The 112,541-nt window shown below is 68.5% G+C and carries 111 protein-coding genes (2 of these 111 running past the window's edge); 37 read left to right on the top strand and 74 right to left on the bottom strand.

The genetic code is table 11. From position 1 onward, the window contains the following. From ACGFH6_RS23820 to clpS, 7 genes are all read right to left on the bottom strand, one after another. On the bottom strand, window positions 1-511 hold the 5' portion of the coding sequence (locus ACGFH6_RS23820; RefSeq protein ID WP_393388751.1) for a PLP-dependent cysteine synthase family protein. The gene continues 440 nt to the left of window position 1, outside the view; only the first 511 of its 951 coding nucleotides appear in the window; it begins with the start codon at window positions 509-511; its stop codon lies beyond the left edge, outside the window. Next, window positions 511-789, bottom strand: a complete 279-nt coding sequence (locus ACGFH6_RS23815; RefSeq protein WP_131517485.1) for a MoaD/ThiS family protein — start codon at window positions 787-789, stop codon at window positions 511-513. Before ACGFH6_RS23815 ends, ACGFH6_RS23820 begins: the two co-directional genes overlap by 1 nt. Window position 790: 1 nt before the next feature. Then, window positions 791-1,246, bottom strand: a complete 456-nt coding sequence (locus ACGFH6_RS23810) for a Mov34/MPN/PAD-1 family protein (RefSeq protein ID WP_393387568.1) — start codon at window positions 1,244-1,246, stop codon at window positions 791-793. A 71-nt stretch (window positions 1,247-1,317) separates the two neighbouring features. Then, a complete protein-coding gene (locus tag ACGFH6_RS23805; RefSeq protein WP_393387565.1) occupies window positions 1,318-2,295 on the bottom strand; it encodes an aldo/keto reductase in 978 nt (325 codons plus the stop codon). Between the two features lie 10 nt (window positions 2,296-2,305). Continuing rightward, the gene (gene ileS / locus ACGFH6_RS23800; protein WP_393387562.1) at window positions 2,306-5,431 is read right to left on the bottom strand and encodes an isoleucine--tRNA ligase; all 3,126 of its coding nucleotides are present in this window, start codon (window positions 5,429-5,431) and stop codon (window positions 2,306-2,308) included. A gap of 90 nt (window positions 5,432-5,521) precedes the next feature. Next, window positions 5,522-6,073 (bottom strand): DUF2017 domain-containing protein, encoded by a 552-nt coding sequence (locus ACGFH6_RS23795; protein WP_131361797.1) that lies wholly within the window; start codon window positions 6,071-6,073, stop codon window positions 5,522-5,524. Then, window positions 6,070-6,357: an ATP-dependent Clp protease adapter ClpS gene (gene clpS / locus ACGFH6_RS23790; RefSeq protein ID WP_131361796.1), complete on the bottom strand. Its 288-nt coding sequence runs from the start codon at window positions 6,355-6,357 to the stop codon at window positions 6,070-6,072. Before clpS ends, ACGFH6_RS23795 begins: the two co-directional genes overlap by 4 nt. A gap of 94 nt (window positions 6,358-6,451) precedes the next feature. Here clpS and ACGFH6_RS23785 point away from each other — a divergent pair, with 94 nt between their 5' ends. Together ACGFH6_RS23785 and ACGFH6_RS23780 are read left to right on the top strand one after the other, a co-directional pair. Then, window positions 6,452-7,741, top strand: coding sequence for a nicotinate phosphoribosyltransferase (locus ACGFH6_RS23785; protein WP_393388748.1), 1,290 nt, complete (start codon window positions 6,452-6,454; stop codon window positions 7,739-7,741). A 53-nt stretch (window positions 7,742-7,794) separates the two neighbouring features. Continuing rightward, a complete protein-coding gene (locus ACGFH6_RS23780) occupies window positions 7,795-8,196 on the top strand; it encodes a MarR family winged helix-turn-helix transcriptional regulator (protein WP_393387558.1) in 402 nt (133 codons plus the stop codon). 99 nt (window positions 8,197-8,295) lie between these two features. Here ACGFH6_RS23780 and ACGFH6_RS23775 read toward each other — a convergent pair whose 3' ends face one another. The 4 genes from ACGFH6_RS23775 to ACGFH6_RS23760 form a co-directional block, all read right to left on the bottom strand. Beyond that, window positions 8,296-9,033: a hypothetical protein gene (locus ACGFH6_RS23775; protein WP_393387555.1), complete on the bottom strand. Its 738-nt coding sequence runs from the start codon at window positions 9,031-9,033 to the stop codon at window positions 8,296-8,298. Window positions 9,034-9,111: 78 nt separating this feature from the next. Beyond that, window positions 9,112-10,425: a 4-aminobutyrate--2-oxoglutarate transaminase gene (gabT, locus tag ACGFH6_RS23770; RefSeq protein WP_393387553.1), complete on the bottom strand. Its 1,314-nt coding sequence runs from the start codon at window positions 10,423-10,425 to the stop codon at window positions 9,112-9,114. After that, the gene (locus ACGFH6_RS23765) at window positions 10,422-11,231 is read right to left on the bottom strand and encodes an ABC transporter permease (RefSeq protein ID WP_360453295.1); all 810 of its coding nucleotides are present in this window, start codon (window positions 11,229-11,231) and stop codon (window positions 10,422-10,424) included. Before ACGFH6_RS23765 ends, gabT begins: the two co-directional genes overlap by 4 nt. Continuing rightward, window positions 11,231-12,079, bottom strand: coding sequence for an ABC transporter permease (locus tag ACGFH6_RS23760; protein WP_393387549.1), 849 nt, complete (start codon window positions 12,077-12,079; stop codon window positions 11,231-11,233). The genes ACGFH6_RS23765 and ACGFH6_RS23760 overlap by 1 nt, the downstream gene beginning before the upstream one ends. Before the next feature lie 95 nt (window positions 12,080-12,174). Here ACGFH6_RS23760 and ACGFH6_RS23755 point away from each other — a divergent pair, with 95 nt between their 5' ends. Continuing rightward, on the top strand, window positions 12,175-12,423 hold the full coding sequence (locus tag ACGFH6_RS23755) for a zinc ribbon domain-containing protein (RefSeq protein WP_393388745.1): 249 nt from the start codon (window positions 12,175-12,177) through the stop codon (window positions 12,421-12,423). A gap of 35 nt (window positions 12,424-12,458) precedes the next feature. Here the strand turns inward: ACGFH6_RS23755 and ACGFH6_RS23750 are convergent, their stop codons facing one another. The 3 genes from ACGFH6_RS23750 to ACGFH6_RS23740 are packed head-to-tail and all read right to left on the bottom strand — an operon-like array spanning window position 12,459 to window position 16,219. After that, complete coding sequence (locus tag ACGFH6_RS23750; protein ID WP_393387547.1) at window positions 12,459-13,670, bottom strand: ABC transporter substrate-binding protein; 1,212 nt, start codon at window positions 13,668-13,670, stop codon at window positions 12,459-12,461. Window positions 13,671-13,709: 39 nt separating this feature from the next. Beyond that, window positions 13,710-14,765 (bottom strand): ABC transporter ATP-binding protein, encoded by a 1,056-nt coding sequence (locus ACGFH6_RS23745; RefSeq protein WP_393387544.1) that lies wholly within the window; start codon window positions 14,763-14,765, stop codon window positions 13,710-13,712. Between the two features lie 17 nt (window positions 14,766-14,782). Next, on the bottom strand, window positions 14,783-16,219 hold the full coding sequence (locus ACGFH6_RS23740; protein WP_393387541.1) for an aminobutyraldehyde dehydrogenase: 1,437 nt from the start codon (window positions 16,217-16,219) through the stop codon (window positions 14,783-14,785). 131 nt (window positions 16,220-16,350) lie between these two features. Here ACGFH6_RS23740 and ACGFH6_RS23735 point away from each other — a divergent pair, with 131 nt between their 5' ends. Together ACGFH6_RS23735 and ACGFH6_RS23730 are read left to right on the top strand one after the other, a co-directional pair. Continuing rightward, the gene (locus tag ACGFH6_RS23735; protein ID WP_393387539.1) at window positions 16,351-17,094 is read left to right on the top strand and encodes a FadR/GntR family transcriptional regulator; all 744 of its coding nucleotides are present in this window, start codon (window positions 16,351-16,353) and stop codon (window positions 17,092-17,094) included. Next, a complete protein-coding gene (locus ACGFH6_RS23730) occupies window positions 17,094-17,786 on the top strand; it encodes a cache domain-containing protein (protein WP_393387536.1) in 693 nt (230 codons plus the stop codon). The genes ACGFH6_RS23735 and ACGFH6_RS23730 overlap by 1 nt, the downstream gene beginning before the upstream one ends. Here the strand turns inward: ACGFH6_RS23730 and ACGFH6_RS23725 are convergent. Further along, a complete protein-coding gene (locus ACGFH6_RS23725) occupies window positions 17,779-19,011 on the bottom strand; it encodes a D-arabinono-1,4-lactone oxidase (RefSeq protein ID WP_393387534.1) in 1,233 nt (410 codons plus the stop codon). The genes ACGFH6_RS23730 and ACGFH6_RS23725 overlap by 8 nt on opposite strands. A gap of 95 nt (window positions 19,012-19,106) precedes the next feature. On the opposite strand from ACGFH6_RS23725, the gene ACGFH6_RS23720 reads away from it, so the two are divergent. Both ACGFH6_RS23720 and ACGFH6_RS23715 read left to right on the top strand, forming a co-directional pair. Beyond that, on the top strand, window positions 19,107-20,105 hold the full coding sequence (locus ACGFH6_RS23720) for a hypothetical protein (RefSeq protein ID WP_393387531.1): 999 nt from the start codon (window positions 19,107-19,109) through the stop codon (window positions 20,103-20,105). A 36-nt stretch (window positions 20,106-20,141) separates the two neighbouring features. Then, complete coding sequence (locus ACGFH6_RS23715; RefSeq protein WP_393387529.1) at window positions 20,142-21,140, top strand: YdcF family protein; 999 nt, start codon at window positions 20,142-20,144, stop codon at window positions 21,138-21,140. Here the strand turns inward: ACGFH6_RS23715 and ACGFH6_RS23710 are convergent. The 5 genes from ACGFH6_RS23710 to ACGFH6_RS23690 all read right to left on the bottom strand — a co-directional run bounded on the left by ACGFH6_RS23710 (window position 21,137) and on the right by ACGFH6_RS23690 (window position 26,086). Next, window positions 21,137-21,658 carry an NUDIX hydrolase gene (locus ACGFH6_RS23710; RefSeq protein ID WP_393387527.1) on the bottom strand — a complete coding sequence of 174 codons (522 nt, stop codon included), beginning with the start codon at window positions 21,656-21,658 and terminating at the stop codon, window positions 21,137-21,139. The genes ACGFH6_RS23715 and ACGFH6_RS23710 overlap by 4 nt on opposite strands. A gap of 8 nt (window positions 21,659-21,666) precedes the next feature. Continuing rightward, window positions 21,667-22,431, bottom strand: a complete 765-nt coding sequence (locus ACGFH6_RS23705) for a sulfite exporter TauE/SafE family protein (protein ID WP_393387524.1) — start codon at window positions 22,429-22,431, stop codon at window positions 21,667-21,669. A 229-nt stretch (window positions 22,432-22,660) separates the two neighbouring features. Beyond that, window positions 22,661-23,161 (bottom strand): AAA family ATPase, encoded by a 501-nt coding sequence (locus ACGFH6_RS23700; RefSeq protein ID WP_393387522.1) that lies wholly within the window; start codon window positions 23,159-23,161, stop codon window positions 22,661-22,663. Then, window positions 23,158-24,393, bottom strand: a complete 1,236-nt coding sequence (locus tag ACGFH6_RS23695; protein ID WP_393387519.1) for an MFS transporter — start codon at window positions 24,391-24,393, stop codon at window positions 23,158-23,160. Before ACGFH6_RS23695 ends, ACGFH6_RS23700 begins: the two co-directional genes overlap by 4 nt. 175 nt (window positions 24,394-24,568) lie before the next feature. After that, window positions 24,569-26,086: a fibronectin type III domain-containing protein gene (locus tag ACGFH6_RS23690; RefSeq protein WP_393387517.1), complete on the bottom strand. Its 1,518-nt coding sequence runs from the start codon at window positions 26,084-26,086 to the stop codon at window positions 24,569-24,571. Window positions 26,087-26,254: 168 nt separating this feature from the next. Here ACGFH6_RS23690 and ACGFH6_RS23685 point away from each other — a divergent pair, with 168 nt between their 5' ends. Both ACGFH6_RS23685 and ACGFH6_RS23680 read left to right on the top strand, forming a co-directional pair. Beyond that, on the top strand, window positions 26,255-27,034 hold the full coding sequence (locus tag ACGFH6_RS23685; RefSeq protein ID WP_393387515.1) for an SDR family NAD(P)-dependent oxidoreductase: 780 nt from the start codon (window positions 26,255-26,257) through the stop codon (window positions 27,032-27,034). 82 nt (window positions 27,035-27,116) lie between these two features. Continuing rightward, complete coding sequence (locus ACGFH6_RS23680; RefSeq protein WP_393387512.1) at window positions 27,117-27,695, top strand: nicotinamidase; 579 nt, start codon at window positions 27,117-27,119, stop codon at window positions 27,693-27,695. Here ACGFH6_RS23680 and ACGFH6_RS23675 read toward each other — a convergent pair. The 6 genes from ACGFH6_RS23675 to ACGFH6_RS23650 all read right to left on the bottom strand — a co-directional run bounded on the left by ACGFH6_RS23675 (window position 27,688) and on the right by ACGFH6_RS23650 (window position 34,048). Then, a complete protein-coding gene (locus tag ACGFH6_RS23675; RefSeq protein ID WP_393387510.1) occupies window positions 27,688-29,220 on the bottom strand; it encodes an AbgT family transporter in 1,533 nt (510 codons plus the stop codon). The two genes, ACGFH6_RS23680 and ACGFH6_RS23675, sit on opposite strands and share 8 nt — an antisense overlap. Further along, complete coding sequence (locus ACGFH6_RS23670) at window positions 29,217-30,128, bottom strand: alpha/beta hydrolase family esterase (RefSeq protein ID WP_393387507.1); 912 nt, start codon at window positions 30,126-30,128, stop codon at window positions 29,217-29,219. The genes ACGFH6_RS23675 and ACGFH6_RS23670 overlap by 4 nt, the downstream gene beginning before the upstream one ends. Before the next feature lie 83 nt (window positions 30,129-30,211). Then, the gene (locus ACGFH6_RS23665) at window positions 30,212-30,940 is read right to left on the bottom strand and encodes a creatininase family protein (RefSeq protein WP_393387505.1); all 729 of its coding nucleotides are present in this window, start codon (window positions 30,938-30,940) and stop codon (window positions 30,212-30,214) included. A gap of 62 nt (window positions 30,941-31,002) precedes the next feature. After that, complete coding sequence (locus tag ACGFH6_RS23660) at window positions 31,003-31,692, bottom strand: FadR/GntR family transcriptional regulator (protein WP_393387503.1); 690 nt, start codon at window positions 31,690-31,692, stop codon at window positions 31,003-31,005. A 32-nt stretch (window positions 31,693-31,724) separates the two neighbouring features. Then, complete coding sequence (locus ACGFH6_RS23655) at window positions 31,725-32,138, bottom strand: hypothetical protein (protein WP_393387500.1); 414 nt, start codon at window positions 32,136-32,138, stop codon at window positions 31,725-31,727. Between the two features lie 59 nt (window positions 32,139-32,197). Next, entirely contained in the window at window positions 32,198-34,048 is a 1,851-nt protein-coding gene (locus ACGFH6_RS23650; protein WP_393387498.1) for a bifunctional metallophosphatase/5'-nucleotidase, read from the bottom strand. A gap of 132 nt (window positions 34,049-34,180) precedes the next feature. On the opposite strand from ACGFH6_RS23650, the gene ACGFH6_RS23645 reads away from it, so the two are divergent. Next, window positions 34,181-34,975 carry a polysaccharide deacetylase family protein gene (locus ACGFH6_RS23645; protein ID WP_393387495.1) on the top strand — a complete coding sequence of 265 codons (795 nt, stop codon included), beginning with the start codon at window positions 34,181-34,183 and terminating at the stop codon, window positions 34,973-34,975. A gap of 23 nt (window positions 34,976-34,998) precedes the next feature. Here the strand turns inward: ACGFH6_RS23645 and ACGFH6_RS23640 are convergent, their stop codons facing one another. Then, on the bottom strand, window positions 34,999-35,628 hold the full coding sequence (locus ACGFH6_RS23640) for a hypothetical protein (RefSeq protein ID WP_393387492.1): 630 nt from the start codon (window positions 35,626-35,628) through the stop codon (window positions 34,999-35,001). A 43-nt stretch (window positions 35,629-35,671) separates the two neighbouring features. Then, window positions 35,672-36,865: a homogentisate 1,2-dioxygenase gene (locus ACGFH6_RS23635; protein ID WP_393387491.1), complete on the bottom strand. Its 1,194-nt coding sequence runs from the start codon at window positions 36,863-36,865 to the stop codon at window positions 35,672-35,674. A 72-nt stretch (window positions 36,866-36,937) separates the two neighbouring features. Between ACGFH6_RS23635 and ACGFH6_RS23630 the strand changes: the two genes are divergently transcribed. From ACGFH6_RS23630 to ACGFH6_RS23620, 3 genes are all read left to right on the top strand, one after another. Beyond that, entirely contained in the window at window positions 36,938-37,792 is an 855-nt protein-coding gene (locus ACGFH6_RS23630; RefSeq protein ID WP_393387490.1) for a hypothetical protein, read from the top strand. After that, on the top strand, window positions 37,789-38,985 hold the full coding sequence (gene fahA / locus ACGFH6_RS23625) for a fumarylacetoacetase (protein ID WP_393387489.1): 1,197 nt from the start codon (window positions 37,789-37,791) through the stop codon (window positions 38,983-38,985). The genes ACGFH6_RS23630 and fahA overlap by 4 nt, the downstream gene beginning before the upstream one ends. A 61-nt stretch (window positions 38,986-39,046) precedes the next feature. Then, on the top strand, window positions 39,047-42,796 hold the full coding sequence (locus tag ACGFH6_RS23620; protein ID WP_393387486.1) for an endo-alpha-N-acetylgalactosaminidase family protein: 3,750 nt from the start codon (window positions 39,047-39,049) through the stop codon (window positions 42,794-42,796). A gap of 55 nt (window positions 42,797-42,851) precedes the next feature. Here the strand turns inward: ACGFH6_RS23620 and ACGFH6_RS23615 are convergent, their stop codons facing one another. From ACGFH6_RS23615 to hppD, 7 genes are all read right to left on the bottom strand, one after another. Beyond that, window positions 42,852-43,265, bottom strand: a complete 414-nt coding sequence (locus ACGFH6_RS23615; protein WP_393387484.1) for a hypothetical protein — start codon at window positions 43,263-43,265, stop codon at window positions 42,852-42,854. A gap of 83 nt (window positions 43,266-43,348) precedes the next feature. Next, entirely contained in the window at window positions 43,349-44,590 is a 1,242-nt protein-coding gene (locus tag ACGFH6_RS23610) for an ATP-binding protein (protein ID WP_393387482.1), read from the bottom strand. 1 nt (window position 44,591) lies between these two features. Beyond that, window positions 44,592-45,290, bottom strand: a complete 699-nt coding sequence (cseB, locus tag ACGFH6_RS23605) for a two-component system response regulator CseB (RefSeq protein WP_131361756.1) — start codon at window positions 45,288-45,290, stop codon at window positions 44,592-44,594. A gap of 15 nt (window positions 45,291-45,305) precedes the next feature. After that, window positions 45,306-45,935: a hypothetical protein gene (locus ACGFH6_RS23600; RefSeq protein WP_393387479.1), complete on the bottom strand. Its 630-nt coding sequence runs from the start codon at window positions 45,933-45,935 to the stop codon at window positions 45,306-45,308. A gap of 181 nt (window positions 45,936-46,116) precedes the next feature. Further along, window positions 46,117-47,493, bottom strand: a complete 1,377-nt coding sequence (locus ACGFH6_RS23595; protein ID WP_393387476.1) for an FAD-binding oxidoreductase — start codon at window positions 47,491-47,493, stop codon at window positions 46,117-46,119. 310 nt (window positions 47,494-47,803) lie between these two features. Beyond that, window positions 47,804-48,277 carry a hypothetical protein gene (locus ACGFH6_RS23590; RefSeq protein ID WP_393387473.1) on the bottom strand — a complete coding sequence of 158 codons (474 nt, stop codon included), beginning with the start codon at window positions 48,275-48,277 and terminating at the stop codon, window positions 47,804-47,806. Window positions 48,278-48,573: 296 nt separating this feature from the next. Continuing rightward, window positions 48,574-49,776, bottom strand: a complete 1,203-nt coding sequence (hppD, locus tag ACGFH6_RS23585) for a 4-hydroxyphenylpyruvate dioxygenase (RefSeq protein ID WP_393387471.1) — start codon at window positions 49,774-49,776, stop codon at window positions 48,574-48,576. Window positions 49,777-49,926: 150 nt separating this feature from the next. Between hppD and ACGFH6_RS23580 the strand changes: the two genes are divergently transcribed. After that, window positions 49,927-50,397: an Lrp/AsnC family transcriptional regulator gene (locus ACGFH6_RS23580; RefSeq protein ID WP_393387468.1), complete on the top strand. Its 471-nt coding sequence runs from the start codon at window positions 49,927-49,929 to the stop codon at window positions 50,395-50,397. Here the strand turns inward: ACGFH6_RS23580 and ACGFH6_RS23575 are convergent. Continuing rightward, complete coding sequence (locus ACGFH6_RS23575; RefSeq protein ID WP_131361751.1) at window positions 50,394-51,038, bottom strand: IclR family transcriptional regulator; 645 nt, start codon at window positions 51,036-51,038, stop codon at window positions 50,394-50,396. The two genes, ACGFH6_RS23580 and ACGFH6_RS23575, sit on opposite strands and share 4 nt — an antisense overlap. A 55-nt stretch (window positions 51,039-51,093) precedes the next feature. On the opposite strand from ACGFH6_RS23575, the gene ACGFH6_RS23570 reads away from it, so the two are divergent. Further along, window positions 51,094-51,876 carry a hypothetical protein gene (locus ACGFH6_RS23570; protein ID WP_393387466.1) on the top strand — a complete coding sequence of 261 codons (783 nt, stop codon included), beginning with the start codon at window positions 51,094-51,096 and terminating at the stop codon, window positions 51,874-51,876. Here the strand turns inward: ACGFH6_RS23570 and ACGFH6_RS23565 are convergent, their stop codons facing one another. Continuing rightward, on the bottom strand, window positions 51,877-53,109 hold the full coding sequence (locus ACGFH6_RS23565; protein ID WP_393387463.1) for an MFS transporter: 1,233 nt from the start codon (window positions 53,107-53,109) through the stop codon (window positions 51,877-51,879). It lies immediately after the preceding gene. A gap of 29 nt (window positions 53,110-53,138) precedes the next feature. Continuing rightward, a complete protein-coding gene (locus ACGFH6_RS23560; protein WP_393387461.1) occupies window positions 53,139-53,900 on the bottom strand; it encodes a phytanoyl-CoA dioxygenase family protein in 762 nt (253 codons plus the stop codon). Window positions 53,901-54,018: 118 nt separating this feature from the next. On the opposite strand from ACGFH6_RS23560, the gene ACGFH6_RS23555 reads away from it, so the two are divergent. After that, a complete protein-coding gene (locus ACGFH6_RS23555; RefSeq protein WP_393387458.1) occupies window positions 54,019-54,663 on the top strand; it encodes a helix-turn-helix domain-containing protein in 645 nt (214 codons plus the stop codon). A gap of 14 nt (window positions 54,664-54,677) precedes the next feature. Further along, window positions 54,678-55,223, top strand: coding sequence for an NUDIX hydrolase family protein (locus ACGFH6_RS23550; protein ID WP_360453422.1), 546 nt, complete (start codon window positions 54,678-54,680; stop codon window positions 55,221-55,223). 29 nt (window positions 55,224-55,252) lie between these two features. Here the strand turns inward: ACGFH6_RS23550 and ACGFH6_RS23545 are convergent, their stop codons facing one another. Beyond that, window positions 55,253-55,981 (bottom strand): SDR family oxidoreductase, encoded by a 729-nt coding sequence (locus ACGFH6_RS23545; RefSeq protein ID WP_393387456.1) that lies wholly within the window; start codon window positions 55,979-55,981, stop codon window positions 55,253-55,255. Between the two features lie 102 nt (window positions 55,982-56,083). Here ACGFH6_RS23545 and ACGFH6_RS23540 point away from each other — a divergent pair, with 102 nt between their 5' ends. Further along, window positions 56,084-56,926: a helix-turn-helix transcriptional regulator gene (locus ACGFH6_RS23540; protein ID WP_393387453.1), complete on the top strand. Its 843-nt coding sequence runs from the start codon at window positions 56,084-56,086 to the stop codon at window positions 56,924-56,926. A gap of 70 nt (window positions 56,927-56,996) precedes the next feature. Here ACGFH6_RS23540 and ACGFH6_RS23535 read toward each other — a convergent pair whose 3' ends face one another. After that, window positions 56,997-60,344, bottom strand: a complete 3,348-nt coding sequence (locus tag ACGFH6_RS23535; protein ID WP_393387451.1) for a CARDB domain-containing protein — start codon at window positions 60,342-60,344, stop codon at window positions 56,997-56,999. A gap of 705 nt (window positions 60,345-61,049) precedes the next feature. Further along, a complete protein-coding gene (locus tag ACGFH6_RS23530; RefSeq protein WP_393387448.1) occupies window positions 61,050-62,852 on the bottom strand; it encodes a DEAD/DEAH box helicase in 1,803 nt (600 codons plus the stop codon). A gap of 139 nt (window positions 62,853-62,991) precedes the next feature. On the opposite strand from ACGFH6_RS23530, the gene ACGFH6_RS23525 reads away from it, so the two are divergent. Then, window positions 62,992-63,258: a DUF3039 domain-containing protein gene (locus ACGFH6_RS23525; RefSeq protein WP_131517534.1), complete on the top strand. Its 267-nt coding sequence runs from the start codon at window positions 62,992-62,994 to the stop codon at window positions 63,256-63,258. A gap of 60 nt (window positions 63,259-63,318) precedes the next feature. Here ACGFH6_RS23525 and ACGFH6_RS23520 read toward each other — a convergent pair whose 3' ends face one another. From ACGFH6_RS23520 to ACGFH6_RS23510, 3 genes are read right to left on the bottom strand one after another with little or no spacing between them, the layout of a single operon-like run. After that, window positions 63,319-63,876: a YqgE/AlgH family protein gene (locus ACGFH6_RS23520; RefSeq protein WP_131364478.1), complete on the bottom strand. Its 558-nt coding sequence runs from the start codon at window positions 63,874-63,876 to the stop codon at window positions 63,319-63,321. A gap of 7 nt (window positions 63,877-63,883) precedes the next feature. After that, entirely contained in the window at window positions 63,884-64,276 is a 393-nt protein-coding gene (locus ACGFH6_RS23515; RefSeq protein ID WP_393387445.1) for a VanZ family protein, read from the bottom strand. Beyond that, on the bottom strand, window positions 64,277-65,707 hold the full coding sequence (locus tag ACGFH6_RS23510) for an NAD-dependent malic enzyme (RefSeq protein ID WP_393387442.1): 1,431 nt from the start codon (window positions 65,705-65,707) through the stop codon (window positions 64,277-64,279). It lies immediately after the preceding gene. A gap of 119 nt (window positions 65,708-65,826) precedes the next feature. Between ACGFH6_RS23510 and ACGFH6_RS23505 the strand changes: the two genes are divergently transcribed. After that, window positions 65,827-66,831 (top strand): LacI family DNA-binding transcriptional regulator, encoded by a 1,005-nt coding sequence (locus ACGFH6_RS23505; protein ID WP_393387439.1) that lies wholly within the window; start codon window positions 65,827-65,829, stop codon window positions 66,829-66,831. An 85-nt stretch (window positions 66,832-66,916) separates the two neighbouring features. On the opposite strand, the gene ACGFH6_RS23500 is transcribed toward ACGFH6_RS23505, so the two are convergent. From ACGFH6_RS23500 to ACGFH6_RS23450, 11 genes are all read right to left on the bottom strand, one after another. Next, on the bottom strand, window positions 66,917-67,924 hold the full coding sequence (locus ACGFH6_RS23500; RefSeq protein WP_393387436.1) for a substrate-binding domain-containing protein: 1,008 nt from the start codon (window positions 67,922-67,924) through the stop codon (window positions 66,917-66,919). A gap of 11 nt (window positions 67,925-67,935) precedes the next feature. Then, window positions 67,936-68,964, bottom strand: a complete 1,029-nt coding sequence (locus ACGFH6_RS23495) for an ABC transporter permease (protein WP_393387433.1) — start codon at window positions 68,962-68,964, stop codon at window positions 67,936-67,938. Next, window positions 68,961-70,517 carry a sugar ABC transporter ATP-binding protein gene (locus tag ACGFH6_RS23490; RefSeq protein ID WP_393387430.1) on the bottom strand — a complete coding sequence of 519 codons (1,557 nt, stop codon included), beginning with the start codon at window positions 70,515-70,517 and terminating at the stop codon, window positions 68,961-68,963. Before ACGFH6_RS23490 ends, ACGFH6_RS23495 begins: the two co-directional genes overlap by 4 nt. Before the next feature lie 158 nt (window positions 70,518-70,675). Next, complete coding sequence (locus ACGFH6_RS23485) at window positions 70,676-72,187, bottom strand: ABC transporter substrate-binding protein (protein WP_393387427.1); 1,512 nt, start codon at window positions 72,185-72,187, stop codon at window positions 70,676-70,678. A 25-nt stretch (window positions 72,188-72,212) separates the two neighbouring features. Further along, window positions 72,213-73,016 carry an endonuclease/exonuclease/phosphatase family protein gene (locus ACGFH6_RS23480; RefSeq protein ID WP_393387424.1) on the bottom strand — a complete coding sequence of 268 codons (804 nt, stop codon included), beginning with the start codon at window positions 73,014-73,016 and terminating at the stop codon, window positions 72,213-72,215. After that, window positions 73,013-73,756: a histidine phosphatase family protein gene (locus tag ACGFH6_RS23475; protein ID WP_393387421.1), complete on the bottom strand. Its 744-nt coding sequence runs from the start codon at window positions 73,754-73,756 to the stop codon at window positions 73,013-73,015. Before ACGFH6_RS23475 ends, ACGFH6_RS23480 begins: the two co-directional genes overlap by 4 nt. Further along, window positions 73,753-74,757: an ABC transporter ATP-binding protein gene (locus tag ACGFH6_RS23470; RefSeq protein ID WP_393387418.1), complete on the bottom strand. Its 1,005-nt coding sequence runs from the start codon at window positions 74,755-74,757 to the stop codon at window positions 73,753-73,755. The genes ACGFH6_RS23475 and ACGFH6_RS23470 overlap by 4 nt, the downstream gene beginning before the upstream one ends. Continuing rightward, window positions 74,747-75,736 carry an ABC transporter ATP-binding protein gene (locus ACGFH6_RS23465; protein WP_393387415.1) on the bottom strand — a complete coding sequence of 330 codons (990 nt, stop codon included), beginning with the start codon at window positions 75,734-75,736 and terminating at the stop codon, window positions 74,747-74,749. Before ACGFH6_RS23465 ends, ACGFH6_RS23470 begins: the two co-directional genes overlap by 11 nt. Next, window positions 75,736-76,641, bottom strand: a complete 906-nt coding sequence (locus ACGFH6_RS23460) for an ABC transporter permease (protein WP_393387412.1) — start codon at window positions 76,639-76,641, stop codon at window positions 75,736-75,738. The genes ACGFH6_RS23465 and ACGFH6_RS23460 overlap by 1 nt, the downstream gene beginning before the upstream one ends. Continuing rightward, window positions 76,634-77,560, bottom strand: coding sequence for a nickel ABC transporter permease (gene nikB, locus ACGFH6_RS23455; RefSeq protein WP_393387409.1), 927 nt, complete (start codon window positions 77,558-77,560; stop codon window positions 76,634-76,636). The genes ACGFH6_RS23460 and nikB overlap by 8 nt, the downstream gene beginning before the upstream one ends. Further along, window positions 77,560-78,213 carry a helix-turn-helix domain-containing protein gene (locus tag ACGFH6_RS23450; RefSeq protein WP_393387406.1) on the bottom strand — a complete coding sequence of 218 codons (654 nt, stop codon included), beginning with the start codon at window positions 78,211-78,213 and terminating at the stop codon, window positions 77,560-77,562. Before ACGFH6_RS23450 ends, nikB begins: the two co-directional genes overlap by 1 nt. A gap of 171 nt (window positions 78,214-78,384) precedes the next feature. On the opposite strand from ACGFH6_RS23450, the gene ACGFH6_RS23445 reads away from it, so the two are divergent. The 3 genes from ACGFH6_RS23445 to ACGFH6_RS23435 are packed head-to-tail and all read left to right on the top strand — an operon-like array spanning window position 78,385 to window position 80,723. After that, window positions 78,385-79,329 (top strand): DUF6772 family protein, encoded by a 945-nt coding sequence (locus tag ACGFH6_RS23445; protein ID WP_393387403.1) that lies wholly within the window; start codon window positions 78,385-78,387, stop codon window positions 79,327-79,329. A 4-nt stretch (window positions 79,330-79,333) separates the two neighbouring features. Continuing rightward, on the top strand, window positions 79,334-79,651 hold the full coding sequence (locus ACGFH6_RS23440; RefSeq protein ID WP_131364503.1) for a hypothetical protein: 318 nt from the start codon (window positions 79,334-79,336) through the stop codon (window positions 79,649-79,651). A gap of 19 nt (window positions 79,652-79,670) precedes the next feature. Beyond that, the gene (locus tag ACGFH6_RS23435) at window positions 79,671-80,723 is read left to right on the top strand and encodes a LacI family DNA-binding transcriptional regulator (protein ID WP_393387399.1); all 1,053 of its coding nucleotides are present in this window, start codon (window positions 79,671-79,673) and stop codon (window positions 80,721-80,723) included. On the opposite strand, the gene ACGFH6_RS23430 is transcribed toward ACGFH6_RS23435, so the two are convergent. From ACGFH6_RS23430 to ACGFH6_RS23420, 3 genes are all read right to left on the bottom strand, one after another. Then, window positions 80,698-81,846 carry a CaiB/BaiF CoA transferase family protein gene (locus ACGFH6_RS23430; RefSeq protein ID WP_393387396.1) on the bottom strand — a complete coding sequence of 383 codons (1,149 nt, stop codon included), beginning with the start codon at window positions 81,844-81,846 and terminating at the stop codon, window positions 80,698-80,700. The genes ACGFH6_RS23435 and ACGFH6_RS23430 overlap by 26 nt on opposite strands. Window positions 81,847-81,990: 144 nt before the next feature. Then, window positions 81,991-82,935, bottom strand: a complete 945-nt coding sequence (locus ACGFH6_RS23425) for an alpha/beta fold hydrolase (protein WP_393387393.1) — start codon at window positions 82,933-82,935, stop codon at window positions 81,991-81,993. Next, window positions 82,932-84,755 (bottom strand): hypothetical protein, encoded by a 1,824-nt coding sequence (locus ACGFH6_RS23420; protein WP_393387390.1) that lies wholly within the window; start codon window positions 84,753-84,755, stop codon window positions 82,932-82,934. Before ACGFH6_RS23420 ends, ACGFH6_RS23425 begins: the two co-directional genes overlap by 4 nt. Before the next feature lie 81 nt (window positions 84,756-84,836). Between ACGFH6_RS23420 and ACGFH6_RS23415 the strand changes: the two genes are divergently transcribed. After that, window positions 84,837-85,586, top strand: a complete 750-nt coding sequence (locus tag ACGFH6_RS23415) for a MerR family transcriptional regulator (protein ID WP_360445193.1) — start codon at window positions 84,837-84,839, stop codon at window positions 85,584-85,586. Here ACGFH6_RS23415 and ACGFH6_RS23410 read toward each other — a convergent pair. Next, complete coding sequence (locus tag ACGFH6_RS23410; RefSeq protein ID WP_393387387.1) at window positions 85,575-86,426, bottom strand: helix-turn-helix transcriptional regulator; 852 nt, start codon at window positions 86,424-86,426, stop codon at window positions 85,575-85,577. The two genes, ACGFH6_RS23415 and ACGFH6_RS23410, sit on opposite strands and share 12 nt — an antisense overlap. A 50-nt stretch (window positions 86,427-86,476) precedes the next feature. Further along, window positions 86,477-87,046: an NADPH-dependent F420 reductase gene (locus tag ACGFH6_RS23405; RefSeq protein WP_393387384.1), complete on the bottom strand. Its 570-nt coding sequence runs from the start codon at window positions 87,044-87,046 to the stop codon at window positions 86,477-86,479. A 91-nt stretch (window positions 87,047-87,137) separates the two neighbouring features. On the opposite strand from ACGFH6_RS23405, the gene ACGFH6_RS23400 reads away from it, so the two are divergent. Beyond that, complete coding sequence (locus ACGFH6_RS23400) at window positions 87,138-87,632, top strand: MarR family winged helix-turn-helix transcriptional regulator (RefSeq protein WP_393387381.1); 495 nt, start codon at window positions 87,138-87,140, stop codon at window positions 87,630-87,632. A gap of 307 nt (window positions 87,633-87,939) precedes the next feature. Further along, window positions 87,940-88,152: a hypothetical protein gene (locus ACGFH6_RS23395; protein ID WP_393387378.1), complete on the top strand. Its 213-nt coding sequence runs from the start codon at window positions 87,940-87,942 to the stop codon at window positions 88,150-88,152. Window positions 88,153-88,154: 2 nt separating this feature from the next. On the opposite strand, the gene ACGFH6_RS23390 is transcribed toward ACGFH6_RS23395, so the two are convergent. Both ACGFH6_RS23390 and ACGFH6_RS23385 read right to left on the bottom strand, forming a co-directional pair. After that, entirely contained in the window at window positions 88,155-89,657 is a 1,503-nt protein-coding gene (locus ACGFH6_RS23390; protein ID WP_393387375.1) for a hypothetical protein, read from the bottom strand. After that, window positions 89,654-91,174 (bottom strand): hypothetical protein, encoded by a 1,521-nt coding sequence (locus ACGFH6_RS23385; protein WP_393387372.1) that lies wholly within the window; start codon window positions 91,172-91,174, stop codon window positions 89,654-89,656. The genes ACGFH6_RS23390 and ACGFH6_RS23385 overlap by 4 nt, the downstream gene beginning before the upstream one ends. A gap of 129 nt (window positions 91,175-91,303) precedes the next feature. Between ACGFH6_RS23385 and ACGFH6_RS23380 the strand changes: the two genes are divergently transcribed. Then, entirely contained in the window at window positions 91,304-92,380 is a 1,077-nt protein-coding gene (locus ACGFH6_RS23380) for an aldo/keto reductase (protein ID WP_393387370.1), read from the top strand. Here the strand turns inward: ACGFH6_RS23380 and ACGFH6_RS23375 are convergent. Genes ACGFH6_RS23375 through ACGFH6_RS23365 form a run of 3 tightly spaced genes read right to left on the bottom strand, consistent with a single transcriptional unit; the run spans window position 92,334 to window position 95,416 of the window. Further along, window positions 92,334-92,570: a hypothetical protein gene (locus ACGFH6_RS23375; protein ID WP_393387367.1), complete on the bottom strand. Its 237-nt coding sequence runs from the start codon at window positions 92,568-92,570 to the stop codon at window positions 92,334-92,336. The two genes, ACGFH6_RS23380 and ACGFH6_RS23375, sit on opposite strands and share 47 nt — an antisense overlap. Continuing rightward, window positions 92,567-93,883: a hypothetical protein gene (locus ACGFH6_RS23370; RefSeq protein WP_393387364.1), complete on the bottom strand. Its 1,317-nt coding sequence runs from the start codon at window positions 93,881-93,883 to the stop codon at window positions 92,567-92,569. The genes ACGFH6_RS23375 and ACGFH6_RS23370 overlap by 4 nt, the downstream gene beginning before the upstream one ends. A gap of 57 nt (window positions 93,884-93,940) precedes the next feature. Then, the gene (locus tag ACGFH6_RS23365) at window positions 93,941-95,416 is read right to left on the bottom strand and encodes a flavin-containing monooxygenase (RefSeq protein WP_393387361.1); all 1,476 of its coding nucleotides are present in this window, start codon (window positions 95,414-95,416) and stop codon (window positions 93,941-93,943) included. 67 nt (window positions 95,417-95,483) lie between these two features. Here ACGFH6_RS23365 and ACGFH6_RS23360 point away from each other — a divergent pair, with 67 nt between their 5' ends. Continuing rightward, complete coding sequence (locus ACGFH6_RS23360; RefSeq protein ID WP_393387359.1) at window positions 95,484-96,191, top strand: TetR/AcrR family transcriptional regulator; 708 nt, start codon at window positions 95,484-95,486, stop codon at window positions 96,189-96,191. Between the two features lie 19 nt (window positions 96,192-96,210). Then, complete coding sequence (locus ACGFH6_RS23355; protein ID WP_393387356.1) at window positions 96,211-96,867, top strand: maleylpyruvate isomerase N-terminal domain-containing protein; 657 nt, start codon at window positions 96,211-96,213, stop codon at window positions 96,865-96,867. Here the strand turns inward: ACGFH6_RS23355 and ACGFH6_RS23350 are convergent, their stop codons facing one another. Continuing rightward, complete coding sequence (locus tag ACGFH6_RS23350; RefSeq protein WP_393387353.1) at window positions 96,868-97,776, bottom strand: aminoglycoside phosphotransferase family protein; 909 nt, start codon at window positions 97,774-97,776, stop codon at window positions 96,868-96,870. Between the two features lie 60 nt (window positions 97,777-97,836). On the opposite strand from ACGFH6_RS23350, the gene ACGFH6_RS23345 reads away from it, so the two are divergent. From ACGFH6_RS23345 to ACGFH6_RS23315, 7 genes are all read left to right on the top strand, one after another. Continuing rightward, window positions 97,837-98,325 (top strand): HIT family protein, encoded by a 489-nt coding sequence (locus tag ACGFH6_RS23345; RefSeq protein ID WP_393387351.1) that lies wholly within the window; start codon window positions 97,837-97,839, stop codon window positions 98,323-98,325. 80 nt (window positions 98,326-98,405) lie between these two features. Beyond that, window positions 98,406-99,305: an ABC transporter ATP-binding protein gene (locus ACGFH6_RS23340; protein ID WP_393387348.1), complete on the top strand. Its 900-nt coding sequence runs from the start codon at window positions 98,406-98,408 to the stop codon at window positions 99,303-99,305. Then, window positions 99,302-100,036, top strand: coding sequence for an ABC transporter permease (locus tag ACGFH6_RS23335; RefSeq protein WP_393387345.1), 735 nt, complete (start codon window positions 99,302-99,304; stop codon window positions 100,034-100,036). Before ACGFH6_RS23340 ends, ACGFH6_RS23335 begins: the two co-directional genes overlap by 4 nt. A gap of 37 nt (window positions 100,037-100,073) precedes the next feature. Then, entirely contained in the window at window positions 100,074-101,210 is a 1,137-nt protein-coding gene (locus ACGFH6_RS23330) for a sensor histidine kinase (RefSeq protein ID WP_393387342.1), read from the top strand. Next, entirely contained in the window at window positions 101,207-101,815 is a 609-nt protein-coding gene (locus ACGFH6_RS23325) for a response regulator transcription factor (protein WP_393387339.1), read from the top strand. Before ACGFH6_RS23330 ends, ACGFH6_RS23325 begins: the two co-directional genes overlap by 4 nt. Window positions 101,816-101,857: 42 nt before the next feature. Continuing rightward, window positions 101,858-102,955 carry a sulfite oxidase gene (locus ACGFH6_RS23320; protein ID WP_393387336.1) on the top strand — a complete coding sequence of 366 codons (1,098 nt, stop codon included), beginning with the start codon at window positions 101,858-101,860 and terminating at the stop codon, window positions 102,953-102,955. Window positions 102,956-103,039: 84 nt separating this feature from the next. Then, window positions 103,040-103,261: a hypothetical protein gene (locus ACGFH6_RS23315; RefSeq protein WP_360445225.1), complete on the top strand. Its 222-nt coding sequence runs from the start codon at window positions 103,040-103,042 to the stop codon at window positions 103,259-103,261. On the opposite strand, the gene ACGFH6_RS23310 is transcribed toward ACGFH6_RS23315, so the two are convergent. The 8 genes from ACGFH6_RS23310 to ACGFH6_RS23275 form a co-directional block, all read right to left on the bottom strand. Next, entirely contained in the window at window positions 103,241-104,701 is a 1,461-nt protein-coding gene (locus ACGFH6_RS23310) for a multicopper oxidase family protein (RefSeq protein WP_393387332.1), read from the bottom strand. The two genes, ACGFH6_RS23315 and ACGFH6_RS23310, sit on opposite strands and share 21 nt — an antisense overlap. Then, window positions 104,694-105,107, bottom strand: coding sequence for a hypothetical protein (locus ACGFH6_RS23305; RefSeq protein ID WP_393387331.1), 414 nt, complete (start codon window positions 105,105-105,107; stop codon window positions 104,694-104,696). The genes ACGFH6_RS23310 and ACGFH6_RS23305 overlap by 8 nt, the downstream gene beginning before the upstream one ends. After that, on the bottom strand, window positions 105,104-105,649 hold the full coding sequence (locus ACGFH6_RS23300; protein ID WP_393387328.1) for a DUF1707 domain-containing protein: 546 nt from the start codon (window positions 105,647-105,649) through the stop codon (window positions 105,104-105,106). Before ACGFH6_RS23300 ends, ACGFH6_RS23305 begins: the two co-directional genes overlap by 4 nt. A 249-nt stretch (window positions 105,650-105,898) precedes the next feature. Further along, window positions 105,899-107,254: an extracellular solute-binding protein gene (locus ACGFH6_RS23295; RefSeq protein ID WP_393387326.1), complete on the bottom strand. Its 1,356-nt coding sequence runs from the start codon at window positions 107,252-107,254 to the stop codon at window positions 105,899-105,901. Window positions 107,255-107,264: 10 nt separating this feature from the next. After that, on the bottom strand, window positions 107,265-108,146 hold the full coding sequence (locus ACGFH6_RS23290; RefSeq protein ID WP_393387323.1) for a carbohydrate ABC transporter permease: 882 nt from the start codon (window positions 108,144-108,146) through the stop codon (window positions 107,265-107,267). Next, window positions 108,143-109,087 (bottom strand): carbohydrate ABC transporter permease, encoded by a 945-nt coding sequence (locus ACGFH6_RS23285; protein WP_393387320.1) that lies wholly within the window; start codon window positions 109,085-109,087, stop codon window positions 108,143-108,145. Before ACGFH6_RS23285 ends, ACGFH6_RS23290 begins: the two co-directional genes overlap by 4 nt. Before the next feature lie 36 nt (window positions 109,088-109,123). Next, the gene (locus ACGFH6_RS23280) at window positions 109,124-111,247 is read right to left on the bottom strand and encodes an alpha-galactosidase (protein ID WP_393387317.1); all 2,124 of its coding nucleotides are present in this window, start codon (window positions 111,245-111,247) and stop codon (window positions 109,124-109,126) included. Between the two features lie 285 nt (window positions 111,248-111,532). Beyond that, a complete protein-coding gene (locus tag ACGFH6_RS23275) occupies window positions 111,533-112,450 on the bottom strand; it encodes a DNA polymerase beta superfamily protein (RefSeq protein WP_393387314.1) in 918 nt (305 codons plus the stop codon). 88 nt (window positions 112,451-112,538) lie between these two features. Between ACGFH6_RS23275 and ACGFH6_RS23270 the strand changes: the two genes are divergently transcribed. Then, a protein-coding gene (locus tag ACGFH6_RS23270) for a helix-turn-helix domain-containing protein (protein ID WP_393387311.1) crosses the window boundary here: on the top strand, window positions 112,539-112,541 show its start. 573 nt of this gene lie beyond the right edge of the window; 3 of the gene's 576 nt are visible here — the first part of the coding sequence; the start codon lies at window positions 112,539-112,541; its stop codon lies beyond the right edge, outside the window.

Here is a 112,541-nt window from a genome sequence, read left to right as displayed (position 1 = left end):
GGGTGACGGACGGCAGATCGGCGAGGATCTCGCGCGCGGTGCCGTCGTAGTGCGCGGCCGCGTTGGACGGGTTGCCGTACTGGTAGAGCATCACCCAGTCCGGGTGCTCCTCGGCGACCTGCTTGGCCACCCGGACCGCCTCGTTCGACCCGCCCGCGGCCGGGGAGGAGATGATCTCGACTCCCCACATCCGCAGGATCTGGCGGCGTTCCTCGGAGGTGTTCTCCGGCATCACGCAGACCATCCGGTAGCCGCGCAGCTTGGCCGCCATCGCCAGCGAGATGCCGGTGTTGCCCGACGTCGGTTCGAGGATCGTGGTGCCGGGCCGCAGCCGGCCGTCCTTCTCGGCGTCCAGGAGCATCCGCAGCGCCGCCCGGTCCTTGATCGAACCGGTCGGGTTGTGGTCCTCCAGCTTCGCCCACAACCGGACGTCCGCCGACGGCGACAGCCGGGGCAGACCGACCAGCGGCGTGCCTCCGACCGAGTCGAGCAGACTGTCGAAACGCATAATCAGCCGCCGGCCACCGCGGGCAGTACGACGACCACGTCGCCGTCCTTCACGCCGGTCTTCAGGCCGCCGGTGAACCGGACGTCCTCGTCGTTGACGTAGACGTTCACGAACCGGCGCAGCTCCTCCGGCTCGCCCTCGACGATGCGCTCCTTCAGACCCGGGTGGGCACCGTTCACGTTGTCGATGAACTCGGCCAGCGTGGCGCCGTCCCCGTTCACCGCCTTCTCGCCGCCGGTGTACGTGCGCAAGATCGTCGGCACGCGCAACTCGATCGCCATATCAGTTGTCTCCTTTTGTTTCCTCATAAGAACCCACCACGCGCACTTCTTCTTCCACGACCTCGGCGTCGATGATCCGGTACGACCGGAACTCGACGGGGCCGTCGTGCGCCGGGGAGTCGGCGCCGTCCCGGGTCGACACCAGCACGTAGTGGGCGCCGGGCTCCTGGGCCAGGTGGATGTCGGTGCGTGACGGATACGCCTCGGTGGCGGTGTGCGAGTGGTAGATCACCACCGGCTCCTCGTCCCGCTCGTCCATCTCCTTGTACAGCCGGAGCAGGTCGCCGGAGTCGAACTCGTAGAACGTCGGTGACATCGCCGCGTTGAGCATCGGCACGAACCGCACCGCCCGGTCCGACCCGGCCGGCCCTGCGACCACGCCACAGGCCTCGTCCGGGTGGTCCCGGCGGGCGTGCGCGACGATCGCGTCGTACGTGGCCTTCTCGATGATCAACACGAGACCACGGTACGGCGACCGCCGGACCCGTCCCGCCAACCCGGGAGTCGGTCCATTATGCGGACAGAGCGCTACCAGCGATCGTGGATCTGTGGCCGGATCCGCTCGTCGTACGTCGCCTGGACGGCGGCTGACTGGTCCGTGGTGAGCGGGGAAAGGCTTGCCGCCGCCAGGTTGCCGGCGACCTGGGCCGGGTTGCGCGCACCCGGGATGACCACGCTCACACCCGGCTGGTCGAGGATCCAGCGGAGGGCGAACTGGGCCATGGTGACGCCGGCGGGCAGCCAGGGCATCAGGCGGCGGACGGCCTCCAGGCCGGTGCCGAAGTCGACGCCGGAGAAGGTCTCGCCGACGTCGAAGGCCTCGCCGTGGCGGTTGTAGGTGCGGTGGTCGTCGGCCGAGAACGTGGTGTTCTCGTCGTACTTGCCTGACAGCAGCCCGCTCGCCAGCGGGACGCGGGCGATGATGCCGACGCCGGCCGCTTGCGCCGCGGGCAGCACCTCGTCGAGCGGCTTCAGCCGGAACGCATTCAGGATGATCTGCACCGACGCCACATTCGGCCGCGCGATCGCTGTGAGCGCCTCGGCGCAGGTCTCGACGCTCACGCCGTACGACTTCATCCTGCCGTCGTCCACCATCGAGTCGAGTGCGTCGAAGACCTCGTCGGTCGAGTACACCGGGGTCGGCGGGCAGTGCAGCTGGACCAGGTCGATGGTGTCGACGCCGAGGTTCTGCCGGGACCGGTCGTTCCAGGCCCGGAAGTTCTCCAGCGTGTAGTTCGACGGCACCTGGTCGACGCGACGTCCCATCTTGGTGGCCACGGTCAGGCCGTCGTACTCCTTGAAGACCTGACCGACCAACCGCTCGCTGCGGCCGTCGCCGTACACGTCCGCGGTGTCGATGAACGTGACGCCGCCCTCGATCGCCGCCCGCAGGACCGCGAGCGCGTCGCTCTCGTCGACCGAGCCCCAGTCGGCGCCCAACTGCCAGGCGCCGAGCCCGACCACACCCACGTCCCGACCAGTCCGACCAAGCCTGCGCGTCTCCATGACGTCAACCCTAGGCAGTGACCGCGATCTGCAGTTCGGGGCCCTCCGCGACGTCCAGGTCTGTCGCGAGGGTCTCGGCCATGATCAGGTCGCGATGCGCCTCGACGGCGTGCATGGTCCGAGCGTCAGCCGTCACCGACAAGCGCATCCGATCGGTCACCTGCAGGCCCGCGTCCCGCCGCGCCTGCTGCACCGAGCGGATCACGTCGCGGGCCGTCCCCTCGGCCTCCAGCTCAGGCGTGATCGTCGTGTCCAGTACGACGAAGCCGCCACCGGAGAGCAGGCCGCTCGCCGTACCGCCCTCGGCCAGCGTGGTCTCCAGGGTGTACTCGCCCTCGGCCAACTCGATGCCCCCGGCAACGACAACGCCGTCCGCGGAGACCGACCAGTCACCACTCTTCGACGCCTTGATCACCGTCTGGACGTCACGCCCCAGCCGCGGCCCGGCCGCCCGCGCATTGACCGTCAGCCGCTGCGACACCGGCGCGTCCACCGCATCCGCCGACGTCAGCACGACCTCGCGGACGTTGACCTCATCCTCGATCAACGGCACCAGAGCCCGCAGCGCCTCCGCGTCGGCCGTTGCCACCATGAGCGACTGCAACGGCTGCCGGCCACGGATGCCTGCCGCCTTCCGGATCGACGACGCGACCGAACACACCTCGCGCACCCGCTCCATCCGCGCGACCAGCTCTGGGTCGTCCGGAAGCTCGTCGACCGCCGGCCAGTCGGTCAGATGCACCGACCGCTCGCCGGTCAGCCCGCGCCAGACCTGCTCGACCGTCAGCGGCAGCAGCGGCGCGGCCGTCCGGCACACCACCTCGAGCGCGGTGTAGAGCGTGTTCACCGCGTCCTGGAACGTCTCCCCCGACTCGTCCCAGAAGCGATCCCGGGACCGGCGGATGTACCAGTTCGTCAGCACCTCCAGGTAGCTGAGCACTGCATCGCAGGCCGAGGCGACGTCGTACCGGTCCAGCTTCTCCTCGACGTCCGCGACGAACACCCGCAGCCGGGCCAGCACGTACCGGTCCAGCAGCACCTCGGAGCCGGTCGACCAGGTCGCGGTCGCCCCGGCGGCGTTCGCGTAGAGCGCGAAGAAGTACCAGGCGTTCCACAGCGGGATCATCACCTGGCGGACGCCGTCCCGGATGCCTTCCTCGGTGACGACCAGGTTCCCGCCGCGCAGGATCGGGCTCGACATCAGGAACCAGCGCATCGCGTCCGCGCCGTCGCGGTCGAACACCTCGGACACGTCCGGGTAGTTCCGCAGCGACTTGCTCATCTTCTGGCCGTCGTTGCCGAGCACGATCCCGTGGCTCAGGCACGACGAGAACGCCGGCCGGTCGAACAGCGCCGTGGACAGGATGTGCAGGGTGTAGAACCAGCCGCGGGTCTGGCCGATGTACTCGACGATGAAGTCGCCCGGGAAATGGTGCTCGAACCACTCGGTGTTCTCGAACGGGTAGTGCACCTGCGCGAAGCTCATCGACCCCGAGTCGAACCACACGTCGAGGACGTCGGGCACCCGGCGCATCGTGGACCGCCCGGTCGGGTCGTCCGGGTTCGGCCGGGTCAGCTGGTCGACGTACGGGCGGTGCAGATCCGGGACCGCGACACCGAAGTCGCGCTCCAGCTCCTCGATCGAGCCGTAGACGTCGATCCGCGGGTACGCCGGATCGTCCGAACGCCAGACCGGGATCGGGCTGCCCCAGAACCGGTTCCGGCTGATCGACCAGTCCCGCGCGTTCGACAGCCACTTCCCGAACTGCCCGTGCTTCACGTGCTCCGGCACCCAGGTGATCTGCTCGTTCAGCTCGACCATCCGGTCCCGGATCCGGGTCACCTCGACGAACCAGCTCGACACCGCCTTGTAGATCAGCGGATTGCGGCACCGCCAGCAGTGCGGGTAGCTGTGCACGTAGCTGTCCTCGCGCACCAGCGCCCCGGCCGCCCGCAGGTCGCGGATGATCGGCCGGTTCGCCTCGAACACGTGCATCCCCTGGTACGGCGGGACCACGGACGTGAACCGGGCTCCTTCGTCCACGGTCAGCACGGTGGGGATCCCGGCCGCTTCACAGGCGACCTGGTCCTCCTCGCCGTACGCGGGAGCCATGTGTACGACGCCGGTGCCCTCGTCGGTGGTGACGTGCTCGGCTGAGATGACTTGGAAGGCGTTGGCGGTCCCGAAGACCTCGGCGTTCGCGAGGAACGGGAACAGCGGGGCGTAGCGCAGGCCGATCAGCTCGGAGCCCTTGAGCCGCCGGAGCACCTCGTCACCGAGGCCGGCGAAGTCGCCGTGCGTCCCGGCGTACGCCGCCAGCCGCGCCTCGGCGAGGATCGTCGGGCGGCCCTCGGCGTCGTTCACCACCACGTAGTCGACGTCCGGGCCGACGGCCATGGCCAGGTTGCTCGGGAGGGTCCAGGGCGTGGTGGTCCAGGCGAGCAGCCGCTCACCGGTCTCCAGCTCGACCGCGATCGTCACCGACGGGTCCTGGCGCTGCTGGTAGACGTCGTCGTCCATCCGCAGCTCGTGGTTGGACAGCGGGGTCTCGTCGTTCCAGCAGTACGGCAGCACCCGCAGGCCCTCGTACACCAGGCCCTTGTCGTACAGCGTCTTGAACGCCCAGATCACCGACTCCATGTAGTCACGATTGAGCGTTTTGTAATCGTGGTCGAAGTCGACCCAGCGCGCCTGGCGGGTGACGTAACTGCGCCACTCGCCGGTGTACTTCAGCACCGACGCCCGGCACGCCTCGTTGAACTTCTCGATCCCGAGCTCGAGGATGTCCGCCTTCGTCTTCAGCCCGAGCACCCGCTGAGCCTCCAGCTCGGCCGGCAGCCCGTGCGTGTCCCACCCGAACCGCCGCTCCACCCGATGCCCACGCATCGTCTGGTACCGCGGCACGACGTCCTTCACGTATCCCGTCAGCAGATGCCCGTAGTGCGGCAGCCCGTTCGCGAACGGCGGCCCGTCGTAGAACACGAACTCGTTGGCCCCGTCCACCCCGGCCGCCCGCTGCTCCACCGAGGCCAGGAACGTCCCATCCTTGTCCCAGTACTCGAGCACCTCCCGCTCAATCCGCGGAAAGTCAGGACTGGCACTCAGCTCAGCGTCACCACTCTTCGGGTAGCTCACCCGCCGATCCTAGATGCGCCACCCCACCAGCCCGAAAACACTTAACGGCGGCCACCGAGGGCGGTGTCGGTTCGCGGGACGGGGGTGGGGTCAGCGCATGTTGTGGAGGAGGGCGGACTGGAGGTAGCCCAGCCAGTCATACAGGTCGTACGTCAGGCGGCGGGGGTCGTCGTCGGGGAGCTTCTCCCAGGTGGAGTAGTCGTCTTCTTCCTTGATGTCCAGGCGGGTGCCGATCGCCAGGCGGAGGTCGTTCAGGGCGCGCAGCCAGGACAGTTGTTCGTCGGGTTCCAGCGCGATCTCGTCCGCCCCGGACTCCTCGAGGGCGGACAGCACCCGCTTGGCGTCGCCGATCTTGCCGTCGCGCAGGCCGCGCTCCGTGAACCGCCGGAACTCACCCGACGCCTGGTCGTCCTCCTTGTAGGCGTCCGGCAGCAACCGCTGGAGTACGACGTCCTCCGGCGGCGAGGTCGGCCCGTCGCTGTCCAGGAGCGCGGCCAGCGGGTCCGAGGATTCGGTGGCGCGCGGCGGCAGGCCGTCGTACAGGAGTTCGACCAGGTTGCGGAGCAGGTTCGCCAGGATGTCCGCCTCGTGCTCGGCGAAACTGACGACGACGGTCTTGCGGCGCTTGCGGAACCGGGTCACGACTTCTCGCAGGTGGCCCACAGGCCGTAGGAGTGCATCGCTTCCACGTCGCGTTCCATCGCCTCGCGGTTGCCGTTCGAGACCGCCGACTTGCCCTCCTGGTGCACCTGCAGCATCAGCTTCTCCGCCTTGTGTTTGGAGTAGCCGAAGTAGGTCTGGAACACGAAGGTGACGTAGTCCATCAGGTTGACCGGATCGTTCCAGACGATCGTCACCCACGGTGGGCTCAGCTCGATCGCCTCGTCGACCTCGGGGCTCTCGAGTTCGCTTGGTGCGGTGCTCACCTGTCCATTCTCTCCATCATCGGTTCCCCGTTCGCAATAGGCTGCCCCTGTGACGCACTCGACCGCGCTCCTCACGGACCACTACGAGCTCACCATGCTGCAGGCCAGCCTCGCCGACGGCACGGCGCAGCGCCGCTCGGTCTTCGAGCTGTTCGCCCGCCGGCTGCCCGACGGGCGCCGCTACGGCGTGGTCGCCGGCGTGAACCGGCTGCTGGACGCGCTGGAGCGGTTCCGCTTCGACGAGCGGGCGATCGGATTCCTGGCCGACCGGGGTGTCGTCGACCAGGCTACCCGGGACTGGCTGGCCGGCTACCGGTTCACCGGCGACATCTCCGGCTACGCCGACGGCGAGATCTTCTTCCCCGGGTCGCCGGTGCTGGTGGTGGAGGCCAGTTTCGCCGAGGCGGTGCTGCTGGAAACCGTGTTCCTGTCGATCCTGAACCACGATTCCGCGGTCGCGTCGGCGGCGTCCAGGATGACCTGGTGGGCCGGTGGCCGGCCGTGTATCGAGATGGGCTCGCGCCGGACCCACGAGGAGTCCGCGGTCGCCGCCGCGCTGTCGGCGTACATCGCGGGCTTCGCCACCACCTCGAACCTGGAGGCCGCGCACCGGTACGGCATCCCGAGCGCGGGTACGGCGGCGCACTCGTTCACGCTGCTGCACGACACCGAGCGGGACGCGTTCATCTCCCAGATCGATGCCCTCGGCAAGGGGACGACCCTGCTGGTGGACACGTACGACGTGGCCGAGGCGGTCCGGACCGCGATCGGCATCACCGGCCCCGAACTCGGCGCGGTCCGGCTCGACTCCGGCGACCTGCCGTCCCTGGCCGGCCAGGTCCGCGAGCAACTGGACGCTCTCGGGGCGACCAAGACCCGGATCATCGTCACCAGCGACCTGGACGAGTACCAGATCGCCGCCCTCGCCCCGGCCCCGGTCGACGGGTACGGCGTGGGTACGTCGCTCGTGACCGGCAGCGGCTACCCGACCTGCGGGTTCGTGTACAAACTGGTCGCCCGGGAGAACGCGGACGGGGCGCTGGTCCCGGTGGCGAAGAAGAGCCCGGACAAGATCTCCATCGGCGGCCGGAAGTATGCGCTGCGGCGCCGCTCGGCCAGCGGCGTCGCGGAGGTCGAGCTGATCGGCGTCGGCGAGCCACCGGTCGACGACGGTGATGACCGCGAGCTGCTCAAGCCGCTGGTCGAGGCCGGCAAGATCGTCGGCCGCACCACCCCGGAGGAATCCCAGGCGCACCACCTCAAGGTGCGCGACGAGCTGCCCCGCTATGCCAGCCAGCTGAGCCGCGGCGAGCCGGCGATCCCGACCGAGTACAGCGGTGACTACGACGCCCGCAACCCGTTCCTGGCCCGGAGCCACATGTGAGCACCGACCAGGCTGAATGGCCTCCCGAGGCACCAGCGAGCGAAGCTGATGTCTTGGTCGCACTGCGGTTCGCCGACCGGGCTGCTCGCAAGGCAGTGACCGACGAACTGGCGGGCACCGGGCTGCACACCGGCCAAGAACTGGTTCTCGCCAAGCTCCTGCACCACGGCTCGCTCCAAGTGGCTCAACTGGCCAAGGTCTTGGACGTCGAGGTGCCGACAGCAACGAAGACCACCCAGCGGATGGAAGCTGCCGGCCTCGTCCGCCGGGTCAGGAACAGCACCGACGCCCGCCAGGTCGCGATCGAACTCACCGACCGCGGCGCCGAACTGGCCCACACGGTCCAGGAGGTCTACGACCGAGCCGGCCGCCGGGCCCTCGCCAAGCTCGGTCCAGAGGACCGCCGCGTGCTCCGCAACCTCCTCTGGACCATCACCACCACTCTCGAGCCCTGAACATCTCGACAGGAGGTGTCGACCGATCGCAGCATTGCGCCGCGCTCGCTGAGCGTGGGGGGGCGTCTGCCCGGCCCGACACCTCCTGTCGAGATGCACCTAGATCGGAATGCCCGGAAGGCCGGGGGTGCGCGGTGCCTTGAGGTCCCGGCGTACCAGGACAGTCAGGCAAGCAGCGCCGGCGCAAAAGATGGCTGCGAACAGCCAGAAGTTGTAGGCCACGCTCGGCGACAGGAAATCGGCGAGGACGAAGAGCGCGATCGCGGAGAAGAGCCCGACGAAGAGCAGTCCTATGCTCAGAACGATGGTGGCATCCATGGCCGGGGTCGCGCGGCGGTGTTGCAGCCGCCAAGCGCAGGTGACGATGACTAGCAGGCCGCAGGAGGCCAGGACCAGCGCCACGATGTCAGGCACGCTCCCGCCGACCGGAGCCCTTTCGGTCTGCTGGGCGGCCCCGTTGGCCGTGATCTCCGTCAGCCGGCCGCGCCAGATCGTGCCGGTCACGTGCTCGCCCTCGTCGAGTTGATCGAGGACGGGACCACTGTGGGGGTACCCCGTCTGCCACCTGGCACCGGATGCGCCGGTCAGGACCGCGCTGCGGTCGCCCGTCTTGTACTCCGGGACGACGTGGATGTCGGACACGGTGAACTCCTCCGTCCACCGGCATTCGGCCGGTGTCTGCGGAGCGGTCGAGCAGCGCGGCGCATGCTCGTAGGCGTGTAGCTCGCGGGCGTCGTCCGGCGCCACCACTGTGCCGAGGTCGGTAGCGGCACCGACCAGGGCAACCCCGCCGAGGAGAACGAATATCGTCGTGACGGTTCTGTCGAGGATCCCCACGGCTCAATGATGCGCTCGACAGAGCTCGGGGTTGTGTCCCCCTGGTGTGATGCGCGCGACACGCGTCGAGGGCCGTCCCTAGCGCGCGTCGAAGACCTTCGCGATCAGGCTCAGAGCCTCGCGCAGGAGCTCCGGCGGCATCACGAGCGGCGGCAGGAACCGCAGTACGTTGCCGTAGGTCCCCGCGGTCAGCACGACCATCCCCTCCGCGTGACATGCTCGCGCGATCTCCCCGGTCGCGATCGGATCGGGCTCGCCGGAGCTGTCGACCAACTCGACGGCGATCATCGCGCCCCGCCCGCGGACATCGCCGATGATGGGGTGCCGCTTGGCCAGGTCACGCAGCGCGGGCAGCATGATCTCGCCGATCTCCCGTGCCCGCGCCGGCAGGTCCTCGTCCTCGATCATCGAGATCGCCGCCAGCGAAGCCGCGCACGCCACCGGATTCCCGCCGTACGTGCCGCCGAGACCGCTGGCGTGCGGCGCATCCATGATCTCCGCGCGGCCCGTCACGGCCGCCAGCGGCAGACCGCCCGCGATGCCCTTCGCCAGTGTGATCAGATCCGGTACGACGCCCTCGTGCGAGCACGCGAACAGGTCGCCGGTCCGCCCGAACCCGGTCTGGATCTCGTCCGCGACGAACACCACTCCCGCAGAACGGCACCACTCGGCCACCGCAGGCAAGAACCCGGGAGCAGGTACGACGAACCCGCCCTCGCCGTGGATCGGTTCGATCACCACGCAGGCCACGTTCGACGCACCGACGTACTTCTCGATCGACGCCACCGCGCGGGCCGCGGCCTCCGGTCCGCTCAGCCCGTCCCGATACGAGTACGACGTCGGCACTCTGTACACCTCCGGCGCGAACGGGCCGAACCCGTCCTTGTACGGCGCGTTCTTCGCCGTCATCGCCATGGTAAGGTTGGTCCGCCCGTGATACCCGTGGTCGAACACCACCACCGCGTTCCGCCGGGTGTGGGAGCGGGCAATCTTCACCGCGTTCTCGACCGCCTCGGCGCCAGAGTTCAGCAGCACGGACCGTTTCTCGTGGTCCCCGGGCGTGATCCGGTTCAGCGCCTCGCACACCTCGAGGTAGCCGGCGTACGGCGTGACCATGAAGCAGGTGTGGGTGAACCGGGCCACCTGCTCCTGGACGGCGCTCACCACCCGCGGTGCCGCGTTGCCGACGTTCGTGACCGCGATCCCGGAGCCGAGATCGATCAGCTGGTTGCCGTCGGCATCCACCACGATCCCGCCGCCGGCCTCGGTGACGAACACCGGCAGGGCGATCCCGATCCCGCGCGCGACCGAGCGCCGTACCCGCGCCATCAGCTCGGTCGACCGAGGCCCGGGAATCTCCGTGACCAGCTTGCGTTCCTGCGTGACCGTCATCGTCCTGCCCCCAATGATTCCGCGTCGCCTGAGAGTCGTTGTGCCAGCCAGACCGGGATCACCGAGAACACGATCAGCGCGGCCGCGACCACGTTGACGATCGGCGCCTGGTTCGGCCGGAACAGGTTGTTGAAGATCCAGATCGGCAGCGTCTGCTGGTTCGCGCCGGCCGTGAATGTGGTCACGATGATCTCGTCGAACGAGAGCGCGAACGCGAGCAGCCCACCGGCCAGCAGCGCCGACCGGATCAGCGGGAACGTGACCAGCCGGAAGGTGGTGAACCCGGACGCACCGAGGTCCGCCGACGCCTGCTCGAGATGTACGCCGGTCCGCCGCAGCCGGGCGATCACGTTGTTGAACACCGTCACGATGCAGAACGTCGCGTGCGCGATGACGATCGTGCCGAACCCGAGTTCGAAGCCGAAGATGGTCCGGAACGCGTTGTTGAGCGCGATCCCGGTGACGATGCCCGGCAGCGCGATCGGCAGGATCACCAGCAGCGACACCGAGTCGCGGCCGTAGAAGCTGAACCGCTGCAGCGCGAACGCGATCATCGTCCCCAGCACCAGCGCGATCACTGTCGCCACGAGCCCGACCCGCACGCTCACCCAGAGCGCGTCCAGCGCGCCTTGGCTCTCGGCCGCCCGCCGCCACCACTCCAGCGTGAAGTCGCGCGGCGGCCAGGCGAACGTCTTGTTCACGTTGAACGAGTTCACCAGCACCAGCAGCAACGGGATGTAGATGATCGCGAGGATCACGATGGTGAGGATCCGCAACACCATCCTGGTCGGTCCGGAGATCGTCATCACAGGCTCTCCATCGCTCCGGTACGGCGTACCGCGGCCAGGTATCCCAGCATCACCACGACCGGGATGGTGGCGACCGCGGCCGCGAAGGGCAGATTGTTGGCCGCGCCCACGTTGTCGTACACAACGTTGCCCAGCAACTGGTTGGTGCCGCCGACGATCCGTACGGCGATGTAGTCCCCCAGCGTCAGGCTGAAGGTGAAGATCGACCCGGCCACCATGGCCGGCACCACCACCGGAACGACCACCCGCCGGATCGTCTGGGTGGTCTTCGCACCGAGATCGGCCGATGCCTCCAGCAACGAATCCGGCAGCCGTTCGAGGCCGGCGTAGATCGGCAGGATCATGTACGGCAGCCACAGGTAGGCCAGCGTCACCACCGTCGCGGTCAGGCCGAACCCGGGCGACCGCAGCCCGACCGCCTCGAACATCGAGGACACCAGCCCGCCCTCGGCGAACATCCCGCGCCACGCGTACGCCTTGACCAGATAGCTGGCCCACAAGGGCATCAGCACCGCCACCAGCAGGAACCGGCGCAGCCCCGGGCGCGCCACCTTCGACATGTACAGCGCGATCGGGAACGCGACCACCGCATCGATCACGGTCACCAGGAGGGCGACCCCGATCGTGCGCAGGGCGATGGTCCGGTACACGTCGACGGTGAACAGCGTCCGGAAGCTGTCCAGCGTCCACTCCCGCTCGATCAGCCCGGTGAAGCTGTCCTGCGACCAGAGGGCGGTGACGAACAACGCCGCCAACGCCCCCAGGTACGCAACCCCGAGCCACAGGATCGGCGGCCCCAGCAACAACCCCAACCGAACCCGCGGATGCCGGTGCAGACCGCTCATCGGACCGGTCGCGGGGAAGCTCCGTCATTCGAGGTGGGAAGGACCCGCGACTGCCTCCCTTCGAGAGTCAGGGAGTGTCCGTGCCGGCTGATTGGATGGATCTCGTGTCCAGGTTCCGGCTGTACCCGGCGTCCGCTCAGCAGACCTGTTTCGTCTGCGGGCACTGCGCACCGGAGAACCGTGAGAGCCAAGCGGTCTTCCAGTGCGCCGCCTGCGGACATCGGGCGAACGCGGACGTGAACGCGGCAGTCAACGTCGCGGCCGGACGGGCCGTCAGCGCACGCCGAGAGACGCCTGTACAGGTCTCGCCGAAGCGTGAACCTCAACTCACTACCTCCGCGTAGTAGTTGGAATCTCTGCCCTTGCGGCGGAGAGGACGTCAACCCTTGATCTGGGTCCAAGCCTGGGTCCAGCGGCTGTAGTCGGTGCACTTGACGTCGGTGCGGCCGTCGAGGCACTGCTCGATCGGGGTGGTCCAGTACCAGATCTTCTCGGAGTAGGCCTGGTCACCCGCGTGGAACGTCGTGCAGTGGTTCTTGTCCGCGGTCTGCGCACACGCCTTCGCGTTGGCCGGCGACTCACCGAAGTACTCGGCCACCGCCGCGTTCGCTGACGGGCTGACGATGTGGTTCATCCAGAGGTAGCCGCAGTTCTTGTTCTTCGAGGTAGCGCTCAGCATCCAGGTGTCGGACCAGCCGGTCACGCCCTCGGTCGGGACGGTGACCTGCACCGGGACCTTCTCGCCGGTGGCCACGTTCGCGATCACCTGCCAGGTGGTGCCGACCACCGAGTTGCCGCTGGTGAACGCCTGCACCTCCTTGAGGTAGTCCGACCAGTACTCCGACACCAGCGTCTTCTGCTGCTTGAGCAGATCCACGGTCGCGGTGAACTGCTTCTCGTCCAGCGCGTACGGGTTCTTGATGCCCAGATCAGGCTTCGTCGCCATCAGGTACATCGCGGCGTCGGCGATGTAGATCGGCGAGTCGTACGCCGTGACCGCACCCTTGTACGGCGAGTTCGCGTCGAAGACCACGCCCCACGAGGTCGGCGCCGGCGTCACCTTGTCGGTCCGCCACATCAGCAGGTTCGCGCCGTACCCGTGCGGTACGCCGTACATCTGGCCCTTCACCGAGTTCCACGGCCGGTCCTTGAGGAACGGGTAGACATCGGCGTAGTTCGGGATCAGGTCGGTGTTCACGGGCTCCACCTGTCCACCCGCGATCAGCCGCAACGACGCGTCGCCGGAGGCGGACACCACGTCGTACTGCCCGGTCTTCATCAGGCTGACGGCCTCGTCCGACGTACCGAACGTCTTCACCGTGACCTGGCAGCCGGTCTCCTTCTCGAACGACGAGACCCAGTCGACCTTCGGGTCGTTCGAGCCGTCCTCGGCGTACCCGGGCCAGGCCAGCACACTGAGCTTGCCCTCTCCGGCTCCGAGCGTGTCGAGTTGCTTCAGGTCCGGCGGGGTGAACCCACTCGTCCCGGCCGCCCCGTCACCGGAGCTGTCGTCGGAACCACCGGACGTCCCGCACGCTGCCAGGATCAGAGCGAGCACTGCCAGGCTCGCCGCCGCACTGAGTCTCTTCATCGAAGCTCCTTGCCAAAGGGTTGGGGCGGTGGGGACTTGCTAGGCGGAACCGCCGATCTCGACGGTGTGTTCGCGGCGCCAGGTGAGGCGGACCTGGGCACCCCGAAGCGCGAGCTTGTCCTGCACCGAACCCTCCTGGTTCTGCTGCAGGACGATGAGCGAGCCACCGGCGTCCAGGTCGACCACGGTCTGCGTGGCCGAGCCCAGATACACCACTTCGCGGACCACACCGGTGGCGGTACAGCTCCCCGGGCCGGCGGCGGCGTCCCGGGTGTGCATGTCGATCTTCTCGGGCCGGACGGTGAACAGTCCCGGCGTACCGAGGACGGCGGATGCGACGTCGCCCTCGAGCAAGTTGGAGGTACCGACGAACCCGGCGACAAAGGCGCTCGCCGGGTGCTCGTACAGCTCGGCCGGACCGGCCAGCTGCTCGATCCGGCCGCCGTTGAACACGGCGATCCGGTCGCTCATCGTCAGCGCTTCCTCCTGGTCGTGGGTGACGAACACGAAGGTGATGCCGACATCGCGCTGCAGCGCCTTGAGCTCGAGCTGCATCTCGCGGCGCAGCTTCAGGTCGAGGGCTCCGAGCGGCTCGTCCAGCAACAGCAGCTTCGGGCGGTTCACCAGTGCCCGGGCCAGCGCGACTCGTTGCCGCTGGCCACCGGACAGCTGGCTCGGCCGGCGGTCCCCGAACCCCTCCAGCCGGACCGTCTCCAGCGCCTCGAGAGCCCTGGTACGGCGCGACCGCCGGTCGACACCTTTCACCCGCAACCCGTACTCGACGTTCTGCAACACACTCATGTGCGGGAACAGCGCGTAGTCCTGGAAGACCGTGTTCACATCCCGCGCGTACGGCGGCCGCTCGGTGACGTCGACGCCCCCGAGCAGGATCCGGCCCTCGGTGGGCGCCTCGAAGCCGGCGATCATCCGCAGCACCGTGGTCTTGCCCGAGCCGGACGGGCCGAGCATCGAGAAGAACTCGCCCTCGGCCAGGTCGAGGTCGACACCGTCCACCGCGGCCACCTCGCCGAACGTCTTCCGCAGGCCGCGCAGGCTGACCGCCGCCACCGTGTCCGGCGGCGTCTCGGTCGTCACCTGCTCACCCAAGCTCGTCATCCGATCGCCGACATCACGTGCTTGACCCGGGTGTAGTCCTCGACGCCGTACAGGGACAGGTCCTTGCCGTGGCCGGAGTGCTTGAAGCCGCCGTGCGGCATCTCGGCCACCAGCGGGATGTGGGTGTTGATCCAGACGCAGCCGAAGTCGAGAGCCGCGGACATCCGCAGGGCCCGCGAGTGGTCGGTGGTGAACACGCTCGACGCGAGACCGAAGCGCACGCCGTTGGCCATCCGCAGTGCCTCGTCCTCGTCGGCGAACGACTGCACGGTGATGACCGGACCGAACACCTCGTCCTGGATCATCTCGTCGTCCTGCCGCAGCCCGGTGACGACGGTCGCGTCCAGGAAGTAGCCGTCGGCAAGGGCTCCGCCGGACCGCTCGCCTCCCAGCGCGATCGAGCCGTGCTCGGGCATCCGGGCCAGGAACCCGTGGACCCGGTCCAGCTGCAGACTACTGTTCAGTGGGCCGAACAGAGCGTCGCCGTCGTTCGCGAGTCCTGGGCGCGCATTCGACCGTGCCCAGTCGACCAGGGTCTGCACGAACTCGTCGTGCACCGAGGCGTCGACGATCACCCGGCAGGCCGCCGTACAGTCCTGGCCGGCGTTGAAGTAGCCGCCGACCCCGATCGCCTCGGCTGCCGCCGCGAGATCCGCGTCCGCGAAGACGACGGCCGGTGCTTTGCCGCCGAGTTCGAGGTGCGTGCGCTTCAGGTCGAGCGCCGCCGTACTGGCGACCTCGGAACCGGCGCGGGTCGAGCCGGTGATGCTGACCTGGCCGGGGACCGGATGCGCGACCACGGCCTGCCCGGTCGCACGGTCACCGCAGACGACGTTGAACACGCCGGGCGGCAGTACTTCGGCTGCGAGCTCGGCGAGCATCACCGTCGTCACCGGCGTGGTCTCGGCCGGCTTCAGGACCACCGTGTTGCCGGCGGCAAGCGCCGGACCGAACTTCCAGACCGCCATCATCATCGGGTAGTTCCACGGCGTGATCTGGCCGACGACACCGATCGGCTCGCGGCGGACCCAGGACGTGTGACCGGCCAGGTACTCACCCGCGGACTTGCCTTCGAGCAGTCGCGCGGCGCCGGCGAAGAAGCGCAACTGGTCGACCATGACGTCCAGTTCCTCGGTCCGGGTCAGCTCGAGCAGCTTGCCGGTGTTCTCCGACTCGGCGGCGACCAAGGCCTCTGCCTCGGCCTCGACCCGGTCGGCGAACCGCAGCAGCGCGCGTTGCCGCTCACTCGGTGTGGTCCCGGCCCAGCCCGGCGCGGCGGCGTCTGCCGCCCGATACGCCGCGTCCACGTCCTCGTCGCCGGACAGTGGCGCCGTACCGAAGACCTTGCCGGTGGCCGGATCGACGAGCTCGCTGGTAGCGCCGCTGAGCGCGTCTCGCGGTGTTCCGTTGATCAGATTCCGCACAGTTCGCATCGCGCACACTCCCGTGGCCGGGGGACTGTCTCTGGTGGCCGTAAACATATGAAATCAGATGTTAAAGTTCAAGACATCGGTGAGAATGTTCCGGAGTTGTGTCCGGGTGACCGAGGAAGGGTGGGGGCGGGATGGCGCTGCGGTTCTACGGCAGTGGCGCGGCGGCGGTGTTCGCACCGCTGGAGACACTGAGCCGCTCGGAACTGGTAGAGCGCCGCCTGACCGACGCGATCGCGCTGGGCCTGCTCCCGGACTCGGAGCAACTGCCGGGCGAATCCGACCTGGCCGGAATCTTCGGCGTCTCCACCACCACAGTGCGCGAAGCCCTGTCCTCACTGCGGTTGCGCGGCCTGATCCACACCCGGCGTGGGCGGGGCGGCGGCAGCTTCGTCCGGGCCCAGGAGGAGATGTCCGCCGCGATCGTCCGGGACCGGCTGGAGGAGTTGAGCCTCGCGCAGCTTCGCGATCTCGGCGACCACTACAGCGCCATTGCGGGTACGGCGGCCAGACTCGCGGCCGAGCGGGCGACACCGGACGACGTACAGCGGCTCGGCGGAGTCTGCGACAGCCTGGAGAACGCGGAAGGTCTCGGCGCCCGTCGCCGGGCGGATGCCCAGTTCCACATCGAGGTGGCAGCGACCGCGCAGTCCACCCGGCTGTACCGCGCCGAGGTGAGCCTCCAGGCAGAGGTCGGCACGCTGCTGTGGCTGGCGTTCGGCGACGACGAGAGTCACCGCCGGACCGTGCAGAGCTGCCGGGACGTCGTCGCGGCGATCGAGCGAACCGACGGCGACGCCGCACGCACGGCCGCGGAGGAACGCGTCGCAGACTCGACGGCACGGCTGATCGACCTCAGACTGGCCCTGGAGGACTGATGAGTACTCACCTTGCGTCAGATGCCGGAGTCGATGCCGTCCTGGAGCAGGTCGGCGGCGTGGTCGGCGAGGCCTTCGGGCTCGCGGACCGGATCGCCGCGGACGTCGGTGCCGTGTTCACCGATCAGGCGACGGTCCGGCGCGGCGACCTGGGTGCGGTCACGACGCTGGTGGGTCCGGCGCTCGAGGATCCGGACGGACTGATCCAGGGCGCGGGATTCGTCGCGGCCGTCGACACACTGGCCGACTCCCGCTGGTGGCTGGAGTGGTTCATGCTGAGCAACGGTTCGGCCGAGCGCCTGATCGTCGACACCGATCCACGCGGCGAGAACTTCTATGACTACGGTTCCCTGCCCTGGTACGACGTACCGCGGACCACCGGCCGCCGCCACATCACCGGGCCGTACGTCGATTACCTCTGCACCGACGACTACACCCTGACCTTCACCGTGCCCGTCGTGGTGGACGACCGGTTCGTCGGCGTGGCCGGCGCGGACGTCCGTGTGTTCACCTTCGAGAAGGCGATCCTGCCGTGCCTGCGGGCAACCCACCGGAAGGTTGCCATCGTCAACGACCAGGGACGGGTCGTGCTGAGCAACAGCGCCCACCACGTGAGCGGGACGCTGCTGCGCGCACCGTCACCGTCGTACCGGATCGAGGATCTGCCGCTGTCGGTGGTCGAGCTCAGCTAGGCAGATACGTGTCCAGGTAGGGATTGCGGAACTTGCCGGCTGGGTCGTACTTCGCCGCGAGCGCGATGAAGTCGGGCACCTTGGGGTAGCGCGCCCGCAGCAAGGCCGCATCGGCCGCGAAGACCTTGCCCCAGTGCGGCCGCACGTCCAGCGGGTCGAGGGCCTCCTCGAGCGCGGTCACGACAGGATGTACGGCGGCCTCGTCCTGGATCCAGGTGAAGTGCAACGCGACAGTGTCCCGACCCTGGCTCGGGCTCAGCCACAGCTCGTCGGCGGCGATCGTGCGTACCTCGGACACCTGCAGGACCGGCGTGAACTGGTTGCCCAGGGCCCGCAGTACGTCGAACGCCTCGGCGGCCCGTTCGCGCGGGACGAAGTACTCGGACTGCAGTTCGTCGCCGTTGCTCGGGGTGAACTCGAGCCGGAAGTGCGGGAGCCGCTCGTTCCACGGACCTGGTACGCCGCCCTGTTGAGTGGCGTAGTCGGCCGGCATCACCTTGATCGGATGACGGGGGCCGTCAGCAACCTTCGCGCCCAGCCACTCTGCCTCGATCGGCACATCACCACGCTGCTTGCGCCACACCATCACGTCCGGATCGACCCAGTCCGTGAAGGCGCTGACGCTGTAGGCACTGCCCATCACCGCGGCGAAGTCCGACCTCAGCCGCTCCACCGGCAGACCGTCGTACACGACCTGGCTGATCTGGTACGACGGCTGGACGTCGAGCGTGAGGCTGACAGTGACGCCGAGCGCACCGAGGGAGATCACCGAGCCGGCGAAGTCCGGGTCGGCACGAGTGAGCGTGACGAGCTCGCCGGACGCGTCCACGAAGGTGATCGCATTGACGGCGTCCGCGAGTGGACCGTTGGTGTCGCCGGAGCCGTGGGTGCCGGTGGAGCAGGCACCGGCGACCGAGATGTGCGGCAGCGAACCGAGGTTGTGCAACGCGAGTCCCTGGGCCTGCAGGCCCGCCGTGATCTCGCCGTACCGAAGCCCGGCGGAGACCGTCACCCCGCGCTCGCCGACCTCGATCACCTGCGGCAGGTCCGCGACACTGACCAGCGTGCCGGTGCTGTCGGCGATCCGGTTGAACGAGTGTCCGGTGCCGAGCACGCGCACCTTCTCACTCGACGCCACGATCTCCTGCAGTTCCCCCACCGACCCCGGCCGCTGCAGTGCACTCGCGAAGCTGACGTTTCCCGCCCAGTTCGTGACATTTGTCATGAAGTACACCTTCCTCGCGCGCCGGTCCCGGAACGACTCTCGCACATCACCAATGGTTGGAGGTTGACGGTCTTACCCATTGGAGAGGAACTAAGTTGCGCCCCAAACTGTCCCGTCGCCGGGCTTTCACCGCCCTCGGCCTGGCGGGTGTCCTGGCCACCGGCACCGCGATCACCGTCGCGGTCAAAGGCCCATCGCAGCCGGCCACGGCCGCCACCACGACCGCCGTCACGGCCACGCGCGCCATCAGTTGTGACACCAAGGCCGGCGGCAAGCACTTCTACGACGGCCCGTCGGCGTCGGCGAAGTACGACGCCCGGTTCAGCGTGAGCGCCGCGCTGCCGCGGCTGGCGTCGTACACCCCGCAGGGCATCGGCACCTGGTGGAACTGGGACGGCAGCAAGAACCTGCTGCTGGTCACCATGTACCGCAAGGGCTCGAACTCGGTCATCGTCGGCATCGACCCGGCCACCAACAAGGTCGTCGGCGACGTCGCGATCGCGGCGACCCACGGCGGCGGCATCACCACCGTCTACGGCTGGGCCTTCGTCCAGGGCAGCACCAACGGCATCCGCAAGTACAGCCTGGCCACGCTGCGCGCCGCGATGAAGAAGGCCGGCACGCCGTACGTGAAGGCGACCGGCTCCGAGCGCAAGGTGTACGGCGCGTCGTTCCTGACCAGCTACGGGGACTCCCTGTTCGCCGGGAAGTTCAACGACAAGGGCCGCGACAAGATGTACGAGTACAAGATCAGCAGCAACGGCACGCTGACCACGATCAACAAGGCCTGGGAGATCCCGACCAAGACCCAGGGCCTGCTGGTGACCAAGTCGCACTTCATCTACAGCACGTCGTACGGGCGGGACAAGCTGAGCAACCTGTACGTCGTGCGCCGCGGGCAGCCGGACCTGGACAAGGCGAAGCTGAGCTGCTTCCGGGCGCCGAGCATGTCCGAGGGGCTGACCGAGTACGGCGGCCGCGTGTACGAGGTGTTCGAGTCCGGGTCGTACCTGTACCGGTCCGACCCGAAGACGAAGAACGTGATCACCCACCTGCACAAGGCATCGATCTCGTCACTGACCAGCCTGGCGTGAGCGAACGGGCGCCATCAGATGGTTTGATGGCGCCCGATGCTCATCTCGTTCGGAATCGCCGGGTTCTGGTTCCTCGTCTTCGCGCTCAGCTTCCTGCACGACCGGCGGCTGTTCCGCAACGGGATCTTCCTGGTCCTGACACTGATGTTCGCCGGGCTCGGGGTGATCTTCGCGCTCGACTCCGTCAGCGGCACCGCCGCGCGCTGGCTGGTGCTCGCGATCGTGGTCGCCATCCCGGTGGCGATCGTGGTGCTCGCGATCTTCCTCGTGGTCAACGGCGTGACGATGCTGCGCCGGGAGGGCCGCCGGCCGGCCAACCTGCTGTCACTGCTCGCGGGGCTCGGCATCATCGGACTCGTCGTGTTCGGCATCGCGGTCCAGCAGCTCAGCTGGGAACCGCTCGATGCGGTGCGGTCGATCCTGATCGGGGTGCTCACCTACATCTCGTTCCTGTTCGTGTGTTTCCTCGCCTACGCGTTCGTCTACAGCCGGGTGCGCTCGTCCCGGAAGGTCGACTTCGTCGTCGTCCTCGGCTCCGGGCTGCGCGGCTCGCGCGTCCCGCCGCTGCTGGCCAGCCGGCTCGATCGGGCGAAGCAGGTCTACCTGCGGGCCGTGCGCAGGGGCCGCTCGCCGATGATCATCACGTCCGGCGGCCAGGGCCCCGACGAGGATGTGCCCGAGTCGCACGCGATGGCGTCGTATTTGATCGAGCGTGGTGTGCCGGAGGACCGGATCCTGTGTGAGGACCGGTCGACCAGTACGACGGAGAACCTGACCTTCAGCCGGGAACTGATGGTCAGCCGGGTGCCGGCGTACCGCTGCCTGATCGTGACGAACAACTTCCACGCCTTCCGGGCCGCACTGACCGCTCGCAAGGTCAAGGTCAACGGCCAGGTCGTCGGCTCCCCGACCGCGGCGTACTACTGGCCGACGGCAACGATCCGCGAGTTCGTCGCGATCCTCTACTCCCACAAGTACATCAACGGCGGCATCTGCCTACTGATCACCACCGCGGCAATCCTGCAGCACGTCTAGGACCAGAGTTCGAACGGCTCGTCGATGTCGTCCCCGGCCAGGAACGGCGTCAGCAGTCCCGGCAGGTTGCGCGGGTAGAACACGTCCTGACTCGCCACCACGTCGGCGATGGGCCACCAGCGGAAGCCGAAGTAGTCCTCTTTCTCGTAGTCGAAGCGCTCGGTCTCGTCGACATCCGGTCCCGGCCTGTCGAGCCTCACCTCGCACACCACCTCGTGCTGGAGGTGCCGTACGTTGCGATGGCGGAACGACGCCGTACGTCGCCAGGTCGGCGTACTCACCTGGTCCGGGGTCACCTTGATCCCGGTCTCCTCGCGCAGCTCGCGGAGCGCGGCGTCCAGCGGGGTCTCGCCCTCGTCGATGCCACCGCCGGGCAGCTCCCACCACTCGCCCAGCTCGGGCGCGGTCACCTCACGTGTGTGGAAGAGCAGGATCCGGTCCTTGCTGTCACGGACGACGACGCGGACCGCGTCCCGCTCGAGGATCGGCAGATCCTTCGGTAACTCGATGATGGGCACCTCCGTTGTCAGCGCAGCATCAGGACTGCGGCAGTGATTCCAGCCAGGACGATCAGTACACGGAGCAGACCGCTGGGGAGGCGGCGGCCGATGTGGGATCCGACGTACCCACCGACAACAGAGCCTGCGGCCAGGAGGGCGGCGGCGGTCAGGTCGAGGTCGGCGACGAAGACGAAGATCACGCTCGCGACGAGGTTCGCGGCCAGCAGGGCCAGGGTCTTGAGGGCGTTGACGATCCGCAGTTCCAGGTCGAGGCCCAGGCCGAGCACGGCCATCATCATCACGCCGGCGCCGGCGCCGAAGTAGCCGCCGTACACGCCGGTAAGTGCGGTGAAGAAGGTCGTCGTCGGTGACATCGTCGTCTGCGTCCCGGCCGGATGCTCGCGCCGGGACCGGAGCCAGGTCGAGATCCACGGCTGGACGCCGACGATCAGACAGGTGAACAGGATCAGCCACGGCGCGGCGGCCGCGAACACCCCGGGCGGCAGCGCGAGCAGCAGCGCGGCACCACCGATCGCCCCGATCGCGCAGGTCAGGACGACGGCGATCGTGTTGGCGCGAGGCACCTCACCGATCTCACGCCGATAGCCGAACGAGCCGCTGATCGCGCCCGGCAGCAGGCCGATCGTGTTCGACGCGTTGGCGACCACCGGCGGGATTCCGAGTGCGATCAGGACCGGAAAGCTGAGCAGCGATGCGACGCCGACCGTGGAGGTGAGCATCCCCGCGCCGAGTCCGGCGGCCACCACCGCCAGATGCTCCAGGCCGGTCATACGCTCGTCCTCGTCTCGTCCATCACCCGCCAGCCAATCACGATCCCGGCGTTCGGCCCGGCACAATCTCACCGTGCAGCCGCGCCGAGACGAGGATCACGTGGCCGGTCAGCCGCTGAGACAATCGATTGCTGGATGATCCCGGCGCAAGGTCGACCGCGGTGGGTGAACAGTCCGCTACGGATCGAACTACCGGCTCACTCGGCGGTCGCCGAGGTCGCGGAGTAGGTCAGGATGCGGCGGCGAATCGCTCCATCTCGCCGACGATCTGGTCCAGCGGTGCCGTCCCGTCCAGTTCCAGGTCGGACGTTGCTCGCAGCAACGGTTCTACCGACTCTTTGAACTCGAGGCTGCGGGCGAGTTCCTCCGGATCCTTTCCGTAGCTGTTGGTGGTCCGATGGGTGAGCCGTTCGGCCATCACCTCGGCGGGGACGCTGAGCAGTACGACGCCGGTGAAGCGGTCGCGGAACACGCCCATGTTCCGCGCGCACCCACTGACGATGAGAACTCCGTCACCGTCGTCCGCCAGCAGCTCCCGGACCCGGTCCTCCCGCCACTGCCAGTCCTTCCCCGGCTGCGACGGCGTGGGACCGGAACCGTCCGCGCTGTCGACCCACTCCGACCACTCCGGCGAATCGAGATCCACGGCGCGGTGACCCAGTTCGGCCAGGCGCGCCACCACTGTGGACTTCCCGACGCCGGACACTCCGGTCACCAAGATCCGCTTCATCGCGCCAGGCTAGTGCCCAGGCGAGCCAGCGGAGACAGACTCAGGAACAACGGCGACAGGAACATGCCCGCGGTGGCCAGGAGAAGTGCGATCCGGATGCCGAACCCACCGGCCACAGCTCCGCCCAGGAGTGCGCCGAGCGGGGTCAGTCCCATGCCGAGGAAGTTGATCGTGGCGACGACCCGGCCCTGCACCGGCAGCGGGGTGATGGCCTGGCGGATCGCCGTCACCGCGACATCGACGGTTTGACTGAAGGCGCCGTACAGGACGTTGATCGCGATCAGCGCGGCGACGGTCGCTGGACCGGAACCGTGCAGGGCGGAGGTGGACAGCATGACGACATCGGAGATGAGGGCGGCGAACACCACGACCCGGCCGTAGCCGAACCACCTGGGCAGCCAGCTGGACACGAGCGATCCGATCAGGACGCCCGGGCCGAAGGCAGCCAGGACCAGGCCAACGACGGCACTCGGCAGATCCAGCGTGCGGGCGAGGAAGAGCAGGTAGACGGTGGTCAGCGCGGTGAAGGAGAACTGGTAGATGCAGGTCGCGGTCGCCACCGCCCGCAACGAACCATCGCGGACCACGATCCGCAGCCCCTCCCTGATCTGCCGGCCGAGACCGGTCGTCACGCTCGGGGGTGTGCTCGTCAGCCGGCGGATGCGCCCGATCGACAGGCTGGAGACGGCGAAGAAGGCCGCGCTGGCAAGGACGGCGATCGGGGCGGTGAGCAACGAGACCAGCCCGCCACCCAGCGCCGGTCCGCAGATCTGCGCGGCCGATCGGGTGGTCTCCACCATACTGTTGCCCTGAGCAAGTTGGTCGCGGTCGACGAGCCGCGGGAGCGACGCCTGGTACGCCACGTCGAAGCACACCGTGAACACTCCGGCCGTGAACGCCACGACGTACAGGAACGGCATCCCGAGCATCAACCCGATCGGGACCGCCGCGAGCACCAGCGCGCGGCCGAGGTCGGCGTACATCATCATGGTGCGGGATCGCCAGCGGTCGACCAGCACGCCGACGAACAGTGAGCACAGCAGGATCGGCACCTGTTGCACGGCCCGGAGCGCGCCGAGGTGCGCGGCGCTCGCCCCGAGCGAGGTCACCGCCACCAGCGGCAGCGTCACCTGACTGGCGTAGGCACCGAACTGTGAGGCGGTCTGGCCGAGCCAGAGCCGGAGGAAGTCACGATCGGCCCAGAGCGTGGGCGCACGAAAAGACAGCGGCACGAGAAGGAGTCCCTTGAGACACCCGGGTACGGCGATACCCGGGCAGGCGAAACTCGCTGTGCCGCTCAGTGGAAGCAGCACGCGATGACGGCTGAGGTCAACGCGTGCGTGATCTGCCGACCATGTCCCAACTCCTCGAGGTCGGACCTGAGCTTACCCCGGCCCGCCGCGGACGTCAGCGGACTTTTACGGCGGCGGCCGCGCTCTTGCCGAGGTTCCGGCCGTCGCCGACCTCGACGTGGTAGCTGACGGTCTGACCGCTGCGGACAGCGGTGTCGGTGAAGGTCTGCACGGTCGGCTTGGTCCAGGAGTAGGAGCTGCGCGACCAGCTCGCGACCTTGGCGGTGCCGCGGTACAGCACGTAGCTCAGCGCGATGTTGTCCGTGTCGACCACGGTGGTGAAGCTGACCGCCGTCTGGTTGGCTCGGGTGCTGGAGACCTTCGGCGCCGCTGGCACGGCCGGCTTGGCGCCGCCGGGAGCGTTGTCGAACCGCGTCAGGCCCTGCTGGGGTTTGCCGTTCACCGTGGTGAAGTCGCCGCCGACCCAGAGGTCGTTGCCACCGGACGCGAACGCCAGCGGTCCGACCAGGGTTTCGCCGCCCGCGTCGGTGTTCGGGTACCACGGGCCGAGCTTGCCGGTGATGGCGCTCTCCACCAGCAGGTGGTGCATGCCGGTCTTGTCCGGGAAGCCGCCGTCCTTGCTGCAGTCGTGCGCGTGCGAGCCCTTGTAGAGCCAGTTGCCGATCACCTTGATCGCCTCGGTCGCACCCAGGCACTGGCTCTGCCACAGCAGCTTGCCGGTCGTCTCGTCCGCGGCCAGGACGCCGTCGTAGCAGCCGATCCCGCTGCCGGCGTTGGCGACGAACACCCGGCCGTCGGCCGTGTCGATGTCCCTCACCCGGCTCATGCAGTCCGGCGACGGTTCGGGAATGGCGTCCGCAGCCGGCATGTCGAAGACCGCACCGGTCGTCGGGTTCACCATCGCCAGGGCCCAGTGGTCCTCGCCGTTCAGCTCACTGAAGCCACCGCCGACAAAGACGCGGGTGCCGTCGTCGGACGGCTTGAGCGCGTACACGTCGTTGTCCGCGTCCGGATCCCACGGCAGCAGCGCACCGGTGCTCAGCGCGACGGCTGCCACCCGGTTGCGCACCGCCTTGTCGACCCGCTGGAACGAGCCGCCCAGGTAGACGGACGTGCCGTGGATCGCCAGTGCCGCGACCCGGTAGCTCACCGCCGGATCCCACCCGGCCACAAGCTTGCCGGTGGCAACACTGAACATCGCGATGTGCTGCCTGGCCACACCGTCGACGGTGGTGAAGTCACCGCCGACCACGACCCACTTGCCGTCCGGGGAGGTGGCGATACTCCAGACCGCTCCGTTGAGCTTCGGCGCGAAGGCGGTCGGCGTCCCTGTGGTCCGATCGAAGGCGGCCAGATAGGTGCGGGCCGCTTCCCCCTGCCCCTCTACCTTGCCGGGCTGCCGGATGCGAGTGAACAGTCCGCCGGCGTACACCGTGTCACCCGCGACGGCGAGCGCGTTCACGCTGTCGTTGGTCTGCCACGTCACCTTCCCGACCGCGGACACGGCCGACCCGAACCCCGGCATCGCCGCCGCAACCGGCGGACCCGACGGAACCAGCGCCGCGGCGACCACCGCCGCGCCCGCGACAACTGCCAGAACAGCCTTCTTCATCGACGCCCTCAGCCCCCTGAACCGGCGGGCCGCTCAGGCCCGTGACTTTCTGCCACGACACGATAACTGTCAGCTCAGGCCGTCCCGACAGCGCCTCGGGTTGCACTCCGATAGTTAGTTGGCTAAGTTTTCTGATTAGCCGACTAACTATCGCAAGAGGAGCGGGTCATGGAACTGGGGCTGAACGACGCGGCGGTGTTGGTGACCGGTGGGTCTTCGGGAATCGGGCGGGCGACCGCCGTGGCGTACGGGCGGGAGGGGGCGCGGGTTGCGATCAGCTACAACTCGCGGAAGGACGCCGCGGAGGAGGTTGCGGAGGAGATCGAGGCAGCCGGCGGTACGGCGTACGTCGTACCGATGGATCTGAGGGAGCCGGAGACGATCGCGGCCGCGGTCGAGGCGACGGTCGGTCAGTGGGGTGGGCTGGATGCCGTGGTGGGGAACGCGGTCGACTGGGGCAACGCGGGGTTTCATGATCGGCCGACGAAGATCGAGGACGCCAAGCCCGAGTGGTGGATCCCGGTCATGCGGGCGAATCTCGAGGGGAACTTCCACCTGGTTCAGCAGGTCGCGCCGGCGCTGCGGCGGTCGGCGCACGGGCGACTCGTGCTGATCTCCACGGACCTGGCCGAGCGCGGGATGGCCGGCGCCTGGCCGTACAGCGCGGCGAAGGCCGGTCTGCACGGACTGGTCGCCAGCCTGCAGCACGATCTCGGGCAGGACGGCGTCCTCGTCAACGTCGTGATGCCCGGCATCACCTTGGAGAACGGCGAGCACCGGGTCCTGCCGAAGCCCGCGGTGGATCAGCTCGCCACCAGGTTCAGCGCCCGGCGGCTGCCCGAGACCACCGACCTGGCCGACGCGATCGTGTTCCTCACCTCGCCGCGGACCAGGGCGATCCAGGGCGAGATCCTGCGCGTCACCGGCGGTTCGCTGCTGCCGGAGTAGCGCGGCGCGGCGCGCGCTGGGGGCCGAGCGGCGGTCACGCTTGTACCGTGGCCTCAGGGACACCTGGAAAAGGAGCGTCGCGATGGCCCGGGCACTGATCGTGGTGGATGTGCAGAACGACTTCTGCGAGGGCGGGAGCCTGGCCGTGAGCGGTGGAGCCGATGTCGCCTTCCGGATCGGCGAACTGCTGCACAAGTGGCACGAGGCCGAGCCCGGCGACCGGCAGTACGCGTACGTCGTGGCCACCCGGGACCACCACATCGACCCGGGCGACCATTTCTCCGACGACCCCGACTTCGTCCGCTCCTGGCCCCGGCACTGTGTGGCCGGCACCGACGGCGTCAGCTTCCACCCGAACCTCGACCCCCAGCCGTTCGACGCGATCTTCGACAAGGGCGAGTACGCCGCCGCCTACTCGGGCTTCGAGGGCAAGTCCCACGAAGGCGGCCACGCGCTCGCCGACTGGCTGCGGACCAAGGGCGTCACGGACGTCGACGTGTGCGGGATCGCCACCGACTACTGCGTCCGCGCGACCGCCCTCGACGCCCGCAAAGAGGGCTTCGCTACGACGGTCCTCACCGCGCTGACCGCAGGGGTCGCGCCGGGCAGCACGGAGCAGGCCTTGACCGATCTCCGCGCCGCCGGCGTCACCCTCACCTGACCGGGGCGCCCGGGCCGAGCGGGATGCCGATCGCCCACCAGGCCAGGAACAACAGCGTCCAGGCGACCGTCATCGCGATCGCCAACGGCACCGTGTACGACGCCAGCGTGCCGACGCCGGCGTCCTTGCGGTACCGCTGCAGGAACCCGAGCGCCATCACGAAGTACGGGCTCATCGGCGTGATCGCGGTCGACCCCGAGTCGGCGATCCGGAACAGCGCTTGCGTGGTCTCGGCCGGCACGCTCAGCAGCAGCATCATCGGCACCAGGATCGGCGCGGTCAGCGACCACATGGCCGAACCGCTCGTCACCAGCACGTTGATCACCGTCAGCAGCACCAGGATGCCGAGGAAGATCACCACCTTCGGTGCGCCGAGATCCCCCAGCACCCGCGCCGACTCCGCCGACAGCAGGTCGCCGATGTTGCTCCAGTCGAAGTACGCCAGGAACTGCGCGATCGCGAAGAACAGCACCAGGACCGGCGCCATCTGTTTGATGCCTTCGGCCATCAGTTTCGGTACGTCGGCCGCACGCTCGATCGCCTTCACCGTCACGCCGTAGGTGATGCCAACGATGCCGAAGAGGACCGCGACGACCATCGCGATCCCGTCCAGGAACGGCGACTCGACGATGCTTCCGTTCTCACCTCGGAGCGGCGAGTCGTGCGGTGCCAGTACGGCGACGATCGCGACGGCCGCGAGCAGGAAGACGATCCCGGCCCGGCGCAGACCGGTGCGCTCGGCAACGGTTACCTTGAGCTGGTCCGGATCGTCACCAGGCGCGTCCGGGTCGGCCTCGAGGTCGGTCCGCTTGTTCAGCACCAACCGGGTGACCAACGTGATCACCAACGCCAGCAGCACGGATGACGCGATGTTGAAGAACCAGTTGGACAGCGGCGAGATGTAGGCATCCGGGTCCACCGTCTTGGCCGCCGCGGTGGTGATGCCGGCGAAGATCGCGTCGTTCGGGGTCGGGATCGGGCTGGCGTCGTACCCGGAGGCGATCGCGGTGTACGCGACCACGATGCCGAGGATCGGCGACCGGCCGACCGCGCGGAACGCGAGCCCGCCGAGCGGCACCAGGATGATGTACGCCGCGGCCGACGCCACGTGGGCCATCGTGCCGGCGAACGCCACCGCGAACACCACCATCGACTGCGGCACCCGGGACACGCTGACCCGCATCAGGGCCTGCAGGAACCCGGTCCGCTCGGCCAGCGCGACGCCCATGATCACGACCACGATGGTCGCCATCGGCGGGAACTCGGCGAAGTTCGAGATCGCCGTCGACACCGCCATCTGCAGGCCGTCGCCGGACAGCAGGTTCTGCACCGCGACGGTCTTGCCGTCCTTCGGCGACACCACCGAGATGTCGAACCCGGCCAGGATCGCGCTCACCACCGCGAGGATTCCGGACAGGATCCAGAACAACCAGAACGGATGCGGCAGCGCGTTGCCTGCCCGCTCGATCACCGCCATCGCCCGGACCAGGCGTGGCAGCTCCCTCGTCTCGGTCGCCGTACTCATCGTTTGTGCGCCTTGAAGAACGCGCCGATCAACTCGTGCGCTTCGAACGTCTGGGTCACATAGCCCGGCCCCGACGAGGCGTCCGATCCCGGCCAGCTGTGCCCGCCATCCGTGACGGCCACGTGCACGACGTCGGCCTTGCATCCCTTGTAGGTGAACTTCAGTACGTCGTCGCCCTGCTGGGAGACCCGCGGTTCCTGGTCGCAGTGGTCGCGGACGGCCCAGTCCCGGACCCAGGTCTGGACGCTCGGCAGGTCGCGCTGCCCGTCACCGCCGTACGGGATCGTGGTGTCGCCGGTGCCGTGGATGTCGAGCACCGGCACCGGGCGGCTGGGCGCGCACCGCTTGCCCTCGATGTAGAAAGCGCCGGAGACCGGGGCGATCGCGGCGATCCGGTCGGCCATTTGGCAGGCCAGGATGCCCGTGAAGCCGGCGCCGTTCGACTTACCGGTCGCGTAGACGGCGTCGGTGTCGACGCAGAGCTCGCCTTCCAGCTTGTCCAGCAGATCGGCGGTGAACTTGACGTCGTCGACGCCCTTGGCCGAGTACGGCGCTCCCTGCCAGGCCTGCTTGTCCTCGTCACCGATCACACCGTTGGGGTAGGCAACGATCGCGTCGAGCTTCGACAGGTCGGAGAACGCCTCCGTCTGCGCACCGGTCTTGCCGCGGCCGTGGTAGACGACGATCAACGGTGACGCCTTGGTGGAGTTGTACTTGTCCGGGACGTGCAGGCGGTAGGTTCGGGTGAGTCCACCGCTGACGACCTCGTAGTCGCCGGTGGAGACTGCTTGCCTGCCGCAACCAGTGCTCCGGGAATCCGGGGCGGCAGTTGCCGATGGCAACCCGATCGTCAGCAGGCCGGCGGTGATCAGGAGCGCGCCGAGCGCTTTGGGGCGTGCGAGGTTCATCAGGGGTGCCTCCTCGGGCATGCGAGCGGGCAGGCTCGCGCCTGGACCACCTGAGCCGGGGTCCAGTGAGCGGGGTCTTGGGGTCAGGCCGAGAGCAGGTCGTCGGCGAAGGCGGCTATGCGGTCGGCGGCCGTCTCGACCAGGAGACGGCCGTGCTCGGCAGTGGCGCGGCGGGGATCTCCCAGCACGCCACGCTTGTGGTACACGTCGAACCCGACGGACAGGCGCGGTCCGCGCGCCTGCCGGGACAGCCGGGCCGGGGTGGTCAGCTCGTCGAGCGTGGTGGCACCCGGCTCCAGGCGGTCGGCCTGGACCAGGTCGGGTGCGAGGTACAGCATCTGGGCGGTCTCGGCCTCACCGGAGTGACCGTGGACCTCGCTGACATCGACGATCAGGTCGGACACCACGGAGGTGATCGGTGTCCACGCGAAGGTGAGGTCCTGGCGGACGTACTCCTGCGCCAGCACGGACAGCGCGGCGTTGTTCCCGCCGTGCCCGGTGACCACGAGAAACTGCCGCCAGCCGTGGTCCTGCAGACTGGCGATCACATCCCGCAGCACCTGCATGAAGGTTGCCGGGGACAACGACACCGTGCCGGCGAAGGCCATGTGGTGCGGCGAGATGCCGTACGGGACCACCGGAGCGATCACGGCGCGACCGGCCAGTCGTTCGGCCACCCGGTCGGCGACACCGACAGCGCGCACGGTGTCGGTGGCCATCGCCATCCCGCCGCCATGCTGCTCCTGCGCCCCGACCGGGATGATCACCAGCGGCGACCGCCGTACCGCGTCCGCGGCCTCGTCGGTCGTCATCTCCGCGAGTCTCCGGAGACTTTTCGCCGCCTGGTGGCGCTTTTCTTCCGAGGAACCGCGATTCATGAGAGCTCCGAGGCCGACTCGACGGCAAGGCGGATGTTGTCGAGGTGCTCGCGGGTGAGTCGCTCGGCCGCTTCCACGTCCTGTGCCCGGACGGCCTCCACGATCGCCTGATGCTCCTCGTGGTCGCGCTCGCGGTTGTCGTAGAGCGCACGGATCTGCTGCTGCTCGCGGACCCGCACCTTCAGCAGGGAGGCCAGCACCTCCTGCAGCAACGGATTGCCGGAGGCGGCGGCGAGCTCCACGTGGAAGTTCAGCGCGAACGCCGGACCGCCCGGTGGGACGAGCGCGTTGGTGACCGCGGCCTCGAGCCGTTCCAGGTTCTCCGGCTGCCGGGCGGCCGCGGACTGCGCGGCGACGGCCGGCTCGATCACCAGGCGGGCGCTGATCAACTGCAGCACCGACTCCTTCGTGATCGGCGGGCGGTGCGGATTCGCCAGTACGACGTTGTTGATCGTCGGACCGACGTACGTGCCGGAACCGTGCCGGAACTCGACCGCACCGGTCGCCTCCAGCTTCCGCAGCGCCTCCCGGACCGTCGGCGTGGTGATCGCGAACCGCTTGGCCAGCTCACGAGCCGACGGGATCGCGTCCCCCGGGCCCAGCCCGCCGTCGCGGATGATGCCGAGAATCGACTCGGTCAACCGATCGGACAGGCTGGGCGGCGCCTCAGACGCTGAGTAAGTCACAAACTGACTAAATCACTTAGCCTTTACCCCGGTCAAGACCCCGGTACCGCCCCCGGCGGGCGAGGTGGATGCATGACCGCGCGGAGCTCGGAGTACGCGCAGTGCAGGGGCCGGGAGAGGTCGCAGATCCCGATGTCCCCTGGTGCGAAGCGGGCAACACGGCCGTCCTGCTCACTGACCGTCAGGCCCTCGGCCTGCACGAACAACGCATAGCGTCCGGGATCCTCCCTGCGCGCGTGCGCCGCGGTCCGGGTGGCCTCGCCCGGACCGGATCGGGACACGGCCACCTGGAGCGGACCGACCGTCCCGATCATCAGCTCGTCCCGGTCGTCCGGTCCGTCGTCCAGCCGGAGGTCCAACCCACCGAGATATCCGGCCACGACCTCGTTCCAGTACGCCGCCCGCGTGGCTCTCGGCTCGGCGACCGCCCTCAGCAGAGTCCGCATCCCCGCAGTTTGTGCACACCGACGGCGTACCTGCAACCGTGTTCCCCGAAAACCGGACGTCAGGCGGTGACCACGATCGGGGCGCCGTTCGAGGTCAGGGACCAGTCGGTGGTGTGGAAGGTCGCGGGGTCGACGGTGCCGGTCGACGTCACGTAGTCGATCATCAACTGGCGGATCTCGACCTGGCGGTTGTAGACGACCGGAGCGGTCGAGACGTGCGGGAAGTTGCCGCCGCCGGACTGCCGGTAGTTGTTGACCGCGACAACGAACTCCTGGTCCGCGGTCACCGCGGTGCCGTCGTACGCGAGGTCGGTGATCCGGGAGCCGACCGGCTTCGCGATGTCGATCTTGTACGTGAGCGGCTTCGTGAGGCCGCCCATCACGTCGTAGTTGTAGTCCGGAGTCCCACCCGGCGCGGTCGGGGTCGGCGCGTTGGTGACCTGGCCGGACGGGAACGGACCGGCGCCGGTCACCTGCTTGAAGTACTGCGCGGAGAACTCGAGGTAGGCCTGGACCTGGGCACCGGTCATCGTCACCGCGAGCAGCGTGTTGTCGAAGATGTAGAGCCCGGCCACGTCCCGCACCGACACGTCACCGGCCGGGATGGCGGCCTCCCGGTTGAACGGTGCCGCGATCGCCAGCACCGGCAGGCCGGCCTGCGGCGTACCGACGAGCGCCTTCGACACCGCGTCGGCCTGGATGAAGTTCACGAAGTCCAGGGCCGCGGTGTCCTCCCACGGCGCGGTCGCGGCCGACATCGCCTCCTTGCAGGTCCCGATCTTCGAGTTCACGTACTCGATGACCTTGTCGTGGTCCTTCTGCAGTACGGCGATCACGTTCGGGTCGGCGTCCACGGTGTTCGCGTTCAGCACCTGGCTGTGCCGGCCGACGACCTTCCAGCGGCCGCGCACCTTCTGCAGGTCCAGGTCGAACAGCGACAGCCGCATGCCCCACTTCAGCGGCTCGCTCAGCACGACCTGCTCGCCGGTCGTCTTGTTCGTCACCATCCGCTCGGGGATCTCCAGATGCGCGTGGCCGACCAGTACGGCGTCGATGCCCGGAACCGTCTCCGCCATCAGGGCCGACGCGTTCTCCGGCACCGGCAGGGCGTCGCCGTACGACGAGGACAGGTCCATGCCGGAGTGCGCGGACACGATCACCACGTCGGCGCCGGCCTTGCGGACGCGCGGCACCCAGATCTTCGCCAACTCGACGATGCCGCCGAACTTGACCTTGTTCTCGACGTTCGCCTTGTCCCAGATGGCGATGCCCGGGTTGGTCAGCCCGAGGATCCCGACCGTGATCGGCTTCTCGCCCGGCACGTGCACCCGCTGCAGCACGTACGGCGGGAACACCGGCAGGCCCGTGGTCCAGTCCTGGGCGTTCGCCCCGAGCAGCGGGAACCGCAGCTGCCGCTGGAACTTGCGCAGGATGTCGAGGCCGTAGTTGAACTCGTGATTGCCCAGCGCGGCGGCGTCGTACCCGATCTCGTTCATCGCGGCGGCCATCGGGTGGGTGTGACCGCCGGTGATCGGCTCGATCTTGGCGAAGTAGTACGCCAGCGGGGTGCCCTGGATGGTGTCGCCGGCGTCCAGCAGCAGCGGCCGCGGTGCCCGGGGCTCCGCGGCGACGCGGTCCCGGACAGCGGTGACCAGGGTGGAGATCTTGGCCAGGCCGATGTCGTTGTGCGCGGCGTCGTCGTACTCGGCGTTCTTGAAGTAGTCCCAGTTGAAGACGTTGCCGTGCAGGTCGGTGGTGCCCATCACGGTCAGCCGGACCGTCCTGGAACCGTGCCCGGCGTCGTGACCCGCGTACGCCGGTACCGCCTGGAACCCGGCCGCCGCCAGCGCCGCGGCGCCTCCGATCACCGTTCGCCTCGTCATCGTCGTCCGCTCGCCGCTGTCCGTCATCGTCCGCCTCACATGTCGTCGTGTCTGCTGGCAGTCTCGCCGTCGCCGGGGTCGCCGGCCCGGGGCACACGATACGGCGACACGCCGCGACCCGATTTCGGGCTGACCTGGCGGCACGAGAAGATGCCGGACATGACCAAGCCGCCCGGCAAGCTCCTGCCGTTGGTCGCCGCCCTCCTCTGCGGTGCCGTCCTCGCCCAAGCCGCCAGACCGTCCGACCAATCGGTCACCAGCGCCGCGCCTGCCGTCCAGACGGCCGCGCATGCACCGCTGAACGTCCCGGTCAAGGCGCGGCCGACGCATGAGCCGAGCCAGCCCGGGCCGACGAAGCACCAGTCGCGGCAGCAGCAACGGACCACGGCGCCGGCCGACGACTGGAACCTGACCGGTCACGGCAAGGTGCTCTACCTGACCTTCGACGACGGCCCGCAGCCGGTGTGGACGCCGAAGGTCCTGCAGGTACTGCGCAAGCACAAGGCGAAGGCGACCTTCTTCGTGCTCGGCATCCAGGTCGCGCAGTTTCCCGAGCTGGTCACGCTCGAACGCGCGGCCGGTCATCACGTCGGCAACCACACCTGGGACCACAAGACCCTGACCCTGCTGCCGGACGCAAAGATGCGGCAGGAGATCACGTCGGGGGTGAAGTCGAAGTGCCTCCGCCCGCCGACGGGAGCCACGAACGCCAAGATCGAGGCGACCGCGGCGGCGGTGCACCAGCGCCAGGTGCTGTGGGACGTGGACACCAAGGACTGGACCAAGCCGGGCGTCGCGAAGATCGAGCACGCGCTCCTGGCCGGTGCGCGGCCGGGCGCCATCATCCTGATGCACGACGGCGGCGGCAACCGCTCCGAGACCGTCACCGCTCTGGACCAGGCCCTCACCAAGCTGACCAAGCAGGGCTACACGTACCGCTCATTGCCCTGCTAGTCAGCGCGTCGCAGCTCGCGAGGTCAGCGGGTGACTCTGGTGGCGCCGCCGGAGAAGTGCTGGAGGGCCTGGTCGATGACGTGCACCGGCTGGTCCAGGGCCCTGACCAGGAACAGACCGGTCGGCCGGAGCAGCGGGTTCGGTTTGACCACGGTCCGCACCGACGGCTGGTCCAGCCCGCGGACGCCGGCCGTCGTGGCACCCACGCCCGGCGCCAGGTCGAGCTCGAGCGTGTACTGCCCGAACAACTTCTCCTGACGGAAGCCACGCACCGTCGCCCACGGCAGCACCACCGGGTACGCCGCTCCTTCGCAGGCCAGCTCGAGCGCGCGAGCAGTCATCCGCATCGCGATCGGCTGCACGTCGTTGGCGGCGTACCAGCGTTGCCGTTCGGCGATCAGCCGGAGCGCGAGGACGGTGCTCAGCACCAGCGGGATCATCGCCACGATCAACAGCAGCGCGAACGGCCACAGACCCGATCCACGGAAGACGATCAGCGCGACCAGCGCGGTAAGGATGCCGAGGGCACCGATCGCCAGCGTCACCCAGGCACCCCGGCGCTGGACCTTCCGGACCAGCTCACGCCGTTCCCGCACCGCCTCCCGATCGATGCCGACGACGAACGCCTGCGCATCCTCCCCGTGCTCGCTCATGCCCCAACACTCCCATCTCGGCGGGCCGCCGCCGGCACGGGTCTCAGGACTTGCGCCGGCCGGCCCAGCTCCAGGCGTAGACGCCGTCGTCCACCGCCGTACCGCCTTCGCCGAGCTCGAGCGGACGGAAGGTGTCGACCATCACCGCGAGCTCCTCGAACCGCTCCGCGCCGAGCGACGCCTCGATCGCGGACGGCTGCGGCCCGTGCGCGTACCCACCGGGATGCAGTGAGATCGAGCCGAGGCCGATGCCCGACCCCTTCCGGGCCTCGTAGTCGCCGCCGCAGTAGAACATCACCTCGTCGGAGTCGACGTTCGAGTGGTAGTACGGCACCGGCACCGACAGCGGGTGGTAGTCGACCTTGCGGGGCACGAAGTTGCAGACCACGAAGTTGTTGCCCTCGAACACCTGGTGCACCGGTGGCGGCTGGTGGATCCGCCCGGTGATCGGCTCGTAGTCGCTGACGTTGAACGTGTACGGGTACAGGCAGCCGTCCCAGCCGACCACGTCGAACGGATGCGTCGCGTACGTCATCCGGCTGCCGACGATCCCGCCCGGGCCGTTGCCGCGGTGCTTCACCAGCACCTCGACGTCGGTGTCCTCGACCACGAGCGGCTCGCCCGCCGCGTGCAGATCGCGTTCGCAGTACGGCGAGTGCTCGAGGAACTGCCCGTACCGCGACAGGTAGCGCTTCGGCGGCGCGATGTGGCTGTTCGCCTCGATGCAGTACGCGTGCACGCCGTCCGGCCCGGGCAGCCAGCGGTGCGTGGTCGCCCGCGGGATGATCACGTAGTCGCCCTCGACCGCGTTCAGCACGCCGAACACCGTCTCCACGGTCGCCGAGCCCTTCTCGACGTACACGCACTCGTCGCCGATGGCGTTGCGGTAGTACGGCGACGGCTGCTCGGCGACGACGTACGAGATCCGGACGTCGCCGTTGCCGAGCACGAGCCGGCGATCCTCGACGGCGTTGGACTTGGAGGTCTCGGCGAAGAGGTCGTGCAGTTTCAGATGCCGGGGCGTGAGCGGGTGGTTCGGGACGGTGACCAGGTCGGGCAGGTCCCACACCTGCGAGTCCACGATCGCGGACGGTACGCCGGCGTGGTACAGCAGTGACGAGTCCGACGAGAACCCCTCCTCCCCCATCAGCTCCTCGTAGTACAGCCCACCGTCCGGTTTCCGGAACTGCGTGTGCCGCTTCGGCGGAACCTGCCCGACCTGCCGGTAGAACGTCATTTCTCCCGCTCCCGTGTACGTTAATCGAACGCATGCGTCCGCTTACCGAAAGCATCCGTTAGGCTTCGAGCCATGTCAACCGTCCCTGCCCTGTTCCGGCACCTGGTCGACGACGCCGCGATGTTCCCGCCCGGGGACCTGCCGCTGACCGAGGCTGTCGAGGCGCACCGGGCTCACCGCACCGCGCCGTACGCCGACCTGGTCGGGCCCTTCGTGTGCACCGATGAGGATCTGATGAAGGTGGCCGCCGAGGCCGCCCGCACCGGCCCCGATCCACTGCGGGTCGCGGTGGTGATCACCGGCGGCGCCGGTGGGATCGAGCCCGCGGTCCGGTACGGCGACCGGTCGACCGACATCGAGGTCACCGCGATCGAGGTCCGGCTGCGCAACGAGGACGACCTGTCCCGGAACGCACTGCGCGTCGTCCGGGCCTGTGACGACTGCCTCGACGAGGAGACGGCGTACGTCGAGATCGGCCTGGACGGAGCGTGGGAGCGCGCCCTCGACGTGGTCGCCGATGCGGGGTACGCGGCGAAGCTCCGTACCGGCGGGCTCGATGCCTGGTTGTTCCCGTCAGAGGGTCAGATCGCGGCGTTCATCACCGCCTGCCTCGATCGCGAGGTCGCGTTCAAGTGCACGGCCGGGCTGCACAACGCGGTCCGGCATACCGCTGTCGACACCGGGTTCGAGCATCACGGTTTCCTGAACGTGCTGCTCGCCACCCGCGCGTCGCTCGACGGAGCCTCGCTGGACGAGGTGGCCGCCGTCCTGGCTTCTCGTGACGGCGAGGCGCTGGCCGCCCGGGTGCGGGAGTTGTCCGAGCAGCAGGCGGCCGGGACCCGCCGCTGGTTCACCTCGTTCGGCTCGTGCAGCATCGAGGAACCCCGCGACGACCTGACCGCCTTGAGCCTGCTGGAGGGCCTGTGAGCTGGATCGACATCCCCGCGGACTCGCCGTTCGGGCCGGACAACCTGCCGCTCGGCGTGTTCCGGCTCGGTGACGAGGAACCACGGGTGGGCGCCGCGATCGGCGACCAGATCATCGATCTCGCGCCGGTCGCGTCGGCGCAGATGCTGGACGGCTCGCAACTGTTCGCCCAGCCGTCGCTGAACGACTTCCTCGCGCTCGGCCGCCCGGCGTGGCGCGCGACGCGCGGCTGGCTGCTCGAACTCGTGCGCAACGCCAATGATCGCGACACCGTGGAACCGCATCTGATCCCGCGGTCGGCGGTCACCATGCAACTGCCGTTCGAGGTCGCGGACTACGTCGACTTCTATGCCTCCGAGCAGCACGCGACCAACCTCGGCCGGCTGTTCCGGCCGGACTCCGAACCGCTGCTGCCGAACTGGAAGCACCTCCCCGTCGGCTACCACGGCCGCGCCGGGACCGTCGTACCGAGCGGCACCGGCATCGTCCGGCCGTCAGGTCAGCGGAAGGCGCCGGACGCGGCCGCGCCGACGTACGGACCGTCGCAGCGGCTCGACATCGAGGTGGAGCTCGGGTACGTCGTCGGGGCGCCTTCTCAGCTCGGCCGACCGGTGTCCGTGGACGCGTTCGAGGAGCACGTGTACGGCGTCGTACTCGTGAACGACTGGTCCGCGCGGGATCTGCAGGCGTGGGAGTACGTCCCGCTCGGGCCGTTCCTGGGCAAGTCGTTCGCCACCTCGATCTCGCCGTGGGTGGTGTCGCTCGACGCGCTCGAGTCGGCCGCCGTACCGCTGCCACCGCAGGATCCGCCGGTGTTGCCGTACCTGGCGGGCGCCAACCTGAAGAACTACGACATCACCTTCCAGGTGTTCCTGAACGGGCATCTGGTGAGCAGTCCGCCGTACAAGGACATCTACTGGTCGCCGGCCCAGATGCTCGCCCACCTGACCGTGAACGGCGCCTCGGTCCGGACCGGCGACCTGTTTGCGTCCGGCACGGTCAGCGGCCGCGAGAAGGCCCAGCAAGGCTCCTTCATCGAACTCACCTGGGGCGGCCTGGACCCCCTCCTCCTGGACGGCCAGGAGCACACCTTCCTCACCGACGGCGACCAGGTCACCATCACCGCCTGGGCCACCACCCCCACCGGCCGCCTCGGCCTGGGCGAAGTCACCGGAACGATCATCTCTGGCTAATCCTGTTCATAACTGTTCGTTTCTCTTGACTAGCTAGCGGTTGCGTGCGAACTTTCTCCGCATGAAACGTTCAGTGGGGATCTGTGTGCTGGCCGTCACCATGGCCGCCGGCGTCCTGAGCGTGCCCGCGGGCGCGCAGGCCGCCGGCGATCCGACCCTCCGATCGACCGAGTTGACGGTCACCGTCGGAGCCGACTTCCCGCGGGTGATCAGGTACGTCGACAACGCCTCCGGCCAAACCCTCGGCGGCCAGCCGGATTCCATCTCAACCGTCACCATCGACGGAGTCGCCCGTACGGCGCACCTCTCCGCGCCGCCCACAGTCGACGGCGGCCGAGCGTCGTACAAGCTCGCGTTCGACGCGCTCCCCGGCGTGGAGCTGGACGCGAGCCTCAGCCTCGCCGGCCGCGTCACCACCTTCGCGATCGACGCCATCCGCGACACCGAGGCGACCCGGGTGCACACGATCGACATCCCGGACCACGACCTGATCTCCGTCGCGAGCACGGACGCCGGCGCGACCACCGCGTTCACCACCCTGGACCCGGACTCCACCCGGACCGCGGACAAGATCACCCCGATCACCGCCGCGACCCCGGCCGAACCGTCCGCGACCGGCGCGACGTACGCGTTCGTGAACACCAGCGCCCTGGCCGCCGGCATCGAGTCGAACTCCGTGTACGACCAGCCGTCCGGCCAGTCCGTCGACGACGGCGCCCGGTTCTGGCACCGCGCCCGCAAGGCCACCGACGGCAGCACCCGCGTCGGCGTCTGGAGCGGCCAGTGGACCTACCGCGCCGACACCTCGCCGTACACCGAACCGTTGCCGTGGGCCAAGATCGTGGTCACCCCGGACGCGAACAAGGACAAGGCCGTCGACTGGCAGGACGGCGCGATCGCGTTCCGCTCGATCATGACCGAGCCGAAGGGCGCCGACCTGGTCAAGGATCGCGTAGTCACGCACATCCCGTTCAACTTCGCGAGCCAGGCGACGCATCCGTTCCTGCGCACCCTGGACGACGTCAAGCGGATCTCGCTGTCCACCGACGGACTCGGCCAACTGGCCCTGCTGAAGGGGTACGGCGCCGAGGGCCACGACTCGGCCCACCCGGACTACGGCGGCAACTACAACACCCGCGCCGGCGGTCTGGCCGACCTGAACGCCCTGCTGAAGAAGGGCAAGGACTGGAACGCGGCGTTCGGCGTCCACGTGAACGCGACCGAGTCCTATCCGGAGGCGAACGCGTTCAACGAGAACCTGGTGGACAAGAGCTCCAAGGGCTGGAACTGGCTGAACCAGAGCTACTACATCAAGCAGCGCCCTGATCTTGCCTCCGGCAACATCGTGAAGCGGTTCCAGCAGCTGCGGGACGAGACCGACAAGAACCTGCAGGAGCTGTACATCGACGTCTACTACCAGTCCGGCTGGCTCGCCGACGGCCTGACCCGGCAGCTCGCCGACCAGGGCTGGCAGATCGCCACCGAATGGGCCGACCGGCACGAGCGCACCTCACTGTGGTCGCACTGGGCCAACGACCTCGACTACGGCGGACCGACCAACAAGGGGCTGAACTCCCAGATCATCCGGTTCGTCCGCAACGACGAGAAGGATGTCTGGAACAACGACCCGATCCTCGGTCAGGCCAGCCTGGTCGAGTTCGAGGGCTGGACCGGCGAGACCGACTGGAACGCGTTCTACCGCAACATCTGGCAGAAGAACCTGCCGGCCAAGTTCCTCCAGCAGCAGAAGATCACCGACTGGAACAGCAGTGACATCGCCTTCACCGGCGGCGTCCGCGGCACAGTCGAGAACGGCAAGCGGACCGTGTACGCCGGCGACGCCAAGGTGCTCGACGGCGACAAGTACCTGCTCCCCTGGGACGGCAACACGAAGCTCTACCACTACAACCCGGCCGGCGGCCGCACGACCTGGAAGGTTCCCTCGGCGTTCTCAGCGAGAACCTTCGCGGTCTACAAACTGACCGACACCGGACGAGTGAAGGTCGCGACCATCCCGGTACGACAGGGAGCCGTCACGCTCGACGCGGTCGCGGGCCAGCCGTACGTGCTGTACCCGATCAGCGCACCCGCGCCACACCCGGCGAACTGGGGTGAAGGCACCCACCTGAAGGACCCGGGCTTCAACGCAGGCAACCTCGCCGCCTGGAACGCCACCGGCGGCGCGACGATCGACACGCTCGAGAACGGCCAGCAGGTCGCGTCCCTCGGCACCAAGTCGTCGACGTTGAAGCAGCGCATCACCGGCCTCACCCGCGGCCGCACTTACAGCGCGTCGGGCTGGATCGAGATCGAACCGGGGAAGTCGCGTCCGACCACCCTGACGGTCGACGGCGTGCAGAACACGATCACTCGATCCACTGCGCAGAACATGGTCGCCTCGGACGACAAGCACGGCGCCTACTACCAACGCGTGCGCGTCGTCTTCGATGCCAAGGGCGACAGTGCCGACCTGGGCATCAGTGCGGCCGCTGGAGCAGCCAAGGTCCGGATCGACGACGTCCGGGTGGTCGAGACGAAGCGACCGGGTGCCGGCCTGGTCGACAACTTCGAGAACGTCGACCAGGGCTGGGGCCCGTTCGTGAAGGGCGATTCCGGTGGCGTCACCGACCCGCGGACCAGCCTGGCTCGCAAGCATGCGCCGTACACGCAGGCCGGCTGGAACGGCAAGCTCGTCGACGACGTCCTGGACGGCGAGTGGTCGCTGAAGTCGCACGAGGAGAACGCGGGCGTCGTCTACCGAACCACGCCTTCGACGGTGAATTTCCAGCCCGGGCACAAGTACGCGGTCAGCTTCGACTATGCCAGCGGCCGCGCCGGTCAGTACGCGTGGATGCAAGGAGTCGACCGGCCCGACTCGGTCGAGGTCAAGTCGACGCCGATCGCCGAGCAGCGGACCAAGGCGTCGTTCAGCCAGGAGTTCGTGGCCGGATGCGGCGGCGACTACTGGGTCGGCCTGCGCAAGCTGTCCGACGGTGGTGACCAGGCCGACTTCGTCATGGACGACTTCGCCGTCACCGATCTCGGTACGACGTCCGAGCCGGCCGACTGTACGTCGATCGCGATGTCGGGCGTGACGGGTCTCGTCTCCGGCGAGGCGAACACGGTCGTCACCACATTCACCAACAACGATGTCGTTGCCGCGAACAACATCACGCTCGGTCTGACCGGGCCGGACGGCTGGACTGTGACCGCAGCGACTCCGGCGACCCACGCGACCGTTGCCCCGGGCGCGAGTGTGACGACCACCTGGGACGTCACACCGCCTGTCGGGACGCCGGAAGGAAAGTACGTGCTGACGGCAACAGGTGGTCGGGCCACGAGCACCACGGAGGCGACTGTGTTGCCGCCTGGCATCGTGCCACAGTCGCGGATCAAGGTGACGGACGTCAGCAGTGAGGACGTCGGCACGGGCGGCGCGGCCACCGCGGCACTGGACGGAAACCCCAGCACCATCTGGCATTCCGCCTGGTCGGAGGTGCCCACGCCGGCGACGTTCCCGCATCACATCACGCTCGACCTCGGAACGACGTACCAGGTTGACGGGTTCAGCTACCTGCCTCGGCAGAGTGGGACGAACGGGATGTTCAAGGGCTACGAGATCTACGTCAGCACCGACGGACAGAACTGGGGTACGCCGGTCGCCAGCGGCGAGTTCCCGAACTCGATCGCGGCCCAGCGGGTGAACTTCACCGCGACGCCGGGGCGGTTCGTGAAGTTCGTCGGGACCAGTTCGCTCAACGGCGCGGTCTTCGGATCGGCCGCGGAACTCAACGTCTACGGCACGCGCTAGACAGCAAGCGGCGCCACTTTCCGCCCCTGCCGGAAGTGGCGCCGCTCGGGTCCTGCTACTTGGTGATGTTCACGTTCACCGAGGCGCTGGCCGTCTTCGCGGACACGACCCGGAACTTGTTCACGCCGACCCGGCCGCTCTTCACCCACACCGAGTACGTCGCCTTGCTGGTGACCTTGGTGGTGGCCGGGAAGTTGACCCACTTGCCGTTCTCGAACCGCTGCACCTGGACCGCGGTGTTGCGCGCGATCCCACTGGTCTTGCCGGTGAAGGAGACCTTGGTCCACGCCTTCGCGGTGGCCTTGTCCGACTTCATCGTGATCGACTTCGCCGCAACCGCGGCGCTCGCGGCGGTGGTGTGCGTGCCGACCGCGTTGGCCTGCAGGGCTCCGGCGACACCAAGACCCCCGGCGGCCAGAGCTGCACCCGCGACGACGGCGGCTGTACGACGTACGAACTGAGAACGCATGACTGTGGTTTCCCCTCGTTTTATTGGGCTTCTTGGGCGAGCCCGACGCAAGAGGAGACGCGGTGGCGGCAGGAATAGTTGTGTTAAGACTGCGTCTCAGTCGCAGGGAGGACCAGTCGGGCAAGGGCACCGCCACCTGGCGCCGCCCCGAAGGTCAGTTCGGCACCGAGCACCTTCGCGTGACCCGCCGCGATAGTCAGGCCGAGGCCGTGCCCGACGCCACGCTCGGCCATCCCGGACCGGAACCGGCGCGGGCCCTCGGCAATCAGTTCCTCCGGGTAACCGTTGCCGTGGTCAACCACCTCGACGGTCCGGCCGCTGACCGTGACCTCGACCGGCGGCCGGCCGTGCCGCAGCCCGTTGACGATCAGGTTGGCCAGGATCCGCTCGATCCGGCGCGAGTCGGTCGAGACTGTCTCGTCCGGTCCGACCTGGTGGACGATCACGCTGTCCGGCGCGAGCGCCTGCTGCATCCGCAGCCGGCCGACCGCGGAGCCGACGAACGCCCCGAGCCCGACCAGCTCGAGGTCGGCCTGCTCCACACCGGAGTCGAACCGGGCGATCTCGAGCAGGTCCTCGACCAGCCGGCGCAGCACCTTGGCCCGGTCCCGGACCAGCTCGCTCGGCCGGCCGGGTGGCAGCAGCTCGGCCGCGGTGGTCAGGCCGGTGACCGGCGTCCGCAGATCATGCGCGACATCCGCGGTGAACCGGCGCTCGGCCTCCAGCTGGCCACGCAGCGACGTCGCCATCGTGTCCAGCGCGGTGGCCAGCGACTGCACCTCGTCCTTGCCTTTGCCAACCGTGTCGGCCGCCGACGCGTCAAGATCGCCGGCCGCGATCCGGCGCGCCGTCCCCGCGACCGCGACGATCCGCTTCGACAGGCTGCCGGCCAGGATCACGCTGACCAGGGCGACCAGCGCGACCGTTCCGATCCCGCCGAAGACCAGCGCCTGCTGCAGTGCCTCCATCGAGTCGTCGCTGGTGTCGTAGTCCTGCACGATCGAGAGGATCTTGCCGTCCTTGACCCCGACCGCGGCCCACATCCTCGCGTTCGGCGAACCCGTCTTGAAGGTGGCCCGCTTGCCCTCCAGCACCGCCTCCCGCAACTGCGGCGGCAGCTCGGGATCGTCCAACTTGGACCCGAACACCGGGACCTCGTCGCGGTCGTAGCTCTGCGCTGCCAGCTGGATCCGCTCGTCCGCGAAGCTGCGGGTCCGGTCCAGCCGGGCCGACTGCGCCTGGGTGTAGACCGCGACGCAGAGGACCAGGATCGCGAGCGAGGAGACCAGCAGGAAGATGAGACCGAGCTTGCCGCGCAGTCCCACGTCAGGCCCGCAGCTTGTACCCGAATCCGCGGACCGTCTCGATCCGGTCCGCGCCGATCTTGGTCCGCAACCGCTGCAGGTGGACGTCGACCAGGCGGCCGTCGCCACCCCACTCGTAGTCCCAGACCCGCTGCAGCAGCGTGGACCGGCTGAGCACCACACCCGGGTTGTTCGCGAACTCGATCAGCAGCTTGAGCTCGGTCGGCGTGAGCTGGACGGTGCTCCCACCCCGCCGTACCTCGAGCGCCTCCCGGTCCAGCTCCAGGTCGCCGAACGACTCCACGCCGGAGCCGGCCGACGGCGCCGGGCGCTCCGGGTCGGACACCGCCCGCCGCATCACCGCCCGCAGCCGGGCCACCAGCACCTGGGTGTCGAAGGGTTTGGTCACGTAGTCGTCCGCGCCGGCCTCCAGCCCGAGTACGACGTCGAGCGCGTCGCCACGGGCGGACACCATCACGATCGGGACCGTGCTGCTCTCCCGGATCCGGCGGCACACCGAGATCCCGTCCAGGCCGGGCAGCATGATGTCGAGCATCACGACGTCGGGATGGATCTTCTCGAAGCGCTCGATCGCCTCCAGGCCGTCCTCGGCCGTGGTCACGTCGTACCCGTGGCGTTCGAGGGTCAGTTGGGTCGCCTCACGGATCACCGCGTCGTCCTCGACCATGAGAATGCGCGCTGCCGGTTCTTCCGGTACCACCGAAGTTCAGTCTCCCTACTGGTCCGTCGAGCTCACCTTGGTCATCTGCCGACCGGCCCAACGGTAAACCTCGACCCGCCGTCCGGACGGGCAACAGGGCGGGTCTTCGATCGTGAAGATCTCGGACTCCACCACCAGGTCACCCTTCGGACTGGCTGTGATCGTCGGCTGGTCCACCTTCTGGCTCCAGATCGATCGCAGGCCCGAGGGCTCGACCGCGATCAGGAAGTAGCCGAAGACGAACTTGTCCACGGTGTGGATCAAGACGATCTGCTGAGGCGTACCGCTGTGCATAACATCAACGGTCGTACCCAGGCTGAGGCAACGCTCAATCTTGGTGCAATTCGCGAGCACCCTCCGCGAGTACGCCGGCAGGGCCCTGTCCGCGAGCAGTTTCACCCGGACCTGGCGCAGATCGACGGCCGCCGCCGGGGTGCTCCGCGGGGCCGGCCCGGTGGTGCCGAAGGCGACAGTCGGGGACGGGCTCGGCGGGGGTGGCTCGGCGCCCTCGACCCGCAGGCCGCTGCCGTTCGCGCAGGCGGACAGGGCCGTCAGTGCGACGACGGCCGCGACGGCGGGCAGCACGGTACGGCGGAGCACGCCAAGCGGCGTGGAGGCGGCGCGCCCGGTTCGCCACATGCGCATAGGGCGCCTCCTACCCTGCCTCATCGATTCCCCCGGGAGATTCAGTCAACTACCTTCCATAGTGCTGGCCGGACGTCACATTCGACGGCCATGGACGTCGAATGGCCCCACCAGTTCCATTGCGGTTCAGTCACAGCCCGACGGTTCGCTGCCCCGGCAATCTCTCCCCTGACCCAGTCCCCTACTCGGCGACGACCTTGCCCGGGTTCAGGATGTTCTTCGGGTCCAGCGCCTGCTTGATCGCACGGTGTACGTCGAGCGCCACCGGGCCGATCTCCTCGGCCAGCCAGGTCCGCTTCAGGACGCCGACGCCGTGCTCGCCGGTGATCGTGCCGCCGAGCTGGAGCCCGACCTCCATGACCTTGTCGAACGCCTGCTGCGCCCGCTCGGCCTGGGCCGGATCGGTCTGGTCGAAGACCACGGTCGGGTGCATGTTGCCGTCACCGGCATGCCCGAGGACGCCGATCGTGATGTCGAGGTCCTTCGCGATGTCCTCGCACAGGCCGATGAACTCGGCCAGTCGCGACCGCGGGACGGCGACGTCGTCGATCATCGTCGTACCGAGCTCGTCGAGCGCGAGCAGCGCCGCCCGCCGGGCCTCCAGCAGCAGCTCGCCCTCGGCCGGGTCGTCTGCCTCGATGCACTCGATCGCACCGTTGTCCCGGCACAGCTTCGCCACCATCGCGACGTCGGCCGCGCCGGCCTCACCGCCGGCGTCGGACTGGGCGAGCAGCATCGCCGCGGCCTCTTCGGGCAGGTCCATCCGCTTGTACGCGTTCACCGCGCGGATCGTGGTCTGGTCCATGATCTCCAGCAGGCTGAGCGACACGCCGCTGCGGATGATCTCGAGGATCGCCGCGCCCGCCGCGGGCCCGGAGTCGAACAACGCGGCCATGGTCCGCGGCTGCGCCGCCTGCGGACGCAGCGCCAGGGTCGCCTCGGTGATGATGCCGAGCGTCCCCTCGCTGCCCACGATCAGCTTGGCCAGGTCGTACCCGGCCACGCCCTTGACCGTCTTCCGTCCGGTCCGCAGCACCCGGCCGTCCGCGAGCACGACCTCCAGGCCGAGCACGTAGTCCGTGGTCACGCCGTACTTCACGCAGCACAGGCCGCCCGAGTTCGTGGACAGGTTCCCGCCGATCGAGCAGAACTCCCAGCTGGACGGGTCCGGCGGGTAGAACAGCCCGTGCTCGGCGACCGCACGGGACAGTACGGCGTTGTACACGCCGGGCTGGGTGACGACGTACCGGTCGATCGGCTCGATCGCCAGCACCTTGTCCATCTTCTCCAGCGAGATGACGATGCAGCCGTCCAGCGCGTTCGCCGCCCCGGACAGCCCGGAGCGCGCGCCCTGCGGCACCACCGGCACACCGGCCTCGGCCGCGATCTTCACCGCCGCCTGCACATGCGCGGTCTCCCGCGCCAGCACCACGGCAAGCGGCATCCCCGCCGGGCAGAACATCGCCCGGTCGTACCGGTAACTCTCCATCCGATCCGGATCAGTCACCAACGCCTCACGCGGCAACACCTGCGCAAGCAACTCCACCACGTCACTCATACCGCGAGCCTAGTAGCACCCCCCGACCTGACGCTCCAGTAACTATGTCCGACCCCCGTCGAACTCCCTACCCCGACCGTCTCCCAGGCCCCTCACCCACCAACCACCCCAACCACCTCCACCGGCTCGTGCTGATGCAGCCCGCCCGGAGAGCCAGCCAGCCGGCTGGCTCTCCGGGCGGGTTCACGCGCAGGAACAGAACACGCGACAGCAACCAACCACGACCGGGCAGACCTGCCGTGTCTGGCCGCGCAGACTTGCCGGCTGTGGCCGCGCAGACTTGCGGGTGTGGCCGGGCAGTGCGTGCTGGTTAGCGGGTGCGGGAGGTGGCGTTCTCGGAGATTTCCTCGTAGCCGCCGCCGTAGTTGTGGTACTCGCGGCCGATGGCGGTGAAGGTGATGCTGCCGGCGGTGGCCCTGACCTTGGGTGTGCGGCAGGTGCGCTGGCCCTGGATCACCGAGCCGTTGCCGCCGCTGCTGTCACAGCTGAGCACCCGGCCGCTGTTGGCTCCGCCGTACTGGACCAGGTAGGCGTTGGCCTTCGCGTTGGCCGGCATCTTGGACACCATGGTGACCTCGGCCCAGTACTGGTAACAGTTGTCGCGGACCAGGCGGATCGTGCCCCAACTGGGCGGCTGGTGATCACGCAGCATCGGCGCCGACGAGATGGACCTCGCACCCGAGCAAGTGGCGGCTTCGGCCGCCTGGGCCGGGGTCGCGGCGAGGGCGATCGCACCCACTCCGGCCAGGCCCGCGGTGCTGAGCAGAATGCTCAGTGTCTTCATGACGAAACCCTTCCTGAACGAACGCCCCGACGCCCATTCACCGGGCACACTACGCGAACAGCCCCTGCCCCGACAGTCATTCCGGTAATCGGACGGCGACACGCCGTATCCAGTTGCTCCCGGCAAGCTTTACCCCACCGGGCAACCGATTCACCGGTCCACACCCCACGCCGCCCACCCCCTTCCCCCCACCCACATTTCGACGGACAACCCCTACGGTTGCCGGTTCTCCCCTCGTAATTCGGGGGTACAACCGGCCACCGCAAGGGATATCCGTCGAAATGCCCGGGGGTGGGTCAGAGGTTGCCGCGTCGCTCTTGTTCGCGCTCGATCGCCTCGAACAGTGCCTTGAAGTTGCCCTTGCCGAAGCCGAGCGAACCGTGCCGCTCGATCAGTTCGTAGAACACCGTCGGCCGGTCGCCGATCGGTGCGGTGAAGATCTGCAGCAGGTACCCGTCCTCGTCGCGGTCGACCAGGATGCCGCGCGACTGCAGGTCCTCGATCGGCACCCGCACCTCACCGATCCGGGCCCGCAGCTCCGCGTCCTCGTAGTACGAGTCCGGCGTGGCGAGGAACTCGACCCCGTTCGCCCGCATGATGTCCACGGTGCGCAGGATGTCGTTGGTGGCCAGCGCGATGTGCTGCGCGCCCGCGCCGTCGTAGAACTCCAGGAACTCGTCGATCTGCGACTTCTTCTTCGCGACGGCCGGCTCGTTCAGCGGGAACTTGACCCGGTGGTTGCCGTTGGCGACCACCTTGCTCATCAGCGCGGAGTAGTCGGTGGCGATGTCGTCGCCGACGAACTCCGCCATGTTCACGAAGCCCATCACCTTGTTGTAGAACCCGACCCACTCGTCCATCTTGCCGAGTTCGACGTTGCCGACGACGTGGTCGACGGCCTGGAACAGCCGCTTCGGGTGGCCCTCGGGCCGGGTCACCTGGGTGCTCGCCGCAACGAACCCGGGCAGGTACGGACCGTCGTACCGGCTCCGGTCGACCAGCGTGTGCCGGGTGTCGCCGTACGCCGCGATCGCACCGCGGCGGATCGTGCCATGCTCGTCGGTGACGTCGTTCGGTTCCTCGAGTACGACGGCGCCCTGGGCGCGGGCGTGCTCGATGCACTTGTCCACGTCGGGCACCTCGAGCGCGATGTCGGCCACGCCGTCGCCGTGCTTGCGGTGGTGGTCGAGCAGCGTGCTCTTCGGGCTGACGCCGCCGCTGACAACGAAGCGGGCCGAGCCGGCCTTGAGCACGAACTCCTTGTTGTCCTTGTTGCCCGTCTCCGGGCCGGAGTACGCGACCAGGTCCATGCCGAAGGCGAGCTGGTAGTACTTCGCGGTCTGGGTCGCGTTGCCGACCACGAACACCACCGCGTCCATCGCGGTGACCGGGAACGGGTCGGTGCTCTCGTCGTACGGCACCAGGCCGACGAGCTGCTTGAGCTGGTCGAGGTCGAGATCGGCGTCGAGCTCTGCGGGGGTGAGGTCGGTGCTGGTCATCGTGATCCTCCCAGGTTGGATTCGTGGCCTGAGCCTGGTGCGGAGGACACAGGTTGCGCAACACATCTCTATTTCGCTGCACAGGTTGTTCAGTATGCTGACATCACTGCTGGACCATTTGGTCAGTCTGACCACTACGGGAGGCGCGGTATGTCGGTCGATGCGCTGGACGCCCGGATCCTCGGGCTGTTCGCGGCCGAACCACGGGTCGGCGTCCTCGAGGCGTCACGTCGGCTGGGGGTCGCCCGCGGGACGGTACAGGCACGGCTCGACCGGTTGCAGCGCGACGGCGTCGTCCGCGGCTGGGGCCCGGACATCGACACGACCGCGATCGGCTATCCGGTCACGGCATTCGCGACCCTGCAGATCGAGCAAGGGTCCGGGCATACGACGGTCGCGGCGGCGCTGGCGCGGATCCCGGAGGTGCTCGAGGTCCACACGATCACCGGCGCCGAGGACCTGTGGTGCCGGATCGTCGCGCGCTCGAACGCCGACCTGCAGCGGGTGATCGATCAGGTGGTGATCGTCCAGGGCATCCAGCGCGCATCCACGGTGATCGCCCTCGCCGAGCAGATCCCGCACCGCGTGCTCCCCCTGGTCGAGGCGGCGACCAAGGGTTAGGCCAGACGCTTGGCCACTTCGACAGCGGCCCGCGCAACGCGCGGGCCGACGAATTCGCGATCGAGCTTGCCGAGTACGACGACCCCGATGGAGGCCTCCACTCCGGGCACGCCGAGCACCGGCGACGACACACCCTGGGCACCGGCCTGCAGTTCGCCGGAGGTGACTACGAACGGCCGCCCGGCTGGATCCGGCTTGCGGCGACCGGCCAGGATCGCCTTGCCGGCGGCACCCTGATCGAGCGCGTGCCGCGACCCCATCCGGTAGGAGACGTGGTAGTCGGTCCAGCTCGGCTCGATCACCGCGATCGCGAGCGCCTCCTCGCCGTCCGCGACGGTCAGGTGCGCCGTCGCACCGGTGTCCTCGGCGAGTGAGCGCAGTACCGGAAGCGCGGCGTCACGCAGCGTGGGCTGAACGCGACGGCTGTAGTGCAGGACGGCCAGGCCGAGCCGGGCTCGTCCCTCGGAGTCGCGCCGGACCAACCGGTGCAGCTCGAGGGTGTTCACCAACCGGTAGACGACGGTCCGGCTGACCCCCAATGCGGCGGCCAGCTCGGTGATCGAGAGACCGTCCGGGGCGTCCGCGAGCAGTTCGAGGACAGTGAGTCCCCGGTCCAGCGTCTGCGAGGTCTCTGCGGGCACGTTCGAAGAGTATCCGTTTTTCGGGCGCGGCCCGATGGCCCCGTATCTTGCTGCCGTGCGAAATTACTGGGCGCTCCTCCCCGCCATCGCCATCGTGATCGGGCTGACGCTGCTCTACGCGATCCCGACGCTGATCAATCCGCAGTGGACGAGCTCGGTACTGGCACTGTTCCGGCAGGTCCCGGAGCAGCCGGATCCGGCGCTGGACCCGGCTCAGGACCCGGCGCTGCAGCCGGCCGAGGCGCGGCGCGCGGCCGGGATTCTCGGCCCGCAGCAGATCAAGTCGCGGCGCATGCTCGCCGTCCTGCTAGTGGCCGGGGTGGTCGCTCTGATCGGGTTCAACATCTCTCTGAACCGGGAGCGGAACGGCTGCTACAAGGCCGCCGAGGCCTGGGGCGCGATCCCCGGGAAGGCCGACCGCGACCCGTGCATCAACAAGATCTTCGGCAGCTTCTTCGGCGACCCCACCGGCTTCAAGCCGCTCGAGGCGAAGCCGCAGCCGGTCGAGACCTATCAGCTGATCCACAAGAAGCACCCGAAGTACCTGAAGTGGATGCAGAACGGCCCCAGCTACGACGACGTGGATCTGCTGGTCGGCTCGGGCAGCAGCTGCTCGCTGGACCTGAAGGTCGTCGAGGAGGAGGACAAGGTGATGGTCCTGCTCGACTCGGACACGCCGTGCCCGCCGGAGGACGCGATCTCGCTGAGTTCGGTGAAGCTGAAGAAGCCACTGGGCGACCGCAAGGTCGTCACCGTCGACGACAAGCCGATGCGCGAGATCAACCCCGACGCCGACTCCTGGCCGACGGTGCTGAAGAAGCTGGTCACCGGGGGCTGATCAGCTCAGCGCCCGGGTCTTGGAGTCGTACTCGCGGAACGGGCGGTTGCGGGCGAGCAGGATCAGCAGGCCGGCGATGCAGACGGCGGCACCGCCGAGCAGCGCGATGGTCGGGGTCGTCAGGGAGGCCGACGTACCCACGACGAAGTCACCCAGGCGCGGTCCGCCGGCCACGACCACAGTGAACACACCCTGCAGCCGGCCACGCATGGCATCCGGCGCGGCGGACTGCAGCACGGTGTTCCGGTACGCCGAACTCACCATGTCGGCCGCCCCCGACAACGCGAGCAACGCGACGCCCAGCCAGATCGTGCGGGACAACCCGAACAGGCCGACCGCCGTCGCGTAGACCGTGATCGCGACGACGATCGCCACTCCCTGTCTTCGGACCCGGCTCACCCAGCCGGAGAACACCACGCCGATCAGCGCGCCGATCGCCGGCGCCGCCTGCAGCAGACCGACGGTACGGACGCCACCGGCGAAGAACGAGCCCGCCACGGCCGGGAACAGCGCACGAGGCTGGGCGAACACCATCGCGAGGATGTCAGCCAGGAACGTCGCCAGCAGTGCCGGCGCGGCCCGGAGGAACGTGAACCCCTCGAGCACCGACCGCAGACCGGCCCGCCGGACCAGCCCGGTCGGCGGCACGGCCGGTAGCCGGAACAGCGCGTAGAGCGCCGCGGTGAACGTGATCACGTCGACCAGATACGCCGCCGCGAACCCGTGCCAGGCGATCACCGCCGCGCCGAGCAACGGCCCGACGGTGAAGCCCAGGTTGAACGCGGCCTGGCTGAGCGTGTTCGCGGCCGGCAGCAGCTCGGGCCGGATCAGCCGCGGGATGATCGCGGATCGGGCCGGGCCGTTCACCGCGAAGCACGCCGACTGGCAGGCGACGACGGCGTACAGGATCCACACCTGGCCCCAGTTCAGCTGCGACTGCAGCACCAGGATCATCGAGAGCACCCAGAGCCCGGTCGACGAGACGAGCGCGAGGATCCGCCGGTCGACCGCATCGGCCATCGCCCCGCCGTACAGCCCGAACACGACCAACGGCACCAGCGCGCACAACCCGACCAGCCCGACCGCGAACGTCGACCGGGTCAGTGCGTACACCTGGATCGACACCGTCACCGCGGTCATCTGCGTCCCGAGCTGCGACACCGTCGACCCGACCCACAACCGGCGGAAGTCCGGCGATTCCTTCAGCGGGCGGATGTCAGTCAGCAGCGGCACGGTGACAACTTATGTCACGACGTGAAGGATCAGACGCGCGGGAACAGTTCGTGGTCAAGCGGTTCACCGACCGTCAGCCCGAGCCCGTCGGTGACCACGTGCCCGGCACCGGAGTACGTCGCCTCGGCGTCGACGTAGATCGCGACGTGGGCGATCCGCGGATCGTCGGTCAGGTTCGGGGTCGCGGAGTGGGCCAGGTAGGCGTTGTGGAAGGTGCAGTCGCCGGCCCGCAACGGGATGGTCAGCCGCTCCTCCCAGCGCAGGTCGGGCGCGGCTCGGAACATGTCGTCCCGATCGGCCAGGTCCTGCCGGCGCAGGTCCTGGTGATCGTGCGAGCCGGGGATGAAGGTCATGCACCCGCGCTCCACCGGGACGTCGACCAGCGCGACCCAGGCGGACAGCGAGTGCCGCGCCCCGGCATGCGGCCAGTACGGCGCGTCCTGGTGGAACTCGGTGGCCGCGCCGTTGTGCGGCGGTTTGATCAGAAGCTGGTCGTGCCAGATCCGCAACGGCACCCCGGCCAGCGCCGTCGCCGCGGCGGCCAGTCGTGGATCGAGCGTGAGCTCGCGCAGTACGTCGTCCTGCCGCCAGACGTTGACGTACTGGTTGAAGATCGCCGACCCCTCCGAGTAGTCGTCGGCCGCCGCGGTGGCGGCGACCGCGGCGTCGCGGAACCGGGCCGCCTCGTCGGCGCCGATGATGTTCCGGATCCGGACCACCCCGTCGCGGCGATAGGCGGAAATGGTCTCTTCATCGAGCACGGCGGGTGCCGTAGGGTCGATCGTGGTCATCGGGCCACTCCTTGGAATCCGTTGGCGGGAAGGTCTTTCCAGCCTCGCCTGAATCCGCGCGCGGCGACAGGCAACCATTGACCGATGCTTGACTGATCTTGACCTCCGGAGGTGTGCGGTGCACCAGATCCTGAGCAGTGAGGTGTTCCCCGACCAGCGGCTTCCGGTCGCCGGTGAGCGGCTCGAACTGGTGGCCGACGTCGCACCGCACAGCCACGCGTTCTTCGAGATCGCCGTCGTGCTCGCCGGCCGGGGTACTCACGTCTCGGCCGCCGGTGAGGTCCCGCTGCGGCGCGACTCGGTCGTCGTCCTCCGGCCGGGCGACTGGCACGGGTACACCGGCTGCGACGGGCTCGTGGTCCGCAACGCCTATCTGGGTGCCGACATCTTCAGCCTGCTGTCCGCCGCGCTGATCCCGAGTGACGGACCGCCGACCCTGGCGCACCCGGCCGTGCAGCACGCGATGCGCTTGCTGGAGGCAAGCATCGACGAGCCGTGGACACTGGACCGGCTGGCCGCCGCGGTGAACCTCGCCCCCGGCTACCTGGTCCGGCTGTTCGGGCGGACGGCCGGCCTCTCTCCGATGGCCTACCTGAACCGGCTCCGGGCCGAGCGAGCGGCCGGGCTGCTGATCGAGACCGACCTGCCGGTCGCGACCGTCGGGGCGATGGTCGGCTGGCACGACCCGAGCCACGCCAGCCGCCGCTTCCGGGCCTGCTTCGGGCTCAGTCCCTCCCGGTACCGGGCCGCTTTCGGACCGTAAGCAAAGATGTCTCCATGACGTCTGTTCGTACGCCTGACCCGAACCCCGGCTGGCTCTCCGACTTCGCGCTGCAAGAGACCCGCTCCCGGGTGCCGATCCTGTACGTCGAGGCCGTGCCGGCCCGCGTCGACGCCGCCGGCCAGATCGAGCACGTCGGGGTTCTGCTGCGCGGGGCGGCCGAGACCGGGCAGATCATCCGGACCCTGGTCTCCGGCCGCGTCATGCACGGCGAGTCGATCCGCGACGCCCTGCAGCGCAACATCGAGAAGGACCTCGGCCCGGCCGCGTTCCCGCGGCTGCCGATGAGCCCGGTGCCGTTCACGGTCGCGGAGTACTTCCCGCTGCCCGGTGTCACGCCGCTGCACGACCCGCGTCAGCACGCGGTCGCGCTGGTGTACGTCGTACCGGTGACCGGCGACTGCAATCCGCGGCAGGACGCGCTCGAGCTCACCTGGCTGACGCCGAAGGAAGCACTGGAACCGGCCCTTCTGACCGACCTCGAAGGCGGCCGCGGGCATCTGATCAAGCAGGCCCTCGCCTGGTCCGGCGCCCTCGTCTGACGTCTCCGGCCGAGCCTGTCAGCGCGGGCTCACCAAGGTAGGCGGCCTGCCTCGGCGTGGACCTCGCCGGTCGGGCCGTCGGCGCCGAGCGTTGCCAGCCGGACCGCGACGGCCGCGCCCTGCGCAGGTGTGCGGGCCGCGTCCCAGCCACCCATGTCCGTCGCGCAGTTGCCCGGGTCGGCGGCGTTCACCAGGATCCCGCTGCCGCGTAGCTCGTTGGCGAGCATCACCGTGACCATGTTCACCGCCGCCTTCGACGAGTTGTAGCCGAGGGTCAGCACGGTCGACATCCGCGACTCCGGATCGCCCACCTGGGTGAACGAGGCCAGTGACGTCGACAGGTTCACGATCCGCGCCCCGTCCGCCTTCCGCAGCAGCGGCAGCATGGCCCGAGTCGTCCCGACCAGTCCGATCACATTCGTCTCGAACGCCTGCCGCAGTACGTCGCTGTCCACCCGCGACACCGCGTCGTCGCCGACCGGGATGATCGCCGCGTTGTTGACGAGCACGTCCAGCCGACCGTACTCACGGTCGATCAGGTCGGCCGCGGCCCCGACCGACCGATCGTCGGTCACCTCCAACTGGACCGCGGCCGCATCGAAGCCCTCGGCAACCAGTTCCTTCGCAGCGACCTCGCCCCGCGCCAGATCCCGCGATCCGGCCAGCACGACGAATCCTGCCGCCCCGAGCTGTCGTGCGATCTCCTTGCCGATGCCCTTGTTGGCGCCCGTGACGAGCGCGATCCTCTTCTCAGTCATGTCCTCCAGGCTGATGAACGGCGGCGGCGCGAGGCAGAGCGAGCTCAGCCTGGGATCGGCAGTCCCTGGTTGGCGCTACCGGCCTGCTGCAATGCTGGACGGGTGGATCGGGGTCAGCTGGCGCAGTTCCTGCGAGTACGGCGGGAGCGGCTGACACCTGCCGACGTCGGGCTTCCGGCCGGGCTGCGTCGACGTACGCCCGGACTCCGGCGCGAGGAGGTCGCCAGTCTCGCGACCATGTCGACCGACTACTACACGCGGCTCGAGCAGGGGCGCGGGCCGCGACCGTCGCGTCCGGTGCTGACCGGGCTGGCGCGGGCCTTGCGGCTGAACGACGACGAGCGCGACCACCTGTTCCGGCTGGCCGGTGAGCAGCCGGGTCCTCCCCCGGGTCCACCGCCGGACGTGCGCGACGGCGTACTGCGGATGCTGGGGCGCCTCGACGTACCGGGGATCGTGCTGGACGCGAAGTACGACGTACTCGCGTGGAACCGGCAGGCGGCGGCCCTGATGACGGACTTCTCCGCGCTGCCGGTGAAGGAGCGGAACCTGCTGCGGCTGCGGTTCCTGCACGGCGATCGGCAGGCGGAGCGGTACGGGATGGACGCGACCCAGGCGTTCGCGCGCGAGGCGGCGGCAGATCTACGGGCCGCGACCGGGACCTACCCGGACGACCCCGCAATCGCGCAATTGGTGTCCGATCTCCTCGCCGGGAGCTCTGAGTTCGCCGAGATCTGGTCCCGGCACGAGGTCGCCCGGCAGCAGAGCCTGTGCCAGACGATCCTCCACCCCGAGGTCGGCCGGATCGACGTGATCTGCGAGGTCCTGGTCATCCCCGAACGCGACCAGCGGGTGGTCATCTACACCGCTGAGCCCGGCTCTCCGTCGGACCACGCTCTGCGCCTGCTCGACGTGATCGGCACCCAGACGCTGTCCCACGGCTGAGCCCCCGCACCTCGGGGCGCGCGGGGGCTCAGGATCACCGGGGCGGGCTGGGCCCGGTGAAGGTGGTGGGTTATTGGCCGGTGAAGGTGAAGGTCGAGCCGGGCTCCTTCACGATGTCGCCGTCGCGGGAGTGGGTGACGACGACGTTGGTGAGGGTGGCGCTGCCGCGCGCGCCGCCCATCGCGAGGATGCCGGAGCCGTTGTTCGACTTGTCGATCCGGAGGTTGGTGAGCGCGACGTTCGGCATCTCACCGCCACCGGTCTTGAACTGCAGCCCGTCGTACGTCGAGTCGTAGATCTCGGTGTCGCGGATCGTCACGCCGGGGATCGGCAGGTTCGCCGGGAACAGCGTGATCGCACCGAACTCCTGGTCCTCGTTCCAGAACACCCCGCCACACCGGTAGAGCGCGTTGTTGGCGATCAGCGTCTGCCCTGAGAACGGGAGCGGGTCGTGGTCGGTCGCCAGCATGATGCCGGGGTAGTTCATCGTGTCGTAGATCAGGTTGTTCTCGATCTTGTTGCCGTACCCGCCGTAGATCGCGATGCCGTTCGCCCGCCACGGCAACTGGACGGTGTTGTTGGTGAACGCGTTGTCGTGGCCGATGTCGACGGACTGGTCCTTGACGTACTTGCTCGCCCAGACCGCCAGCGCGTCGTCGCCGGTGGTACGGAAGGACGAGTTGAACACCTTCGAGTTGCGGGTGCCGTTGGCGAAGTTGATCCCGTCGGCGTACGTGTCGCGGATCCGCATCCCGCTGAACTCCAGGCCGTCGGCCGGACCCCACAGTTCGGGGATGTTGTCGTAGTCGCGTCCGACCCAGACCCCGACGTTCGAGTGCTCGATCCAGACGTTGCTGATCTTGGTTCCGGTGCCGAAGCGGCCGTTCAGCGCGACACCACCCTCGGCGTTCCCGTCACCGCCGCGGATCCGGCCGGACCCGAAGATCGCGATGTCCGAGAGCTGCACAGACTTGTCGATGTCGAAGCCGAAGTTGCCTTCGTGCGGATGGTTGATGCCGCCGGCGTTCTGCGGCTCGATGGTCGAGTAGAGCTGCGAGTACCACATGCCCGCGCCGCGGATCGTGGTGTTGCTGATCCCGACCTGGTTGTACTGACCCCGGTTCAGCGGGTCGTCGGTCAGGATCTTCTTCTCCTGCCGCCACTGCCCGGTGGGGATCCAGACACAGCTGATCACGCCGTTCTGGTCATCGGTGACGGCCCGCTGGATCGCGTCCGCATCGTCGACCCCGTCGTTCGGCACGGCGCCGTACTGCGTGATCGACGTACAGCCGGCCGGCTGGCTGAGGGCCGGGGCGACCTGCTCCAGGTCGACCATGTCGATGATGTAGAACGACGCGTTGTCGCCGGAGTCGCGCTGCAACCTGAACTTCGTGCCGACCGGGTACGACGTACCGAGCAGGGCGTGCGATTCGTCGAAGAGGCGGCGCGCGTCGCCGCCCGGAGTGTTGGTCAGCGACTCCGGTCCGTCGCTGTTGCCGTAGAGCCAACTGTTGTGCGAGGACAGGTTCAGCTTCTGCTTGAAGGTGCCGTCGACGTACAGACTGATGGTTGCCTCAAGCCCCTGCCCGTTGGCCGAGTCGGGGATCGAGTTGCGGACCACGATCGAGTTCGTCGGCACGGTCGCGGTGAACTCGACGAACTGCCCCGTCGAGTTCAGCCGGACCGACTGACGGCCGGACGACTCGGTGGCGAAGTTCGTGTGGCCGAAGGTGCGCTCGGCATCCGAGGTGAGCAGCGTGCCGTTGTAGTCGCCCGCTTCCGCCTCGTACGACGTGTACGGTACGGCGGCACCGCGGCCGACCACGATCGACCTGGACAGGGTGTTGTTGGTTTCGTTGGTCTCGGCAACTGTGTTGGTCGCGTCGGCGGTTGCGGTGAGAGTCGCGCCGCCGTTGGTGGCAGTCCAGGTCCCGGTCATTGCGACGTTCGCAGTCGCACCGGCCGCGATCGAGGCTGTGTTGGTGTTCAGCGTGGTGCTGCCGATGGTGAGTCTGGTGACGGTGGTCGCGCTGGAAGCCGCCGTACCGCGGTTGTTCACGGCAACTGTGAAGGAGACCTGGGCACCGGGGGCCGGGTTCGCCGGGTTGGAGGTTATGCCGGTGACCTGCAGATCCGGTCCGGCCGCTTGGCCGACGGCTAGCTGGGTGGGTGACTGGAACGTGTTGTTGCTGTCGTCCTGCTCGACGACGATGTTGGTGGCATCGGCCACCGCGGCGAGCGTGTAGTTGCCTTGGGCATGGGTTCCGGCGTTGGCGGTGACCGTGGTGGAGGCGCCGGAGGCGAGGCCGCCGACGGATGCGGTGCCGGCGACCGAGCCGCCGAGCAGGAAGTTCAGGCTGCTGGCCGGGGCCGCCGCAGTGCCGGAGTTCTTGACCGTCGCCGAGAGAGTGATCGGGGTGGTCTCGGTCGGGTTCGCCGGGCTCCACGTGGCCGAGGTGACGACCAGGTCAGGGTTCGGCGCCGCCGTACCGAAGACCTGGAACTCGGCGACCTGGCCGCCGGGCGCGCCGGTGTTGCTGACGACCTGGAGCCGTACGTCGGCGTACCGGCCGGTGACCGGGATCGTGATCGAGTTCTGGTTGCCGGACGGGCTGAACTGGTAGTCGGTCCGGGCGACGAGCGACGTGAAGCCGGTGGCCGACTGCTCCCGGCCGAGCACCTGGATGCTCTGCGTCCGCGGACCCCAGACCGGGTCGGGGTTGAGCTTCACCACGACCGAACTGAGATCGGCGTTCGCGCCGAGCTTGACGGTCAGTGTCGACGGGTAGCCGTTGGACTCCCAGTACGTGCCGAGGTTGTTGTCGTTCGCGTTGGTGGCGACGAAGTTGAAGGCCGACGAGGATGCCTCGATCGGCTTACCTGCGGCGAGGTCCGTCCCGGTCGGTGGTTCGACCGGCCCGCCACCAGGCCCGGCCAGGGCGAACTCCGACAGTTGCGCGGCCGGCCAGCCGCTGTTCGCCGTCACGGTCAGCCGGACGTAGCGCGCCGACGTGGTGGCGAAGTTGATCGTGACCGAGTTGTTCGCAGTCGGTGCGAAGGAGTACGCCGTACTGCCGACGACTGTGCTCAGCGACGCAGCGTTCACGCCGGCCTGGACGGTGATGGTCTGGGACCGGGCGCCCCAGGACGCGGGGAGCCTCAGCGTCACCTGGTTGACATCGGTGCTGGAGCCGAGATCGGCCTGGATCCATTGCGGGAACGCGCTGTTGGCGCTCTCCCAATAGGTGTTCTGGTTGCCGTCACCGGCATTGCCGCTCGGGTACTCCCCGAGTGAACTGCTGGCGGAGAGGGTCTTGGACAGGTCGGCCGTGACGGCCGCCGTCGCACTGATGGGCAGCAGCCCGGCCGCGATCAGAACAAGCGCAAGCAGGAGCCGTCGAACGTTCGGCTGATACATCGGGCGGTCCTCCGTATGGGCGATGGGAAGGACGAGAAATTTCGCAGATCTGCTAACTTCTTGCAGGACAGGTAGTCGAATGTTGCAACAGCACTCGCACTACGTCAACACTTCGCCACACCGCGCACACCCATCAACCCGACCTACACAACGTCTGAACGCGACGCTGTTCCCCGGGCCGAGCCCGCGGCCCCGGCCAAAACCCAGGTGCACCTAAGCCCGGCACTGGGCCGCCCAGCCACCCCACCCTCCGGGCGAAACCCGGGTGCACTTAGACCCGACACCGGGTCACCCGGCTACTGCCCACCACCCCGGACGAAGGCCGGAGCGTACTTAGGCTCGCCGTTGGGTGACCAAGCCACTCCTCACCACCTCCGGGCGAAGCCCGGGTGCACGCAGGCTCGGCACCGGGTGGCCCAGCCACCGCCCACCACCCCGGGCAGAGCCCGGGCACACTCAGACCCGGCACCGGGTAGCTAACCCAAGCCACTCACCACCACCCCGGGCGAAGCCCTGCACACTCAGACCCAGCATCGGGTCGCCCAGCCACCCCCACCACCCCGGACGAAACCCAGGTGCGCTCAGACTTTGCACCGGGTGGCCCGGCTGCTCCCTACCAACCCGGGCGAAGCCCGGGTGTACTTAGGCTCGGCGTCGGGTGACCGAGCCACTCCTCGCCACCCCGGGCGGGGCCCCGGCGGGTGCTTAGGCTCGGCGTTGGGTGGCCCAGTCTCGGATTAGTTCTATGCGTTCTTTGAGTTGGATGGAGGAGGCGTGGGCGGCGGCTGGGCCGCCGAGCTTGCGGCGGAGGTCGTTGTGGATGACGCCGTGCGGCTGACCGGTGCGGTGGTGCCAGGCGGCGACCAACCCGTTCAGCTCGCGGCGCAGCAGCGCGACCTGCTCGTGGGTCGCCAGCTCGGTCGGCGTCGGGTCCTCACGCTCGGACGATCCCGGGCGCTGCGACCGCTTCTGCGCAGCGATCGACTTCGCCTGCCGCTTGCGCAGCAACTCCCGCACCTGATCCGGCTCCAGCAACCCAGGCAACCCGAGGAAGTCCAGCTCCTCATCGGAGGCCTGATCCCCACCGGTCCCGTAGTCACCGCCGTCGAACACGACCCGGTCGAAGCTCGCATCCGACCCGAGCGCCTCGAACTTCGCCTCCAGGTCGTCACTGGCACCCTCAGCCTGGTTCGCCTTCGCCAGCAGATCGTCCTCGAGCGCGAAGATGTCCCCGTCCTCGTTCGTGTTCTTCCGGCCGAGCACGTGGTCCCGCTCGACCTCCATCTCCGCGGCGAAGCTGAGCAGCCGCGTCACCGACGGCACGAACACCGACGCCGTCTCACCCCGCTTGCGGGCCCGGACGAACCGCCCGACCGCCTGCGCGAAGAACAGCGGCGTCGACGTCGGCGTCGCGTACACCCCGACCGCCAGCCGCGGTACGTCGACACCCTCCGACACCATCCGGACCGCGACCATCCACCGCGACTCGTCGGCGGAGAACTTCGCGATCTTCTTGCTCGCCGCCTTCTCGTCCGACAGCACCACGGTCGGCGCCTGGCCAGTGATCTCGCGCAGCGTCTTCGCGTACGCACGGGCCGTGTTCTGATCGCCGGAGATGACCAGACCGCCCGCGTCCGGCATGTGCCGACGGACCTCGGTGAGCCGCTTGTCCGCGGCCGCCAGCACCGCCGGCATCCACTCGCCGGCCGGGTCGAGCGCCGTACGCAGAGCCTGGGCGGTCAGGTCCTTCGTGAGCGGCTCACCCAGCCGCGCCGCGACCTCGTCACCGGCCTTCGTGCGCCACCGCATCTCACCGGAGTACGACATGAAGATCACCGGGCGTACGACGTGATCCTGCAGCGCGTGCCCGTAGCCGTAGGTGTAGTCCGCCTTGCTCCGGGCGACCCCGTCGTGGGCGGTCTCGTAGGTCACGAACGGGATCGGGTTGTCGTCGCTGCGGAACGGCGTACCGGTCAGGCAGAGCCGGCGGGCCGCGGGCTCGAACGCCTCCCGCACGCCTTCACCCCAGCTGAGCGCGTCGCCGCCGTGGTGCACCTCGTCCAGGATCACCAGCGTCTTGAACCGCTCGGTCCGGACCCGGAAGGCCAACGGGTTCACCGCGACCCCGGCGTAGGTGACCGCGACGCCCTGGAAGTCCTTGTTGGTCTTGCCGCGCCGGCCGGCGAACGCCGGGTCGATCGCGATCCCGGCCTTGTCGGCGGCCTCGGCCCACTGGACCTTGAGATGCTCGGTCGGCGTCACCACCGTCACCCGCTCGATCAGCCGTCGGTGCAACAGCTCGGCGGCCACGGTGAGAGCGAAGGTGGTCTTACCCGCTCCGGGTGTCGCCACGGCGAGGAAGTCCCGCGGCTGGCTGTCGAAGTAAAGCTTGAGTGCCTCCGCCTGCCAGGCCCGCAGCTTGCTGGCGGTACCCCACGCGGCGCGATCCGGATACGCCGGCGGAAGCACGGCTGGTCCAGCTGGCACGCTCGAATCCACGGACGGCATACTCCCCCGTTAGTCGACTGTCGGCCGTGCAGGAACGTTACCTGACTTCGCCGACAAACCCTGACCGGCGTGTCGCAGTACGAGCGGTCTGTGGAGAAAGTTCCCGGGTCGACTGGTGTGTCGGCCTACACTCGGGGACATGAGTACTCAGCTGAGCCCGGGGGCCGAGACGGTCGTCGACGAGCGGACGCAGCCGGCGCCGGCAGAGCCCGGCGATCACGAGCGGTTCTCGCACTACGTGCCGAAGGACAAGCTGACCGAGGCGATGGTGATGGGGACGCCGGTCGTCGCCCTGTGCGGCAAGGTGTGGGTGCCGAGCCGGGACCCACAGCGCTTCCCGGTCTGTCCGGAGTGCAAGGAGATCTGGGACTCGCTCAACCCGGGTGACGACGAGGGCGGCGAGTAGAGCCCTCCCAGGCGAGGGGCCGCGCCGAGCCGCGCGGCCTCGACCCGAGGTGCGCGGGCGTCAGTTCTGTGTGGGGTCGTCCGGGTACGTCGCCAGGTACGCCATCTGATCGTTCTGGCGACGCAGGACCCGGCGCCACAGCGTGTCCGGGTGCAGGCTGAACACGTCGTCGGGTTCGGACTCGACGACGTACCAGGCGCCCTCGGTGATCTCGCCCTCGAGTTGCCCGCTGGACCAGCCGGCGTACCCGGCGAAGATGCGCATCCGCTGGATCGCCCCCTCCAGGAGCGCCGGCGGTACGTCGAGGTCGATCAGCCCGATCCGGCCGAAGCACTCACGCCAGCCGGGCGGGTCGGCCGTCTCGATCACCTCGGCGACGGCCAGCGCGCTGTCGGTGCCGACCGGGCCGCCCATGAACAGCACCCCGGGTTCGTTCACCGTGGTGGACCAGTCCGGCAGCACCCGGTCCACGGCCAGGTCGGCGGCACGGTTCACCACCACCCCGAGTGCGCCGTCGTCGTCGTGATCCAGCAGCAGGATCACCGACCGGCGGAAGGGCGGCTCGTCGAGCAACGGGGTCGCCACCAGCAGCGAACCGGTCAGAGTCGAGGCCGTCATACCCCCATCATGTCGTGCGCGACGCCCGTGGACCACGGAACACCCGGAACCCGAGCCAGGCGCCGAGCGCCACGCCGATCAGATCCGCGAGTACGTCGAACGGATCGCCGTCACGCTGGGGCAGCAGGTAGTACTGCGCCAGTTCGCTGACGATCGCGTTCGCCACCAATGCCCCCAGCAACCAGCGCGCCGAGATCCGCAGCTTCAGCCCGAGGAACGCGACCGACCCGAACAGGAACATGTGGGCGAACTTGTCCGCCATCGGGATCCCGACGTGCGGACCCGCCTCCCGCGGCGCATAGACGCCGTACAGCTGCAGCAGGCAGGCCGCGACGAAGGCGGCCCGCCACGCCCACACCGCCACTCGCGAGCTGGTGTCCCCGGTCACCGTTGCCGTCATCTACAGAACCGGGGAGTCGTCCGGGAAGTTCTCGTGCGCCGGGGCCTTGCCGCCGGCCGCGTCGCGGACGGCGTGCGCCACCATGTTGTGCACCTCCGGGTGGAAGACGCTCGGCACGATGTACGTCGCGTTCAGCTCCTCGTCGGTGACGACGCCGGCCAGCGCCTTCGCGGCGGCCAGCTCCATCTCGATCGACACCTTCGACGACTGCGCGTCGAGCAGGCCGCGGAAGACGCCCGGGAAGACCAGCACGTTGTTGATCTGGTTCGGGAAGTCGCTCCGTCCGGTGGCCACCACCGCCGCGTGCTCACCCGCCTCCGCAGGGTCGACCTCCGGCACCGGGTTCGCCAGCGCGAACACGATCGCATCGTCCTTCATCGTCGCGATGTCCGCACCGGTGAGGATGTTCGGCGCCGACACCCCTATGAACACGTCCGCCCCGGCCAGCGCGCCCTTCAGGTCGCCGCTGTACTTGGCCGCATTGGTGTTCTCCGCGATCCAGCGCAGCTCCGGCGACAGGCCGTCGCGCTCCGGGTGGATCACGCCACCGACATCGGCGACGATCGTGTCCTTCACCCCGGCCGCGAGCAGCAGCTTGAGGATCGCCGTACCGGCCGCACCCGCACCGGACAGCACCACCCGCACGTTGCTGATGTCCTTGCTCACCACCCGCAGCGCGTTGTACAGCGCGCCCAGTACGACGACCGCCGTACCGTGCTGGTCGTCGTGGAAGACCGGGATGTCGAGTTCCTCGCGCAGCCGGGCCTCGATCTCGAAGCAGCGCGGCGCGGAGATGTCCTCCAGGTTGATCCCGGCGAAGCCCGGCGCGATCGCCTTCACGATCGACACGATCTCGTCCGGGTCCTGGGTGTCCAGGCACAGCGGCCAGGCATCGATCCCGGCGAACCGCTTGAACAACGCCGCCTTGCCCTCCATCACCGGCAGCGCGGCCTTCGGGCCGATGTTGCCCAGCCCGAGGACGGCCGATCCGTCCGTGACGACCGCGACGCTGTTGCGCTTGATCGTCAGCCGGCGCGCGTCCTCGGGGTTGGCCGCGATCGCCAGGCAGACCCGCGCCACACCCGGCGTGTAGATCATCGACAGGTCGTCACGGTTGCGGATCGGGTGCTTGGCCTCCATCGAGATCTTGCCGCCGAGGTGCATCAGGAACGTCCGGTCCGACACCCGGGCGATCTCGACTCCCGGTACGGCGCGCATCGCCTCGACCAGACGGCCGGCGTGCTCGGTGTCGGCGGCGGCACAGGTGACGTCGATCCGCAGCCGCTCGTGCCCGGAGGCCGTCACGTCGAGCGCGGTGACCAGACCGCCGGCCTGCTCGACCGCGGTCGTCAGCTTGCTCACCGTCGAGCCACCCGCGGGCACCTCGAGGCGAACGGTGATGGAATACGAAACACTCGGCAAGGCAGTCACGCCGGTGATCCTCTCACGTCACTGGTAAGGCTCCGAGGTTCCGTACGTTAAGTGCACAGCAGAACGCTGGGTAATCCTTTACTCGGCCGCTAGTCTTCCCCTCAGCGAAGGGAGGATCGGTGCCGACGATCAGTGATGTGGCGGCTCGGGCCGGGGTGTCCACGGCCACCGTGTCCCGGGCGCTGAACGGCAAGGCCACGGTCGACCCGGACCTGGCCGAGCGGGTCCGGACGGCCGCCACCGAGCTCGGGTACCAGCCCAACGGCCCGGCCCGGGCGCTGCGCCGCCAGGAGGCGGCTGTCGTCGCGCTGATCATCTCCGACGTCGAGAACCCGTTCTTCACCGCGCTCGCTCGCGGCGTCGAGGACGTCGCGCACGAGGTCGGCTACTCGGTCGTGCTGTGCAACTCCGACGAGAACGCCGACAAGGAGAACCGCTACATCGACATCGCGATCCAGGAACGCGTCGCCGGCGTCATCCTGTCCCCCAGCGGTACGGCGACCAGCGTCGCGAAGCTGGCAAGCCGGGGTACAGCGTACGTCGCCGTGGACCGCCCGCTGCCCGAGCAGGACAGCGACGCGGTGCTCGTGGACACCCGGCAGGCGGCGAAGCAGGCGACCGGGCATTTGGTTGCCCAAGGCTACGAACGGATCGGCTGCATCACCGGACCCGCCGGAGTACGGACGGCCGACGACCGGCTGGCCGGTTACCGGGACGCCTTGAAGTCCGCGAAACGCCGCACCACGACCAAGCTGGTCCGTCGCACCGAGTACAAGGCCGCCGGCGCCCGACGCGCCTCCCTCGACGTCCTGTCACAACCCGAGCCACCCGACGCTCTCCTGGTGGCTAACAGCGCCATGGCGGTAGGTGTCCTGCAGGCCCTCCAGGAGCTCCGCCTTCGCCCGGGCACCGACGTCGGCCTGGTCGCGTTCGACGACGCTCCCTGGGCCGAGCTGCTCGATCCCCCACTCTCGGTGGTCGCCCAACCGGCCTACGAGATCGGTGCGGTCGCCGCGCGGCTGCTGCTCGCGCGGATCACGGACAGCAGCCGGCCGCCGACCACCACGACGCTCGGCGCGCGTCTGATCGAACGGGCGAGCAGCGTGCAGCTCAACAGGAGGTAGGCCGGCTGCGCCGGCCGCTCCCCGCGTGTCCGGCAGCCAAAGGGCCGGCTGAAGCGGGGTACATCCTGTCGAGCTGCACACCCTGTCAGCCGGTCGGGTTCTCCTCGGCGTAGATCTTGGCCGCGTTGGAGGCGTCGATCAGACGTGTGGGCAGGGTCTGCGACTTCTCGATCGTGCCGCAGTCGACGAGCAGCTTCTTCGCCGCGGCGATCGCTTCCTTGCCGTTGGTCGGGTAGGTGAAGGTGGCGCTCAGCCGGCCCTGCTCGACCGCCTTGATCCCGCCGGACGGGATCGGCAGCGCGTCGATGCCGGTGAACTTCATCTCCTTCTCCCGGCCGACCGCCTTCGCGGCCAGGTACGCGCCCTCGGCCATCGGGTCGTTGTGGGAGTAGACCACGTCGATCTTCGGGTTCGCCTTCAGCAACGCGTCCATCTGGGCCTGGCCCTTCTCCCGCAGCCAGTCGCCACTCGCGGCGGCGATCACCTTGACCTTCGGGTTGCCCTTGATGCCGGCCAGGAAGCCCTCGTGCCGCTCGGCCTGCGGGGTGGCGCCGGCCAGCCCTTTCAGCTCGACCACGTTGCCACCATTCGGCAGCAGCTTCTCGGCGATGTACTTGCCTGCCTCGGTGCCGATCTGCACGTTGTCGCCACCGATGAAGCCGGTGTACGCGTCACCCTCGACCTTGCGGTCCAGCACGATCACCGGGATGCCCTTGTCGTAGGCCTTCTTCACGACCGCGGTCAGCGGCTTGGCCTCGTTCGGGCTGATGATCAGCAGGTCGATCTGCTGGGTGATGTAGTTCTCCACGTCGGCGACCTGCTTGGCGTTGTCCTGCGCCGCGTCGGCGAACTTGACCTCGAACTGCGGCACCGTTGCCGCGGCCGCCTTGATGTCGTCGTCCATCCGCTGCCGGTACGGCTCGGCCACGTTCGCCTGGCTCATCCCGATCGTGTACTTGCCGTCGGCCCCCTTGCAGGACTTCGACGCGCCCGCCTGCGGGCTGTCCGACGTCCGTTCGTTGGTCGTGCCACAGCCGGCCAGTACCAGGGCGGCGATCGCCGCGGCGGCCAGCGGAATCTTCACAGAGCGCATGGGAACCTTCCTCACGAGGTGGGGCGGAGTCGTTGCAGCGCGGCCGCGGCCACGATGACGAGTCCCTTGATCAGGAGCTGGATGTTGGAGTCGATGTTGTTCAGGGCAAGGATGTTGTTCAGTACGCCGAGCAGCAGCGCGCCGGCGACCGTGCCGGCGACCGAACCACGGCCACCGGCCAGGCTGGTCCCGCCGATCACCACCGCGGCGATCGCGTCCAGCTCGTAGCCGATCCCGTCGTTCGGGCTGCCCTGGTTCAGCTGGACCGCGTGCACGATGCCGGCCAGCGACGCGAGCAGTCCGCAGATCGCGAACACCGCGATCTTCACCCGCACGACCGGTACGCCGGACAACCGCGCGGCCTTCTCGTTGCCGCCGACGGCGTACAGATGACGGGAGAACGCACTGACCCGCAGGAACACGACGGCGGCGATCGCAACCACCGCGAAGATCAGCACCGGGATCGGCACCAGGCCGCCGAACGTCCGCTCGCCGAGGATCGCGAACGAGTCCGGCGCCTCGTGCGGACCATCGCCGTACGCGATCGCGACGCCCTGCCCGCCGGACCAGATCCGGGCCAGGCCGCGGGCTATCTGCAACCCGGCGAGTGTGACGATGAAGGACTGGATCCCGATCATCGCGGTCGCGACGCCCTGCAACGCACCGAAGACCAGGCCGATCGCGAGCACGAGGACGACGGACGGCAGGAAACCCCAGTCGTTCTCGACCATCAGGACCGCGGACCCGACCGCTGCCAGCCCTAGCACCGCGCCAACGGACAGATCGATGCCGCCGATCAGGATCACGAACGTCATCCCGATCGCGATGATGCCGATCTCGGACACCGCGCGGACCACGTTCGCCAGGTTGTCCGCGCTGATGAACAGGATCTCGCCGTCCTTGCGGGGCGAGAAGATGATCGCCGCGATAAACACGGCCAGCAACCCGAAGACGCTCTGGAACCGGAACAGCGTGGCGACCACTCCGCCGGAGGACTGCTCCACCGGCGTCGCCGCCACTGTCTCGTCCTGTACGGTCACTGGGCTCCTCCCACTTCTTCGAACACTTCGCCCTGTCCCATCGCGGCGGCGAGCAGGTCGCCTTCGCCGGAGTCCGCCGTACTGAAGGAAGCGACGTCGCGCCCGTCCCGCAGTACGACGACCCGATCGCAGACGCCGACCAGCTCCGGCAGCTCGGACGAGGCCAGCAGGACGCCGATGCCCTGGCCGGCGAGCTCACCGAGCAGGCGGTAGATCTCGGACTTCGCGCCGACGTCGACGCCGCGGGTGGGTTCGTCGAGCAGCAGCAACTTCGGCTCGGTCAGCAGCATCCGGCCGAACACGACCTTCTGCTGATTGCCGCCGGACAGCGTGCCGACCTCGTCCTGCAGGCGGCCGAACTTCAGCCGCAGCCGGTCCGCCATCCGCACCGACGCGGCCCGCTCCATCCGCCGCGCGATCACCCCCAGCCGCCCGTACGACGGGAGGCTCGAGACGACCGTGTTCGCGAGGATCGAGTGGAACAGGACAAGTCCGGACGCGCGCCGGTCCTCGGGGACGAAACCGATGCCGTGGGCAAGTGCCTGGCGTGGCCGGCGGGGGTGGATCTCCTGGCCTTGCAGGAGGATCCGGCCGGTCCGCGTGCCCGCCGGCGCGACGCCGTACAGGGTCTCGAGCAGTTCGGTGCGGCCGGCGCCGAGCAGGCCGGCCAGGCCGACGATCTCGCCGGAGCGAACGGTCAGCGAGATGCCGTCGGGGTCCCGGCGGCCGGGTCTCGGCCGGCGGCCTTTCAGAACGAGGTTGTCGACGCGGAGGAGTTCGTCACCGGTGTCGGTGTCGGGAGTGGTGAACATGGTCTGCACCGGGCGGCCGACCATCGCCTCGACGACCTCGGCAGTGCTCAGCGTACGGGGGTCGAAGCTGCTGACGATCCGGCCGTTGCGGAGGACGGTCGCGCGGTCGGCGACCTGAGCGATCTCCTCCATCCGGTGCGAGATGTAGACGATGCCGACGCCGGACCTGCGGAGTTCGCGGATGACCTCGAAGAGGCGCTCGACCTCGGCGGTGGTCAGGGCCGAGGTCGGCTCGTCCATGATCAGGACGCGGGCGTCGAGCGAGATCGCCTTCGCGATCGTGACGAGTTGCTGCTCGCCGACGCGCAACTCGCCGACCGGGCGACGCGGGTCGAGCTTGACGCCGCTACGTTCCAGCAGGGTGCGGGCCTCGCGCTCCATCCGTCGGCGGTCGACCGTCTTCAGCGCGGTGCGGAGTTCGCGGCCGAGGAAGATGTTGTCGGCGACCGACAGACCGGGGACGAGATCGAGCTCCTGGTGGATCATCGCGATCCCGGCCGACTGCGCGTCGGTGGGTCCGCCGAAGGCGACCTGCTGGCCGTTGATCTCGATCGTGCCGTCGTAGTCGGTGACGTCGCCGGACAGGATCTTCATCAGCGTGCTCTTGCCGGCGCCGTTCTCGCCGAGCAGCGCGTGCACCTCGCCCGCGCCCAGGGTGAAGTCGACCTCGCGGCAGGCCTGCACACCGCCGTACCGCTTCCCGATCCGGACCATCCGGACCAGAGCAGCGCCGTCGGCCATGACACCTCCGCGACCCGGTGAGTAATCGATTTCCCGGACGCTAGACCGCGCCCTCCCAGCCCGTCAACCCCTTACCACCAGGTCAACCCGAACCGTGACCCAGCTTCGAGGCCCGACGTACTGGAAGGGCAGCTGTTCGATCTGCATGGAAAGGTGGGTCAGCTTCCCGAGACCGACACCTTCGCGAAGAGCGGGCGGCCGCTCGGGGGCATCACGAAGTTCTGGACCCGGGAGCGGTGGGCGGAGTTGGAGGCGAGGTCGGCGGGGAAGATGCCGACTGCGTCGGTCCACAGCATCTGGCCGGCCAGCTCGTAGAGCTTCGGGCGCTGCGCCTGGTCGACGGACGAGCGGGCGTCGAGCAGCAGCTTGTCGACCGCAGGGTTGCAGTAGCCGTTGCGCTTCGCGGAGCAGACGTAGAGCCGGGCCAGGGTGTAGTCCGCGTCGCCGGTGCCGGTGACGTTCGTCTGCAGGTTCATGTCCCAGTTGAGCTTGCCGAAGTCCTCCAGCCACTGGGCGCGTTCCTTCTCCAGCGGCTTCACCGTGACGCCGATCTTGGCCCAGTCCGAGATCATCGCCTGCGCCAGCGCCCGGATGTTCGGACCACCTTCCAGCGGCCACTGCATCGACGTACTGAACCCGTCCGGGTAGCCTGCCTCGGCCAGCAACTGCTTCGCCTTCGCCGGGTCGTACTTGTACGGCGCCAGCTTCGGCGCACCGATGACGCCTTGCGCCAGCGGCGCCTGCGCCACCGACGCCAGATCACCGAACAGGTCCTTGACCGTGCCCTCGAGGTTCAGCCCGTACCACATCGCCTGCCGGACCCGCTTGTCGTTGAACGGCTTCCGGTTCGAGTTGAACCAGTCGAAGTAGTACGTCCAGCTCGGCGTCGTCTCGTAGCTGATCCCGCTGCTCCCCTTCACCTCACCGACCTGGTCCGGCGGGATCTGCGTCAGGACGTCGACCTCGCCGTTCTCCAGCGCAGTGATCCGGCCGGCGACCTCTGGGATGTTGACGAACTCCAGCTTGTTGAGCTTCGGCGCCCCGTCCCAGTACGTCGGGTTGGCCGCCAGTTCGAGCTTTTCGTCGGGCTGGAACGCGGTGACCGCGAACGGCCCGGTCCCGATCGGCTTGTTGAAGAACCCGTCGGTGTTGATCTTGTCCGCCGGCCCGATGAACAGCAGCGTGAGCGAACTCAGCAACGTACCGAGCGGCTTGCTCGTCTTCACCGTCACGGTCAGATCGTCGGTCGCCGCGAACGACGTCACCGTCTCGTACAGCGGAACCAGCGGGCCGTCGAGCTTCTTGTGCCGCTCGTACGACGCCACCACGTCCTTGGCCGTGAACGGCGTACCGTCGGAGAACTTCACGCCGGACCGGAGCTTGAACACCCAGGTGTCCGGGTCCGGGTTCTCCCAGGAGGTCGCCAGTACCGGGACGATCTTGCCGTTCTCGACCCGGACCAGCGGCTCCATGATCTGCTGGATCGCGGTCTGCACGGCCTCCTCACCGGCGAACTTGTGGGTGTCCAGCGACACCGGGAACATGGCCGGCGCGTAGCGCAGGATCTGCTCGCCGCCGCCGTCGGCGCCCGGCTCGCTGGCCGGCGAACACGCACTCAGCGCGGCCAGGGCGGCGACAGCCACCGCCGCCACGATTCGCTTCCTCAACACGGGGTTCTCCTTTGCAGGGCAGGGGTCACGAGGCGGTGTCGCTGGGAGGCCGCGTGAAGGTGTAGGTGGCGACGACCGGGTAGTGGTCGGAGGGCGCGCGGCCGTCGTGGAAGAAGTCGACGACCTCGCTGGTGCGGGCGGCGAGTGGGCCGCGGGCGAAGATCCAGTCGATCGCCTTGGGTGGTGAGGCGAGCGGTGACAGCCTGGTCCCGATCGGACCGGTGGCCACCGTCGGCACGACCGGGTGGGTCACCGGTGAGTGCCGGCCGAGTGCGGTGAAGCTGTCCAGGAATCCGGCGTTCCCGAGTTCCCACTGCGGTGGGCCGATGTCGTTGATGTCGACCGTGAACAGGCAGGCGCCGTCGCCGGCCAGCCGCTCCAGCGCCTCCGCGATCGCCCGGGCCTGGGTGACCCGGCGGTTGCGGTGGTCGGTCCGCTCGTCAGGGTGCCCGGGCCAGGTCAGGTGCGCCGTACTGAAGATCAACTCGGGGCCGTCGGCCGGGCGCAGCCGAACCCAGAACAGGCGCGCGTCCGGCGACAGGATGCCGACGTCCTCGGCGCCGTACTCGACGGCGGTGAACAGGTCGCGGCGCCACCAGAGGTTGCTCTGGGTCTCCCAGCCGGCTCCGCCGTCGACGCGTTCGTGTCCGGGCAGCACGTCGTCGATGAGCTTGCGGGTGGACGGGCGGAGCTCTTGTACGGCGAGCAGGTCCGGAGGGCGGGTCGTGAACAGCGCGGTCAACGCGGCCTGCCGCTGCTCGAGGTGGAAGTCCGCCCACAGGTTGTAGGTCATGGTCACGAAATTGAAGTTGCTCAAGGCAAGCGTCATGCCGGCTGCTCCTCGGTGGAGGCGATTCCCGACGTCGGGACGTTGTACGCCGTCAGCGTTGTTACTGCGAGTAAGTCGTCGACCTGGATCGTGGTGAGCGAGCAGTTGACCGGCGGATCCAGCAACACCTCGCCGCCCGGTGGCAGCCGCAACGTCGACGCCGTCGCGACTCTGATCGGCCCGCCATGCGTCACCACCAGAACCCGACGCGCACCCGAGCCGGCGATCTCCCGGATGGCATCCCAAACCCGTTCCCTCAACTGGGCGAACGTCTCTCCGCCGCCCCGGGCAACATCCTCCCCCCGACGAAACGCCTCAACCACCGCGGGCTCATCGGCGTACACGTCCTCAAACGTCCGCCCACCCCAACTCCCTACATCAATCTCCCGCCACCGCCGATCAACCCGCACCACAGCCCGACCGCCGTACCCCGACCACTCCCCACCCGCCGCATCCACCGCGCCCGCGGTGCGCGCCGCATCCGCGCCCGTAGTGCACGCCGCGTCCACCGTGGCCGTGGTCGGCAGGCTGTCGAGGTAGGGCTGGAGGGTCTCGGTCACGCGCTGGAGATCGCTGGCGACGATTTGATCAAAGACATCTGATCGCAAGTACTCGGCGGCCAGCTTCGCCTGCTGGCGACCGAGCGCGCTGAGGCCGGTGCCTTGCTGGCCCTGGTAGCGGTCCTCGGCGTTCCAGAGCGACTCGCCGTGGCGAAGCAGGACAAGTTCAGTACGGCTCATCGGGTGGCTCCGGCTAGTTCGGTGGCGAAGTGGCAGGCGGTGGGGTGGCGGTCGAGTCGGGTCTCGAGCGCGGGTTCTTCCTGGGCGCAGATGTCTTCGGCTTTCCAGCAGCGGGTGCGGAAGCGACAGCCTGACGGTGGATCGGCGGGTGAGGGTACGTCGCCGCCGATGATGATCGGTTCGCGTTCCGGTTTGGTCCACGGTTTCGGATCCGGGACCGCGGACAGCAACGCCTGGGTGTACGGGTGCAGCGGCCGCTGGAACAACTCGTCCTGGGTCGCGGTCTCCACCACACGCCCGAGGTACATCACCGCGACTTGATCAGAGATATGACGTACGACGGACAGGTCGTGGGCAATGAACAAGTAGGCGAGCCCGAGGTCCCGGCGGAGGTCGGCGAGCAGGTTGAGCACCTGGGCTTGCACGGAGACGTCCAGAGCGGAGACCGCCTCGTCGCAGATGACCAGCTTCGGGCGTAAGGCGAGCGCGCGAGCGATGCCGATCCGCTGCCGCTGGCCGCCGGAGAACTGGTGCGGGTAGCGCTTGGCGTGATCCGGGTTGAGGCCGACGCGTTCCAGCAGGTCGCGAACCTCGGCGCGGTGACGGTTACGGGGTACGACGTCGGGGTGGATCTCCCAGGCTTCGCTGATGATCTGCTCGACCGTGGCGCGCGGGTTGAGGGAGGCGTACGGGTCCTGGAAGATCATCTGCAACTGCCTGCGGACCCGGCGCATGGATGCCTTGGGCAACGAGATGAGCTCCTCGCCTTCGAACACGATGCTGCCGGACCGCGCCTTCTCCAGCCCGATGATCGTCCGCGCCACCGTCGACTTCCCCGACCCGGACTCTCCTACCAGCCCCAGCGTCCCCCCAGCCGGAATGTCGAACGACACCCCCGCCACCGCCTGAATCTCCCCCACCACCCGCCGCAACAAAGCAGACCTCAGCGGAAAAGAAGTCTGCAATTCCCGCACAGACAACAAAGGCGTCTCAACCGGCATCTGTCAGGACTCCTTCCGGGTGGTGGCAGGCGGTTTGGTGGAGGGGTGGGCGGGTGGGGAGGGGGCGGAGGTCGGGTTGGTCGGTGGTGCAGAGGTGGTCGGCGTAGTGGCAGCGGGGGTGGAAGGAACAGCCGGTGGGCAGCGACAGGAGGTCTGGTGGGGAGCCTTGGATGGGGGTGAGGCGGTCTCGGGGGCCGTCGAGGACGGGGACCGAGCCCATCAGGCCGGCGGTGTACGGGTGTCCGCTGTGTTCGTAGACCTCGCGGATCGGGCCCGTCTCCACGACGCGGCCGGCGTACATCAGTACGACGCGATCGGCGACGTCGGCGACGACTCCGAGGTCGTGGGTGATGAGGACCAGCGACATGCCCTCCTCGGACTGCAGCCGGGCGAGCAGGTCCATGATCTGCGCCTGCACGGTGACGTCGAGCGCGGTGGTCGGTTCGTCGGCGATCAGCAGCCGCGGCGACAACGCGAGCGCCATCGCGATCATCACGCGCTGCCGCATCCCGCCCGAGAACTGATGCGGATAGTCGTCCAGCCGCTTCGACGCCGCCGGGATCCCGACCCGCTTCATCAGGTCCAACGCGGCCGCCCGCGCCTCACGACGGGAGGCACCGCGATGCCGCCGGAACATCTCCCCGATCTGCGCACCCACCCGGAAGACCGGGTTCAGCGAGCTCAACGGATCCTGGAACACCATCGCGATCTCACGCCCGCGCAAACCCTTCGCGGCACCAGGCGTCAGCAGATCGCGACCGTCGTACGTGATCGACCCACCGGCGACCCGCCCGGCCGGCTTCGGCACGATCCCCATCACGGCCTGCGCGGTCACACTCTTCCCGCTGCCGGATTCACCCAGCAACGCAACGGTCTCCCCAGCGGCGACCTCGAACGACGCACCGTCGACAGCAGTCACCACACCACCAGAGGTGGCGAACTCGACGCGCAACTCACGCACACTCAACAAGGCCTTCATCACAGACTCCTCAGCCGCGGGTCGTACCGGTCCCGCAGCGCATCGCCGAGTACGCCGAGCGAGACCACCAGGAAGGCCAGCGCGATCCCAGGAATCGTCGAGATCCACCACGCATCGGCCAGATAGTTGCGACCGTTCGCGATCGTCACACCCCAACTCGGCGTACTGGCCGGAGTACCGAGACCCAGGAAGCTGAGCGAAGCCTCCGCCAGAATCACGTGCCCGATCTCAACCGTCGCCACCACCAGCACCGGCGCAACGCAAGCCGGCAACACCGACCGCGAAATCAGCCGCCACGTCCCGGCACCCAGCGTCCGCGACGCATCGACGAACTCCCGCCGCCGCGTCGACAGCGCCTGCCCACGGGCGACTCGAGCGAACGTCACCCAGTTCGACACCGCCAGCACGATGACGACGTTCACCACCGACGGCCCGAGCAGCGCCGCGATGAAGATCGCCAGCAAGATCGAGGGAAACGCGAGTTGAATGTCGGCCAGCCGCATCAGTACGCCGTCCAGCCAGCCACCGAAGTACCCGGCGGACAACCCGATCGTCACCCCGATCGTCCCGGCGAGAACCAGCGTCGCCAACCCGACCGCGATCGAGATCCTTGCCCCCTGCAACATCTGCGCGAACAGGTCCTGCCCGACCTGGTCCGTGCCGAAGATCGCGTACGACCCGTCGGACAACCGGCTGAACGGCGGCCGCAGCCGGTCGGCGGTCCGCGTGTCGACCGGGTTGTACCGAACCAGCCACGGCCCGAAGATCGCGGCCACCACATAGATCGCGATCACGATGAGGCCGAAGCGGATCCGGGCCGATCCGGCCCGCCCGCGCCGCTTGCTCGTCACCAGCGGCGCGGTCGCGGTGGTGAGGTCGAGTTCGGTCGAGGTCACGTCAGTCACCAGCCAGACGGACCCGTGGGTCCAGGAAACCGTAGAGGAGGTCGACAAGCAGATTGATCACCACGAAGATCGTTGCCACGATCAAGATCGAGGCCTGGACGACGCCGTAGTCGCGGCGCCCGATCGAGTCGATCAGCAGCCGGCCGACGCCGGGCCAGGCGAACACGGTCTCGACGATCACGGTGCCGCCGAGCAACGCGCCGAACTGCAGGCCGACGACGGTGACGATCGGGATCAGCGCGTTCCGCAACGCGTGCACGAGGATCACGATTCCTTCGCCGAGCCCTTTCGCCCGCGCCGTCTGCACGTAGCCTTCATGCACCACCTCGAGCAGACCGCTGCGCGTCAACCGCACGAGGATCGCCAGGAACGGCAGCGCGAGCGTGATCGTCGGCAGCACCAGATGCGACCACGTCCCGGAACCCGCGCTCGGCAACACTTTCAGACCACGCGCGAACACCAGGATCAGGACGATCCCGAGCCAGAACGACGGCGTCGACTGCCCCATCAGCGAGAAGACCGAGATCGTCCGATCCACCCAGCCGTGCGCCCGCAACGCCGCGATCACCCCGAGCGGCAACCCGATCAGCAATGACAGCAACAAGGCTGTGGTGGCCAGCTGGATCGTGGCCGGAAGCCGTTGCAGCACAAGGCTCATGGAGTCCGCGTTCAGCCGGAACGACTGCCCAAAATCCAGGTGTACGACGTTCACCAGGTACGTCGCGTACTGCTGGATCATTGGTTGGTCGAGGCCGAGCTGCTGGTGCATCGCGTTCACCTGCGCCTGCGTCGCGTCAGGTCCGAGAATCAGGTACGCCGGGTCGCCGGGAACGAGCCGCAGGACGACGAAGATGATGGTCACCGCGCCCCACAGCACGAACAGCGAGAACGCCACCCGCCGGACGACGTACGCCCCCATCAGACGCCGCTCCGCAGTACCGACACCACGCGCCGTACCTCCTCGATCGACCCCGTCTGGATCAGTTCGGCACCCAGCGCCCCCGCGCACCGCCCGTCGTTGTCCCGCACCGGTACGGCGACCATCCGCGGAAGCGAGGCGACCGGCCGGGAATTGTGCGCGAACCCGGACACCCGGATGCGCTGCAGCGTGACGAGAAGATCCGGCGTACCCGTCACCTGATCGGCAGGAAGCGCCGACAGATACGCGCGGCCGAGCGCACTCCTGTGCAGCGACACCGCGTGTCCCGGCTCGACGGGCGCGGCACTCGCACTGCCCGCCACCGCGGACACCTGCAACACCCGGCCGGCCATCTTCGGCAGCGGTTTCGCCAGCACGACCAGCCGGCCGAGACGGTCACCGAGGTCGGCCAGCGCCCGCTCCGGCCCGGCCCGTCCTCCGGATGGACGACGCAGCGCCGCCAACCCGTCCATCGCGGTGTACCGGTGGTCGTCGACCCGGCTCGCCAGACCGTGCTCGCAGAACGTGACCAGGATCCGGTGCACGGTGCTCTTGTGCAGGCCGACGGTGCCGGCCAGTTCGGTCACGCCGTACGGCCGGTCCTCGCGGTTCAGCTCCGCCAGCACGGTCAGGGCGCGGCTCAGCGACTGCATGGTGTCTCGATTCCGTGAACGTTAACGGTAGCGTTAATGCACCGTAGAAGCGTGGTATTTACGTGTCAATAGACCACCGTTGCTCAGGGCGGAACGGCCCGTTGACGGTCGATTCCCGTGAACGTTAACTTCACTGACCATCCACCTGATCCATCCTTTGGGAGGCACTGCGTGACGACATCCGATGCCCGGAGCGCGCTGCTGGCCGCCGATCCCCGGCTGTCCAAGTTCTCGCCGTTGCCGCGCATCCTGGCCTTCGACGAGTTCGACAGCGGGACGCACGGCTGGTGCGAGCTGCTCGGCAACTACAACGGCCGCGGCGACCTGAGCACGGTCGACGACCACATGCGGGACTTCCGGCCGCCGCAGTTGTCGGCCTGCAACTTCTTCGACATCGGCACCCACGGTGCGCTCAGCGGGACCTACGCGCTCAAGCTCGCCACCCGGCCGCACAAGGGCCACACCGCGGTCGCGATCCGCCGGCTCACCATGAGCGGCCGCGGGCTGGTGCAACTGGAGACGTACTTCGCCTTCAAGTCCGAGGCGACCCTCGGCGGAGGCTCCGAGCTCGACACCTTCGGCGACGTGCAGTGGGACGGCAACACTCACCCGTCCGAGGCGCAGTTCGGTGCGTTCACGGTCGCCACGGATCTGTGCGGCGACGGCGGACTGCGCTACCACACCGTCGCGCGCTACCAGAACACCGATCTGGACAACCACTTCACCCGGCGCTGGATGGCCCCGACGGTGCCCGAGCCGACGCCGCGCGAGCACTTCGAGGGCAAGGTGAAACTGGAGTACGCCGCCGACTTCACCGCGCCCAACCCCGAGGACTGGCAGCAGTTCGGCGAACCGCAGGAGCTCTGCTACAACGAGGTGCCGACCAAGGTGAACTGGCACTATCTGCGCTGGCTGATCGACACCGACAAGCGCCGCAACGTCGAGCTCCAGGTCAACGACCGGGTGATGGACATGAGCGACGTACCGGTGCCGCCGTACGAGGAACGCTACGAGACGCTGGAGAACCTGCTGAACTTCTACTTCTCGGTCCGCACCCACAGCAGCGTCAGGAACTTCCTCTTCCTCGACTCTGTCCTCATCTCGGTTGATTGGTAGGCCCATGCGACAGTCCATGACGGCGGTGCTGGAACGCGACACCACGTTCGACACCCGCTTCGCCACCGAGCCGTACGAGGTCGCCTGGGCCGGTGAGGCGCGCTGGTTCGTCCACCACGTCGGCGGCGACGGCACCGCGACGTACCTCACCCAGGTCTCGCCCGACGGCATCACCTGGTGCGATCTCGACGCCACCGAGCACCGCGTCGGGCCGGGCCAGCTGATCAGCTGGCCGGTCAGCGGGTTCGGCCACTGGCTGCGGCTGCGCGCCAAGGTCGACGGTTCGGTCCAGGTGCGGATCCACCTGGCTGTGAAGGCATAAGCTGCCCGAGGGGGTGAAGATGACGGAGGCACGGCGCCCGACGTTGCGGGACATCGCGGCAGCTCTCGGGCTGTCGGTGAACACCGTCTCGCGTGCGCTCGGGGACAAGGACAGCGTCAGCCCGAAGACCCGCGCGGCCGTGCAGGCCGAGGCGGCCCGGATCGGCTACGTGCCCAACACGCTGGCGCGGTCGCTCGTGCTCGGCTCGGCGATGACGCTGGGCCTCGTCATCACCAACCCGTCCAACCCCTTCTACGCCCAGTTGATCAGCAGCATCGAGCTCCGCGTCCGCGCCCAGGGGTACTCGTTGCTGCTGCTGGTCACCGACGAGAGCGCGGAGAACGAGCAGCGCGCCACCGAGGCGCTGCTGCGGTCCGCGGTCGACGGCGCCGTGGTCGTGCCGGTCCAAGCCGAGTGGGACCACTGGCGCCGCGTCCGTGACGCGGGCATCCCGTTGGTGTTCGTCAACCGTGATGTGCCCGAGCTCGACTGCGACATGGTCGGGGTCGACAACGAACGCGGCACCTACGAAGCGACCAGTCACCTGATCGCCGGCGGTGCGCGCCGCCTGCTGGTGCTGGAGGAGGACCTGCCGATCACGACGACCGCCGACCGTGTCGCCGGCTTCCGCCGAGCGATGTCCGACGCCGGTCTGAAGGTCAAAGACGACACGATCCGCGCCGTACCGACCAAGCGCTACGACTCCCTCGCCCTGCCGTGGCAGCCGGAGGAGGCTTACCGGTTCGCGCAGACCCTCCTGAGCGACCGTCATCCGGATGCCATCGTGACCGGGAACGACTACTTCGCCCTGGGTCTGCTGCGCGTGCTGGCCGAGCTGGGGCTGGCCGTTCCCGACGACGTCGCGATCACCGGGTACGGCGACCACCCCTACGCGGCGTACTTGCAGACGCCCCTCACCACAGTCCGCCTTCCGGCCGCCGAAGTCGGTACGACGGCTGTCGACCTGCTCATGCAGCGGCTCAAGAGCGGCGGGAGCGAGCGCCCGAGGAAGACACTGATCCGTCCCGAGCTCGTCGTACGCGCTTCTACTGCGACTCCAGCCAGGCTCTGACCGACTCGTTGTGCTCGCCGAGTCGTGGCGGCGGCAGGTTGGTCTCGCGGGCGCCGGCGTACGGCTGGTCGTCGAATCGCAGCGGCGGCCCGGGGAGCTGGATCCGGCCTAGCGTCGGGTGTTCGACATCGATCAGCAGGCCCTGTGACAGCGTCTGCTCCCACTCGTACACCTGCTGGAAGTCGCGGACCTTGCCGGCCGGAATCCCCTTCTCTGCAAGGCGTTCCAGCCACACGTCCGCCGGCGCGTGCGCGAACGCCGCCTCGATCGCCGCGGTCAGTTCGTTGCGATGGGCAACCCGTTGCGCGTTGTCGGCGAACCGCTCGTCGTCCGGATCCAGTCCGACGATCGGTGCGAACGTCCGCCACTGCCCCTGGCTGCCGACGGCGACCTGGACGATGTCGTCCGCGGTCGAGTACATCCCGTACGGCGCGATCTGCGCATGGTGGTTGCCGACGCGCTCGGGCAGTTCGCCGGCGACCGTCCACTTCGTCCCGTGGAACGCGTGCACGCCGATCACCGACGCCAGCAGGCTCGTCCGCACCACGCGCCCCTTGCCGGTGATCGATCGCTCGTGCAGAGCCGCCAGCGCACCATAGGCGCCGTACATCCCGGCCAGCAGGTCCGCGATCGGTACGCCGACCTTCGTCGGCTCGACGGCTCCGGTGACGCTCATCAGACCGCCCTCGCCCTGCGCGATCTGGTCGTACCCGGCCCGTCCGCCGTCCGGCCCGTCGTGCCCGAACCCGGTGATCGACAAGATCACCAGCCCTGGGTTGAGCTCGTGCAACCGCTCGACGGAGAACCCGAGCCGGTCCAGCACTCCCGGCCGGAAGTTCTCGATCAGTACGTCGGCCCGCCGGACCAGCTTGGTCAGGAAATCGCGGCCGTCCTCGGACTTGAGGTCCGCCGTCACCGATTCCTTGTTCCGGTTCGCGGACAGGAAGTACGTCGATTCGCCCTCGACGAACGGCGGTCCCCAGCCCCGGCTGTCGTCCCCGCCGCCAGGCGCCTCGACCTTGATCACGCGGGCGCCGAGATCCCCCAGCATCATCGCCGCATGCGGCCCGGCCAACGCCCGGGTGAGATCGACGACAACAACATCAGAGAGAAGGTTCTGCACCTGCCGAGCCTAGGGCCTCACCCGCCGGCCGGCCCCCGAATGAGACTGATCGCACCGTCGCTGTTCCGAAGAACGGGTAGTACTCAGGTCTGGCGGTCCGTCCGCCGCTCACCTGTGCGTGCCTCGCGGGAGACAGGGCGACTACTACCCGTTCTTCGGTACAGATCCCCCGACTCGCCGAGCCAGCGACGCCAGGCGGTGGGTGACGTCTCGGGGGCGTTCCTGCATGAGCATGTGGCCGGCACCGGGGTACATCCACAGCCGCGCGGTCGGAAGCTCGGCGGCCATCCGGTTGGCGTGGCGGGGCGGCAGCAGCCGGTCGCGGGTGCCATGCATGATCTCGACCGGGAGTTGCTCGAGGACCTTCAGGGCGTGATCGCGCTCGTGCTTGAGGATCGCTTCGAAGAATCCGCCGTACGACGGACCCGGCAGGCTCGCGAGGTCCGCGAGGAACAGGTCCACCTCGGCCGGGTCGGTCTTCTTCCCGAACACCAGTTGCCGCAGGGCGGGCCGGCGTACCCGGACCGCCATGTCCAGCGGCCGCGGTGCCCGGTGCGCACGTCGTTCGAGCCGAGTGCTGAGCAAGTTCATCGCGCGCGGAGCGAACGCCGCTGCCGTCGCGTCGAACCGCCTGGGGATGCCGAAGGCGCCCTCGGCGATGTGACCGGACGACGTACTGACCAGCGCCGCCGCCGCGATCCGCGAGCCGAACAGCTCCGGCCGCTGGTCCGCGAGCGCCATCAGCGTCATCCCGCCCATCGAGTGACCGGCGTACACGACAGGTCCGTCGCCGACGACCGTGTCCAGCACGGTCTCGAGGTCGTCGGCCAACTGCTCGATGCGCATCGACCCTGCCGGTGCGGCGTCCGACCGGCCGTGACCGCGGTGGTCGTAGGTGACTACGCGGACGCCGTTCGGCCCGAGGATCCTCGGCAGCTCCTCGACCTGGTTGTGCCACGACCGCGTCGAACAAGTCCAGCCGTGCACGAGCAGGACAGTCACCGGCGCATCCGGTGATCCGGTCGTCTCGACGTTCAGCCGTACGCCGTCGGTCGTGGTCACACCGGACCGTTCCGCCTGGATCGTCACGCAGTCTCCCGTTCCCGTTCACCGGCGGCCAGGTGGGCGGCACGCAGGCGTCCACCGCGGGCGCCGCGCCCGACCAGCCAGGCGATGCCGGCGATCTCGAGCAAGCCGACCACGCCGAGCAGGGCGTAGCCGCCGTTCCACATCCATCGTGGCACGTCGGTCCGCTCCTCCCGCCGCAGCACCTGCTGCTCGTTGACGAACTCGACCGTCTGCCCGTTCGACACCTGCACGGCCGGCTTCTCGATCGCCAGGTCCTCCGGCGCGTACACCCACATCGCCACCAGGTCGCGCTGACCCTGGTGCAGCCGGATCATCGACTTCCACTTGCCGAACATCGGCAGCGCGTCCGCCGACCGATAGGTGCCATCGGCCACCTTGACCATCGGGTGCGTCACCAGCCCGCCGCCCTGCCAGGCCATCGCCTCGAACCACCGCGCACCGTCCGCCGCGTCTCCAGGCTGCAGCTTGACCGTGACGTACGCCGTCGGCTCGGCCCCCGTGGCCACCCGCTCCAACGACACCGTCCCGGTCACGCCCGCCTCCGCCGACCGCGGCACGCAGAAGAACACCGTCGCGGTGACCGCGGCCAGTCCGACCGCGCCCAGTTGATGGGTACGGCGGACCGCCTTCGACCGCGCGTTGCGGATGCCGATCGCACGCTGCTCTCCCGCGACCTCGGCGTACCGGGTCGCCAGCCAGGCCCCGACGAGCCCGGCTCCGATCCCGGTCACGACGCCGTACCCGAGGGCCGACGGGAGCATCGACGACGGCCACGCGATCGGCATCCAGGTGTGGCTCCAGGTGTACTCCGCGACCACCCCGACGGTCCCGATCAGCGCGCCGGCGACGGCACCGAGGCGGAAGCGATTCTTGTTGCCGAGGGCAAACGCCGCGAGCTCGACCAGGGCAGCCTCGACGATCAGCAGCGGGAAGTGACCGAGGATCTCGCCGAGCGGCTGGTCGACCGCCCAGGCAATGCCGCCGCGGATCACCAGGTACACGGCCAGCGCGGCGAACGCCGTACCCGGACCACGTCGCGCCCGCAGCACCGTGAACGCGAGCGCGGCACCGAAGACGATCAGGATCGGCTGCAGGATCAAAGGAAACTGCGGAACGCCGTAGTTGAACTCGGTGCTGAACAGATCCCACGCGATCAACAGAGCGCCGACCGACACGATCTCCTGGAACAGGCGGCGCTTGTTGGTGCCGATCAGCTGCTCCACCTCAGCGAGCGCCAGCAGCCGCGCGAAGATCGAGAAGACCACGCCGCCGATCATCAGCAGGTGGGTCGGTCCCCAGAGGGTGACGTCCTCACCGAACAGGCGGTGCCACAGATCGTCCAGCGGGAAGCCGACCAGTGCGAACGTCCCGCACACGGTGACGAGCGCGGCACTGCACGGGATTCGCCAGCCCTTGGTGAGCTTGATCGTGCGGGCCGGCAGCGGCTTGCGGGCCAGGGCGATCGGCAGTACGCCGGAGATGATCACGCCGAGGATGCCGAAGAAGATCGGGTAGTGCGCCGGCGTACCGAACGGGCCGGTGTCGCGACCGCGGTCGATGTGCACCGCGATGTCCCACCAGACGCCGAAGGCGCAGGCAAGCAGCGAGACGGCGTGCAGGTACGGCGTCAGCGCGGCCCATCGGGGGACTCCGTCCAGTCTCCCGATGGTGTCCGCAAGCCGTCCAACCAGCGTGACGGGTCCGGTCCGTTCCCGCCACAGGAGTACGGCGAGTGCGACGTACATCAGTCCGACCAGGCCGGTGACGATCGCGATCTGGTCGAACGTCGCGGTTCCGGTGGTGGCCAGCGGGATCGCCATTCGACGGACTCCTTCATCGCTCATGCGCCATGGCTGATGTTACATCTTCTATGTAACGTCGGATCTGGAAGACTGTCAACCGTGGAAGCACACGACGAGGAGCTCACCGTCGATCAGCTCGCCGCCGAGGTGGGGATGACGGTCCGCAACGTGCGCGCGTACGCCGGACGCGGCCTGATCCCGCCGCCGCGGCTGGTCGGCCGGACCGGGTACTACGGTCACGACCACGTCGCCCGGCTGAAGCTGGTCCAGGAGCTGCTCAGCAAGGGCTACACACTGGCCGCGGTCGAGCGGATGATGGGCGAACTGCCGGACGGCGCGATGGCACTCGGCGTCTTCGAGACCCTGGTGAACCCGTGGACCCCGTCCGAGCCGGAGGTCCTGGACGAGTTCCAGCTGGCTGAGCGGGCCGGCGTACCGCACGATCCGGCGGTGATCACGCGGCTGGTCGAGCTGGGGATCGCCGAGCGGCAGGACGACGGCCGGCTCCGGATCCCGAACCCGGATCTGCTCCGGACCGGGCTCGAGGTGATCAAGCTCGGCGTCCCGATGCAGGCGATCTTCGAGATGCTGCCCAAGCTGTTCGCCCAGGCCGACGCGGTCGCGAAGACGTACGTCGAGCTGTTCCGCAGCACGGTGTGGCGCGAGTTCAGCGACGCCGGGTTGCCCGCGGAGGGATGGCCGGAGATCCAGCGCACGCTGGAGAACATCATCCCGCTGGCCGGGCAGGCCCTGGTCGCGGCGTTCCGGGAAGCGATGGCGCGCGAGATCGAGATCGTCGCCTACGAGGAGCTCGGCCTCGACCCGAAGGCCCTCCCCTCAACCGGCTAGCGCTCTGGTGTCCTGGGCGGCCAACGCCGCGAGTCGGTCGAAACCACGCTGGGACGCGGCGTCCGCGGCCCGGTAGACGATGAGCCGCTGACCGGTGTCACCAAGCGGCGTGAGTACGTCGTACTCGATGGTCAGCGAACCCACGTCCGGATGGTTGAGCCGCTTGCGGCCGTTGTTCTGCACCTTCACGTCGCGCCGGGACCACAGTTCGGCGAACTCCTCGCTCTCCTCGCTCAGGGAACGGACGAGCTCACCCAGGTCCTGGTCGTCCGCATGCGCCGCCCACGCGGCCCGCAGGTCCGCGATCCCTTCGCGGATCACGCGTTCGCGGTCGGTGTAGAACGTCTCGAACGCCGGCTCCAGCGCGCACAACCACATCACGTTCCGCCGCTCCGGCGCGACGTCTGCGAAGTTGAGCATCAGCAGGCACATCTCCGCGTTCCACGCACAGATGTCGAAGCGGTGATTGAGCAACATCGCCGGCAGCGGCGACATCGCCTGCACGAGCGCGGCCAGCGAACCCGACTCAGGCTGCGGCTGGCGCCGTACCGCGGTCCATTGCTTGGTCAGGTCGAACACGTATGCGTGCTCGTCGTCCGACAATCGCAAGGCGTCCGCGAGCGCCTCCAGCACCTCCGGCGAAGGCCGCAGCCCTCGCCCCTGCTCCAGCCGGATCACGTAGTCCACACTCACGCTGGCCAGCTCAGCGACCTCTTCCCGCCGCAGCCCAGGCGTCCGCCGAGCTCGCCCGCGCTCCGCCAGGCCCACCTCGCCAGGCGTCAATCGCTCCCGGCACCCGCGCAGGAAGACCGCCAGCTCTTGGGCAACGTCAACGCTCATGGGCCCACTCTACGAAGCCGGCGGTCAGCCCGGGCGCGGGTGCAGAAACCTCAGTTCAGGGTGAAGCCGCCGGTCCAGTCGACCTTCTCGCCGACGGCGAGGGTGAGCTGGACGAAGCCGATCGCCTCGAGCTCACGGGCCCGGGACAGCGCGCCGGCGTCGACCGCGCGCAGACCGCCGGCGGTGATCACGCCCGCCAGCTCGGCCTTCGCATCGGCGTCGTCACCGGCGATCAGGACCGTGGTGGCGCCGTCGCCGACCTTGCCGGACGCGAGGGTGGCGGCGAAGTTCGTGTTGAAGGCCTTCAGCACCTTCGACTCGGGCAGCGCGGCCGCGATCCCGGCAGCGGCGGAGGAGTCCGCCGGTACGACGAGGGAGTCGAACGTCTCGAAGTTCAGCGGGTTGGTGATGTCGACGACCGTCTTGCCGGCCAGCTGGTCGCCGCGCTCGGCGAGCACCTGCTGGACCTCCGGGTACGGAACCGCGAGGACGACGATGTCGCCCGCCACCTTGTCCTGGTCGTTGCGGCCGAGCAGCTGGACCGCATGCCCGCCCTTGCCCGCCAGTCCGGCGATCGCCTGACCCATGGTGCCGGTGCCGATGATGCTGACGTGTGCCATGACCTTCTCCTGAGTGAGTGTTCAATAGTTGTTGCTACAACCATAGCTCAGGACAGTTGTTCCTACAACCATTGGCTGGGAGAATGTTTCCGTGACGACGAAATGGCTCGATCAGCCGGAGCTCGCGGCCTGGATCCGGCTGGCCTCGGTCCTCGAGCTGCTGCCGGGCGCTCTCGACTCCCAACTGCGCCGCGACAACGGACTCACCCACTTCGAGTACTTCGTGCTGGCGATGCTGTCCGAGGCGCCGGACCGGACGCTGCGGATGACCGCCCTCGCCCAGCACACCAGTGCCACCCTCCCCCGCCTGTCCCACGTCGTACGGCGGCTCGAGGACCGTGGACTGATCGAGCGCTTCCCCTGCCCGACCGATGCCCGAGCCACGAACGCTCGGCTGACCGACGCCGGCTGGGACAAGGTCCGCGAGGCCGCCCCCGGCCACGTCGCCACCGTCCGCGAGCACGTGATCGACGCGCTCACCCCCGAGCAGGTCACTCAGCTGACGGCGATCACCGACGCGATCCTTACTCGCCTGGACCCTGAGGGCCGGATGTCGGACGTCTACCACCGCTACGACGGCGACTAGACACGGCCTAAGTAGGTGTTCCACCCCGGAGCCCTCCCTTAGACGGCCCCGGGTCCGGCCTAAGGGCCGTCTGGGTGGCGATATCGGTAGTTCTCCGCATGTGCTGGGACGTCTGGGTTGGGACTGTGTATCTACCAGACGTCCTCAGTCCTCAGGAGTGCATGATGCGCCAGATCCAGATCCGCCGGAAGCCGAGCCGGCGGACGACCACCCGCCGTACCACCACGACGCTGCTGGACCTCCGTACGCCGTCCGGCCGCCCACTACCGTTCTGATCCACCTGTCCCGCCCGGAAATGTCCACGATCATGAAGCTCAGACTGCATGTCCACCACGCCTTCACCGGCGGCTGGTGCGCAGACATCGACGACGACCTCGACCGTCAGCCCGACGACCCGTTCTGGTGCGTCGACCAGTGGCCGACCCTGCAAGAGGCGCTGGCCGCCGGCTGCGCCCGCCTCGCCGAGCTCGCCGCCCACCCGAACCCGTCCCGCCTGAGCGCCCTCACCCTCGCCGCCTGACATCACCCGGCGGGCTGAGCGCCGAAGATCTGCCGGTAGAGGTCCTCACCGTGACTCGACGGCCGCGGCTCACCCTCGGTGAGCTTGAAGGTCCGGTGTCCGTCGGCGAGACGTTCGGCCCGGAGGAAGAGCGTCGTACCCCGGCGTTCGCCGTACAGCCCGTGGACGAGATGGAACAGGTGCGTCACGAAGACGACCCGGATGCCGGACTCGACCATCGCGCGCAGCACCGCACCGGCAAGGTCTGAACCCTCTCGCTCGTTCGTCGACGCGAACGACTCGTTGCACAGCAGCAGGGCGTCCGGCCCGATCTGGTCGGCGATCCGGCTCATCCGCGCGAGCTCCTCGTCGAGCTTGCCACTCGTCATCGTCGCGTCCTCCTCACGCGGGTAGTGCGTGAAGATCCCACTGCAGACCGCAACCTCCAACGACTCGGCCGGTGCGTACATGCCGGCCTGCGCCATCACCTGCGCGAGTCCCACCGCACGCAGCAGCGTGGACTTCCCGCCCTGGTTGGCTCCGGTAACGACGACCAGCGACTTGCCGTCCGCGCGCAGATCGTTGCCTACAGCCCGCTCCGGCAGGGTGAGGCTCAGGCTCGGGTCGTAGAGGCCACGGGCGGACAGCGCAAGCCGGCCGGGCTGCGCGACGGACGGGAAACACAACGGCTCGCCGTCGGCCGACAACCGTTCGTGCAGGTTGATGCAGCCGACGTAGAACGCGAGCTCGCAGCGCAGCATCTGGAAGAAACTGGTGACGTGGTCGGCGGACTGTGCGATGGCGTTGGCAACGAGGTTCAGCCCTCGCGTGCGCAGTTCGGTCAGCGCCTGCGTGCCGCTCTCGTCCTGGTCCGCGATCTGGAGCGTGTAGGTGTCGGGTTCCGCGCGGGACAGCCGCTGCCGCAGCGATCGCTTGCCCTCGGTGTGCGGACGCCGGAGGACGAAGTCGGCGCCGACGTTGCCGGTCCCGAGCCGGGCACTGATCAGCACCCCGTGGCGGAACTTCAGCCGCTTCAGCTGATCGTCGACCGTGCGGAAATAGTCGTCGTCGAGGTCATCGGCGATCATCCGGAAGAAGGTCCGAAAACCCTCGGAGCCGAACAGCCCGGCGGACGTGTCCGCGATCTCGCGCAGCCTGCGCAGCGAGGTCATCAGCAGCTCGAGCACCTTGCCGGAACTGTCCAGGATCCCGTCCGGGCTGCGGAAGTACCGATATGCCTTCCGCTCCCGCTCGAGCGCCTCGACCGCCGTGCCGTACAGCGCCCGTACGACGTTTGGTTGCTGGAGGCAATCACGAATGACCGCCTGGCGGTAGGTGATCTCGTCGGCACGGTGCAGGCTGGTCAGGAGCGCGGCGGCGGCCACCTCCCGCAGGAACGGGTCACCGGCGGCCATCGTGTCGAAGAGCGTCCCCAGCTCGAGATCCCGGATCAGGTCGTCCGCGTTCGGCGGAAGCTTCTGCTCGGGGTCGAAGTCCCGGTCACGGAACATCAGGTAGGCCTTCACCGGCTCAACCGGCCTTTCAGTTGCTCGTAGCCGAGCCTGTGCTTGGAGGCGATCGTGGCCGCGTAGGCCAGGCCGTCCGCCGGTCTCCGGACCAGCACGTACGTCCGGTTCGGACTGTCGCCCGGGTCGACGGTACTGACCATGCTGACCGTCGTACGACTCACCGACGCCAACTCGTCGACGAAGGTGACGCAGACGCAGAGCAGGTCGCGTTCGACGATCTCCGCCAGCACCCGGCGACCGAGCCGCAGGGCGTCGTGCAGTGTGGTCGAGGCGAAGATCTCGTTCATGATCACGATGCTCTGCCCGGTCGCCTGCCGGAGCACGTCGTGAATCCTGACCAGGTCGTCCTGGAGCTTGCCGCGCAGGTCCTGCGGCGACTCCTCCTTCTCGAAGTGGGTGAACACCTGGTCGAACAAGTACAGACGAGCCGCCGTACCGGGCACCGGCAGTCCGAGCGCGGCCAGATGGTGCAGCTGACCGAAGGTCCGGGCGAACGTGGTCTTGCCACCCTGGTTCGGGCCGGTGACCACGATGATCCGCTCCGGGTCGGTCAACGCGAAGTCATTGCGCACCACCTGCACGCCGTCCCGGACCAGCTTGTCGGCCAGGGCGAGGTCGAAGGTGCTGGTCGCCTGGATCGTCTTCGACTCGCTGACCTCGGGGTAGCAGAACGGCAGGCCGGCCGCCTCGAGCGGCGCCAGGTACTCGAGATAGGCGAGGTAGAACTGGACCTCGCGATCGAAGCCGGCGACGGCAGGATCGACGAAGCCGGTGTGGCGGGTGCGGAAGTCCGCGAGCGCGGCGAAGCTGTCCGGGTAGAGCATCGCCACCCGGTCCAGGATGCCCGCCTCGACGTGGTTCAGATCCGGGGACGACGTGACCGGGATCCGGTAGTCCTTGGCCGCTCCCTGCTTGAACCGGGCGAAGATGTGCTCGATCTCGGCGCTGTAGTCCGGTTCCGCGTCGTACCGGCTGACCGTGATCCTGTTGCCCTTGAGATGCAGGCGGTAGTGCACACCCGCCAGATCCGCGGTGAGCCTCGTCGTCTCGGCCATCAGCGTCTGGAACGACGGCGAACCGGCGTACCCGGTCAGGTAGTCACGGAAGGCTATCAGTCCCCGCGACTTCAGCTCGGTCGCGGACAACGCTGCCGCGAGTTCGTTCACGGCCGTGCAGTAGTGCTCCGCCGCGCTGAGAAACCAGCGCTCCTGCTGCAGCGGGTAGTGACGCTTGTCCGCTTGGTCGAGGTGCACGCGAGCCGACACCATCCGACGGGAGAACGCCTTGATGTCGTCCGTCACCGGGTTGCGCTGGAGCTCGCGAAAGATGTCCTGCCGGTAGGCGATCAGGTCGGTGGATCGCAGCGGTGCGTGGAAGAACGGGGCCAGGTCGTACTCCGCCCGCCCGAGGGTCACCGCGGCCACGATCTGGTCCAGGTTCAGGTCGCGGAACGCCGCAGGCTCCGGAGCAATGCCAGCCTCGGCGCTGTCGAACAGAATGCTCCGGGCGGTCATCACCGACCATCATAAGGGCGCGGCGATGGACGGGAGGGTGGGAAGGCCAGTCCCAGGAAGAGGCTTCCCTTACGGGGTGTGGCGGTTCGCGTGACAGTGGTGGCGAACGAGGGAGAGAGGACACCTTCAGTGGTCACCACACTTGACACCTACCGGCTGCTCGGGCGCTCCGGGCTGCGGGTCTCGCCGCTGGCGCTGGGAACGATGACGTTCGGACCGGACTGGGGCTGGGGCGCGGACAAGGACGAGGCGCAGCGGATCCTGGACCTGTACGTCGACCGCGGCGGCAACTTCGTCGACACGGCGAACATGTACACCAACGGGACGTCCGAACAGCTGCTCGGCCAGCTCACCCAGGACCGCCGGGACCAACTGGTCATCGCGACCAAATACACCATGTCCACCCGGCCGGGAGATCCGAACTCGGGCGGCAACCAGCGCAAGAGCATGATGCGTTCGGTCGAGCGCAGTCTGCGCAACCTGCAGACCGACTACATCGACCTGCTCTACCTGCACTCCTGGGACTTCACTACGCCGGTCGAGGAGATCCTCCGCGCGATGGACGACCTGGTCAGCCAGGGCAAGGTCCTGTACGCCGGCATCTCGGACGCGCCGGCGTGGCAGGTGTCGCGGATGCAGGCGATCGCCGACCTGCGCGGATGGGCTCCGCTGGTCGCGTTGCAGATCGAGTACAGCCTGGTCGAGCGGACGGTCGAACGGGACCTGATCCCGATGGCGCGGGAGATGGGGCTCGGCGTCCTCCCGTGGTCGCCGCTGGCCAGCGGCGTACTCACCGGCAAGTACACGACCGCGGACCTGGATCACGGCGGGGGTCTGGCGGGCGTTGCGGGGACACGGAAGAACGTTGCCGCGGCCAACAATTCGCTCACCGAGCGGGGGTTGCGGATCGCGGACGTCGTCAAGGCGGTTGCCGAGCGCAACGGCTATTTGCCGGCGCAGGTCGCGATCGCCTGGACGCTGCGCAACCCTGGGGTCACGTCGCCGATCATCGGCGCGCGGACGGCGGCACAGCTGGAGCAGAACCTTGGCGCGCTGGACGTCGAGTTCAGCGATCAGGACGTGGCGGAGCTGGAGGCTGTGAGCGCGATCGAGCTGGGCTTCCCGCACGCGTTCCTGAACCTGCCGATGACTCGCGCGGTCACCCTGGGCGGCCTTCAGCTCGAGCCGGCTCCGATCCCTCGCTGACCTCACCGAGTCCCGCCGGCTCCCGGGGTCCTGCTGGAAGGTCACCGAGATCGGGATCCCAGTCGTCGTACTCGTCGTCCGGGGTCTCGGCCTCGTGGCGGCGGGCGATCCGGATGAAGGCGGCGATCAGCAGCACCGGACCGAGCACCATCGCGGTCTCCGGGATGCCGCCCATGTGCAGCGCGATCATGACGCCGTCACCAGCGCGATCCCGCCCGCGGTGAACGCGACCATCGCCGCCAGCATCGGGTACTGCGCCCGTCGTAGCTGCCGGCGGCGGAACAGTTCGGCAGCGCGATCGTGCGCGGACACGACCCCAAGTACGTGTCCGAGCACGATCGCACCGATCTGGACCGCGGCGATCAACCCGGTGCCGAGGAACGCGTAGTCGATCCGCATCCCGCTGGTCCCGAGCAGGTCCCATCCCCGCCCGAACGGATCCGTTGCGAGCAGGAGACCCTCTTGCCCCTGGAACATCGCGAACGAGAAGTAGTGCGCAACGGCGTACCCGATCGCGATCGGCACCAGCGAATGCACGAACGCTCCCGGCAGTCCGGCTCGCCCGACCACGCCCGGCCGGATCCGCGCCGCGCCGGTCGTCCGCGACGCCAGCAGGAACAACCCGGTGACGATCGCCACCGCGACCATCAGGCCGAGCGTGTGTACGACGATGTGCTGCGTACGGCTCAGGTCTCCGGTCAACCGCGTCCACGCAGACCAGCGGGAGATCCCGTCGAAGGCGGTGGACCCGAGCAACAGGCACAACAGGCCGACGATCCCCGGCTGTTGGGGCATCGTGGCCAGACCGGCCAGCGGGTTCCGTAGTTCCAACCGACGGTCCGCACCACGGCCGAGCGGACTCAGACGTGCCAGGACTTCGGCGTACACCTCGAAGCTGTCGCCGACGCCGAACCAGGCCGGTCCGTAGACGATGCCTGCGGCAACATTCACGAGGGCGTACGTCGTCGCGAAGATCGCGACGACGATCGGCTCGGAGCCGTCCGGGTATGCAAGCTCGAGCCAGAGGAATCCGGCCAGCCCCGCGACCGCCGGCCAGTAGGCAATCCCTTCGGGCAGCCTCCGGTACGACGTCCTGCCTGCCAGGCCCGCGATCGTGCGGAGCGGATTGGCCAGGCGCCAGATCGGGCCGAAGACCAGCGAGAGCGGGATGATGCCGACCCAGATCCACACGTACAGCCAGGTCGGTGCCGGGTTGAGAGCCGGGTCGCTGCTGCCGAACCAGGCGGAGCCGAGCAGGAGCCCGAGTGCGGCCAGCCCGGCGAACTTGAGCAACCGGCGCGTCGGCCTCGCATCGACGAGCCGGGTCAGGTGTTCGAGCGACTTACCGGCGGTAACTTCGAAGCGCGGCCGCGACCAGAACGCGGCGAGGGCGAAGAACGAGACCGCCACCGCGGCACCGGCGGAGTAGATCGCCAGCCACAGCGGCACCGGCAGGTCTCCTCGCCCGCCGATCCCGTGCAGCGGCAGCAAAAGCACCAGCACGGGATCGCCCTCCGATCACCTCAGCTATCTGACTGATCGAATGTAACACGCTCGATGTCACATAGCGATAGTCTGATACTCGGCGGGGTCGAAGTGGCGGGTCATCTGGCGGAACCGGAAGGTGAAGGACGGCCAGAGCGTGGTGTTGCGCCCCTTGGAGTCCAGGTACCAACTGGTGCAGCCGCCTCGGGTCCAGACCGTGTTGCGCATCGAGGATCGGACGCCGTCGACGAACGCGCGTTGCACCTCCGGCCGCACCTCGACCCGCTGCAGCCCCTCGCTGTCCATCGTCTTCAGCGCGTCCAGGATGTAGGCGATCTGCGACTCGATCATGAACACCATCGAGCTGTGGCCGAGGCCGGTGTTCGGTCCGATCAGCAGGAAGAAGTTCGGGAAGCCGGAGACCGCCGTACCGAGGTGTGCCTCCATGCCGCCCGACCACGCCTCGCGCAGCGACAGGCCGTCGCGGCCGTGCACCATGTCCATCACCGGCAGGTCGGTCACCCGGAAACCGGTGCCGTAGATGATCGTGTCGACCTCGTGCTTCACGCCGTCCGCGGTGACGATCCCGGTCGGAGTGACCTCGACGACTCCCTCAGTGACGACCTCGACGTTGGGCTTCGTGATCGCCGGGTAGTAGTCGTCGGAGATCAGCACTCGCTTGCAGCCGAGGGTGAAGTCGGGGGTCAGCTTCGCGCGAAGGAGCGGGTCGCGGACCTGGTGTGCGAGGTGCTTCTCGGCGACCTTCTGCGCCTGCTTCATGATCGACGGCAGCTTCGCGAACCCGAGCACCATCGACTCGCGGCCCCAGTAGATCCCGGCCCGGACCGCCTTCTGCACCAGCGGGAACCGGCGGAACACAGCCTTCTCGACCTCGGTGATCCTGCGGTCCGGCCGCGGCAGCACCCAGGGCGGCGTTCGCTGGAACAGGTGCAGTTCCTCGACCTCCGGCTGGATCGCCGGCACGAACTGGATGGCGGACGCTCCGGTCCCGATCACCGCGACCTTGCGACCGCTGAGGTCGAGGTCGTGGTCCCACTGCGCCGAGTGGAAGACCTCCCCCTCGAACGAATCGATCCCCGGCAACTTCGGCACCGACGGCTCGGCCAGCGGTCCCATCCCGGACAGCAGCAACTGCGCGGTGAACTCACCCTGGCTGGTCCGGATCCGCCACTGCCCGTCCTCCCAGTACGCCGCCTCAACGGCATGACCGAAGCGGATGTGCCGGCGGACGCCGAACCGGTCGGTGACCTTGCGCAGGTAGTCCTCGATCTCGGGCTGCGGGGAGAACGTCGACGACCAGTCCGGGTTCGGCGCGAACGAGAACGAGTACAGATGCGAGGGCACGTCACACCGGCAGCCCGGATACGTGTTGTCCCGCCAGGTGCCTCCGACGTCGTCCGCACGCTCCAGTACGACGAAGTCGTCGTACCCGGCCTGCTTGAGCCGGACGGCCATCCCGATCCCGGCGAACCCGGTCCCGATCACCACGATCCGGTGATGCCTGGTCTCCCGCGCGACCTCGTCCGCCATCCAGTCCTCCAGCCTCGGACAACAACTTACTCTCAGTAAGTTACTCGGAGTCAGTTAGAGTGTGCAAGTGACGTCCACCACGCCCAAACCACCCGACACCGCCCCAGAATCCGACGCAAGATCCAACCCAGAACGCGGGGTGGTGGAGGGTGTCGAGCCGCCGAAGCGGCGGCGGAACCGGGCGGCCCGGGAACGCGAGATGCTCGAGGCAGCCGAGCGGATCTTCGGCGAGCGCGGCTACCAGGGCACGTCGATGGACGACGTCGCGGCCGAGGTCGGGGTCTCGAAGCCGCTGATCTACCAGTACTACGGCTCGAAGGACGGCCTGTTCCTCGCCTGCCTCGCCCGCCTCCGCGCCCAACTCCTGGAGACCGTGTCCGACGCGGTGATGGCCGCCACCGACGCCGAGGACGCGCTGCACGCCGGCTTCGTTGCCTGGTTCCAGTTCCTCGACGACCACCCGCAGGCCTGGTCCGTCCTGATCGACGAAGGCATGCTCAGCACCAACCCCGCCGCCGGACCCGCGGCCGCCGCCACCGACGAGGTCCGCGCCGCCTTCATCGAACTGATCTCCGCGATGGTCCGGATGAACCTCCCACCCGGCCGCACCGCCGACAACGACGAGATCGAGATCATTGCCCAGAGCATCTCCGGCGCCACCGAACGCCTGGCCATCTGGCGCAGCCGGGTCCCCGCCCCACCCACTCCGGAGAAGGTCGCCCGAACCCTCCAGGACCTCCTCTGGCAAGGCCTCGGAACGCTCAGCACCACCTGACCAGCGGTACCGTGCCGCGGTGGAACTGTTCTCGCAGTCATGGGCAGCATTGCGTACGGCGGTCGCGGAGACTCCGGATGACGACTTCGGACTGCCGTCTGGTTGTGCGGGATGGTTGGTCCGGGACCTCGTGTGTCACCTGGTCATCGACGCACAGGATGTCCTGATCACACTGGTCACTCCCGCCGAGTCCGAGCCGACGCGCAACGCTGCGACGTACTGGGAGGTCTCGCACACACCGCCGACCGGTGACGATCTGCTGGACGCGTTGATCCCTCGACTGGCTGCTGCGTACGGCGATCCAGGGCTGCTGAGGTTTCACCTGGACGACCTCGGATCCGCCGCGGGACGGGCCGCCGTACTCGCCGATCGGGCTGCACGCGTGAGCACCAAGGGGCAGGTGCTGACCGTTGGCGACTACCTGTCGGCGTACGTGCTCGAGTGGACCTTGCACCACCTCGACCTGATCGCCCATCGGCCGTCGGCCACCGCGCCACCGGCCGAGACACTCGGGACAGCGCGTGCACTGCTGGAGGAGATCGCGGAGGCACCGTTCCCAACGGAGTTCTCCGACACGGACGTCCTGCTGATCGGGACCGGTCGGCGTACGCCGACCGACGTCGAGCGAGCCGCCGCCGGCGAGCTGGCCGAGAGGCTTCCGCTCGTCCTGGCCTGATCAGCGATCGTTGGCGAAGTCGGCGAGGAGTTCGTCGATGTCCTCGGTGCTGCTCGCCGCGGCGGGATTGCGGGCCCGGTAGTACGGAATCGCGATCATCCTCAGGGACAGGACCCAACCGCGGGCGCGCACCCAGGTGTCCTGGTCGACCTCCATCGCGTCGCGGAAGGCCTGTCGTGATTCCGCGTCGAAGAGGTACCAGGCGGCCAGCAGATCGCCGGCCGGGTCGGCGACCCATGCGGTCCCGAAGTCGATGACCGCCGAAAGCTTGCCATCGGCCACCAAGACGTTGCCCGGCATCAGATCTCCATGGATCCACGTCGGCGTACCGTCCCAGGTCGCCGCCAGCGACGCCTCCCACGCCGCGAGCACGAGTCCGGTGTCGAACTCGTCCCGCAACTCGTCCAGCGCCGCACGGAACAGTTCGTCCCGCGGCGCCAGCGGCGTACCCCGGCTGAACGGGTCGTCCGGTGGGACGGGTGCTCCGGTCGTGTCGACGGTCTGCAGGCGGTGAATGAACTCGGCCATGTCCCTCGCCGCAGCCACGGGGTCGATCTGATCCAATCGGAACGGCTCGCCCTCGAGCCACCGGTACACGCCCCAGGTGAAGGGATAGTCCGCGCCCGGGACGCCGATGGCCAGCGGCTCGGGTACGGCGAGTGGAACGTGAGGCGCCAGGCGCGGCATCCAGGTCAGGTCCTTCTCCACCTGGCCCTGATTCCCCGCGGTCCGGGGCAGGCGGACAGCCAGATCATCACCGACCCGGAACGTCACATTGTCCGTGCCCGACGATTCGACCACCCGGATCGGAAGCCCGGCCCAGCTCGGGAACTGCTCCGCCAGCAGACGCGCCACCAACGACGCGTCGATATCGACCTCGTCGTCGTGCAATTTGCGAACCTTGGACACGGCACGGGAGCCTCACAGCCACGCGCCCCCAGGTCAACCGAATTCCATCGGAGCCCCCAGATGTTCAACCACGAGCCCGCCGACTACGACTGCCCGTTCTGCCGACTGGCGTCCGGCGGCGGAGACAGCCTCACCACCCAGGACGACGTCGTACTGCGAACGGACCGCGCACTCGCCTTCGTAGCCTCCCGTTGGTGGCCGAACAACCGCGGACACGTCCTCGTCGTCCCCACCGCACACCACGAGAACCTGTACGACCTCCCGGCGCCCGATGGACACGCCGTGCACGACGTCGTCCGCGAGATAGCCATCGCGATTCGCCACACCTACGACTGTCAAGGCGTTTCCACCAGGCAACACAACGAGCCCGCCGGCTACCAGGACGCCTGGCACTACCACGTCCACGTCTTCCCGCGATACCCCGGCGACAACCTCTACAACACGCGACACCTCCCCGACCCCGCGACCCCCGAGGACCGGCAGCCCTACGTACGCCGCCTCAGCGCCTATCTGGGTGGGGTGCGGGAGGACCCTGAGGAAAGACCCTGAAACCCGGCTGACGGATGTCATGGGTGGGTCGTGACGAGCGATCCAGGGGCGGGACGGCGTACTCGCCGAAGCTTTCAGGTATGACGACAACGACTGCGGTCAGCCTGACGGGTGTGACCAAGAAATACGGGGCGGTGCAGGCGGTCGCCGAGGTGGATCTGACCATCCGGGCCGGCGAAGTGGTCGCGCTGCTGGGGCCGAACGGGGCCGGAAAGTCCACGACGATCGAGATGCTGCTCGGGCTGGTCCGGCCGGATCAGGGCAGCGTGCAGGTGTACGGCGGCACGCCGACCGACGCGATCACGAAGGGCCAGGTCGGGGTGATGCTGCAGAGCGGCGGCATCATCGAGGACGCCAAGGTCGGCGAACTCCTGAACCTGGTCGCGGGCCTGCACACGAACCCGATGCCGGTACGGGATGCTCTCGAGAGTGCTGGCATCGCGGACCTGACCGACCGGAAGATGAAAGGCCTGTCGGGCGGCCAGAAGCAGCGGGTGCGGTTCGCGATGGCGATCCTGCCGCAGCCGGAGCTGATCGTCCTGGACGAGCCGACGACCGGGATGGACGTCGAGTCGCGGCGCGACTTCTGGGCCTCGATGCACGCCGAGACCGCACGCGGCCGGACCGTGCTGTTCGCGACCCACTACCTGGAGGAGGCGGACTCGTACGCCGACCGCGTGGTGCTGATGCGCAACGGCAAGGTCGTTGCCGACGGCACCGCGGCGCAGATCAAGGCGAGCGTCTCCGGCCGGACCATCCGCGCGACCGTCCCGGGCGCCGACCTCGCGGCGCTCGCGTCGCTGCCGGGCGTCCGCAACGTCGAGACCCGCGGTGACGTCGTCCTGCTGCAGTGCGCGGACTCCGACGACACCCTGCGCTACCTGCTGAACAACACTCCCGCCCACGACATCGAAGTGACTTCCGCGGATCTCGAGGACGCCGTCCTGGCGATCAGCGCAGAACAGGAGAGCCTCGCATGAACCGCGACTACCTGATGTTCGACATCCGCCGCACGCTGCGGAACCGGCGGGTGCTGATCTTCTCGATCCTGATGCCGTTGGTGCTGTTCATGATCTTCGGCCTGACGCTGCCGGACGACGCGAACGAGGGCGGGATCTCCGCGATCGCCTACGTGATGGTGAGTATGGCGATGTTCGGCTCGATGTCGGCCGCGATGAGCAGCGGCGGCGTGATCGCGGCCGAGCGCGACGGTGGCTGGAACCGCACCCTGCGGCTCACCCCGCTGAAGCCGCAGGCATACGTGACCACGAAGGTGATCCTGTCGCTGCTGCTGGCGATCCCGCCGCTGCTGGTCGTGTTCCTGTTCGGCCTGATCGTCGGGCACGTGCACCTGGACGCCGGGCAGTGGGTGACGGTCGCGCTGGTGTCGTGGCTGGGTGCCCTGCCGTTCGCCGCGATCGGCCTGGTCATCGGGTACGTCGCCAAGCCGGACAGCGTGCAGCCGATCACCGGTCTCGCCACGATGCTGATCGCGGCCTTCGGCGGACTGTGGCTGCCGGTGGACTCGATGCCGTCGCTGATGAAGCACATCGCCCAGCTGACTCCGGCGTACTGGACCGGTCTGAGCTCCCGGAGCGCGTTGACGGACAGCGGCCTGGACATGCAGGCACTGCTGGTGGTGCTGGGCTGGACCGTCGTCCTTGGCTTCATCGGCCTGCGCCGGTACCGCGCCGACACCGCACGGGCCTGAGCGACGCGAGTCTGATCCAGGGCATACCGTGACCACCATGACGCGGACGCCAACCCTGCTGGAATCGCTGGCCGAGCGCGGAGACCGCTCCGGGCCGGGCCGGTGGGGTTGGCTGGCGGCCGGAATCTGGCTGTTCTACCTGGCTCAGCCGTTCCAGGAGATCGCGTCCACCCAGCACGGCGCGATGCGGGTGTTCGGCCTGGCCACGGTGATCCTCTTCGCGATCGCGTACCTCGGGTTCTTCGGCTGGCTGCGCCGAGTCGGCCTGGGGACCGGCGCCATCCCGATGTGGCAGCGGCTGGCGTACCTGGCCGGGATGCTGGCACTGACGTTCCTGATGATCCCGACGGCCGGCCAGAAGGCCCTGACCTGCCTGGTCTACATCGCGGCGATCGCGGTGATGGCGCTCGACGTCAAGGTCGCGGTGCCGCTCGTGGCCGTGCTGCTCGGCGGCGCGGAGCTGTCGATGCGACTGGTGCCGGGCTGGACCGACGACGGGAGCTACGGGTTCGCGATCTTCCTCGGCGCGCTGGCCGTGTTCGGGATGCGACGGGCGATCCAGCGCAGTATCGAGCTGGCCGCGACCCGGCAGGACATGGCCAAGCTGGCCGTCCAGGAGGAGCGGAACCGGTTCGCCCGGGACCTGCACGACATCCTCGGCCACTCGCTGACCGTGATCACGGTCAAAGCTGAGCTGGCCGGCCGGCTGATCGCAGCGAACCCGGACCGGGCCGCGGCCGAGGTGGCCGATGTGGAGAGCCTGGCCCGGGCGGCGCTGGCCGACGTACGAGCGGCCGTCGCGGGGTATCGCGAGCTCAGCCTCGCCGGCGAGCTGGTGTCGGCGCGGGCCGCGTTGCAGGCCGCCGAGATCAAGGCGGACCTGCCGACCACCGTCGACGAGGTGCCCGAGGACAACCGGGAGCTGTTCGCCTGGGTGGTCCGGGAGGGCGTGACGAACGTCGTACGCCACTCCGGCGCGAAGCGTTGCACGATCCGGATCAGCGCCAACCAGATCGAAGTACTGGACGACGGGAAGGGACCGACGCCCGGCGGCGGTGCGTCCGGGCACGGCCTGGTCGGGCTGCGGGAACGAGCCGACGAGGCCGGTGCGAGTGTGCAGGTCGGCCAGGCGCCTGGAAGCGGATTCCGGCTGGCTGTCAGAGTTGGCCCGTGAGTATCCGACTGCTGATCGCGGACGACCAGGCGCTGGTCCGTGGAGCCCTGGCCGCGCTGCTCGACCTCGAACCCGACCTGGATGTGGTCTCCGAGGTCGGTCGCGGCGACGAGGTGATCGCGGCCGCGAAGGCGACCACGCCGGACGTCGCTCTGCTCGACGTCGAGATGCCCGGGCTGGACGGTATCGAGGCTGCCGCCGCGCTGCGGACCGCCGTACCGGGCGTGCGGGTGCTCATGGTGACCACGTTCGGCCGGCCGGGGTACCTGCGCCGCGCGATGGAGGCGGGTGCGGCCGGTTTCGTCGTCAAGGACACGCCCGCCGCGCAACTCGCGGACGCCGTACGACGGGTGCACCAGGGGCTGCGTGTCGTCGATCCGTCACTCGCCGCCGAGACGCTCGTCGCCGGCACCAGCCCGCTCACCGGCCGGGAGTCCGACGTACTGCGGGCCGCCCGCGAGGGAGGCACGGTCGCGGACATCGCCAGGGAACTGCACCTGTCCGAGGGCACCGTCCGCAACCACCTCTCGGCCGCGATCGGCAAGACCGGCGCCCGGACCCGGGCCGAGGCCGCCCGCATCGCCCTGGACAACGGCTGGTTGTAACAGGTCGAGACCTCTAGGGTTGGGGTCAGGGGAGGGATCTGCATGTCAGTCGAGCAATTCAGTGTGCGGGGGCGGTTGGCGGACACCGGTGAGGGGATCACCGGTGACGAGCTGCAGCTCGCGGCACGTAATCACGGGATGCCCATGGAGGCGTTGCGGTACGACGTGACGCCGGCCGGACTGCACTACGTGCTGGTGCACTACGACATCCCGATGACGAGCGCGTCCAACTGGCGGCTCACCATCGGCGGCTGTGTCGAGCAGCCGTTGTCGTTCGGCCTGACCGAGTTGCGCGCGATGGGTCGCCGTACCGTCCGGGTGACGTTGGAGTGCGCGGGCAACGGACGGGCGGCGTTGCAGCCGCGGCCGATCAGCCAGCCGTGGCTGACGGAGGCGGTCGGTACGGCGGAGTGGACCGGGGTGCTGCTGTCCGATCTGTTGCGGGCGGCCGGGATCCGGTCCGATGCCGTGGACGTGGTGTTCACCGGTGCGGACCACGGGGTCGAGCGCGGGATCGAGCAGGACTATCAGCGCGGGCTGACCCTCACCGAGGCGATCGACTCCGGCGCGATCATCGCCTGGGAGATGAACGGGCAGCCGTTGCCGCCGCAACACGGTTATCCGCTGCGCCTCGTCGTACCCGGCTGGTACGGGATGGCGAGCGTCAAGTGGCTGCGGTCGATCGAGCTGATCGACCACGCCTTCGAGGGCTTCCAGAACGCGGTCGCGTACCGGATCCGCACCGGCCAGGACGACGCGGGCGCGCCGGTGACCCGGATCGAGCCGCGCGCGTTGCTGATCCCGCCCGGCTTCCCGGACTTCATGAGCCGGCACCGATTCGTTGCCGCAGGCACCATCACGCTGGAGGGCCGGGCCTGGTCCGGCTGGGGGCCGATCGAGCGGGTCGAGATCAGCACCGACGCCGGCGTCACCTGGCAGACCGCCAAACTCGATGCCCCCAGCAACGACGAGTACGCCTGGCGGGCCTTCACCCATGACTGGGAGGCCACACCCGGCGAGCATGTCCTCACTGTCCGCGCCTACGACGCCAGCGGCCGCGAGCAACCGGTCGAAGCCCCGTGGAACCGGGGTGGTTTCGCCAACAACTCCGCCCAGCGGATCAGCGTTCTGGTGACCTGATCACTCCGCGTGTCGCTGGCCGATTCCGCGGTCCGCCCGTTCCATGCTGGAGACGTACACGGTCTCACTCCAGGGAGTGGTGCGGTGAACGAGCTGGGCACGGAGATCCACTTGCACGCGCGTGTGTTTCGCACCGCGGGCGAGTGGTACGCCGACATCGAGGACGAACTGGACCCACAGCCGGACAACCCGCTCTGGTACGGATCCTACGACTCCCAGCGCGCCGCGATCGACGCAGCCTGTGCGCGGATCGCGGCGATGCATCTGGCTCAGCACTCCGAGCAGTCACTCGGGCTCGTTGGCTGACTTCCCGCCGATGCGGTACGGCGTGGAGACGCCCTCGTACATGAGGTGCGTCATCAGGCCCTGGGAGGCGTGCGGGAGGTTGTGGCAGTGGTCCATCCAGACACCGGGATTGTCGGCGACGAAGGCGATCTCGTAGGTCTCGTCGTTGCCGACCTCGAGGGTGTCGATCCACCACGGTGATCCGGTCGCCGCGACACCGTTGCGGGACAGCACGACCGCGTGATGACCGTGCAGGTGCATCGGATGCGCCTGGCCGCTGCTGTTGGAGATCTTCATCCGAACAACGTCGCCCTCGGCAACCATGTACATCGGTACGTCCGGGTACTTGTGCCCGTTGATCGTCCACCACAGCCCCGGCACTCCGTCGAGGAACCCGGGCCGCCGCCCGATCCGGTACTCGAAGTTCCGGTCGGCCTTCCCCGGGTCGAACCCGAGCGCGGCCGGCGCACCGTACTTCAGCAGATCGACCGTCGCGCCCGGCAGCTCGGCCGACGGCGGCTCGGCGCCTGCCGGACCGATCCCGACCGACACGTTGGCCGCGCCTGCTACCAGCCGCATCCCACCCGCCGGCACCACGGCCTCGAGGTCCACGCGAGCTCCGGCCGCCAGCGGGTACGCCGCGGTCACCGCCGTCGGACCGTGGACGTCACGACCGTCCACGGCGACCACTTTGTATGGCGTACCGATCAGACCGACGCGCAGGATGGAGTTGTCCGTGTTCACCACCCGCACGCGGGCCTTCGTACCGGCGGGCAGCTCGACGTGTTGCGAACCCGTCCGTCCGTTGATCGTCCGCTTCCCGTCGTACGTGTGGATCGCGGCCAGGACCTCACCGGGTTCCTTCGGCGCGATCACGATCGTGCCGAAGAGGCCGCCCTTCACTTCATCGGCAGAGACCTGGTGCGAGTGGTACCAGTACGTCCCGGCCTGCTCGGCGCGGAAGCGGTACACGTACTTCCCACCGACCGGTACGGCGTCCTGCGTCACCCCGGCGACACCGTCTTCGGCGTTGGGTACGTCGATCCCGTGCCAGTGCAGGGTCGCGCCGTCCTTGACGGATTCGTTGACCAGGGTGACCTGGACCAGGTCACCGACCTTCGCCCGGATCAGCGGACCCGGCGAAGTCCCGTTGAGGGTGTAGCCGTCGACCGTCTCACCGCTCGCGAGCTGGAACTTCTGCTTCCGCGCCGTGAGCGTCACCGCGACATCCGGCGTACCGGTCTGCGGGCCGGTGAGGTCGGCGACGTTCATGCCGTGGTGGTGCTCGTGCCCGCCGGACTCCGGTCCGCCGCCGAAGTCGGCGTACCCCATCTCGGTCGGGGAATAGTCTCCGGGGACCAGGCTGGTCACCCAGAGATACCCCAGCGGTACGAGTACCGCCAGGGCGATCCCCAGAGCGATCAGCCGGCCCCGCAAGCGGCGCGGTTTCGGCTCAGCCACTGGTCACAGTCTGGCTGGGTACGGCGGCCCGTCGCGCGGCAGCACCTGCCACCCCGGCGATCGCCAGACCGTTGATGCCGTGCAGGACGCCGAGCGCCGGCAGCCCGAAGGACACCACCGCGAGGACGAACTGCAGCGCGACCAGACCGACCACGATCCCGGCCAGGGTCCGGCCGCGCGGGACATCGGTCAGGAACGACACGATCAGGAAGATCAGCGCGAGCAGACCGATCGCCGTACCGGCGATGCTGTGGTAGCTCTGCCCGAAGTTGCTGTAGTCCGCCCCGATCGTCGTTCCGTCGTCGGCGTCCTTGGCGATGGTGAACCCGGCCAGCGCGATCGCTGCCACCTGCAGCACCACCGCGATCGCGATCAGCAGACCGAGGGTCCGGTACGTCGCCCTCATGCGCGACGCTCCTGCCGGCGCTTACGGATCACGATCACCGCGGCCACGATCAGCGCGAACAGCAGGATCGGCGGATGCCCGCCGCCCACGGTGCACCCGATCGACGCGATCAGCCCGAGCACGCCGAGCACGATCAGCACCGGCAACGGGATCTTGCCCAACGGTCCCCGAGCAGCCCACTCCGGCCGCCCGCGCCCGCCCTTGCCCCGTCCGCCCTTGCCTTGACCACCCTTGCCTTGACCACCCGGCCCGGTCGCGCCGGCGGCGTTCTCCGGCGACGTCCACGGCGGCCGCTGCCAGCCCCACGGGCCGGTCCAGCGCTCTTGGCTCTCGCTCGCACCACCCTGGTGCTCGCCCGGAAGGTCCGCGAACAGCGCGGCCAGCTCCCGGTCGGTCTTCGCTTCCAGTGCCTGGCCGACGCGCTCCGCGTGCTCCTCCGCGGTGAGCCGGCCGGCTTCGTAGTGCTCGCCCAGACGCCTGACCGCGTCCTCGCGTTCGGTGTCGCCGATACGGATCGGTCCGTCCGGCCTCTCGTCGTTCATGACACTCCTCGGTGCTCGACTTCTGCGATTGCACCAAGCGTGTCTTTCAATCCCCTGTCACCGCGTCGCCTCAGCGGCGACACCTCACCTACCCCCGGGGGAGCACACTGCGCCCACCGACGCAGTACGACGTACTCCCCCGGGCGTACCGAAGAACGGGTGGTAGTTGGGGGTGGAACCAGGGTTGCGCCTCGATCCACGCTCAGGCCGCCGGGTGGCGGCCGACTACTACCCGTTCTTCGGTACCACTCAGGCGGTGGCGGACAGGATCTGGTTGACGTCGTCGTTCGCCTTGGCCAGGGACGGTGGTTCGGCCTCGAACGACATCACCGCGTCCATCGCCGGGGTCATGACCGCGCTGACGTCCGCGGCGTTCGGGTTGGCGGGGTAAGGGAAGACGTCCCCGGCTTCCACTGTCTCTAGGAACGGGGTCACGTCCCAGCCGTCGGAGGCGAAGGCCGCCTTGGCCGCGGGCAGGCTGGCCGATACCGCGGGGAACACCACGCCGGCCTTGGCGACGATGTCCTGTGCGGTCTGCGAGCCGAGGAACTTCACCCAGGCCCAGGACGCCTCCCGCCGGGTGGTCCCGGCCCAGATGGTGTCCGCCAGCCCGTTCATCATCGACATCCGCTTACCGATCGGGCCGATCGGGAGCCGGGCCAGCTTGGTCTTCACCTGCTTCAGGCCGGCGTACGTCGCCAGCATCCACGACCCGTTCGGGGTGATCCCGTACTTGCCCGCTCCGAAGCTCGTGGTCACGTCGACCCCTGACTTCGCCTGCGCGTACGTCGGCATGTACCCCTTGGTGATGAGGCCGCGCCACCAGCCGATCGTCTCGGTGAACTTCGGGTCGCCGTAGAAGAACTTCGTCCCCCACGGCTCGCCCTCGGAGTACTTCCAGCCGTTGATCGCGGTGTACCAGCTCCAGCTGGTCTGCCCGTCGGCGCCGCCGGCATCGGCGTACCCGAGGCCGTAGACCTTGACGTTGTCCTTGTCGAACCCCGGCTGGTCGCCGCGACGGCCCTTGGAATCCACAGTCAGCCGCCGGACGATCTGCTCGAAGGTGCCGCCGTCCTGCGGGTTCCAGGTCATCGAGTTCAGCTGCTCGGTGCTGATCCCGGCCGCCTCGGTGAACGCGCTGTTGTAGAAGTACACCTCGGTGTCGAAGTCCTTCGGCAGTCCGTACCGCTTGCCGTCGGCACCGATCCAGCGATCGGCCAGGCCCTTCTGGTAGATCGACAGGTCGACGTTGTCCTTGGTCACGAAGTCGTCGATCGACAGCACCTGGCCCTTGTCCGCGAACAGCGGGTACTTCGCCGAGTGCGACGTGAACACGTCCGGCGCGGTGTCGGAGATGAACCCGGTGACCAGCTTCGACCAGTAGTCGTTCCAGCCGTACTGCTCGATCTTCACGCTGTACTGCGGGTTCTGCTCGTGGAACACCTTGGCGCACTCGGTGTACATCGGCAGCTGGGCGGAGTCCCAGAGCCAGTAGATGACCTCGCCCTCGCCGCGCGACGCGGCACCGTTGTTACAGCCGGCCACCGCCGACGCGGCGAGCCCGGCCAGCCCGGCCTTCAGCAGGGTGCGTCTGGAGAATGTCATGGCCGCCTCCTCACTTGATCCCGGAGAAACCGATGGAGTTGGTGATCCGCTTGGCGAAGGCCAGGAACAGCACGATCATCGGCAGCGCCGCGACCAGCGTCGCCGCCATCAGCCCGGCCCAGTCCGGTCCGCCCTGCGGAGTCTGCGACCGGAACACGCCGAGCGCGACCGTGAGCACGCGGACGTTCTCCTGCTGACCGACCAGCAACGGCCAGAAGTAGTCGTTCCAGGAGTTGATGTAGGTCAGGATCGCCAGCGTCGCGATCGGCGCCGCACTCATCGGGATGATCATCCCGAAGAAGATCTTGCGGTGCCCGGCGCCGTCGATCATCGCCGCCTCCTCCAGTTCGCGGCTGATGCCGAGAAAGAACTGGCGCAGGAAGAAGATCGCGAACGGCGTCATGAACGCCCCCGGCAGGATGATGCCGGCGAAGCTGTTCAGCAGCCCGAGGTTCTTGATCAGCACGAAGTTCGGCAGCGTGGTGAAGATCGGCGGCACCATCAGCGCGGCCAGGAACAGCGCGAACACCTTGTCCCGCCCGGGCCAGCGCAGCCGGGCGAACGCGTACGCTGCCATCGCGCTGAAGAAGACCTGGCAGATGGTCGTGACCGTTGCCACGACCAACGAGTTGCGCAGGTACAGCCAGAAGTTGACCGAGGCACCCGAACCGCCCTGCGCCTGGGCTTCCTCGATGGTCGACAGCCCGAGCACCCGCTTGAACGCACCCAGGGTGGTCTCCACCGGGAGCAGCGAGTTCGGGTGACCGGCGAGCTGGGTGTTGTTGGACAACGCCGTACGCAACATCCAGTAGAACGGGAAGATCGTCAGGATCAGCAGCACGGCCAGACAGACCCACGCGACGATCCGGCCCGGATTCAGAGGCTTTCTCATGCGAGGTCACTCTCCCTTGCCCGGAGCAACCGAAGCTGCAGCAACGAGACCACCGCGAGGATCGCGAACAGCACCAGCGCCATCGCCGAGGCGTACCCGAAGTCGAACCGGGTGAACGCCCGCTCGTAGATGTAGTAGTAGATGACCCGGGTCGCGTTGATCGGACCGCCCTGCGTGGTCACCGCGACGGTGTCGAAGATCTGGAACGACCCGATCATGGTGACCACCAGGACCATCACCAGAACGGGCCGCAGCAGCGGCAGCGTGATCCGCCAGAACGACTTCCACTCGCCCGCCCCGTCCACCTCGGCCGCCTCGTAGACGTACGACGGGATCGTCTGCAGCCCGGCGAACACCAGCAGTGCGGTGTAGCCCATGTGCCGCCAGACGTTGATGCCGGCGATGGTCGGGATCGCCCAGTGCGAGTCGCCGAAGAAGGCGACCGGGTCGATCCCGATCCAGGTCAGACCCTGGTTCACGATGCCGACCTGGAAGTCGAGCATCCAGTACCAGACCAGTGCGACGACCACGTTCGCGACCAGGTACGGCAGCAGGATCGCCGCGCGGACCGTGATCGACTTCGTCAGCCGGTACATCAGCATCGCGATGCCGACCGCCAGGACGGTCTGGACGCCGATGTTGATCACGACGTACTCGACGGTGACCACGAGCGCGTTCCAGAAGAAGCTGTCGTGGATCATCCGCCGGTAGTTGTCCAGCCCGTTGAACTGCGGCGCGGACAGCAGGCTGTACTCGGTGAAGCTCAGGTACGCACCGCGCAGGGTCGGCCAGATGTAGAACACGACGAAGCCGAGGGTGGCCGGGGCCAGGAAGATCATCGCGACCTTCAGGTCCCCCAGGTTTCGCCGCCGGGCAGGCGGCGCCTGGGTATCCCCGCGACTGTGCTGTCTGTCAGGTGGAGCCTTGGTTGTCACGGTCACGGGGATCTCCTTTTCAGTCGGCGATCGACTGGGGGGTCAGTCGATCGCAGTCACATCCAGCAAGATCGCGTTCTCCGGCCACTGCACGGGGAGGTGTACGCCGACCGCCGCCAGCGCTGCGCCGTTCAGCTCTACCTGTCCACCGTCGGCCGACCAGGCCGCCGGGCGCGACTCGGGCCCGGGTGTCACGGTCTTGTGCACCCGGTAGGTCCGCTGCGGGTCGAGGCCGGGCAGCCGGACCCGGCCGACGGCCGAGGTGACGGATTGCGTCAGCTGTACGGCGGCGTACACGGCGCGCGAACCGTCCTGCGCGACCACGCCGTGCAGCAGGAAGTCGTCCGGACCGCGGTCGGCGCGGACCACCTTGCCGGTGTGCAGCAGCGGTCGCAGTTCCTTGTGCAAGGCGACCCATCCCGCCAGTTCCTGGCGCTCCTCCGGCGAGGCGGACGCGATGTCCCACTCGATGCCGAAGTGGCCGAACAGTGCGGTGATCGCCCGGAACGACAACGTCTGCGTGCGGCCGGTGGTGTGCGCCCGCGGCGGGCCGACGTGGCAGCCGATCAGCTCCGGCGGCAGCAGCAGTTCCGTGTACCGCTGGATGGTCTGCCGCTCCAGCGCGTCGTTGCTGTCGCTGCCCCAGACGCGGTCGGTGCGCTCCAGGATGCCCAGGTCGACCCGGGCACCACCGGACGAGCAGGACTCGATCTCGAGGCCCGGGTGCCGGCGCTTCAGCTCATCGATCAGCCGGTACAGCGCGAGCGTCTGCTCGTGGATGCCGGCCGTCCCGGTCAGCTGGTTGCCACCGTCAACGAAGTCGCGGTTGTGGTCCCACTTCAGATAGGCGATGTCGTACTCCGTGAGCAGCGAGTCGAGCCGCTCGAGAATGTAGTCGTACGCCGCCGGTACGCCGAGGTTCAGGCCCTGCTGATGACGCGCGGTCGGTGGCATCCGGTGGCCGGTGGCAAGGATCCAGTCCGGGTGCTCGCGGGCCAGATCCGAGTCCGGGTTCACCATCTCGGGCTCGACCCAGAGGCCGAACTGCAGGCCGAGACCCTTCACGTGGTCGACCAGCGGGTGCAGACCCTTCGGCCAGATCCCTTCGTCGACGTACCAGTCGCCGAGACCGGCGTGGTCGTCGCGGCGGCCGCGGAACCACCCGTCGTCCAGCACGAACCGCTCCGCCCCGACCTCGGCGGCCGCGTCGGCGAGCGCCTTCAGCTTGTCCAGGTCGAGATCGAAGTAGACGGCCTCCCAGGTGTTCAGTACGACGGGACGCTCGGTCTGCGGGTGGACGGACCGGGACCGCAGGTGCTCGTGGAAGCGGGTCGACACCTGGTCGAGGCCGACGCCGTACGAGCCGTAGAGCCACGGCGTGCTGTAGGTGCCCTGCGGTTGGAGGCGTCCCTCACCGGGGAGCAGCAGTTCGCCTCCGCCGATCACGGCGTACCCGCTCATCCCGCGCTCGGCGTACGAACGGTGGTTGCCGCTCCAGGCGGTGTGCACGGCCCAGACCTCGCCGTCGCGGAAGCCGAAGCCATTGGTGCCGGCCATCAGCAGGAGAGTCGCGTCGGCGCCGGTGCGGCCACGGCGGTTGTCGCGGACGTGGGCGCCCTGGGTGAACGCGTGTCGCTGCGGGTGCCGCTCGCCGATGTGCCGGCCGGTCAGGTCGAGCAGTTCGGTCGCCTCGGTCGGCACCGGCAGCGCGAGCACCAGCCCGTCGACCGTGTACGGCGTCCCGCCGGTGTTGGTGAGGTCCGCCTTGGCCCGCACGAGGCCGGAGTCGGTCAGTTCGATGGTGAGGCGGAGCTTGAGGGCCGCATCGGCGTCCTCGGCATCGACCTGCACGGTGTTGTCGGTCTGCGCGACGCTGGCCAGCCGGAAGCTCGCGGAGAAGTTCTGCCCGTCGCGGTGGCCGCTCAGCCCCGGCAGGCCGAACCAGCCCGCGGAGTACTCCGGCACGATCGCGACCGGAAGGTTGTCGTCGAGACCGTTGCCGTCCTGTACGGCCCCGGCCCCACGCCTCAGTTCCAGCAGAGCCCGCTCGTTCAGCTCACCCAGATCCGCGCCCCAGTGCAGCACGGACGGAAGAGTGGGACCCGAGCAGTCCAGCACCAAGCTGACCCCGGCAGCGCGAAGCTGCAGCACCTCGATGTTCGACACTGTTGATTCACTCTGCTTTCTGATTGATTTCAGGACGGAACTATTTACCCCGTCAGCCCAGATGTCAATGCTTCACGAAGTTAAGTAAATACCCTAGGGCTCAGCCCGGACTCTTTACAACGAAGGAAGACCGCTGACCCACCTGGTCGACGCCGCAGGTCAGAGGCCGAGGCGCGCCCGGACCAGCATCAGGTCAGGCAGCTACGCCGGCGCCTCACGAAGATCCGGCAACTCACGGAGATCGGCCTGGACGACTCCGGTCAGCAGCTAGGCGTAGCCGAGCTGTCACACGTCACCGAGGCTCCTCTTCCGAACCGACCGGAGCCAAGCGTCGACGCGGGCGACATCGGGCGTGGCCGGCAGAGCCGTACGCTGCATGGCCTTGTCGAGCTCCTCATGCAGGGCGAGGCGCCACCGCTCGACCTCGTCCCAGGACAGCTGCCCCTGCCTGACCGCCAGCAGCCGCTCCCGATCGGGGCCGACGTCAACGACGAGCCTTGCCTCCAGCAACAGAGTGCGGGCTGCGAGCAACAACCGGATCAGGTGCATGACGTGCTTCCACTTCGGCGCACCGTCGCGACGGAAGTCCGCCTCCAGCTTCTTGAACTGACTGAGCACGTAACCGGAGTACGTCTGGTACACGAGCTGCGACAGAAAGGCTTCGCGGAGATCGATCAACTCCTCCCCCAGCGGTGTCTGCCGGACGACGAGCGGCGAATGCAGCACCTCGAGGAGATTCGGATTGGCCTTCAGCGCGAGCTCGCAGAACCGCTCGACCTCCCACGAGAACCACTCGTCCTCGGGTCCGTCGACATGCGTCGGCGGCTTGGCCAGCGACCAGAACGACTCGCTCGGCGCGACGTAGACCCCGCGGGTGTCCGTGTCCGACGTCTCGGTGTGCAACCCGAACGCCCTCGAACCGACGACCGCCGCGTAGATCGTGTGCTCCAGCACCAGCCGGTCCCCGTCCGGCTGATCCAACTCGATCGCCTCGTCCTGGTACGCCGTACGCAGGCTCAACTGGTCGCGGCGGGCGACTGTCTCCCGGCCATCGACGAGCCGCACGGTGTAGCGGCCGTCCGGGGTGATGCCGGCGACCCGGCCGGTCGCCCCGCGTTGCGCCGTACCGCCGTGGTCGTCCGGCGCCGCGTCCCGGATCACCACCTGCGTCCCCACCGGCAACTGCGGCCCCTGGACTGACATGGCGCCCATGCTCCCCCACCACCAGATCACTCCGACGCCCAGGCCGGTTCCTATTGACAACTTTTTCTGTCAAGAGGAGATTGGGCGCATG

Origin of the sequence: Kribbella sp. NPDC049227 (assembly GCF_043197265.1) — a bacterium.
GTDB lineage: Bacteria > Actinomycetota > Actinomycetes > Propionibacteriales > Kribbellaceae > Kribbella.
This window is presented reverse-complemented; position numbering and strand designations above follow the sequence as displayed.

Excerpts from the sequence above, each read along its gene's own strand:
- ACGFH6_RS23815 (WP_131517485.1), bottom strand. The coding sequence starts at position 789 with ATGGCGATCGAGTTGCGCGTGCCGACGATCTTGCGCACGTACACCGGC.
- ACGFH6_RS23805 (WP_393387565.1), bottom strand. The coding sequence starts at position 2,295 with ATGGAGACGCGCAGGCTTGGTCGGACTGGTCGGGACGTGGGTGTGGTC.
- ACGFH6_RS23785 (WP_393388748.1), top strand. The coding sequence starts at position 6,452 with ATGCTGCAGGCCAGCCTCGCCGACGGCACGGCGCAGCGCCGCTCGGTC.
- gabT (WP_393387553.1), bottom strand. The coding sequence starts at position 10,425 with ATGACGGTCACGCAGGAACGCAAGCTGGTCACGGAGATTCCCGGGCCT.
- ACGFH6_RS23765 (WP_360453295.1), bottom strand. The coding sequence starts at position 11,231 with ATGACGATCTCCGGACCGACCAGGATGGTGTTGCGGATCCTCACCATC.
- ACGFH6_RS23760 (WP_393387549.1), bottom strand. The coding sequence starts at position 12,079 with ATGAGCGGTCTGCACCGGCATCCGCGGGTTCGGTTGGGGTTGTTGCTG.
- ACGFH6_RS23755 (WP_393388745.1), top strand. The coding sequence starts at position 12,175 with ATGGATCTCGTGTCCAGGTTCCGGCTGTACCCGGCGTCCGCTCAGCAG.
- ACGFH6_RS23750 (WP_393387547.1), bottom strand. The coding sequence starts at position 13,670 with ATGAAGAGACTCAGTGCGGCGGCGAGCCTGGCAGTGCTCGCTCTGATC.
- ACGFH6_RS23740 (WP_393387541.1), bottom strand. The coding sequence starts at position 16,219 with ATGCGAACTGTGCGGAATCTGATCAACGGAACACCGCGAGACGCGCTC.
- ACGFH6_RS23735 (WP_393387539.1), top strand. The coding sequence starts at position 16,351 with ATGGCGCTGCGGTTCTACGGCAGTGGCGCGGCGGCGGTGTTCGCACCG.
- ACGFH6_RS23730 (WP_393387536.1), top strand. The coding sequence starts at position 17,094 with ATGAGTACTCACCTTGCGTCAGATGCCGGAGTCGATGCCGTCCTGGAG.
- ACGFH6_RS23725 (WP_393387534.1), bottom strand. The coding sequence starts at position 19,011 with ATGACAAATGTCACGAACTGGGCGGGAAACGTCAGCTTCGCGAGTGCA.
- ACGFH6_RS23715 (WP_393387529.1), top strand. The coding sequence starts at position 20,142 with ATGCTCATCTCGTTCGGAATCGCCGGGTTCTGGTTCCTCGTCTTCGCG.
- ACGFH6_RS23705 (WP_393387524.1), bottom strand. The coding sequence starts at position 22,431 with ATGACCGGCCTGGAGCATCTGGCGGTGGTGGCCGCCGGACTCGGCGCG.
- ACGFH6_RS23700 (WP_393387522.1), bottom strand. The coding sequence starts at position 23,161 with ATGAAGCGGATCTTGGTGACCGGAGTGTCCGGCGTCGGGAAGTCCACA.
- ACGFH6_RS23690 (WP_393387517.1), bottom strand. The coding sequence starts at position 26,086 with ATGAAGAAGGCTGTTCTGGCAGTTGTCGCGGGCGCGGCGGTGGTCGCC.
- ACGFH6_RS23685 (WP_393387515.1), top strand. The coding sequence starts at position 26,255 with ATGGAACTGGGGCTGAACGACGCGGCGGTGTTGGTGACCGGTGGGTCT.
- ACGFH6_RS23680 (WP_393387512.1), top strand. The coding sequence starts at position 27,117 with ATGGCCCGGGCACTGATCGTGGTGGATGTGCAGAACGACTTCTGCGAG.
- ACGFH6_RS23675 (WP_393387510.1), bottom strand. The coding sequence starts at position 29,220 with ATGAGTACGGCGACCGAGACGAGGGAGCTGCCACGCCTGGTCCGGGCG.
- ACGFH6_RS23670 (WP_393387507.1), bottom strand. The coding sequence starts at position 30,128 with ATGAACCTCGCACGCCCCAAAGCGCTCGGCGCGCTCCTGATCACCGCC.
- ACGFH6_RS23665 (WP_393387505.1), bottom strand. The coding sequence starts at position 30,940 with ATGACGACCGACGAGGCCGCGGACGCGGTACGGCGGTCGCCGCTGGTG.
- ACGFH6_RS23655 (WP_393387500.1), bottom strand. The coding sequence starts at position 32,138 with ATGCGGACTCTGCTGAGGGCGGTCGCCGAGCCGAGAGCCACGCGGGCG.
- ACGFH6_RS23650 (WP_393387498.1), bottom strand. The coding sequence starts at position 34,048 with ATGACGGACAGCGGCGAGCGGACGACGATGACGAGGCGAACGGTGATC.
- ACGFH6_RS23645 (WP_393387495.1), top strand. The coding sequence starts at position 34,181 with ATGACCAAGCCGCCCGGCAAGCTCCTGCCGTTGGTCGCCGCCCTCCTC.
- ACGFH6_RS23640 (WP_393387492.1), bottom strand. The coding sequence starts at position 35,628 with ATGAGCGAGCACGGGGAGGATGCGCAGGCGTTCGTCGTCGGCATCGAT.
- ACGFH6_RS23635 (WP_393387491.1), bottom strand. The coding sequence starts at position 36,865 with ATGACGTTCTACCGGCAGGTCGGGCAGGTTCCGCCGAAGCGGCACACG.
- ACGFH6_RS23630 (WP_393387490.1), top strand. The coding sequence starts at position 36,938 with ATGTCAACCGTCCCTGCCCTGTTCCGGCACCTGGTCGACGACGCCGCG.
- ACGFH6_RS23620 (WP_393387486.1), top strand. The coding sequence starts at position 39,047 with ATGAAACGTTCAGTGGGGATCTGTGTGCTGGCCGTCACCATGGCCGCC.
- ACGFH6_RS23615 (WP_393387484.1), bottom strand. The coding sequence starts at position 43,265 with ATGCGTTCTCAGTTCGTACGTCGTACAGCCGCCGTCGTCGCGGGTGCA.
- ACGFH6_RS23600 (WP_393387479.1), bottom strand. The coding sequence starts at position 45,935 with ATGCGCATGTGGCGAACCGGGCGCGCCGCCTCCACGCCGCTTGGCGTG.
- ACGFH6_RS23595 (WP_393387476.1), bottom strand. The coding sequence starts at position 47,493 with ATGAGTGACGTGGTGGAGTTGCTTGCGCAGGTGTTGCCGCGTGAGGCG.
- ACGFH6_RS23590 (WP_393387473.1), bottom strand. The coding sequence starts at position 48,277 with ATGAAGACACTGAGCATTCTGCTCAGCACCGCGGGCCTGGCCGGAGTG.
- hppD (WP_393387471.1), bottom strand. The coding sequence starts at position 49,776 with ATGACCAGCACCGACCTCACCCCCGCAGAGCTCGACGCCGATCTCGAC.
- ACGFH6_RS23580 (WP_393387468.1), top strand. The coding sequence starts at position 49,927 with ATGTCGGTCGATGCGCTGGACGCCCGGATCCTCGGGCTGTTCGCGGCC.
- ACGFH6_RS23560 (WP_393387461.1), bottom strand. The coding sequence starts at position 53,900 with ATGACCACGATCGACCCTACGGCACCCGCCGTGCTCGATGAAGAGACC.
- ACGFH6_RS23550 (WP_360453422.1), top strand. The coding sequence starts at position 54,678 with ATGACGTCTGTTCGTACGCCTGACCCGAACCCCGGCTGGCTCTCCGAC.
- ACGFH6_RS23545 (WP_393387456.1), bottom strand. The coding sequence starts at position 55,981 with ATGACTGAGAAGAGGATCGCGCTCGTCACGGGCGCCAACAAGGGCATC.
- ACGFH6_RS23535 (WP_393387451.1), bottom strand. The coding sequence starts at position 60,344 with ATGTATCAGCCGAACGTTCGACGGCTCCTGCTTGCGCTTGTTCTGATC.
- ACGFH6_RS23530 (WP_393387448.1), bottom strand. The coding sequence starts at position 62,852 with ATGCCGTCCGTGGATTCGAGCGTGCCAGCTGGACCAGCCGTGCTTCCG.
- ACGFH6_RS23525 (WP_131517534.1), top strand. The coding sequence starts at position 62,992 with ATGAGTACTCAGCTGAGCCCGGGGGCCGAGACGGTCGTCGACGAGCGG.
- ACGFH6_RS23520 (WP_131364478.1), bottom strand. The coding sequence starts at position 63,876 with ATGACGGCCTCGACTCTGACCGGTTCGCTGCTGGTGGCGACCCCGTTG.
- ACGFH6_RS23515 (WP_393387445.1), bottom strand. The coding sequence starts at position 64,276 with ATGACGGCAACGGTGACCGGGGACACCAGCTCGCGAGTGGCGGTGTGG.
- ACGFH6_RS23500 (WP_393387436.1), bottom strand. The coding sequence starts at position 67,924 with ATGCGCTCTGTGAAGATTCCGCTGGCCGCCGCGGCGATCGCCGCCCTG.
- ACGFH6_RS23490 (WP_393387430.1), bottom strand. The coding sequence starts at position 70,517 with ATGGCCGACGGCGCTGCTCTGGTCCGGATGGTCCGGATCGGGAAGCGG.
- ACGFH6_RS23480 (WP_393387424.1), bottom strand. The coding sequence starts at position 73,016 with ATGACGCTTGCCTTGAGCAACTTCAATTTCGTGACCATGACCTACAAC.
- ACGFH6_RS23475 (WP_393387421.1), bottom strand. The coding sequence starts at position 73,756 with ATGAGCCGTACTGAACTTGTCCTGCTTCGCCACGGCGAGTCGCTCTGG.
- ACGFH6_RS23470 (WP_393387418.1), bottom strand. The coding sequence starts at position 74,757 with ATGCCGGTTGAGACGCCTTTGTTGTCTGTGCGGGAATTGCAGACTTCT.
- ACGFH6_RS23465 (WP_393387415.1), bottom strand. The coding sequence starts at position 75,736 with ATGAAGGCCTTGTTGAGTGTGCGTGAGTTGCGCGTCGAGTTCGCCACC.
- nikB (WP_393387409.1), bottom strand. The coding sequence starts at position 77,560 with ATGGGGGCGTACGTCGTCCGGCGGGTGGCGTTCTCGCTGTTCGTGCTG.
- ACGFH6_RS23450 (WP_393387406.1), bottom strand. The coding sequence starts at position 78,213 with ATGCAGTCGCTGAGCCGCGCCCTGACCGTGCTGGCGGAGCTGAACCGC.
- ACGFH6_RS23440 (WP_131364503.1), top strand. The coding sequence starts at position 79,334 with ATGCGACAGTCCATGACGGCGGTGCTGGAACGCGACACCACGTTCGAC.
- ACGFH6_RS23435 (WP_393387399.1), top strand. The coding sequence starts at position 79,671 with ATGACGGAGGCACGGCGCCCGACGTTGCGGGACATCGCGGCAGCTCTC.
- ACGFH6_RS23420 (WP_393387390.1), bottom strand. The coding sequence starts at position 84,755 with ATGGCGATCCCGCTGGCCACCACCGGAACCGCGACGTTCGACCAGATC.
- ACGFH6_RS23410 (WP_393387387.1), bottom strand. The coding sequence starts at position 86,426 with ATGAGCGTTGACGTTGCCCAAGAGCTGGCGGTCTTCCTGCGCGGGTGC.
- ACGFH6_RS23405 (WP_393387384.1), bottom strand. The coding sequence starts at position 87,046 with ATGGCACACGTCAGCATCATCGGCACCGGCACCATGGGTCAGGCGATC.
- ACGFH6_RS23395 (WP_393387378.1), top strand. The coding sequence starts at position 87,940 with ATGAAGCTCAGACTGCATGTCCACCACGCCTTCACCGGCGGCTGGTGC.
- ACGFH6_RS23385 (WP_393387372.1), bottom strand. The coding sequence starts at position 91,174 with ATGACCGCCCGGAGCATTCTGTTCGACAGCGCCGAGGCTGGCATTGCT.
- ACGFH6_RS23375 (WP_393387367.1), bottom strand. The coding sequence starts at position 92,570 with ATGATCGCGCTGCACATGGGCGGCATCCCGGAGACCGCGATGGTGCTC.
- ACGFH6_RS23365 (WP_393387361.1), bottom strand. The coding sequence starts at position 95,416 with ATGGCGGACGAGGTCGCGCGGGAGACCAGGCATCACCGGATCGTGGTG.
- ACGFH6_RS23345 (WP_393387351.1), top strand. The coding sequence starts at position 97,837 with ATGTTCAACCACGAGCCCGCCGACTACGACTGCCCGTTCTGCCGACTG.
- ACGFH6_RS23340 (WP_393387348.1), top strand. The coding sequence starts at position 98,406 with ATGACGACAACGACTGCGGTCAGCCTGACGGGTGTGACCAAGAAATAC.
- ACGFH6_RS23335 (WP_393387345.1), top strand. The coding sequence starts at position 99,302 with ATGAACCGCGACTACCTGATGTTCGACATCCGCCGCACGCTGCGGAAC.
- ACGFH6_RS23330 (WP_393387342.1), top strand. The coding sequence starts at position 100,074 with ATGACGCGGACGCCAACCCTGCTGGAATCGCTGGCCGAGCGCGGAGAC.
- ACGFH6_RS23320 (WP_393387336.1), top strand. The coding sequence starts at position 101,858 with ATGTCAGTCGAGCAATTCAGTGTGCGGGGGCGGTTGGCGGACACCGGT.
- ACGFH6_RS23305 (WP_393387331.1), bottom strand. The coding sequence starts at position 105,107 with ATGAGGGCGACGTACCGGACCCTCGGTCTGCTGATCGCGATCGCGGTG.
- ACGFH6_RS23300 (WP_393387328.1), bottom strand. The coding sequence starts at position 105,649 with ATGAACGACGAGAGGCCGGACGGACCGATCCGTATCGGCGACACCGAA.
- ACGFH6_RS23295 (WP_393387326.1), bottom strand. The coding sequence starts at position 107,254 with ATGACATTCTCCAGACGCACCCTGCTGAAGGCCGGGCTGGCCGGGCTC.
- ACGFH6_RS23290 (WP_393387323.1), bottom strand. The coding sequence starts at position 108,146 with ATGAGAAAGCCTCTGAATCCGGGCCGGATCGTCGCGTGGGTCTGTCTG.
- ACGFH6_RS23275 (WP_393387314.1), bottom strand. The coding sequence starts at position 112,450 with ATGTCAGTCCAGGGGCCGCAGTTGCCGGTGGGGACGCAGGTGGTGATC.